Below are 109206 nucleotides of genomic sequence, written 5' to 3' on the forward strand. Positions count from 1 at the left end.
GGCTAAAGCAGTGGCCAGTTCGGTCAGGATGATCTGGCGCAAGCGGTGAGGCCCCAATTCCTGCTTCTTCTCGTCTGCCGGCGCATGGTTCTCATGCGACCAGCCATGAACCGCGACCGATATATGCGGCTCGGTGATCAGCCGATCGGCAAGGGCCTCGTCAGTGCACGCTGGGATCACCGCAAGCACAGTCGGTATTGCGAATGTTCCGGTAAGCCGAAGCAGCCGGTCAAGCTGTGCGGTCGGCTCGACCGCATCGTCGTCTCTTAGCCAGAAGGTCGCAGTACGTCCGGCGTGGTTCCACCGGTTGAGTTCTTCGGCAAGCGGCTGCCAGATTTGTTCATGGGGCATCAGGCCGTCACCTTCGGCAGAATCGCCGCAAGGCGCGCGGCGGCAGCCTCCAGTGAGCAATCATCCGCGACGAAACGATGTGCCGCATCGGCCATCCGTTGCCGCTCGGCCTCGTCGGTCAGCAGCCTTTCAATGGCTGCGGCGAAGGCGGCGACATTGCCGGCAGGCGTCAGAATCCCGGTGAGGCTATCGCGCACAACTTCCGGCACGCCGGCAGTATTCTGCGCGACCACCGGCAGCCCCGCCGCCTGGGCCTCGAGATAGGCAAGGCCATAGGCTTCGCCGCAGCCCGGCCAGACATAGATATCCGCTTCGCGCAGTGCTGCAGGTACGCTCTCCGGATCGAGCACGCCAAGCCAGTCGATGCGTTCGCGAGGCAGCCCCGCAAATGCAGTCTCTACTTCAGTTCGACACGGTCCGTCACCGACGATCGACATCGTCCATGGCAGATGCGTGATACGCCCGAGCGCCTGTGCCAGCATCACGTAGCTGTCCAGCTTGTCGCCCCGGCGCATCATGGCAACGGCGATGAGGCGCGCGCCTTTGCCGCCACCCCTAGGTCTCACGGCTGTATCGGACTCTCTGTCGATAAAGGGCGGCAGCATCTCCAGGGTCGCTTGCGGTGCGATCGCCAGCAGCCCGTCACGATCGCGCCTTGTGAAGCAGATATTGAGCGCCGCCCGCTTTACGGCCTCTGCGACCAGCCTCTGTGCCTCGGCCCAGACACCGATATTGCGGCGGAAGGAATAGGAGGCTTCCGCGGTGACGTAGGGGATCGCGAACGCGGCGGCCAGTCTCGGGCCGATCAGATCGGGAGCCTTGTAGTAGGGGTGGTAGCAGAACCAGAGGTCGGGCCTGCTGCCTTTTGCCCAGCGTTCTGACAACCGGGCGATTTCATTCTCGGCCTCGCGCATGGTGGCGGCAAGCCATTCGGCATGGGGCTGGGCGACATAGCTGCGCATTTCGGAGACTATGTCCACGCGATGTCCGGCAAGCGTGAGCGCCTTGACCAGCAGCCGTGCCATTTGCCGCTCGCCCGAGGGAATGGGATGGCCTGGCGGCTTCATCGGTGCGTAGAAGGCGATTTCCATCGACAAAATCTATTTACCGAGAGTTCTGCAAGTCAATCCGACGATGTGAGCCGGCTTTTCTCGCGGGTCGAGTTTCGCTAAGTTCACAGGTAGCGGGTGTCGCATTCTTGAAGTGCACTGCATTGGAAATGGTAACGCGTCATGGCTTCGATGCATGATGAGATTTCCGAAATCCTCCTGGATCAGGTTGCCGATTGGTTGACCAAATCCTCGCTTGCCGGCGACGACCTCGAAACGATGGTTCGTGGCTTTTGCGAGCGTCTTGCGGCCGCCGGTCTTCCGCTCGCTCGCGTTCATCTCAGTTTCTCCATGCTGCATCCGCTTTACGACGCGCTCGGCTTTACCTGGGAACGCGGGCGCGGCATCGAGGTGGAAGGTTTGCGCAAAAAGGACGGCCTTCCTTCCGAACGCTTCCTGCGCAGCCCATATTATCATCTGCTCAATCACAAGCTGGAACATTTGCGCCGGCGCATCGACCCTGCCGTGCCCTCGGAGTTTCCGATCTTCGACGATCTCAAGCTCATGGGCGTTACCGACTATATGGCCTTCGTCCATCCGTTCGGCGGTGGGACCAGCCAGGGCATGATCGGATCGTGGTCGACCGACCGCGCCACCGGTTTCAGCGAAAGCATGATCGCGGCGCTGCTGCGCATCCAGAACCATCTCGCCGTCGCCACCAAGATGGCCGTTCTCAACAAGCTCGCCGACAACATGCTGACGACCTATCTGGGTTCCGACGCCGGCAAGCGCGTGCTGAACGGCCAGATCAAGCGGGGCGAGGGCGACACTATCCGGGCAGCCCTGGTCATGGGTGACATGCGCGGCTCCACCAGGCTGGCCGAAACCGCCGGCCGCGAGGGCTATATCGATGTGCTCAACCAGTTTTTCGATGCGGTCGCAGCCCCGTTCAATCGCTTCGGCGGTCAGATATTGAGCTTTCTCGGCGACGGCTTCCTTGCCGTCTATCCGTGCGAAAGGCATCGCGCGCCTTCGGCAATAGCCTGCCAGGCGGCACTTTCAGCGGCGCTGAAGGCAAATGCCCGGGTGGCCGAACTCAACCGCAAAAGGCAGCAGCATGGCGCAGGCGAGATCAGATATGGCATCGGCCTGCACGTCGGAAATGTGATGTTCGGCAATGTCGGGCTTTCCGATCGCCTGACTTTTTCGGCCTTCGGCTCGGCGGTCAACGAAGTCCAGCGGCTCCAGCTTCTGACCAAGAAATATCCGTATCAATTGGTCGCCAGCAAGGAGTTCGCCAACTATTGCGGCGGCGATGGTTGGCTGACGCTGGGGAGGGAAAGGCTGGCGGGCGTCAGGCAGAAGCTGACCGTGCTTTCCCCGGACCTGACCGATGCCGCCGTGGTCGATGATGATGTCGGGGCAGGGGAGGCCCATGACCGGATGTCCGATGCCGAGCAGGTCATGATCCTTCACCGTGACCGCGACCGCCTCCATTTGCCGGTTGCCGGCCAACAGGAACTTCTGTGAAGGCCCCGGCGCTCCGGATAATTGCGGCAGCCATGCTGTGCTTTTGCAGCAGCGCAAAGGCACAGCCGGCGACGCGGGCGCTGGTGGACGGCTTCGAAGGGCGGGATTTCTCTGAAACAGGCGGGCTCTATTATCGCGAGAACTTCGAGCAAAGCGCCGGCCGCGTCGAATTCCAGAACAAGGTGACGCGCACAGGCGGTGGAGCGCTCAGGCTGTCGGTGCGTCCGATCTGTCCTCCGGTCGATGATGATTGCAGCGAGCGTGCTGAAATCTGGGAGAAGACCGCGCTGCGCGTCCCCTACACGGAGGGGGTGTGGTACGGGTTTGCGGTCAAATTTGCCGACCCCATACCGCGCGACGACCATCGCTATCTGATTGCCCAATGGAAGCGCGAGATCGAGCCGGGCGCCGAGGGCGATTTCAGCCCGTTCCTCGCCCTGCGGCTCGACAAGGGCAAGCTGTTTGCCACCGTCGAGACCAATCTTCTGCCCATAGTCGAAGACACGCCCGTCGATGGTGCGTGCCGGGCAGGCGAGGCACCGGTATGGCTGCGGCCGGATACGAACCAGATGCGCGCGCTCATTGCCGCCGATGCCACATGGACGCCTGCCGATAGCGGCCTCTTCGACACATGCACCGCCGCGATCACCGTCAAGACCCATGGCAATGCGCTGCCGGAACCGGGATCGGGCTGGATCGACTTTGCGGTTTTCACCAAGCCCGGCCCGGACGGCTCCGGCCATATCGAACTGTTTGCCAACGGCAAGCCGATCGTGACCGTCACCGGCCGCATCGGCCATGCCGACAAGGGGCTCGGCCAGAACCAGTATTTCAAATTCGGCCCCTACCGGGCCGCCCATCCCGGCGAATGGGCACTCTATTACGACGATTTCCGGCGGTCCTCGCGCTGTACGGATGTCCTTAATGACGAAATTTGTGACGTTCTGAAATGAAAAACGACCGTGGGTAGAGCTGCTTGCACATGCTGACTTGCGAGAAATGCTAGGCAGCCAATCGGCCCTGCGGTAGTCTGCACCCGTACCGGCAAGGTGCGCAGGGGCGTGAGGCGATGGTTGCAAGCGCTGATCTCTTACGGGTCGAGGATCTTGCCATCTCGTTTGCGATCATGGGTGGCGCGATCCATGCCGTGAAGCGGGCGAATTTGCGCATCCTGCCCGGCAAGGTGACCGCGCTGGTCGGCGAATCCGGCTCCGGAAAATCGGTTATCGGCCAGGCGATCATGGGGATATTGCCCCGCAGTGCGCGGGCACGGGGCCGGATTCTCTTTTCTGACCCGGAAAGCCCCGGCGAAACAGCCGATATTTTGCAGATGCCGCCCGACGGGCGCGAAATCAGGGGGATCCGGGGAAGGCGCATCGGCAAGATTTTCCAGGAGCCAATGACGTCGCTGTCGCCGCTGCACACGATTGGAAACCAGGTTGGCGAGGTCCTGAAAATCCACACGACGCTATCGGCTGAAGAATGCCGGGAGCGCACTGAAGGCATGCTTGCGCTTGTCGGCTTTCCCAATCCGAGGCGGGCCTATGATATGTATCCGTTCGAGCTGTCGGGCGGCCTGCGCCAGCGCGCGATGATCGCCATGGCGTTGATCTGCCACCCGGCACTGCTGATCGCCGACGAGCCGACAACGGCGCTCGACGTGACTATCCAGGCACAGATCCTGCTGCTGCTGCGCGAACTGCAGGCCAATCTCAACATGGCCATGCTGCTGATCACGCACGATCTTGGCGTCGTGGCCAATGTCGCCGATGAGGTGGTGGTCATCTATCACGGCGAGATCATGGAAGCGGGTCCGGTCGATGCGATATTTCGCCGGCCTACCCATCCTTATCTGAAGGGCCTGATGGCGGCCGTTCCGCATTTCGACATGAAGCCGGGCGAGAGGCTGAAGGCCCTGCGCGAAGTGCCGGTAAACGTCGAAAACCTGCTGGGGAAGAAGAAGCCGAAAAAAGGTACGGATGTCCTGCTTTCGGTCAGGAACCTGACCAAGTCCTTTTCGATCCGCCAATCGGATTGGTCCTTTGGCGAGGTCGCCACCGTTCGCGCGGTCGATTGCGTCAGCTTTGATATAAGGCGTGGCGAATGCCTGGGGCTGGTGGGCGAAAGCGGTTCCGGCAAGACCACCGTCAGCAAGCTTCTCATGCGCGCGGTCACGCCCGACCAGGGATCGGTCGTCTTCAATGACAGCGATAGCCCGATCGACGTCCTATCGGCGACGGGCAGCGCCCTGCGCAAGCTACGCACGAAAATCCAGATGGTGTTCCAGGACCCGGTTTCCTCGCTGTCGCCGCGCATGACGGTCCAGAACATATTGAGCGAACCGCTGGAAATCCATGGGCGGGGCGATGCCCAGACAAGACTTGCTTCGGTCAGTGCCCTGATGCGCGCCATCGGCCTCGATCAGCATTTCGTCAATCGTTACCCGCACAGCTTTTCTGGTGGTCAGCGTCAGCGCATCGGCATTGCCCGCGCATTGGCGTTAGGCCCCGATCTGCTGATTTGCGACGAACCGGTATCGGCGCTCGACGTCTCGGTCCAGGCGCAGATATTGAACCTTTTGAAGGACCTGCAGAAGGAACTCGGGCTCACCTACCTGTTCATCTCCCACAACCTCGCCGTGGTCGACTACATGGCCGACCGGATCGCCGTGATGTGCGGCGGTCGCATCGTGGAACTGGCGCCGCGCGAGGCCTTGATGGGCAATCCCATCCATCCCTACACCCGCGCGCTGCTGGCAGCCATACCGTTTCCCGACCTCGACCGGCCACTCGACCTGGGCATGTTGCGAAAAAACGGTGCCTCCGACACCGCGACATGGGGTCCTCAGTTTCGTGACGATGGCGAGGAGGGAGTTCTTGCCCACACAGATATCGGCGATGGCCATTTCCTGCTGGCCCGGCGCAGCGCCGATGCAAAGGAGTTGCTTCCGTGCTGACCCGTCGCACAGCCCTCGGTGCTATCGCTTCGGCGATCATTCCGGGTAGGCTGCGCGCTGCAGAGCCAAAGTCTGCGCTTCCTTCGCCTGAGACCGGGCTGCCCGATCTTGCCGACAGGCTGCCGAAGACGCCGCGGGTTATCGATGTCTCCGCCATGGGAAGGCTGCCGGGCCGTCCCGGTGGGACAGTGCGGACGTTGATCGGCAGCCAGAAAGACATCCGGTTCATGACGATCTACGGCTATGCACGCTTGGTCGGCTATGACGAAAGCTTGAATATGCACGCCGACATCCTGGAGAGCTTTGAAGATGTCGGCAGCCGCATCTTCACCTTCAGGATTCGTGAAGGACACAAATGGTCCGATGGAAGTTTGCTGACGGCGGAGGACTTTCGCTATTGCTGGGAAGACGTGTGGCTGAACAAGCAGTTGAAGTCGGAAGGGCTGCCGCGCGCCTTCCTCGTTGACGGAAAGATGCCGGTCTTCGAAGTTGTCGATCCGCTGACCGTTCGCTACACTTGGGATGCGCCCAATCCCGACTTCCTGCCGAGCCTGGCCGCGCCGCAGCCGCTGAGCCTGGTGCTGCCTGCGACCTATCTGAAGCAGTTCCACGAAAAATATCAGGAGCCGGACCAGCTGCAGGCATTGGTCAAAAAGTACCGGGCCCGCAAATGGACCGCGCTTCACCTGATCATGTCACGCCAGTATCGGCCGGAAAACCCGGCACTCCCGGCGCTGGAGCCATGGATCAACCGGACCGAGCCGCCGGCCGAACGGTTCGTTTTCGAGCGCAATCCGTTCTTTCACCGCGTCGACAAGAACGGCCAGCAATTGCCCTATATCGACCGCTTCATCCTCAATGTCAGTTCCTCGGCGATCATCGCTGCCAAGGCCGGGTCCGGAGAAAGCGATCTCCAGATGAACGGGATCGATTTCGCCGACTACTCTTTCCTGAAGGACAGCGAGAAGCGCTATCCGCTCAAGGTTCATCTCTGGAAGCGTACGCAGGGGTCACGGCTTGCGTTGCTTCCCAATCTCAATGCGGCCGATACGACCTGGCGGGCGGTGCTTCGGGACGCGCGTGTGCGCAGGGCGCTTTCGCTGGCGATTGATCGGCGCGAGATAAACATGGCCGTCTTTTACGGCCTGGCGAAGGAAAGCGCCGACACGGTGCTGCCCGAAAGTCCGCTCTTCCGCAGGGAGTTCGCAGAGGCCTGGGCCGCACACGACCCCGACAAAGCCAATGCCCTGCTTGACGAAGCTGGTCTGGCCGCGCGCGACGAGGATGGGTTCAGGATGCTGCCTGACGGACGCACGGCCCAGATCACCGTCGAAACGGCCGGAGAAAGCAGCCTCGATACCGATGTGCTCGAGCTTGTGACCGACCATTGGCGCGCGATCGGTATCCCGCTGTTCATCCGTACCTCGCAGCGCGATGTCTTCCAGAGCAGGGCTCTGGGCGGCCAGATCATGATGTCTCTGTGGTCAGGCATCGACAATGGCGTGCCGACGGCAGAGATGAGCCCGCACCAGCTTGCGCCGACAGTCGAGGATCAGCTTCAGTGGCCGCTTTGGGGGTCCCATTATGCTTCGGACGGCCAGGTTGGCGAGCAGCCTGATCTGCCCGAAGCAGTCGAGCTCGTTTCCCTGCTCACAAGATGGCGCAGGGCAGGCGAGCATCAAGAGCGCGTGCGTATCTGGGATGCCATGCTTTCCCTCTACACCGACCAGGTGTTTTCCATCGGCATTGTCAACGCCACGCTGCAGCCGGTATTGGCGTCCACCCGTTTGCGAAACCTGCCGTCGACCGGCCTCTATGGCTTCGATCCGACCTCCTATCTGGGCGTCTACATGCCCGATACGTTCTGGCTGGAGGAGGACTGAAGATGCTTCGCTATGTCGGCTGGCGCATCGCCGCAATGGTCCCCACTCTGCTGATCATCTCTGCGCTGGTCTTCACCATCATCGAATTGCCTCCGGGCGATTATTTCGAGAGCTACGCCGCCGAATTGCGGGCGCAGGGCGAAGGCGTGGATATGGGGCAACTCGAGGCGCTGCGGGCGGAATACGGCTTCGACCAGCCCGTGGTCATTCGCTATTTCTACTGGGTCGCCGGCATGCTGCAGGGCGATTTCGGCTATTCCTTCGAATATCAGGTGCCCGTCAGCGATGTGATCGGTAACAGGATGTGGCTGACCGTCCTGGTTTCCTTCGTCACCATCGTCTTCACCTGGGTCATCGCATTCCCCATCGGGATGTATTCGGCCACTCATCAATATAGCTGGGGAGACTACGGCCTCACCTTCCTGGGCCTGATCGGCATCGCGATCCCGAATTTCATGCTGGCACTCATCCTGATGTATTTCGCCAATATCTGGTTCGGCACCTCGATCGGCCATCTCATGGACCAGAGATATCTCGGCGAACCCATGAGTTGGGACAAGGCGAAGTCTATCGTCGAGCATCTGTGGATTCCCGTCATCATCATCGGCACGGCCGGCACCGCCGGCATGATCCGCCGCCTGCGCGCCAATCTCCTGGACGAACTCCAGAAGCAATATGTCATGACGGCCCGCGCCAAGGGGCTGCACCCGTTCCGCACGCTGGTCAAATATCCGCTGCGCATGTCCCTTAATTTCTTCGTCTCCGATATCGGCTCCATCCTTCCGGCGATCATTTCCGGCGCCGAGATCACGGCCATCGTGCTGTCGCTGGAAACAACCGGGCCGATGCTCATCAAGGCGCTACGCAGCCAGGATATGTATCTGGCTGGTGCGTTCCTGATGTTCCTTGCCTTCCTGACGGTGATCGGCGTGCTGATCTCCGATCTGGCGCTGGCGATCCTAGATCCGCGGATTCGGCTTCAGGGCGGTAGCACCAAATGACGCCGCTCCCCCCTCCAGGCGCGCCGCTGGAACATTATGTGTCCGCAGCACCGTTCGATCCGATGTCGGTGGAGGCGGCGAGCGCAGAACTGAAGCGCGTCTACCAGGCGTCACAACTTAGGCTGATGTGGTGGAAATTCAGGCAGCATCGGCTGGCCGTGGCATCGGCCGTCCTGCTTGCCGCATTCTACCTGATGATCCTGATCTGCGAGTTCCTGGCGCCTTACAATCTCCACACGCGCAACATGGATTTCATCTATTCGCCGCCACAGCGCGTCCGCCTGTTTCATGAAGGGCAATTCGTCGGGCCGTTCGTCTATGGGCGGACCATGACCCTCGATATGGAGACCCTCAAACGCGAATATGCCGACGACAGGACCGATATCCAGCGACTTCGTTTCTTCTGCAGGGGGGACGCCTATAAATTCTGGGACGTCATCGCCACCGACATTCATCTGGTGTGTCCGGCCGAAGGTGGCGAGATGTTTCTTCTGGGAACGGACCGGCTGGGGCGCGACGTGCTGTCGCGCATCATCTACGGCGCACGCATCTCGCTCACGATAGGGCTCGTCGGCATCAGCGTCAGCTTCCTGCTCGGCATCGTCATCGGCGGGCTGGCCGGATATCACGGCGGTGTATTCGACCTCATCGTCCAACGGATCATCGAGGTGATCCAGTCGCTGCCGAGCATTCCGCTGTGGATGGCGCTGGCGGCGATCATGCCGGTCACCTGGAGCCCGCTGGTGATCTATTTCGGCATCACCATCATTCTTGGACTGCTCGATTGGACCGGTCTGGCGCGGGCCGTGCGCTCCAAGCTGCTTGCGCTGAGAGAGGAAGATTATGTCCTGGCAGCGCAACTGATGGGCGCCAATTCCAGCCGTATCATCGGGCGGCACCTGATTCCCGGTTTCATGTCGCATCTCATCGCCACGGCGACAATCTCCATTCCCGGAATGATCCTCGGCGAAACGGCGCTGAGCTTCCTCGGACTGGGCCTGAGGCCGCCGATCACCAGTTGGGGCATCCTGCTCACCGAAGCGCGCAGCGTCAGCGTGATCGCATTCTATCCGTGGCTGCTGTTCCCGATGGTTCCCGTCATCCTCGTCATTCTGGCGTTCAATTTCCTTGGCGACGGATTGCGCGATGCCGCCGACCCCTACCGATAGATTTTAAGCTACCTCGCGCCCCGGCATTGCTGTCGAGGCACTGATCGGGTGGGCGGGTTCGCCGCGTCCGATTGCGTAATAGAGCAGGCCGTGCCGGCGCACCTGAGCGGGATCGTACAGATTGCGGCCGTCAACAATGACCGGGTTACGAAGATTGGCCTTGAGCCAGCCGAAATCTGCGATCCTGAACTGCTTCCACTCCGTGCAGACCGCAAGCGCATCTGCGCCCTTGGCTGCTTCCTGAGGGCTGGAGGCAAATATCAGCATGGGTCGGTTGCCATAGTGCCGGTGGGCCTCGCCCATCGCCTCCGGATCGAATGCGGCGACATTTGCGCCTGCCTCCCATAGCTCTTCCATCAGGACACGGCTCGGCGCCTCGCGCATGTCGTCGGTATTGGGCTTGAAGGCCAGCCCCCACAGGGCGATCCTGCGGCCACGCAGATCGCCGTCGAATGCCTGTTCCAGCTTGTGGAAGAGCGTGTGCTTTTGCGCATTGTTGACGCGCTCGACCGTTTCCAGAAGCTCTGCCGTGAAGCCTGCGTCTCTCGCGGCATGGGCCAGGGCCCGCATGTCCTTGGGCAGGCATGAGCCGCCATAGCCGCAGCCGGGATAGATGAACTGATAGCCGATGCGGGGGTCGGACCCGATGCCCTTGCGCACATCCTCGATATCCGCGCCCAGCCTCTCGGCAATGTTGGCCAGCTCGTTCATGAAGCTGATCTTGGTGGCCAGCATGGCGTTTGCCGCATATTTCGTCAGCTCGGCCGAACGGACATCCATGCTGATCAGCTTGTCGTGGTTGCGGTTGTATGGCGCATAGCAATCCTGCAATGTCTTGCGCACGGTTTCGGAGTCGGTTCCGACGATGATCCGGGCCGGCTTGGTGAAATCCTCAATGGCACTGCCTTCCTTCAGGAATTCGGGGTTCGAACAGACATCGAACCTGTGATCGGCGCCCCTTGCGCGCATGGCCTGCTGGATCGTCCCCTCGACGAGACTTGCGGTGCCGACCGGGACGGTCGATTTGTCGACGACGATCTTGTAGCAGTCGATATGCTCGCCGATGGTCCTGGCGACGCTGAAGATGTTGGTCAGGTCCGCCGATCCGTCCTCGCGCGGCGGCGTTCCGACCGCGATGAAAAACAGGTCGGCAAAACGCACGCCGATCGGCGTATTGGTCGAAAAGCGCAGGCGTCCGGCCTGCGCATTACTGGCCACAAGTTCCTGCAGTCCGGGCTCGAAGATCGGGACCTTGCCCCGTCTCAGGGTTTCTATTCGTTCTTCATCGACATCGATGCACACGATATCATGGCCGACATCGGCCAGGCAGGCTGCGGTGACCAGACCGACATAGCCCGTCCCAAAGACAGTGGCTTTCATCTGTATCCCCTTCGAAAAATGCTGTTCGCAGGTCTTTCAAATCCGGGAATGCTCGTCCGAAGCTAAGTTGATCATTGCCAAAAACAGTGCTCAATTCTATCCCATCTTTTGGGTGGTGCGAATAGCTTTGCAGCGCCGCTTCGGATGGTCGGTACGTGATGATGCGGTGAGACCATGAAAGTTCTGTTGACCGGCGCGGCGGGTTTCATCGGCTTTCATGTCGCGCAGCGCTTCCTCGCCCAGGGAGAACATGTCCTCGGCCTCGACGATCTGAACGACTATTATTCCGTTGCGCTCAAGCGCGAGCGCCTGCGCTTGCTCGAGGCGCAAGAGCGGTTCCAGTTCAGGCAGTTGAATATTGCCGGCCATCGTTCAGTGGAAGCGATCGAAGCCTATGCTGCCGATGTCGACATCATTCTTCATTTCGCAGCTCAGGCCGGCGTCCGCTATTCGGTCCAGAACCCCTTTGCCTATGTGGACTCCAACGTCACCGGGCAGGTTGCGGTCTTCGAAGTAGCAGCCAGGCTGGCCAGGTGTCCGCCGGTGGTCTACGCCAGTTCATCGTCGGTCTATGGGGCGGATGAAGCAGTTCCATTCACCGAGACCGCCCGCGCCGACCGGCCGGTTTCCATCTATGCCGCGACTAAGCGTGCTGGGGAATTGCTCGCCCATGCCTATGCGGACCTGCACGGCATCCGTTCCACGGGATTGCGGCTGTTCACAGTCTATGGCCGCTATGGCCGGCCGGACATGGCGCCATGGCTGTTCACCGACGCCATTTTGAACGGCCGACCGATTCCGGTTTTCAACAATGGCGAGATGCTGCGCGATTTCACGCATGTGGATGATATCGTCGATGGCGTGGTGGCGGCCGCAAAGCGGATTCTGGAAAAGCCTGCCGGGACGGAACCGATCTACAATCTCGGCCATAATTCTCCCATCATGCTGCTGGATTTCATTGCCGCGATCGAAAAAGCCGCCGGCTGCCGCGCGATCATGGACATGCGGCCCAAGCCTGCCGGTGATGTGGTCAGAACCTGTGCCGATATCGCCCTCGCCGGTCGAGACCTCGGTTTCAGACCCAGAACGCTGCTCGCCGACGGGATCGCCGACTTTGTCGGCTGGTTCAAGGCATATAAGGGCCTGCGCTGAAACCTGGTGCGGGACCATCGGTGCTGAGAACTTCTGGCCAGAGGATGAAGACGGCCGCGATGGATATCGCGACCGGCTCGCCGTCCTCCACTTATGCCGACAGGCTCTTGATCAGTGGCGGCTTGCGGATGGTCTTGCCGGTTGCAGCCCGCAGGGCATTGCCGACAGCCGGGCCGATCGGCGGCACGCCCGGCTCGCCGACACCGGTCGGCGGCTCGTCGGATGCCACGATATGCACTTCGACGGACGGCATCTGGTTGATGCGCAGCGGCGTGTAGGTGTCGTAATTCTCCTGATCCACCACGCCTTCAGTCAGCGTCAGCTCTTCCTGCAGGATCGCGCCAAGGCCGAAGCCGATGCCACCTTCCATCTGCGCCCGGATCTGGTCGGGATTGATGGCGATGCCACAATCGACCGCACAGACGACGCGGTCGACCGTGAAGTCGCTGCCGCCCTTGAAGGTGATTTCGACCACTTCGGCGACATAGGTCGAGAAGCTTTCATGCAGCGCGACGCCACGGAACCGCCCCTCCGGCAGAGGTGTGCCCCAGCCGGCCTTTTCGGCCGCCAGTTTCAAGACGGCGGCATGGCGCGGATGCTCGTCCAGCATCGACAGGCGGAATTCGACAGGATCGCGATTTGCGGCGGCGGCAAGCTCGTCAATGAAGGTTTCCATCACATAGGCGGTGTGGGTGGACCCCACCGACCGCCACCACAGCACGGGAACCTTCACATCCGTGGTCGTCAGCTCGACCTTCAGATTGGGGATGGCATAGGGCAGGTTGACCGCACCCTCCACCGAAGTCGGGTCGATCCCATCCTTGATCATTGCCGCCATCGGCGAGCCGCCCATGATGGACTGGCCGATAATATGGTCGTGAAGGGCGACGATCTTGCCATCCTTGTCGAGCCCGGCCTTCACGGCATGCACATAGGCGGGCCGGTAGCGGCCGCCGCGCATGTCGTTCTCGCGCGTCCATTGCACTCTCACCGGCTTTCCGGGGCCAAGCGCGCGCGCCGTGGCCACGGCTTCCACGATGAGGTCCGCATCAGCCACGGCACGACGGCCGAAGCTGCCGCCAGTCTTCATCACATGAAGCTTCACCTTGTCCGGCGTCGTTCCGCCGATCTGCGCGGCGATCATCTGGTAAAGGTCGGGCATCTGGTGCCCGCCCCAGACATCGATGGTGCCGTCTTCGTTGAAGCGGGCGGCCGCATTGAGCGGCTCGATCGAGGCATGGGCGAGATAGGGGAACTCATAGCGCCCTTCGACGACCTTGGCCGCACCGGTCAATGCTGAAGCTGCGTCGCCGTCATTGCGCGCGGTGGCAGCACCCGGACCATCGGCCAGCTTGTTATATTCGGTCATGATCTGGGCCGAGCCGCGCTTTTCGGCCTTGGCTTCGTCCCACTTCACCTCCACCAGGTCGCGGCCCTTGAGTGCGGTCCACATATTGGTGCCGACCACCGCGATCCCGCGCGGCGTCTGGATGACGTCGACAATGCCGTCGAGCGCCTTGGCCTTGGCGGGGTCGAAGCTGGCGACCTCAGCCCCGAATTTGGGCGGATGGATCATGACGGCGGTCGCCAGACCGTCCATCTTCAGGTCGATCGTATAGGTCTGCGTGCCGTCAACCTTGCTGCGGGAGTCGTAGCGCTTGAGGTTTTCGGCGCCGATCTGTGTCCATCTGTCCCGCGGTTTCAGTTCTACGTCGTTCGGGATTGGCATTTCGGCGGCAGCCGTGGCCAGTTCGCCGAAATTTGCGCGCTTGCCGGATGCGTGCGAGACGACGCCTGATGCGACCTCTATCTCGCCGGCCGGTACGTTCCATTCTTTCGCTGCCGCCGCCACCAGCATCGAGCGGGCGGCCGCTCCGGCCTTGCGATAGCGCTCCCATGACGAGGTCATGGAGGTGGAGCCGCCGGTCCCCTGCATCGCTCCGCCCCAGGCAAGGTTGCCGTAAAGCCCGGTATTGCCGGCGGCGCCGATCACATCGACCTGGGCCCAGTCGCCTTCCAGCTCTTCCATGACCAGTGTGGCGATGCCGAAATAGGAGCCTTGCCCCATCTCGAATTGCGAGGAGTGGATGAGGATCCGGTTTTCGGGGGTGATCTCGACATAGGCCTGGAAGGGATTTGCCTGGGCTTCAGCCGGTGCTGCCTGTGCTGCGGCCGGACTGGCCGCGATCAGTCGGTATCCGACCGCCAGTCCGGCGGTGGCAGCCGTGCCTATGAGGAACTGTCGACGCGTGGGCTGCACCGCGCCCTGTTTCAGGCGAAATTGCAACATGGCTCAGGCCTCCAGACGATGCGCAGCTTCATGAATGGCCGCGCGGATGCGTTGATAGGTGGCGCAGCGGCAAAGGTTGCCGCTCATGGCCGAATCGATGTCCTCGTCGGTGGGCTTGGGCGTTTCGGCCAACAGGGCGGCCGCCGACATGATCTGGCCGGACTGGCAATAGCCGCATTGCGGCACGTCCATCTCGGCCCAGACTGCCTGGATCGTTTCGCTGACCTTGCCGGAAATGCCCTCGATCGTGGTGATCGACGCGCCTTCGACATCGCTGATGGCAGTCTGGCATGAGCGTGTCGCCACCCCGTCGATGTGAACGGTGCAGGCGCCGCATTGCGCCATGCCGCAGCCGAATTTGGTTCCCGTCAGCCCGATGACGTCACGGATCGCCCAAAGCAGCGGCATATCCGGGTCGACGTCGAGCGTGCGCGCTTCGCCATTGAGGGTGAAAGCGACCATGGCTTGCTCTCCTTGTTTTGAGCTGGCTATCGCATTTGCGCCTGTGGCGACGGGCGCCGGGCATGTCTGTCGAGGCGCAGGTCTCACAGACTAGGGGCGTGTCGGCCAGCCAACAAGCCGTTAGGGGCCTGATCGCGAGATCGTGAAAAGGGACACCCTGGAGGATGAATAATCGTGATCGCCTTTGCAGACGACCATCCGGCCTTTCCTGCAGGCCCAGCACGATCTTCAGCCCGGCCCGCCGCGGGTCGAACGCCTGGGCGATCGATGCAGGCCTGTTGTTCAATCTGGCCGATGAAGGCGCGCAATCGGTCGGGGCAAAGCTCGGCGTCATAAAGAGGTTCTGACGCCGGCAGGGCTTGTCCAAACCGGGACACTACGCGCAAGGCAGCGCCGCTCACGGGGAGCGGCGCTGCCTTGTAATTCCAATGGACATGATTGTTGCTTGGTCGCGCCGGCAGATGATCGGCAGGCGTCGACGCCTCAACGTGCCGCGCTGCCGGAGCTACCTGTTGCTGCGCGCCCGGGCGATTGCTCTGCGGATTTCTTCTGGACTCAGTGGCTGCCGATAGAGGTTCGACCCGACGATGAAGGCGGGCGTCCCGGGAAGCGACAGGCCACGAGCCTGCTGCTGGTTGCGGACAAGGAGCGCGTCGATTTCCGTCAGATGGACATCAAGCGCGTCGCGGATCGCGCCGACATCGATGCCCTTGCCGCGCATGGCGCCGGAGATCCCGCGTATCGTCAGCCCGCCCTCGATTTCCATGACAGCGGCGTGAGCAGGTGCATAGACGCCGAGACGGTCGGCCGCTAAAACCATGCGCGAGGCGTATGCCGCCAGTTCGCCATTTATCGGCCAGTCTTTCATCACCAGCCGGATGTTCCCATCTTCCTGGACGATGTCTTTCAGATGCGGGTGGACGACCTTGCAGTAGGGACATGCATAGTCGAAGAATTCGGCGATCGTAACGTCTCCGTGGGGATTGCCGAGCACCGGGAGAGCCGGATCGAACAATATCTCGGAAACCGGGGGAAGTTCGCGTGCGCCAGCGCTGCCGGATGCGCCCGCCGCAACCGCCGCCGCCAGGAATTGCCGCCGCGAGATCACGACCCGTCCGCTCCAACCGGAAGCGACAATGTCGCCGTCAGGCCGTGCGGATCGCGGTTCTGCAACCGCAGCGAGCCGCCCATCCGTGCTGCCGCTTCCTCGGCGATAGAGAGGCCCAGGCCGCTGCCTGCCGGCGACCTGTCGCGGCCGCGAAAGAACCGCTCGGTAATTCGCGGCAGCTCGCTCGCCGCAATGCCAGGCCCGTCATCCTCGATGATGATGTTGACGCCGCCTTCGTCCTTGCTAACCCGAACCAGGACCTTGCCGCTGGCGGGAGAATGGTTGAGAGCGTTCTCGATCAGGTTTCGCAGGGCCAACATGAGGAAGGTGGGTTCGAAGCAGGCTTCGATGTCCGTGTCGCCGCTACCCTTTTCGAGCGCTACGGTGGGGTCGCCTGCTGGTGGCATCTCGGCTATGACCCGCTTGACGACTTCGATCGGGCAGCCTGTTGCGAGTGCGGGTGTGTTGTCGCTTGCCTCGATCATGGCCAGGTCGAGCAACTGCCGAACGAGCCGCGAGGTCCGGTCGACGCCCGCTGAAATCTGCCGGAGCGCGTTGGCATGGACGTCGCCGTCGCTACTGGCAAGCGCGATCTGCGCCTGTGTCTTGAGCCCGGCGAGCGGCGTCTTCAGTTCATGGGCGGCGAAGGCGGTAAAGCTCTTTTCGCGTTCGCGCGCATCGGCGACGCGCCGAAACAAGCCGTTGAGCGCGTGGACGGCCGGAGCAATCTCCCTGGGCAGCCTCTCGTCGGGGAGGGGGCGCAGGTCGGTGGCGGCGCGCGAAGAGAGCGTGCGTGCCATGTCATTCAAGGGAGACATACCCCGTCTCACACTCAGCCAGATGGTTCCGGCCAGAAATGGCAGGATGAGCCCTGCTGGAAGGACCAGCCCCTTGATGACCTCGCCGACGAGGCGGTCGCGCATGTCGATGCTGTCGCCGACCATGACGCGGACTCCGAGATCGGCATTCTCTATGGCGTAGACGCGCCAGGTTTCGCCGTCCACCTCGGTTTTTGAAAAGCCGCTTGGCAAATCGGTCAAGCGCTGCTCCGGGGCGTGCTCGGAACGGCCGACGAGGGCGCCGTCCAGCGACCATATCTGACAGGAGAGCTGACGCTCATAAGGCTGTTGTCCAAGTTCGAAAGCGGCAGCAGCCCCCCTTCCGTCCCTGCCGGCAAGCGCCAGCTCGACGCGATCGTCCGTCAGAAGCGAGTTCACCATCCGCGCCGCTTCCATGAGCCGGGCGTCCAGCACGCGCTCGAGTTCGGCCTGTGTGCCGAGATAGATCCACGCCACGGCCAGCAGCCAAACCAGCCCTGTCGAGCCGAGAAGGACGGTAAGAAGCCTTGTCCGGATGGAGTTCATGGGCACTCCTCCGCCAGCCTGTAGCCTAACCCGCGCACCGTCTTGATGAAGCCGGCCCCAAGCTTGGAGCGCAGGTGATGGACATGGACTTCCACCGCATTGCTTTCGACTTCTTCCTGCCAGCCGTAGAGCGTCTCTTCCAGGGTCGATTTGGAAACGGTCGATCCTGGATGCTCCATGAGCGCCCGAAGCACGCCGAACTCCCGCCTCGTCAGCACCAGCGGATTGCCGTCAAGACTGACGACCTGCCGGGCTGGATCGAGGACAACCCCCCGCCATTCCAGCATCGCGGTGGCCCGTCCCCCGCCACGGCGCGCTGCCGCCCGCACTCGCGCGGCCAGTTCGTCGAGGTCGAAAGGCTTGCCGACATAGTCGTCCGCGCCGGCGTCGAGCCCGGCGATGCGATCCGATACCTGGTCGCGGGCGGTGAGCAGGATCACCGGCGTCGCGTCTTTCCTCCGCCGCAGGGAAGCGAGGATATCGAGGCCGGAACCATCAGGCAGCATCAGGTCGAGCACGGCCGCGTCGTAGGATTGCGTCTCCAGCGCGGCGAACGCCTCCTCGCAGGTGGCGACCGCATCTACGGTGAAGCCCGCCAGCCCAAGACCCACCGACAGGCCGTCGAACAGCATCGGATCGTCTTCGACTATGAGAATCCGCATGCTTTAATCTCCGCCGGGATGGCTCTAATCCTGTCATTTCGGCCTGCCATTTTCGCCGGCGCCGTCATCCGACGAGCAGATGCTCCATTGCCGGGTCGGGGATGACAACGATGCGGCTTCCGTCGCGGACCTCGCCATGGAGGTGCACGACATCCTGATTGACGAGCCGGATGCAGCCGGAGGATACCGCCTTGCCGATGCTCCCGGCCTCAGGGGTTCCGTGGACGCGGTAAAGTGTATCCTTCCCGTCCTTATGGATGTAGAGGGACCGCGCGCCAAGGGGATTCTTCAGCCCGGGGTCCATGCCGCCATTGGCTATGCTGTAAGGTTCAAGCGAAGGCTGGCGCGCGACCATGGAATCCGGCGGCGTCCAGCGCGGCCATTCGCGCTTGTAGGCGACGATCGCGCGCCCCGCCCAGGAAAATCCATCGCGCCCGACACCGATGCCGTAGCGTGTTGCGCGGCCATTGGGCTTCACATGATAGAGATATTTGGCAGGTGTATCCACGATCAGGGTCCCAGGAACCTCGTTGGTCGGATAATCGACATCGGTGCGCCAGAAGCGGCGGTCGAGCTTTGCGATGTCGACGGCCGGGATCGGAAACCTCTCATTGGGCAGCGCGTAGTACATTGGGGGTACGACGTGCTTCGGAGCCGGCGCCTTGGTCATTGAGGGCTCGGTCGGCACCTGTCGTGGCGTCGCCATGCAACCCGATACCGCCATCGTGGTCAGCCCCAGCACGAAGGACCGCCGTCCGAGATTGACGCCCTGCACCGCTGTCCCCGCTCTCGCCGTCTTGATTTCGAAGTTGCCCGTCATTTTGCCGTATCTCTGCTGGTTTCGATGGCCCTGCGAAACCTCCCCTACCTTAAGGCTGCCTTAAGCAAGGTCGCGCACCCGGCTGAAGAACGAGGTCAATCTCCAGCGTGGACGGGAAAAGGCGATGAAAAAAGCTGCTCTTGGCATCCTTGGAATGCTTGTCATTCAGCTTTTTGCGCCGGCTGTCGCATCCTCCGGCGAACCTCTTCCGGTGGACCGGGCGTTCGCGATCTCGGCGTCGCAAGGTGCAGGCGGATCGCTGTCGGTGGAATGGAAAATCGCCGAGGGCTATTATCTTTATCGGGACCGCATCGCCGCGCGGGTCCCGAAAGGAGCTGCACTGACGGTCGAGACGCCGCCGGGCCTCGTCAAGGACGATCCCAACTTCGGGCCCTCGGAAATCTATTACCGGCGCGCGGAGGCGGTCCTTTCCAATGCCGGGTCCGCGCCCATCGAACTCACCTATCAAGGCTGCCAGGAAAACGGCATCTGCTATGCTCCCGAAACCCGCCTCGTCGATCCTGCCACGCTGACGGTTTCGGACCCGGTGCCGCTGCGACCGCCTCCTGTGGTGAACTGGGAAACGGAAGGTGTTTCGGCTTCGCCAGTCGAGCCAGGCATAGAACAGGCAACGGGTACCGAGGGCTTCGAACTGGCCGCGGACGCCGGCCTCATCCAGTCGCTTCGCGTTGAAGGTGGGCCGCTCCTCGTCCTTGCCATGTTCCCTCTTTTCGGGCTGTTGCTGGCCTTTACGCCATGCGTCTTTCCGATGTACCCGATCCTTGCGGGTGCGTTGGCCCGCGAGGGCGACCGGCTGACGGCGGGCCGTGGCTTCATTCTCTCCGCTATCTATGTCACGGCGCTCGCATTGGCCTTCGCTCTATTGGGTGCAGCCGCCGGCTGGTCAGGTCAGAACCTGCAAATGGTGTTGCAGTCGCCACTCACGGCCGGAATCCTCGCCATCGTCTTCGTTGTCTTGGCTTTGTCCATGTTCGGCCTGTTCGAACTGCAGCTGCCGGCGGCGTGGACCAGTTGGGTTACCACGCGAACCGGGGGCATGGGCGGTTCGAAACGTTCGGCAGCGCTGCTCGGATTTTCTTCGGTCCTGATCGTCGGTCCCTGCGTCACGGCACCGCTCGCGGGCGCGCTTCTCTACATCGCCCAGACCGGCGACGTCGTGCTCGGGGCTGCAGCTCTGTTCGGGCTGGGTATTGGAAAGGGGCTTCCCTTGATCGTTCTGGGAACGCTGGGCGGTAGCGCCTTGCCGCGTGCCGGCGCGTGGATGGAAGGCGTGAAGCGTGTTTTCGGCTTTGGCTTTCTTGCAACCGCCATCTGGATGGCGACGCCCTTGCTGCCGGCGCGGCTCGATCTGTTCTTATGGGCTGTCCTGCTGATTGCTGCGGCAAGCTTTGCATTCACGGTCAAATGGCGCAGCGGCACGGCGCTGGCGACCGGCCGCGCTGTTGGCGGCGTTGCGCTGATCTATGGCGCGATCCTCATGGTCGGAGCCGCCTCAGGCGCGACGGATCCGCTGAAGCCGCTTGCCACGCTCGCCGATCGGGGGCCGGCTGTTTCCGGCGCGAAACAACTCGACTTCGCGGAGGTCGAATCGGCGCCGGACCTGAAAGCGAAGCTGGCCTCGGCGAATGGCAAAGCGACGCTCGTCTATTTTACCGCCGACTGGTGCGTCACTTGCCATACGATCGAGCGCTCGGTCCTACGCGATGACTCGGTGCGCCGGGGGCTCGCCGGGTTCCAACTCATCAAAGCCGACCTGACCGATTTCGACCAGGACAATGCCGCGCTGATGACCCAGCTTCGTGTGGCGGGTCCGCCGACCATGCTGTTCTTCGACGCAAACGCACGCGAAGCCGCCGGAACCCGTCTCGTCGGCGACGTGACAGTCGGCTCCCTGACGCGGTCGGCGTCGCAGCTGGACGGATACTGACATGAACAGTGTCTCGCTTGCGGGCGCCAACTGCCAACCATTGAAGGAGCACATGAGATGATGAACCGAAGAGGGATACTGAAGGCCGTGGCTGCCGGATCGGCAATTGCTGCGCTGCCCGTCCCGACGCTTGCCCAATCCTTCCCGACCGTCGAGGAGGTCCTGTTCGATCCCGCCATCCCCGTTATCGGCAATCCCGATGGCGATATCACCGTGGCGGAGTATTTCGACTACCAATGCCCCTTCTGCAAGCGCGGGCACAAGGAGTTGATGGAGATCGTCCGCGCTGACGGCAATGTGCGCCTGGTGATGAAGGACTGGCCGATTTTCGGCGCTGTGTCCGTCCATGCTTCGAGCTTGGTGCTGGCGTCTGGCGAGAGTTATGAAAAGGCACTCAATGCTCTGATGGCGACGCCGGGACGACTGGGCAAGGAGGAAGTGGATAGTGTCTTGAGCGAAAGCGGGCTCGACCCATCCGGGCTTTTGGCCGCCTTCAAAAGCGATCAGGCCCGTATCGATGGAATTCTCGCCCGTAACATGGATCAGGCAAACGCCTTCGGTTTCGGTGGCACGCCTGCTTTCATCATAGGCATCCGGATATATCACGGCGCGATGGACAGGAAGGCGCTGGAAGCAGCCATAGCCACGGCGCGGGAGAGTTGAGGCGGAGGTACTTTCGGCGGCGGTAAGCGCAAACGAATCACCGGCTGGATCAGAAAGGCGGTAGGTGAGACGTGCCTGCTCGGCCGGCCACGTCGTCGTGGGGTCGCAATCGCCCCGAAAGCCGGTTTCCCGTAGAAAATCTGTTTGTCTTCAGCCGTTTTGAGGCACGGGAGCCACGCATGCTTCGCGCCTGCGCAGGCCGCTTGCGGCGTTGCCTGGATATTGCCCGGGTTCAACTCACGGATTTTTTGGCTTCTCCAGAGATTGAAGGCCAACTATTTGATAGAAAATGGTTTTTCCATGAGTTTCTAGATTTCATGGGCGCGGATTCCTGTCCGCTCACTTCGGAAATTAACTATTTGTTAACCATTTCCTCGATACATCGAAGCAACCGAAAATTAACCAAGATGAATCACGTGTTAACTCAACCCCGGCCCATCCGCCTCAAGGGACGATCCTTCCTTGCCCTCGCTCTGACCCCGGAACTCCCCTTCGAGGACTGGCTGGCGCGGCTCGACGATCTGGCGGCCCGTTCCGCCGGGTTTTTCCTGCGCCGGCCCGTAGTGCTCGATGTCGACGGATTGGACATCGACCGTTCGGAGCTTCGGGCGCTCGTCAACCAGTTGGGCGCACGCAATGTGCGCATCATGGGAATCGAAGGCGCGCGCCCCTCATTGCTCGGCTCGGATCTGCCGCCCGCGATGACCGATGGGCGCCCGGCTTCTGACTTCGAAGCGCCGGTCGCCGATGATGAGGACAACGGATCCGCTACCACCGAAAGCACCGTGCCTTCCGACCCTCTGCCGGTCAAGGCCACGCCTTCGATCATCGTCACCCAGCCTGTGCGCTCGGGACAGTCGCTCTTCTTTCCCGAAGGCGACATAACGGTGGTCGGGTCGGTCGCATCGGGCGCGGAGGTCGTCGCCGGCGGATCGATCCACATCTATGGCACGCTGCGGGGCAGGGCGATGGCCGGTACGACGGGCAACGCCATGGCGCGCATCTTCTGCCGCAAGCTCGAGGCTGAGCTGATCGCCATAGACGGCTTCTACAAGACCGCGGAGGACATGGAGCCCAACCTGCGCGGGAAAGCAGTCCAGATCTGGCTCGAAGGCGAAGCTATCAAGGCCGAAACGCTCGGCTGAGCCGAAGGCGTGGCATAAGAACAGGAGAGGCCAATGGGCAAGGTAATCGTGGTCACATCGGGCAAAGGCGGCGTCGGCAAGACGACGTCTTCCGCCGCACTGGGCGCTGCCCTCGCGCAAAATGGTGACAAGGTCGCGGTCGTGGATTTCGATGTCGGACTGCGCAATCTCGACCTTATCATGGGCGCTGAAAGACGGGTGGTCTACGACCTCGTCAACGTGATCAAGGGGGAGGCCAAGCTGACCCAGGCACTGATCCGGGACAAGCGGCTGGAAACGCTCTATCTGCTGCCGGCCTCACAGACCCGCGACAAGGACAATCTCACGCCCGAGGGTGTCGAGAAGGTCATCGCCGCGCTGAAGAATGCCTTCGATTGGGTTATCTGCGACAGCCCTGCCGGTATCGAGCGCGGCGCAACGCTTGCCATGCGCCATGCGGACGTGGCCATCGTCGTGACCAATCCGGAAGTCTCTTCGGTGCGCGATTCCGACCGCATCATCGGCCTGCTCGACTCCAAGACACTCAAGGCCGAGAATGGCGAACAGATGGAAAAACATCTGCTTCTCACCCGCTACGACCCGGCTCGTGCCGAACGTGGCGACATGCTGAAGGTCGACGACGTCCTCGAAATCCTGTCGATCCCGCTGCTCGGCATCATACCGGAAAGCATGGACGTGTTGCGCGCCTCCAATGTCGGCTCGCCCGTCACCCTGGCGGATGATCGCAGCGCGCCGGCAATCGCCTATTTCGATGCGGCGCGGCGGCTCAAGGGCGAAAGCCTGCCGGTCACCGTTCCAGGCGAAAAGCGGGGCTTCTTCGGCAAGATTTTCGGAAGGAAAGCGGCATGAATTTTCTTCGGCTCTTTTCCCGTCCCCAGTCAGCCCCCGCCGCGCGCGAGCGCTTGCAGGTGTTGCTCGCCCATGAGCGTGCTTCGGCCGGCGATTCGGACCTGGTCACCAAACTGCGTGACGAAATCCTGCGCGTCATCTCCAAGCATATGCAGATCGATGACGAGAAGGTCAGCGTCAAGATGGAGCGCGGCGCCCAGGTTTCGACGCTCGCCGTCGACATCGAGATCCCGTTCGACGCAGGCAAGAAGGCGGCCTGACGGCCGCCGCACGGCGGATCGCTGCACGACATTGAGGCTGCACAAGGAGCGATCCGACACTTTGAATGAGCATCAAACGGTCCAGCCAGGCTTCCATTTTCACCAAAACCCTCGGTTGGGTCCGATGCTTTGAATGACAGTTCCTCAATCAGCAAGGGAGGGATATCGTGACCCGACTCGCACTTCTCGAAAGGCTGAAGGAAGTCCAGCAGATGCCCAGATATGCCGGGCGTGACATCACCACCATCAGCGCGGTCTTGTCGAATGAAGCTCTGGCAAAGCATGTGGGCGTCTGCGAGGAAGCGGCGGGCGTCACGCCGATGTTTGCAAGGCGCGCCGGCAAAGAGGCCGAGCAGGCACATCCTGACAGGGTTTGAGGTGACTGCCCGGTAACGCTCGAAGCGGGTTCCGCTTGGACATAGCGTTCAAGCTGCCACTCTTAGCTTCGCGAGCCACCTGCCTGAAGCCATCTCGGATCGAACCAGCGGTCGGCAGGGCCGTCATAGGGCAGCCGCGTTATGTCCCAATGGCTGACGAAGCGTGCATAGGCGTCCCAGACCGGTGGACCACCGCCGATAAACACGACGCGGCCGGAAAAGCGCGCAAGCGTCGCTTCAGGATCCATGCTGGAGCGCAGCACGAACAATTCCCGATCTGCGCGGGCAAAATCTGGAACGCTGGCGATGGTTCGGGGTCCGGCGGCCAGCACGTGACCCCTGGTGATGTCGAAGAAACGGGCGACGTCCGCCTTATAGTCGGGTGACCGGTTCCCTTCCCAAGGCAAACGCCCGTCGAGTCCCATCTGACCGGATCGTCCGATGGCGCAGATCACCCTGACAATTGCCTTTTGCATCGAAGCTCCTCAGGACAGGTGCGGCCGACGGAGACAACCCCTCTTTGAAACAAATATGTTCAAGCCGAACAATGTCTATCCTCCAAACATGGGAGCGCCAGAGAGCTGCGGTCCCTTTGAAAGCATTTTCTCCAGCAATGACATGGAGGCCAGCAAAAGCGGAATACGCAGCTTGTGATAGTCCGCTTACGTTTGACATAGCGCGCGGGTTGTCGTCGGGAGTAAGGTCGCGACGCGGTTCGGACGCCCAACAGCGCCGGCCAATTGATTATCGGAAATCTCTCCAGGTGAGCGCAGGTTGATGGAACTGGAAATCTCCAATCAGGAATTGTCGCAGCTGGCGGATGAAGCAATTGACCTCGCCAAGGCCTACTGGGCGTCTCTAGACCACCGTCCTTCCTATCCGACAACCAGCGGTGAGCAGACGGCCGCGCTTTTCTCGCGTCCATGGGCGGAGGAGGGGCTTGGCGGAAGCGTCCTGCAGGACTTCAAGCTGATTACGGAGCACGCCCGCCCTTCCACCGGCAGATTCTTCGGCTATGTCGCCGGATCGGGGGAGCCGATAGGAGCGCTGGGCGATCTGCTTGCGTCTGTGCTCAACCAGAATGTGGGGGCATGGCGGTCGGCGCCGGCTGCTACAACGATCGAACGGGCCGTTGTCGGATGGCTGGCGGAAGCAGTCGGCTGCCGAGGCTTCACCGGCAGTCTCTGCGGGGGTGGATCAACCGCGAACCTGATGGGGCTGGCGATGGCGCGCGAAGCGAAATTGCCGGCGAATGAAACTGGGGCCAGTCGCTGTGTCGTCTATGCGTCCGAACAGGTACATATGTCTGTTCCGAAGGCCGTGGCCCTGCTGGGCATAGGCAGGCAGAACCTTCGCCTGCTGCCTGTCGACAATGCGTTCCGGCTGCGGCCGGATGCGCTACAGGCAGCCATCAGCGCCGATCGCCAGGCCGGAAACACGCCCATTGCCATCGTCGCGACGGCCGGCACCGTCGTGTCCGGTGCGATCGACCCGCTTGGCGCCATTGCCGATACCGCGAGAAACGAGGGGCTGTGGCTGCATGTCGACGGCTCCTATGGTGGCTTGGCTGCACTGGCGGAGCCGCAGAAGCTCAGCGGATTGGCACATGCCAACTCCCTGTCGGTCGACCCGCATAAATGGCTCTATCAGCCGATCGATTGCGGCTGTCTTCTGTATCGCGATCCGCAGGTTGCGCGCGCGACCTTTTCGCATACCGACGATTACGTCCGGATTTTGAGCGACGAGCCCACAGAGGCATTTGCCTTTTTCGAAGAGTCGGTCGAACTTTCGCGACGTTTTCGGGCGCTTAAGCTTTGGCTATCGCTGCAGTATCACGGGCGCATGGCCTTTCGCGAGGCAATAGTCCGGGACTTGCGCCACGCAAGGTTGCTGGCCGACATGGTCAGCGCGCATCCCGATCTGGAGCTGCTTGCGCCGGTTTCGCTCAGCGCCGTGTGCTTCCGCCACCGGGCGAGGGACAATCACGCTCTATTGAAGCGTGTGATCGCGCGCGGGCATGTGTTTCTCTCCAATGCGACGATCCACGGCCAATTCGCACTGCGCGCCTGTTTCGTCAATCACCGGACGACTGGCGATGACGTGCGGGCAATCGTGTCCGAAGTTGTTGCGGCCGCCGATGAGCTCGACGGTTGAGCCAGGCCGCGTGTCCTTCCAAGCCGGCTGGTCGGTCAGCCGCGCGGAAAGTCCACCACGCGCAGCCGCCCCCGGCGCGCCGGTGGATTCAGCGCCAAACCCAGGGAAAGCGCGGATGAACGCCTCTCAAAAGCTGCTCTGCGCTGAGCGATGGCGATTTTTCTGAACTGAGGCTCTATCTGTTCCCTGAGCAGTTGGTCCGCCTCGGATATCGCTTCTTTGAACGCCATCAGCCGCGCCGCGCCGCTTCGATTACGGCGACGTCGATTTTCTTCATATCCATCATGGCTTCAAACGCGCGCTTTGCCTCATCGCCGCCAACCGCCAAGGCGTCAGTCAGTACGCGCGGGGTGATCTGCCAGGAAATGCCCCATCTGTCCTTGCACCAGCCGCAGGCGCTCTCCTGGCCGCCATTGCCGACGATCGCATTCCAGTAGCGATCGGTCTCCTCCTGATCGTCGGTGGCGATCTGGAACGAGAAGGCTTCGTTATGCTTGAACGCCGGCCCGCCATTGAGGCCGAGACAGGGGACACCGAAAACCGTGAATTCGACCGTGAGCACATCGCCCTCCTTGCCGGACGGGTAGTCGCTTGGTGCACGATGCACGGCGTGCACCTCGCTGTCGGAAAAGGTTTTGGCGTAGAAGCGGGCGGCGGCCTCGGCATCCTTGTCGTACCAGAGGCAGATCGTGTTCTTCGACATTGCGCGTTCCTTTCGCTTTGAAGCCGGGATTTCGACCTTGTTTCCCTCTTGCTGTCCGCTTTTGGGTTTTTCTGTCGGCAGTGGCTAACCCAATCGACGGGGCCGTCTGGGTTCACCGGTGGCACACTCCAGAGATTTGACGTCCCATGCCGCGAGATCGGCGGCAGCACGGTATGTGCTCTCCAGGAACGCCATCAGCGCTGCTTCGGGATCGGGCGCTTGCCTTACCTTATCGTAGGGCAGCAAGAACTCGCCCAGCGTCTCGTCGAAATAGGCCTCCCTCGGTTCTATCTGCGCGTCCGCATAGCCTGCGGGACTTGGATACGCATAGGAATAGAATGCAGGGAAATCGACACCCCCGCCGCCGGGCCAGAATCCGGCAGACGAGACCTCGTGGCTGTAAGCCTCGCGGGTAATCTCATCGGGCAATGCCGGAATGCCTCCGGGATGAAGCGGCGCTGGCCGGCTTGAAAATCGCGTCACGGCAAGATCAAAACTTCCCCAGAAGAAATGAACCGGGCTTACCTTGCCGAGAAAAGAAGTTCGGAATTTTTGGAGCGCCAGCGACGCCGACACGAAAGCTCCGAAGAAGCGGCTGACCGCGTCGGCGTCATAGGGCCTTTCGACCATGTCCTCGCTAAATCGGATCGGTTCGGGAACTTCGTTCGGTCGGCCATGCAATTTGGGCGTTCCACCAAGATCGCATATCAGTTGGAGGAAGCTGGAGTGAAATGAGGCAACCGACATTGGCCCAAGCGGCAGATATGCAGTCCGTCCATCGGTGGACGTGCCGACAAGCTGGTGGCCGATAAGGTCAAAACCTAACTCGATCCCGCCAGCACCGTCAGGAACAAGTCCGGTCGTAAAGCCGCGGGCATTCGGATAAAAAGTAGCCTGCCATGCATGATTGATCCATGGCGTCCTGGCCAGCCGATATTTACCCACGATCTGGACATAGAGATGGAGCGCAGTGCAAGTGTCTCGCCACGACGGATAGGGGATATCGGGCCATCGTTCATCCATGATGCCGTCCGTTCACTGTAAATATGTCAGCCTATCAGGAGCACGTCGATTTCAATCGTCGGCGCTCGCGTCCCAGTTCCTCTTGTTGTTCGTAGCCTTCCGGGCTTCGGTTAGGCTGAGCGTCCCTGCAAAATGCGACAGATTTTGGCCCGTGACCTATGCGACGTAACAGTTCTTGCGAGGAACCTGTGGGAGGAGGAGCGGCATGTCGCCGGGCACGCCGATCAGGGACATCATGCGGAAACTCGCTGCGTGCGACGACCCCAAGCGCATCGATCTGGATCGCCGAGATGGTTCGCCGACGCGAGGAGTGGGGAGGCCGTCGACCGGAGAGGCGCTTATGTCGGTGCCCAGGCAGTGTACAATGATCGTCAAATTGACGGGAGGACTACCATGCGTGTTCGCATATTGACCGTCCTGATGTCTCTGCTTTTAGGCACCTGCGCATTTGCGCAGTCTCAGCAGACAAAGCCGATGTCGATCGAGGTGTTTCCTTTCGAATTGGAGGACAAGAGCGCTGGGGCGGGAATAATTCCCCCGGATGAACACGACAGGCGCTATCTGGCCGAGTCCGCACAAGTTGCGAAGGACATGCTCTCCCGGTCGGGGCGTTTTACAGTCATAAATGTGCCGGTGAGCGATGCGCAGCCGGGCGCGCCGCACGGGCTGCGCAACTGCGGCGGCTGCGAAGGCCAGATTGCCAAGGGCCACGGCGCGGCTCTTGCCTTGCTAGGCGTCGTAACCCGTATCAACAGAACGGAGCACACCATGTTCATCCGCATACTTGACGCTGAAACCGGCAAACCTGTTTCGGAGGGTTTTACCGATCTTCGCATGGGCCCGAACTATGCGTGGCCCCGCTCGGTGAAATGGCTGATGACAAACAGAATTCTGCAATAGGCTGGGCTCGTCGTTGTCAGAGGTTCCCCTGGCACTCCTCAGGGCTCGGATTGGCCACATGGCTCCAGGGACTCGCGGCGAGGTGACGTGCTGGGGCCTTCGGTAAGAAGATGGCAGGATCGGCGACGTACCCGCCGCCGGCTTCAGTCAATCGCCGTCTTTGGACCAGGCAACGGCTAAGAACGCGAAATGCATAGCCGCCGTGGCGGCAAGTGCGAGAATGAGAAGAATCTGTATGAAGCCAAAAACCACACCAGCGCTTAGAAAAGCTGCCAGCAACAATAGAACCACCGCGGTAGCCATGCCTGGAGAGATTGAGAACATCCGATTCACCCTTCAGAAAAACAAGGTTTCAACTGATATATGCTAGCGGGTGGCTCCAAATGCCTTGCGGCATAGCGCCGCCCAGCACCATGCCAATGCTGCCCCCATTAATCGGCCCGCATGTCCTCTCGCAGATGCGCGAGCCTTTTGCTTTTTGGAAGGACAGCAACGGTGGGGAGCAGCCGTCCCTATTACCGAATCCAGATTTACGGGGAGGGGTTCGGGAATAGCGCCCGGTTCATTTGTACCGCGCAGGTTTAACGGAAAACAAAAGGGGACAAATGCGGAGATCACGAAACCCGCACGGGCAATGTTATAGATTTCACAGGAATAAATAGAAAAATGGTGCCCAGAGGCGGATTCGAACCACCGACACGCGGATTTTCAGTCCGCTGCTCTACCAACTGAGCTATCTGGGCCTATCGCGAGAGCACGGCTTGATGTGAAATCCCGCCGCTGCCGTGGCTTTGCCAACCCACGAAAGCGGGTGGGTTATAGCATGAGATTCGCGGCTGTCCAGCGCATCCAGCGCATTGTCACAAAGAAAAAGACCGGACGGTTTTGGTGAGCCGCGAGATTACTGCGACGGCTCCTCGCCATCGTCTTCCTCGTCGTCGCGCACGGGGATGGCGTAGCTTCCCGAAAGCCAACGGTTGAGATCGACCTGCTTACAGCGGGTGGAGCAGAAAGGGTAGGTTTCGCGCGCAGAAGGCCGGCCGCATTCGGGGCAGGGGCGCTTGGGCCGCAGCGGCGTGACCTTGTCTGTCTCTTCCCCGCTCATGCCTGTCGTCCCGACAGCCATTTGAAGTGAACCGGAAATCCTTCCGCCGTCAGAAGCCCAACGGTTTCATGAAGCGGCAAGCCGACGACATTGGTATAGGAGCCCACCAGCTTGACGACGAATGTGCCTGCAAGCCCCTGGACGGCATAGCCGCCGGCCTTGCCCCGCCATTCACCCGAGGCCAGGTAGCTTTCCAGTTCCTCGCGCCCCAGGCGCTTGAACCGTACCCGTGTCTCCACCAGCCGCTGGCGCAGCTTGCCGTCGGCCGTGATCAGGCAGACGCCCGAATAGACGCGATGCGAGCGGCCCGAGAGCAGCCGCAGGCAGTTGGAGGCTTCGTCGATCAGTTCGGCCTTGGGCAATATGCGCCGGCCCACCGCCACCACCGTATCGGCAGCCAGGATGAAGGCGCTAGTGAAATCGGGCTCAGACTTCAGCGAGGCCAGGGCTTTTTCGGCCTTGGCTTTCGACAGCCTTTTGGCGAGCGAGCGCGGATGCTCGGCCTTGAGCGGCGTTTCATCGACATCCGTCGGCAGCACGCGGTCAGGCTCGATGCCCGCCTGCTGCAGAAGCTCGATGCGGCGCGGCGAGCCCGAGGCGAGCACCAGCTTTTGGAAAGCGCTCATCTATAAGGCGGCTATTTGAAGCGATAGGTGATGCGGCCCTTGGTCAGGTCATAGGGCGTCATTTCGACCAGCACCTTGTCACCGGTCAGCACACGAATGCGGTTCTTGCGCATGCGCCCCGCCGTATGTGCCACTATTTCATGTTCATTTTCGAGCTTGACCCGAAACATCGCATTCGGGAGCAGTTCCGTGACAGTACCCGGAAACTCGAGGACTTCTTCCTTCGGCATTCTTTACCTTTGGTCTGGATTGCATTTCGGCGCTGCGGCCGGAATTTGGGCGGAACCTATATGATTATGCGCACTTTGTGAACACGCTTAGAGCGGCGGACGTCCTGATAAATCCGGGCTGCCCATCCATCCGTTTGTTTTTGCCGCATTTGTGCGACGCCAGTTGATTCCGCGTGGCTGCAAAATGCTTAATCCGCCGACTTGTGTCCGAACCTCTGGTCGATCCGTGCCTTCAACCTTTCGCGCACGTCTCGATAGGCCGCCAGGATCTGTTCGCGCGTGCCGGTCACCGTGGTCGGGTCGGCCGTCGGCCAATATTCCACTTCCACCGCCATCGATCGCGTCAGTTCCAGGGCTGCGTGATGCGCCTCGGGCGCCAGCGTCACGATGAGGTCGAAATAGTCGTCCTCCAATTCCTCAAGGGTCTTGGGCAAACGCTCGGCAAGCGAGAGCCCTTCCTCGGCCAGCACGACATCGACGAAGGGGTCGCGCTCGCCGGTGCGAACGCCGGCGGAGGCAATGAAGGTGGCGGCCGGCAGTATCTTGCGGGCAAGCAGTTCGGCCATTGGCGAGCGCACCGAATTCATGCCGCACATGAACAGTATCGAGCGGGGAGGGGAGTTGCGGTCCGTCAGGGTCACCCCCGCCAGTGCAATACGCAGACAAGCGTGAAGATGCGCCGCGCCGTGTCGAAATCCACGTCCAGCTTGCCCGCCAGCCGGTCCATCAGCGTCTGCGAGCCTTCATTGTGCAGGCCGCGGCGGCCCATGTCGATGGCCTCGATCTGGCTCGGCGAGGAAGTGCGGATTGCCTCGTAATAGCTTTCGCAGATCATGAAATAGTCTTTCACGATGCGGCGAAACGGCGTCAGCGACAATATGTGGGTCACCACCTCGGTGCCATCCTCGCGCGAGACGGCGAAGACCAGCCTTGAGTCGACCAGTGACAGCTTCAGCTTATAGGGCCCGTTGCCGTCGTCATTGACGGGCTGGAAGCTGTTTTCCTCGATCAGGTCGAAGATCGCCACCGCCCGTTCATGCTCGATGTCGGGCGTCGAACGGCCGATCGACTCGTCGAGCTCCACATCGATCAGTTTCGAACGCTGGCGCGTGACGTCGTCCATTCCCCGGCTCTATAGATTTAATCGTATGGCAATCGATCGTGCATGCGCATCAAGGCCCTCCGCTTTGGCAAGGGCGATGGCTGCGGGTCCCAGCTTCCGCAACTGGTCGGGCCCGAGCTTGAGGATCGAACTGCGCTTCATGAAATCCAACACCGACAGGCCGGATGAAAACCGTGCAGAGCGGGCCGTCGGCAGCACGTGGTTCGGCCCGCCGACATAGTCGCCGATGACCTCCGGCGTGTGGCGACCGAGGAACACCGAGCCGGCATTGCTTATGCCTGAAAGCAGCGCCTCCGGATCAGCGACCGCCAGTTCCAGATGTTCGGCGGCAATGCGGTTGGCCAGCGGAACGGCGGCGTCGAGGTGATCCACAAGGATCATCGCACCGAAATCGCGCCAGCTTGCCGAAGCCGTTTCTCCCCGTGGCAGGGTCTGCAACTGGCGCTGCACGGCCTTTTCCACATCCGCCGCAAAGGTTGCGCTGTCGGTGATCAGGATTGATTGCGCGGAAGCGTCATGTTCGGCCTGCGCCAGAAGATCGGCGGCAATCCAGTCGGGATCGTTATCGGCGTCGGCAATGACCAGAACTTCCGAGGGACCGGCGATCATGTCGATGCCCACCGTGCCGAACACCTGCCGCTTGGCAGCCGCCACATAGGCATTGCCCGGCCCGACGATCTTGGCCACTGGCCGGATCGTTTGCGTGCCATAGGCAAGGGCGGCCACAGCCTGTGCGCCGCCGACCCGGTAGATTTCGGAGATGCCGGCCAGATCCGCCGCCACCAGCACCAGCGGATTGATGATGCCGGCCGAGGCCGGAACCACCATGACGATACGCCCGACACCGGCAACCAGCGCGGGGATCGCATTCATCAGCACGGAGCTCGGATAGCTTGCGGTGCCGCCCGGCACATAAAGGCCCACGGCTTCGATTGCCGTCCAGCGCGAGCCAAGCTCGACGCCGACGGCATCGACATAGCGATCGTCCTGCGGGCGCTGGCGCTGGTGATGGGCATGGATGCGGTCGCGGGCGAATTTGAGTGCCTCCACGGTCGCCGGATCAGCGTCGCGATAGGCCTTGGCGATGTCGTCGGCCGACACCGCAATGCCGAGCATGTCGAGATCGGCGCGGTCGAACCGGCCCGTATAGTCGATCAAGGCTGCATCGCCCCGGGCGCGCACCTCGGCAACGATATCTCGCACGGCTGCATCGACATCGGCCGACGCTTCGCGCTTGGTGGTCAGGAAGGCGGCAAAGCGTGCTTCAAAATCGGCGTCGGAATGGTTTAGCGTGATGGCCATTTATGCGTGCTACTCGAAATAATCAGGCTTTGTGAACGGGGCGGGATGTTGCCTCCCAGGCCCCGCCGAGATCGGCAAGCCGGGCCTCGATGCATTCGACCTGCAGGGCGATGGTGCCGCCGCCCGAAAACACCAGTTCTATGGCGCCGGCGGGTGCCTCGCGCTCATGAAAGCGTATCGCCAGCAGGGACAACACGTCCTCGCGCTTTTCACGATCGATCCCGCTGGTTTTGACACCCAGCACGCGGTTGAAATCGAGAACGCTTTTGCGGCGCTGGTGGTGGCGGCGCAACAGGCCCGTTTCGCTTTCCCAGGCAAAACGGTTCATCGACATGACGAAACGCTTGGAAGTCGCGGAAAAATCGAGGTCGCCGATCTTCATCACGGCGTCCTGAACATGCGCGGAGACGATTTTCAGGTCCTGTTCGTCGAGAGCGACAAGTTTTAGCTGGTCCATGTCGTTGTCAGCGCCTGCACAAGGTTTTATCCTGTGTTATGCGCTCTTGGCGCGGCACGCAACCGCAACGCTCGACAGCGCCAGGGGTTTCCGGCAGCGACCGGGTGTCAGGACGCCAGCCGCTCGATCTGTGCGCCGCAGCCGGAGAGTTTTTCCTCCAGCCGTTCGAAGCCGCGGTCGAGATGGTAGACGCGGTTGACCACGGTTTCGCCCTCGGCTGCCAGCCCGGCAATGACCAGCGATACCGAGGCGCGCAGATCGGTTGCCATCACCTGTGCGCCCTTCAGTTTCGACACGCCCTCGACGATCGCCGTCTGGCCGGCAAGCGTGATATGAGCCCCTAGACGGGCGAGTTCCTGCACATGCATGAAGCGGTTTTCGAAGATCGTCTCGGTGATCTTCGATTTGCCGCTCGCCTTGGTCATCAGCCCCATGAATTGCGCCTGAAGATCGGTCGGAAAGCCGGGGAAGGGCTCGGTCACCACATCGACGGGGGCGATGCCGGCGCCGTTGCGCCGCACGCGGATGCCGGAATTGACCGGAATGATTTCCGCGCCCGTCTGCGCGATCACGTCGAGCGCGCCTTGCAGCAGGTCGGGCCGGGCACCTTCCAGCACGACGTCGCCGCCGGTCATGGCAACCGCCATGGCATAGGTGCCGGTTTCGATCCGGTCCGGGATCACCTTGTGGCAGGCTCCCGACAGCGAATCGACTCCTTCTATGGTGATGGTCGAGGTGCCCGCGCCTTCGATGCGGGCGCCCATGGCGACAAGGCATTCGGCCAGGTTGACGACTTCAGGCTCGCGCGCGGCGTTTTCCAGCACCGTCTCGCCCCTGGCCAGTGCTGCGGCCATCATCAGCACATGGGTCGCGCCGACCGAAACCTTCGGAAATACATAGCGATTGCCGGTGAGGCGGTTCCTGGCGCTGGCCAATATATAACCGCTATCGACGTCGATCTCGGCGCCCAGCGCCTGCAGGCCTTCGATGAACAGATCTACCGGGCGCGTGCCGATAGCGCAGCCGCCAGGCAGCGACACCTTGGCCTCGCCCATGCGGGCGAGCAGCGGCCCGATCACCCAGAAGCTGGCGCGCATCTTGGACACCAGTTCATAGGGAGCCGTGGTATCGACGATATTGCGGGCGGAGAAATTAATGGTGCGCGAATAGCCCTCATGCTGGCTCGGGCGCCGTCCGTTGACGGAATAGTCGACGCCGTGATTGCCGAGGATGCGCGTCAACTGCTCCACATCGGCCAGATGCGGAACATTTTCGAGCGTCAGCGTCTCGTCGGTCAGAAGCGATGCGATCATCAGCGGCAGGGCGGCGTTTTTCGCGCCGGAGATCGGGATGCGGCCCTCGAGATGATTGCCGCCGACAATTCTGATGCGGTCCATGAAATTCTTTTCTCCGGAGATTGTCCGGCTTCGTCGCCTATCTTTGCCGCCCGTCTAGCGCATAAGTCCGGAAATCGGAATGGATTTCTGGGGACAGCCCATTTGACTGCCGCGCGCTGCGGCGCCTTTGCCACTGCTTGCCGCGCAGCGAATCAGCGGCGGTCCTCTTCCTTCGCAGCCGCGATTCCCTCCGGCCGGTCGTCGGCTTCACCTGTCCTGCGGGCTCGTGCCTGCACCTTGCGTCGTTGCAGATTGGCCCGCAATTGCTCGGCCAGACGTGCCTTGCGCGCATCCTGTTGCGCGGAAATATCGGCTTTTTTTTTCGAACTCATTGGAATGCCCGAACCGCCTCTCATTCGATCCAGTTGCCTGCAGGAAAAACACAATGATTATGGCCGTGCCATGTCCGTGTGAATACGTTCCGTATTAAGCACATACATAGCTTGCGCTTGCCGGATTGATATGGCAGAAGTCCGCCGCATCCGGAAGCTGCGGTAGCTCAGTGGTAGAGCACTCCCTTGGTAAGGGAGAGGTCGGGAGTTCAATCCTCCCTCGCAGCACCAGTTTTCAGAATGAAATCAACGGCTTAGGAATTGCGCTGCTTGGTGCGGCTTCATGCGCTTGTATGAAGTGCGCGGAACAAACAGCGAATTGCACGCCCAAACGTGCAGAATGCGTGCAGATTTGTTCATGCTGCGTTCGCCTGCGAATCGGCGTTGTCGTTCTCATGCCGATACCGCTGCGGCTTGCCGGACTCGTACCAAAACATAACCCTGGGCGGCTCGTGGTAGCAGACAAGCGAAACCGGATTTGCGTCTTTATACCTTCTGACGGCCTTCCTGATGGTGGCCCCACTCTCCATTGCGGTGTCGATTATCATCAATCGCCCCAGATGCGTCGGAGCCTTCGAGCCGTAGGGGATGAACGGCACACGCAAAATGTGACTCGCGTAAACCGCTGCCACGGCTCCGCTGCGCCCCGGACCAGTAACGCTCCCCACGGAAAGCCATGCCGTTGCAATGCCGTCGTCAATGCCAAGTAGCATATCTCGGATGCGTTCATTGAATGCCGATTCAGTTATTACCTGCACGATTCCTCTCCAAATCCGTCCGCCTCCCAGTCCCCTCAGCCAGCTTGCCGAACCAATCGCCCGGCGAACTAACCCACGGCAGCTTTGCAAAGTCTCCCACTGGCAGCTTGTCTATCGCCTCAATCAAGGGTGCTTGCGGCACGTTGGTGTAGTGACGGCTCATGTCATCTGCGGCGTGGCCAAGAATCTGGTCTTTGATGTGCGGGTGCACGCCAGCAACGACCAGCTGCGTCGATACGGTGTGGCGGGCCGTGTATGGGCTTATGTCGCGAATCCCGCTCCGCTTCCGAGCTCCCTTGATTGCCGTCTTCAGCCCACCGCCGCCATCCTGCACGATCCCATACGGCTCACCCCGCGGCGTTCGGAATAATGCGCCGCCTCGATCAACCAAGGCTGGCAGCCACCCACACAGAAAACTATGCAGCGGTACGCCGCGCGGCTGTCCGGTCTTGGACGAGCGCACAACGAACCAGCGTTTGTCTATCGACACGTCCTCGGCGCGTAGCGCGAATGCCTCGATCGGACGAAGGCCGGTGTAGAACAAGAACGTCATCAACATAGCTGGATCCGGCGACAGGGCGGCCACGAAGCGCGCCGCGTAGTCGTACTCAACCGGCGCGGTTCCGCTACGTTCGCTTTTTAGCACTATGACATTGGTGCCCTTAGCCTTGCGTGGACGCTCCCATACGCGCACGTCGCACATTTCCTTGCGCGCCGCGTGATTCCACACGGCAATGAATGGCGTATAGACCTGCCGTATAAGTGTCTCGCGGCTGGCCGAAGGGTAAAGCTCCCGCGCGGCCTTATCCAGGTCTGCTTGCTTTATGTCAGATAGCTTCCGCCCTCGAAAGTAGACGGCCAAGCCGGACGCAACGCCGTCCGTTTTGCGGACGTCCGCAATGAACCGCGTTGGTGCGCCAGTTGCGGTGTATGAATCGGCAGCCTCGTCGAATGTGGCAACTGCCTTGAGCCCGTGCGCAGCCTCATTGGCTAGGCGGCCTTCTTTCCGGATGCGGATCGCTTCGGCGAGGTCTTTGTCGCCCGTGCCAGTAGTCTCGTAAACGCGGTGTCCGGCGACGGTTCCGCGGAGGTAATACGTCTTTCCGCGCTTGAGGAGTTTGAGTCCCATGTCAGTGCCTCCTGCAATCTTGCCAATTGGCTAGCCGTGAACGTTATTCGCCTGCCTGCCACCATGCAGCAACCGTGTTTTTTCCCGACTTTGGCAACACCGCGCGTCGTCATGCGCATTGCCTCGGCGGCTTCCTCTAGCGTGTAGACGCGCTCCAGGCTTGCCAAATTGGTGTTATCATTATCCGCCTTCACTTCTGCTCTCCCTCTGTGAGAGCGGCGGGCGTATCGTTGTAGTCGGCGTTCCACCGACGCGCGATCTCTTGGGCCAGAGCAAGGGACTCTTTGCCGGCGCCAATCATTATCGACCGCGTGCCGATGGTTAGTACCGCCTCACCGCCCCACGAATAACCGTCACCGTCACGCCATGGCAGTTGCGATGCTCGCGCCCGGTTAGCCATCCTGCGCCTCCTTTGCCTTGAGAAGGGCGATGAGCAGGGCGATGGGTGCCGTTTTTGCCTGCGCCTTGCCTTTGAAATCTCCAATGCCGAATTCTACGACCGGCCATTCGCTTGGCGGTTTGCTTGTGCCGGCCCATTCGATTGAGCGCCACATTCTCGGCAGCACCCGCTCTACCAGCGCGAGAGCGGCGTCGAGGCGGGCGGTATAGGCGGGAACCAATTGGTCGAAGCCGTGACCCGGCCACGTTACGAGCCCATCCGCTTCCAAGCGACCATAGTCGATCTTGTCTGGCCAGCCCTTGTTTGGTCGGGTGACATACCGATCGACACAGGTCGCGATCTCCGCATCCACCTCCCGGCTCGGCCCGTCGAGCTTTTCGAGCTTGGCGATAAGGTCACTCGTCACCACAAATCCTCCGAGAAAAGGTCACGTTCATTGCCTGTCGTTTTCGGCTCCTGACCAGCGACAAAAGCAATTTGTCTTGCCTGCACTCGATTGACGAAGCGCCCTTCGCTGGTCAGGAAGCCTTGGCAAACTGTCGGCAGCGCTTGCTCGGGCAAAAACTGCTCTGCGCAGTGAAGCACTTGCGCATGCCGTGCGGGCAGGGGCAGGCTGATGGTTACGCCTTGGTACTGGATGGCTGCTGACACAATACGCTCACGCATTGCGGCCTCCTTTCAGCGAGCGGGTGGCGGCGGCGATGTTCCTGGCCTCGATTACGCCGTCGGTCCAATTGCAGTTCTTGGCAGCCTTATCCGCAACCTTCGCCGCAGCCTCCAGGCTCTCCCCGTCCAGTTCGCCGGGAAGGATGCGGTAGCCGGCGGCGATAAGACGGTCGGCCCGTTCGCGCCAGCCTTCTTTCACGCCTTCATATTGCTGATCCCATGGGGCGATTCCGGGATACTCCAGCGCCGTCTCAAACAGCGCCCGCGCTATCACGTCTCTGGCGGTGTCAGCCATCGGATTGGCCTCCGAGGGCTGCGCGGCGGGTCCGATAGGCTTTGTGAACGTCCGCAGCCCAGCGTCCAACACTTTTCGGAGAGAGCACGCAGAAGCAAATCATGAAGATCAGATATATAGCCAGTCCGTCCATCATCTGCCCTCCTGCGCGGCGGTGAGAAAAGAGGCGGCTCGGAGGATGCGCTTAATCCACTCGCGGGCTACCTGCTTGTCGAACTCGGACGGTGGCTCGCAACGAGGCGTTTCGCTTTCGCCTTGGCGGATTTCTGCCGTCCATGAGACCCAGGCAGCGGTCGGCTCGACCGGCACCAGCACCATGCCCGAAGGCACGGCAGGCGGGGCGGCGTAAAGGGGGATGCTATAATTGAAAGCTCGCTCACACGGGCGTCCACCGGAGACGATCATGTCCTGTTTCTGGTAGTCTAGGATGATCTTGTGCAACTCTTTGCCAGTTGCGTCCTTCCAAGCCACAGGCTCTTGAGCGGGCGGGGCTACCAGGGCGGAGCGGATGCGGTGTTCGTAATCGGCTTGGGCGGCGGCTTTGGCGGTTTCTTCATCGGCGAACTCGGTAGCTGGCTTATCGGGCCAATCCAGCCAAATAACGCCATTGAGGACGCGGCCTTGATACAGCCAGCCGCCGCCCGCCTGATGGATAATCACCTTGTCGTCGCAGTAACCCTTGCGCCACTCCAGCGGCTTCACAGCCACCGCCTCTGCCTCGCGGTGAGCGAGGGCTGCGCGGCGGTTCCAAGCTTCTATGGCTTCCGATGCGCCGCTAAAGGCTGTTGTGTGACCGGCGCATACATCGCACTCGACGCAATGGTCATCGCTCCAATGTGCCCGGTGTGTGGCCTTTCCTCCGCAGAACGGGCACGGCAGCAACGCCTCGACCATCTTGTCAGTTACCTGCATGGCGAGCCTCCCGATAGTAGGCCTTCCCGAATGCGCAGCCGGCTCGGTAGGCTAGGAATAGATTGTTGGTTTCGCTGTTCTGGTAGACGTGACCTTTAGGCCAGAGACCCTTCGGCTCTTTGTCGAGGCGATAGGTTCGATGGTCGCGCTCAAAGGCGTCTATGATGTCGTAATGTTCCTGTGAGCCGAGCATCACTGGCGAGCCTCCTGGATTGCGGTTGGAGCAGCAGGGAGAGGCATCCAGTGGGTGGGGCCGTCGCACGCGTCGTCAAACAGAGCGGGGCCTTCTTCCATCATTCCCGCATCTGCGTCCCACGCGGCGACACGATCGCACCATGTTCCGACCGACGCAAACTCCCGGTAGTCAGGAGCCCACAGCAGGACTGGTGTTCCATCCTTCGGAGCCGTATCCATCGGCTGCCACACCGCCTTATCCAGCAGCGCCTTGAGCCGTTCGTTCTCGGCTGCTTGCGCTGTGATGGTATCGGCGGCTTCCGGCCCGTCTGGATTTATGTATCCGCGAGGGCGTTGTCCAAAGTCGGCGTACTCTCGGAGCAACCGCTCCACCAGCCCATTGTCGGCTGGGGCGAGGGTGGCACGTTCACAGTATGGGCAAGGTCCTCCCGCACCGCCGTAGCAGCGGTCATGAGCGTTTACGCACTTCAATTCGCCATCATCCAGCCCGCACTGTTGCGCGGCAACAGTCGGGGCGTCTGCGGCATTCGCGTCGGCCTCCGCCATGTCTATGGCTTCTATGTGGTCCATCACGCAGCCCTCCTATTGCGCGGCTTACCGTGCGCTTTAGCCGACCGGTTATCATTAGCCCCCTTCATAGCATGCCGCCGCTTGTAGCTCGCGAACTGGCGCGCGTTAACCGCAGAGCCTGGCACCTGCAGCGACTGGCCGGTGCGGTAAGCGACTTCCCGCGCTACGCTACGCACTTCTGCGGCTAGCAACGGCTGCGGTACGTGGTCGTGTCCGCTTGCGGAAAGATGCTCCGCAATCGACATGATGGCTCCGGGCGCGGTGCCCTGCGCAATAAATTCGTCTGCGGTTAGTACAGCGTGGTTGTAGCCATCGATCGTAATGGTGGTTGGCATGACGTGTCTCCTTGTGGTGGTGGTGGTAGTTAAATAGACCAGCGTGCGCCGTGCAGAGCGCGGTTGGCGTCAACTTGCGATTGGCTGTTGGTATTGGCCGCTACGCGTGCGCGAATGACCTCGCTCGGATTTTGGCCGCTGCGGACCTGAAACGCTGCTGGGCGAAAAACCGGTTCCAGCGAAGGAACGACATTCAGAGCGAAGTCCTTCTGCGTCATATCTTCGGTATTGGCGACTCGCTCCCATAGCCAGTTGGCGGTCACGGCAATACCGCACTCGACGTTTTCGGCATACTCTCGCGCGGCCTTAGCGTCTGGCTCGTCGAGTAGCGGCAGAACGTCGTCAAGGCCGCCGCTTAGAACCAGCGCCAGGATGTTCTTCTCCTGCAAGATACTATCTTTGGCTTTGTGCTTCAGGACGTAATCTTCGCCCTTGGCCTTGACCCATAGTCCATTGTCGAAGCGCACGACAAAGCCTTCTGTTCCTTGAATCGCGCGTGCATAGGCGAGGAAGTCAGAGGCGTTGGTGTGCGTTGAGGCGAACGTGCGAACGGCCGGCAAGTCCAAAAGCCTGGCGTATGGTTCAGGCGCAACATATTTGCCGGTCGTGTTGTCGCGCACCGCCAGCAGGGTTAATGCTGACTCTTCATAGCGTATGACGATGCGGTTGTCCGGTGCCGTCCATTCGAAGATCGGCGTAACAGCATTGCGGCACATTACCTGTAATCCGTGAGACAGAAGCGGCGTCAAATGCCGCTCAGCCTTCATCGCAACGTCAGTCCTGCCCATCCGCGTCATAAACACGACTTCGCCATTCACGATAGCGGGATGGATCATGGATCCGTCCAGTTTTTCGGTAATGGTGTGCGGCTGGCTGAAGTCAATCTTGTCGGGCTGCGTGTCGGGCGTCTGGCCTATATTCATGAATTTGTGCAGCGGGCGCGCCAGAACGGCCCCGTCTGGCGCAAACTTGATTCCGCGGCATTCGACTCGCGCCGGATGCTCGAATGTGTCTTCGCCTGCGAACACATAATCGATGACGGTGTAGTCACCCTTATCGGCCACAACGAAGTCCTTGCGACCTTCCACGTAGGGCAGGACGTCGTTGATGTGGGAGATGTGGAAATGTGTCATGCGGCTTCTCCCACAGTGTACTGTTCCTCGCCGACCACGAACCCACCACTCGCGTACGAACGCAGGTCCACAACATTGACGTTCGGCAGGCCATCGCCAGCCAGGATGTCGCGCAGCGCTGACTGGAAGCGTTCGTGGTGAAACTCGACAAGCGGCTTGCCTTTGACCATAACGTCAGCGCGCCAACCCGCCGTAGCTTTCTTCATGGCAAGCGGTCGGTCGATGACGATGTAGGAGATGCGAGCGCCTATCTGTGCCAACGCCACGCACGCCAGTCTATCGCGACGGCGCAAGTTCGTGGCATCAACGCAAACCGGCAGACCGCTATCGAGCCTCGCCTTGGCTATGCGGTGCAGCGCAGTGAACACGTCATCGTTGCGCGACTGGTCTTGCTGCGAGCCGGTGTATTCGGCGCGGAGTTCGTCGCTTGAGATGTATCCAGGCAGGCCCTTTGCATAATTCGTCTTACCGGCACCGCTTGGCCCCACCATAAGGGTCAGAAGTGCAGCGCCAAGGTCAACGGGCGGGATGACGCGCCCGCCGTCTTCCCAATTTGCGGTAACCTGAAAGCACGGTATGCCTTCTGCGCGCCACATATCTACGACGCGCTGCCGGTCGTCATAAACAAGGTCGGGCCGCTCATATTCCTGATTGAGCCAATGGCGCTTAAGTTCCACGTCCGGGGTGCTGTCGCCGTTGGCGCGCATGTGCTGCAGGAAACACGGATCTATGCCGTTCTCGGCAAGCCACTGTTCCGTCTTGGCGCGGACAACGTCGCTGCGCGCCGACCAGATGCGAACCTTATGGCCTGCCGACAGATGCGCGTGAAGCGTCTCTATGACGTGCGGCACAGGCAGGTCGTTGACGCATTCACGAAAGAACGAATCCCAACCCCGCTCGCCGCCACGGACGAAGTGCGTGCGGTGATTGATATTGGCTATCGTGCCGTCCAGATCAAAGATAACGAACATCACCTTACCTCCGCCACAACCGACCCGCACAGCCACTCCGACGTGCTGGTCTCAACAATCTGCCAAGCCAAGTCCGCGATAATCTCGACGGCTATGTCTTCCGGCATGCCTTCCTTTACGGCCAAGGCCAGCAAAGCCTCGCTGCGGTCGTAATCGGGCCACTCGCAAGCGTATTCTTGCGCGGCGTAGAGCGCGGCGGTTTCTATGGTGTCGGCCTTGGCCAGCATGGCACCGCCTAGCAGGATACTGCCAGTGTAGACGGCGAGGGCGGTGTAGAAGCGGGCGTTACGCATTGGTGCGGCCCTCCGCCTTGGCGATGGCGGCGCGGATTTCTGTAAGCGACCAGCCCGGCCATTCCGCGTAACCAGCACGAGAAAGGATGCCCTCCGCGCTTTTCAGCGCCGCCAGCAACTCCTCATGGCAATTTGCCGCACGCAGCATGAATGCCGCATTGGCTGCCGCATCGGTGAACCACACAGGCTTGCTATCGCCGCCATTACGCACCGACGGCGACGACGGGTTGCTCATGGCGTAGAAGTCGCAAACGTCCGCCCCATAATTATTGACAATGTAGGGGCCGTGGTGTTCGTCGCCTTCGATCAGTTCGAACGGCAGCGACAGTTCATGCGCCACATTGCGCCCCGCGCAAGCAGGTGCGCCCTTCACGGCCCCACTCACAGCCCGCACTCCTCTTCATACGCGCCGTCTTCATACGCGCGGCCTTCATGCGCACGCACCGGCTTTTCGCGGTGGCGCAGCTCCGCATTCACGCGGCGAAGCTCTGCAAGCAGCGCGCGGCGGCGCTGCTCCAGATAGCGCGTCTGCGCCTTGTCATGCTGGCTGCGGTGACGTGGCTCGTGGTGGCGGGTGGCGGGTAGTGCGGGCTGCTGAAACGTCGACATGGCGACTCTCCTCATGTGGTGGATGTCGCAATCATTATGCGAGTCACACAATCAAGTCAACAAGTTTATGCAAATCGCACAAAATGAGTGTGCGATATATCAATTTGTAGCGCGCCGATACAAAGCGTTATTGACTAAAACATGACGCCATATAGGCTTTGATTCGGGCGTGAGAACCCGGACTCGGAATAGGTGCGGCGCGTATCACCGCAAGCCGAACGGATGCGGTAGCTTGGCGGCTTCGCATCAAACCTGGCCATACGGCCGGGGGCGATGTGTGCTGTCCAGGCGTAAGCTAAAAACCATCGGCGTCTCTTCCGGGGACGTTCTCAACCCCCGGCTCGACACCAGCGTAGTCGTCGAGTGCTAATGCTAATCTCGGCAAAGACCGAGGCATAAAGGAAACCCATTTGCGCAAGCTTTTAGCGCACAACCCAGTGGAGCAAAAACGTGGCCGCACTCGCGCCGCTTGACTCAATGCAGGAAAATGTTCCTATATTGTTCCGGTATGGCGATACGGCTTGGAGGTAAGATTGAAAAGGCAACAGATTACCCGTCGTGGGGTTTTGACGGGCACAGCATTGGCTGCGTTGGGCGTGGGGGCGCCTGTTGCTATAAGAAAAACCAGCCCTGAAGACGAGGTGGAGGCCGCCCTTGCGGCGCTCGTCGATGCGCTAAAAAGATTGCAAGGCAGTGAGTGGCTAAGCGCAATTAATTACGAGGTAGGCACAGTTACCGTTTTGCGCCGAGCTTTCTCAACCACAAGCAATAAATCAATCGCCTGACGCTGGTGGTCCTCGGACCACTGGTCAAAATCCTCAAGGATCTCGAAAATCTGTGCAACGCGGTCCTGCCCGTTGTTGGCTGGGCCGCGTCCCTTTCCGGTAAGAAGCCAATCCAGCGTCACGCCAAACTTAAACGCATAATATGCGAGCCGGCTCGGGGATGCGGGTCGCTTGGCCGTTTCCGCATTCGTGTACGTGCTCTCGCCAACGCCGAGAGCCCTGGCGGCGTGTGACGGCCTTTCAAAGCCGGCAGATACCCGCGCCTTTTCTAAGCGCTTCCCAACTTCGAATTTGTCGATTTTAAAATTCTTTCTCATGCTTGCGCATATAGCACATAAAATTTGTGCGATGTGCATTGACTTTTGTTGTGCGACTCGCATACATACGGTTAACCTTTCGAATTAAGCCTACCGAGTCGTTACTCCAAAAGGTTGATTTCGAGGGGCCGCGAGCCGGCGCTTTCGGTGGCAAGAGGAGATGCCACCCAAATAGCCCTTGCAATCAAACTTGACGCTAAACAGAGTACAAAAAACAAACGGGGCCATTGTGCCAGCACCACCTGAACACGGCCCCGTCTTGCGTAATTGTCTGTAGAGGAGACCCCGCAGACTTTCCGACTACCCGCCACCACAGCAGGCTAACGCTCCTATACCGCGTTTGGCCCGCACAAGTCAATGCCACGTATGAGGAGCTAAACAATGACGTCATCCGTTGCCCGACTGCATGTCGCGGTCAACAACAACCAGCCGCGCCGTAAGCGCTGGCAGAAAGTCGACCTCACCGAAGAAGACAAGCGCAGGATCCGCGTTCGGCGCGGCTATGGCGCACGCATCGTAGACCTGGCGCGGCAGTTCGGCGTCAACGTCTCAGCCATACGGCGCGTCTGCGACACCGCGTTCGGCGTCAACGATACGGAGCGCAGCGTTGTGCACATGCAGCCTGTTATCGGTGCTGCGGGCAGCGCGACTTGTTACCACCAGCCCGTAAGCTTGCCGCGCATTGCGCTAATCGACGGGCCTTATCACGAAGGAGCGGCGGCATGAGCGACACGGACTACGCATTCGCCAAGGGCGACGTCGTGCGCCTGCGCGCAACACCGGAAATCGCCGGACAAGTCGTAAGCGAAGAAGACTGGGGCGGACGCTACGCAGTTCGCCTGCAGGGCTCCATCGACGTTGAATGGTTCGAGGTTGAGGAGCTTGAGTTCGTGCCATTGCCTCCCGCAGTAGCGGCGGCAATGCGTGCCGCGGACAGCAACGTCGTGCAGGTGGATTTCACTAAGCGCACGAAACTGACGAAAACCAGCAAGACAGGAGGAGCAGCGTGATGGCATTGAAGGTTGGAGATAGGGCTAGACGTGTATGCGGCCACAACGAGGGCAGCCCAATCGGACATGAGGCTGTGGTTGCATCATTTGAGGATGGCGGCAGTTGGGCCGTTTTTGAAGATGGGACAAGAGGCTTTACAAATAGTTTCGTGCCCGTTGCGGAAGCAGCCGGCACGTTCAAGGTGGGCGATAGGGTGCGGCTCACAAAATACAATTCTGGATTCGGTAGCAAGGGCGACGTTGGCGCGATCGACACTATCGACGCGGCGGGCAACGCTTATGTCAAATTTGAGACGGGTTCATGGGCGGGCGAATTGTGGTGGGTGCCTACTGGTGGCTTCCAGCCCGTTGCGGTTGCCGCGCAGCAACTCACCATCCGCGCAGGCGCCTTCTACAAGACGCGCGACGGGCGCAAGGTGGGGCCGGTGGAGGAAAGTGGGACGGCATACGACACTGGCGAGCCCGTATTTGGGGCGGAGGTGGATGGGACCAGTCGTTTGTGGCGAGCGTGTGGCGGCAAGCATCTCCTTAATTGGGATTACCTCGACCTCATCGCCGAATGGCCCACTGACACCGCAGACACCACGGCCAGCAACGACAACGAGCCGCCGGTTGCGGAGCCGCGGTTCAAGGTGGGTGACCCGATCCGAGTCATTGACCCATCGGGCTTTCGGTTCGGGACAAAGGCCGGTGACCGTGGAGTGGTCACCAAGGATTATGACGGCGGTGCATCCTTCGTCGACATTAACCTGAACCACGAGACTGACGGGACTATCGGTCAGATTGCGCGGCCGAGCCAAATCGAACTAGCCACCACCATCCCCGCCATCGTCTGCCTCCTCGAAGACGGCCAGCCGCTTCCGGCCACACGCCCGTTCGTTCACGCCAACGCTGACGCGGCCAGCGGCGAAGCAGCCCGCCTCGCCAAGAAGCATCCCGGCAAAGCTTTTGCGGTTTACGAGTACAAGCGCACCGCCAAGGTCGAGCCGGTCTACGAGCATGAATGGCAGCGGCTGGCTGTAAGCGGCCAGAAGATTGCCGCCATTAAAGAGTTGCGCGGGCTAGCTGGTATCGACCTCGCTGCGGCTAAGGCCGGGGTCGATCAGTTCCTTATGCGCGCCGCCTAACCTTGCTGCGGTAGCAGCAAGCCACACCACCACAAACCACAACCAGGCTGTTGCGCATGGCGCAACAGCAATGGAGGGCTTTATGCAAACATTCAACAGGATAATGGCGATCGTATGCCTTGTCACGGCGGCGGTAGTTGGCCCGATTATGGACGACTATACCGAGGGTACATTCCTCGTAACGCTCGCGATTTTCAACCAGGTTTTAGCGCTTGGGGAAACGGCATGAGCAACTGGCCGCAGTTCTGGACTGACTTCTTTGCGGGCTGGACCGTAGCGCTGATCCTCGCGTCGGCGCTGGCCTGGTTCGTCATCCTGCCGACCGTAGGGCTGCTCTATAGCTTTGGGGTGCTGCCGTGAGCGACAAACCCAAAACCGAAATCATCATCGTGCATGAAACCGTGCTGCAGTCGTACCTTGTCGATACCAGCACATTCATTCTGTTCCTCGCGCTTATTGGGATAGGCGTCTACCTCGATAGCACCGCAATGCAGTGGATCGGGGCCTTCGTCGGTTTCTTCACCATTGCGGGCCGCGCTAACCGCAAGCGCCGCATGTCGATCGACGAAGCCCACAAGCGCCTTGACGAACTGGAGGCATCGCTATGAAGCCCGTTGTCGACGGCCTAACCGACGTGCTTGCCGGCGCACCGCTGGACTATGCGCCGGATGATAACCTGCGGCATGGCGATCTGCAGGCGCCACCCGCGCAGCGCGGCTTGCTGTTGGCGTACACGTTGCTGCTAGTCGCGGCAGCACTAGCGGCAGCCTACGGCGCCTGGTTCGCGGCGGGCGTATTGGCGGCAACGGTGACGCCATGACCTGCCCCGAAGACCCCTGGTGGTTCTGCTGGCTTGCGCTGGCCGTACTCACCGCAGCCTACGGGCTGCACATGCTGGCGACGACGCCGGTTTAACAGAAGGAGAGATAACATGCGACTTAAGATGCGACTGGTTGGTGACAAGGTGGCGGAACTCCACGACGAGTTCGGCTCGCGCGTTATGCAGGTCATTACACGCGAGGACGGCGGTGGCGAAACTAAGCTGACCGCAGTTATTAACGATGCGTTGGCGCGCGACATTATCGCGGGGCTCAAACTGCTTGATGCCGTGCGCGACGCAACTGGAGCGCGCAGCTAATGGCAATCTCACTATCATCGCTTCGCTCTTCGAAGAGCACTAACCCGCCCATTACACTGCTTTACGGCGTGGATGGCATCGGTAAAACCAGTCTGGCTGCGGAGTGGCCAGACCCGCTCTATCTGCCGACCGAAGGCGAACGACCGCCGTCCGACGTTGAGATGGCAACACCGGGAACGATCGGCTCGCTGGACGACCTGTTTAACGTGTTTGGCGAACTGCTTGAATCGAAGCACGACTTCAAGTCTATCGTCATTGATAGCCTTGACGGCTTGGAGCCGCTTGTGTGGCGCGCGACGTGCGCCAGGCTTGGCGTTAACAGCATTGAGGAACCGGGTTACGGCCGCGGGTATGTCGAGGCCGACACGGAATGGAACGACTTCCTTGGCGGCGTGGCGGCATTGTCGCAGGCCGGCATCTACGTGGTGCAACTTGCGCACCCCGAAATCGTACGTTTCGACTCGCCCATTACGGACCCGTATTCGCGCTACGGCATCAAGATGCACAAGCGTGCCGCTGCGCTTCTGCGAGAGCGGGCCGACGTGGTTGGCTTTCTCAACTATAGGATCAGCATCAAAGAGAAGGAGGTGGCGCGGCAGACAAAGATTGCGCACGCAGAGGGCGGCAAGGAGCGCCAGATCCACCTGAACGAAGGCGCCGGCTTCGTCGCGAAGAACCGGTTCGGCATGCCGGACTCCATCACCTATCGTAAAGGGCAGGGCTTTACGGAACTCGCGAAGTTCTGGCCTGCCGCCAACGATAACGGGCAGAAGGAGGCGGCTTGATGGAAAAGGTGCAACGCCTCCACGTCCCAGCCGGCAAGCTATTTTGCCTCTCGCGGGGCGAATATAGCAACTACGGCTATGAAGGGCACTTTCTGGCGCTGGTAGAAATCACGCCAGAAATGTTCCGCGAGGTGGAAGCCGAAGCAAACGGCAAGAAGGACGATTGGGGTTGCTACGAATACGGCGCCGACGACAGGTTCATTCCGGCGCTTATCCGTCGCGGATGGGTGATGGACGTTGATTGCATTGAAATACACACAGGCTCTTACGGCGACTTGTCGCTGTCATAGCGCATAACGACCCCGCCTTGGCGGGCATTATAACCACCACACCACCACTAGGAGACTACACATATGGCTCAACTAGCCACACGCTTTGACGCGACCGCTCACGACACCGAGCAGCGCGATTACGAGGAACTGCCTAACGGCATCTATGAGTTGGAAGTCGAGGCTTCCGACGTCACGCCGACCAAGGACGGGCGCGGAACCATTCTGAAGACAACCATGGTTGTCTTGCGCCCGGAGGACTACGCAAAGCGCAAGTTGTTCAACAACTATAACCTGGAGAATCCAAACGCGCAGGCGCAGGAGATCGGACAGCGCCAGTTCGCCAGTCTGTGCCGCGCCATCGGAATCGATAGCGTGGAAGATTCCGAGGACTTACACTTTAAGGCGTTCACAGCCAAGATCGGCCTGGGCAAGCCGTCGAAGGACGGCCAGTATCCGGCTCGCGCCGAAATCAAGGCTTACTACTTCCCGGACCAGGGCAACGTACCGGAGCCCGCGATCGACGCCAGCCAGCCTGCCACCAAGCCCGCCGCCGCCAACGACAACCGCCAGGCACCGGCAGCCAAGGCCGCAGCACCCGCGGCGGCTGGTAAAAGACCGTGGGGAAGCAAGGCGGCTTAAACAGAAACAACGGCGGCTGGTTGCTAGGCGCAACTGGCCGCCAAAGAAGGGGAGAATGATGGCTAAGCACAAGTGCGAAAATCGCTTTGGCGGAGACGGCGCACGGGGCGGTTCGTTCTTTGAAATCGACAGCCCGCATTACGAACACGGAAAGGCAAACGTGCGCGTCGGCCATTCCTGCGTCATCGTACACGACGCCGAAATTCCCATAACTTGGATATCAGAACTCTTCGCAATCGCGACAGAGCACAAGGGTGGTATCAAGGGTTTTCTTGCCGATCACGCTTGGAGCGGTGCAAGCTATGCGTTGATGTGCGATCCGGAGGCTGCGTGATGGGCTGGTCATCAGGCAGCAGCACGTTCAGCCGGATTATCGAAGCGGTAAAGCCGGTCGTAGCCAACAAGGAGGACCGGAAGAGGATCTACCGGCCAATCATCGAGGCGTTCGAAGATCAGGATTGGGACACGCAGGACGAATGCGTTGGTGAGGATGAAGCCTACGACGAACTCTACGCCGAGCTTTACCCCGACGACTACGCCTAACACACCACACCGCTACTGGCGCAACCCGCCAGTAGCCACCGCCACACCACACGAACCACCACATTGAGGAGACACTAATGCGCTGTGCACGCCACGACCTCGCTCGCCTTCTGGGCAGCGTCACAAAGGCGGTTTCGAGCCGCAACACCATCCCGGTACTTGCCACTGTGCGGCTTGTTGCTGACGGGCAAAAACTGACCGCAACCGCAACGAACCTGGACCTTGAGATTTCCGGCAGCATCGAGGCCGACACGCCCGAGCCACTGGAGGCCTGCGTAGACGCGAAGCTGCTTAGCGCCGCGGTTGGCAAGGCTTCAAGCGAAGACCTGACGATTGAAGCCGAGCCGGGCAACATTGTCGTCAAGTCTGGCCGGTCGCGCACGAAGCTTCCCGCGCTCCCCGTCGACGACTTTCCGACCATGGAGGCGGGTAAGTTCGCGACCGAGTTTGAAGCAGACCCGGCTGCGTTGCTTGCGCCTGTTGCGTTCGCAATGTCGGACGAGCAGACCCGATTCTATCTCTGCGGCGCATATCTAGAGCCGACTGCCGTTACGGCAACCAACGGCCACAAGCTCATCACCATTGCGCAGGTGTTGCCGGAGTTCGACCCCAGCATAGGCGCGGGCGTGATTGTACCGGCAGAAACCGTGCACCTTGCGCCAAAGGGCACCGCCAAAATCCGGCTGTCCGAGCGCATGATCCAGTTCGTGACCGACGACGTGACGCTGACCAGCAAGTTGGTCGACGGTAGTTTCCCCGATTATCGCCGCGTCGTTCCTACAACCCGCGAAAACGTTGCCGTGTTCGACAACGCAACAATGAAGGCTGCGGCCGACCGCGTTGCGATCGTTTCGCAGGACAAAACACCGTCCGTGCGCCTAGACCTGACCGCGGAGGAAATCACACTAACGGCACGCGGTAGCGGCGAAGCTAACGACGTTGTGTCGTGCGCCTACGATGGCCCGGAGCAGGCAGTTGGCTTCAACGCGCGCTACCTAGCCGAAGTGCTTGGCAGCCTGCCGGCTGGCGAAGTCCGCATGGCCGTTAACGATTGCATGGGGCCGGTCGTGTTCACTAGCGATGCCGCGCCGGGATGCGTAGTGGTGTGCATGCCGCAGAGGGTAAGCTGATGTTCATTTTCGAGGATGAATTCGGCTTCGAGGAAGAGCTGCGCGGCAAGACTGCCGCCATTGAAGCCATTAATCAAATCCGCCGTGGTGACTACACCGACGCCGTCACGACACTGGAACGCGAGTTCCTGCCGCAGTGGGAAGACGTGTCGGATTGCGAGGCGGCATACAAGGAGGTGATGGGAAGATGAAAGACAAAGTGGAGCGCATCCGCGAACTCCGGTCGGCAGGGCTTGGCCTGTATGAGGCCAAGCGTACCATTGAGTTGCAGGACTTGGATACGGAAATCCGAGACGCCAAGACGATTGACGACATTCGCTCGATCCTCTGTTCTATCACGGCTCGGCTTCGCTAATGGCACCCATCCCCCAGCCCCGCGCCTCCACTGTTCAGGCCATCTACCGCGCCTATGAGGCTGCGAATGAACACTACGACAGCCTTGGCATAAGCGTTGGCGAGATCGGCAACGAGTGCGACCGCGCGCTCTACTATAACCTGCGGTGGGTGTCGGAACCGGAAGAGATCGATGGCCGCAAGCTGTCGATCTTCCGGACGGGTGACAGGTGGGAGGAGGTGCTTGTTTCAGACCTGGAGCGCATCGGCGTTGAAGTGTTCGGCCAGCAGGACCGCATTCGACTGGCGGACGGCCATATCCGCGGCAAGTGCGACGGCAAGGCCATGGGTGTGGTCGAGGCACCGCGTACCATTCATTTATGTGAATTCAAGTCCAGCAACGACAAGGGCTTCAAGGAGATCGTCAAGCAGCGCTGCAAAGAGGCGCGTCCAACGCACTACGGCCAGTGCCAGATGGGAATGCACTACTTCGGCCTAACGCGCTGCCTGTACCTCGTTGTGAATAAGAACGACGACGCGCGCTATGCAGAACGCATCGAGTACGATGCCGAATGGTGCATTCGTCAGATTGCCCGCTGCGAACGCATAATATTCAACGACGCGCCGCCAGCGCGGCTAAGCGAAGACCCGGAGTTCTTCAAGTGCAGGTTCTGCAAACACCGTGACGTTTGCCATGGCGGCGCTATGCCGCGAGTGACGTGCCGCTCTTGCATTCACGCAAGCCCGGAGCGCGGGGGCGATGCGGCCTGGTCGTGCTCCCGCTGGGCGAAACCGCTAGCGATTGACGAGCAGAAGGCCGCTTGTCCTGCGCATCTTTACTTGCCGCATCTTATCGACGGCGAGCAGATCGATTGTTCGGAAGAAGAAGAGTGGATCGAGTACCGCATGCGCAACGGCACGGTGTGGCGCGATGGGGCGGCGGCGAATGATAACACCGACACCGCAGCATAAAGGAGACCACATTGCTAACCTTGCGACCCTATCAACGCGAAGCCATCGACTCGCTCTACGCTTACTGGCAAGACAAAGCCGGATCGCCGCTTATCGTGTTGCCCACGGGATGCCACGCAGCCGGTACGCGCATTCTTATGTACGACGGTAGCACAAAGCCCGTCGAGCGAGTCGCGGCCAACGACAATATTATGGGGCCGGACAGTAAGCCGCGCCGGGTGCTACGGACGATCGCCGGGCGCGAACCTATGTATCGCATCACGCCCAAAAAGGGCGAGCCCTTCGTCGTCAACGAGAACCACATTCTTTCGCTGAAGACGACCAACGAAGGTAAGAAGGCCGACCGCCACCCTAATTCACATCGCCGGGCGGGCGAGGTCGAAAACATTTCAGTCAGGGATTATCTTCAAAAATCCAGAAGCTGGAAGCACCTGCGTAAACTGTGGCGCGTGGGCGTTGATTTCGAATGCCCCGCGAACGACAATCTGCCGGTGCCAGCATACGTGGTTGGCGCGATGCTAGGCGATGGCAGTCTCAACTACACGCCGACGCTAACCAATATGGACAAAGAGGTTATCGACGAAGTTTGTGGCTACGCTGAATCCGTTGGCGTGGGGTTGAGAGTGACGCAGAAGCCGAACAATCGCGCGCTGCAAATCTCTTTTCCGGACACCGAGTCGGATAGATCCCATCGCAACCGCCTAGTCGCCAGGCTGGAAGATGCCGGCGTGTGGGGCATGATTTGCGACCAGAAGTCTATCCCCGCTCCATATAAAACCGGAAGCAGGCAGACGCGGCTTGAGGTCCTTGCTGGCCTGTTAGATACGGATGGTCATCTGTCAAGATCGAACCATTTTGACTTCATTTCAAAGTCTGAAACGCTGTCGCGCGATGTCGCATTCGTAGCGCGCAGTCTGGGCTTGGCGGCCTATATCAAGGCTTGCGACAAGTTTTGCCAGACTGGTGGTGGCGGCACGTATTGGCGCGTGTCCATTTCCGGCGATACGGTCATGATTCCCAATCGCGTTGAGCGCCAGAAGGCGTCGCCACGCAGGCAGATCAAAAACCCGCTGGTTACGGGTTTTTCCGTCGAACCAGTCGGCGAGGGAGAATTTTACGGCTTCGAGCTTGACGGCGATCATCTGTACCTTACCGACGATTTCACGGTTCATCACAATTCCGGGAAGAGCTTGGTGCTGGCCACGGTTTGCAAGGAGCTTATCGAAAACTACCCGGACATGCGCATCTTGATTTGCACTCATGTCCGCGAGCTTATCCTGTCGAATTTTCGCGAACTGCTTAACATCTGGCCGTTTGCCCCAGCAGGCATTTTTAGCGCTGGGGTAGGGCGAAGGGACGCCGACTCGCAGATTATCTTTGGCGGCGTGCAAACCATCGCCAGCAAGACGGCACGCATTGGCCACATAGACCTTGTTATGGTCGACGAGGCGCACCTGATGCCTCGCAAGTCGGAGACGCAATACGGCAAGTTGCTTGCCGGCCTGCGCGCAATCAATCCCGACCTTAAGCTGGTTGGGCTAACCGCAACCCCATTTCGCCTCGGTGAAGGCTGCCTGCACGAAGGTGAAGGCGCGCTGTTCGACGACATTTGCTTTGAGCAGCCAATAACCGCCATGATCGACGGCGGTTATCTGGTGCGGCCAATATCGAAGGGCATGGCCACTACCTATGACGTATCGGGTGTCGGCAAGCTTGGCGGCGACTACAAGCAGAATGCGCTACAGGCCGCAGTGGACAAGGACGACCTAACGCGCGCCGTGGTCGACGAGATCGTATTGTATGGGCAGGACCGCAAAGCGTGGCTCGCCTTCTGTTCCGGCGTTGAGCACGCTTACCATATGCGCGACGAAATTCGCAGCCGGTCTATCAATGGCGTGCCTATTACGTGCGAAACCATCACAGGCGAAACGCCGACCGGCGAGCGTGACAAGATATTGGAGGATTTCAATGCCGGCCGTCTTCGCGCGCTGACAAACAACTCGGTTCTGACCACAGGAACGAATCTGCCAATCATCGATCTGGTGGCATTTTGTAGGCCAACAGCATCAGCAGGATTGTTTGTGCAAATGGCGGGCAGGGGCCTGCGTCTCCATCCGGCTAAGGAAAATTGCCTGTTCCTTGATTTCGCTGGGTGTGTGAGGCGGCACGGGCCTATAGATGCAGTTATCCCGCCGAATGCCCGCACCGGCACGGGCGAGGCTCCTGTGAAGTGTTGTCCAGCCGAGGAGGGGGGCTGCGGATCGCTGGTCCACGCTTCAGCCAGAGAATGCCCGGACTGCGGCTTTGAGTTTCCGATCGACGATACGCCCAAGATCCACGCGCACGCCGCAGATGTCCCCATCCTGTCAAAAGGCGAGGCCACATGGCGCCCAGTCACGTCCCGCCGCCTGTACGTGCACCAGAAGCCCGGCAAGCCAGACAGCGTGAAGGTCGCCTATATATGCGGCATGACTGCCGTTAATGATTGGCTGGGGCCGGCACACACTGGTTACTTCAAGAGCAAGACGGATCGCTGGTGGGTTAAGCACGGTGGTTTGCGCCCGATGCCCAAGACGGCGCTGGAGTTCGTCGAGCGCCAAGGCGAACTAGCCGACACTGCGGAAATCGCGACCAAGCCGGATGGGCGCTACTGGAGTGTGACTGACTATAGACCGGCTGCGGCGAACGACAACGGGGAGGAGCACGCGCCGCCAGCCAAGATCGAGGTGGCCAAGGCAGAGGCAGCCAAGACGGAGGCAGACAACGACAACCGCATTGGATTCGCTTCTTGGGAAGAGATGGCAGATGAAATTCCATTTTGAGGAAAGGAGTAGGAAGTGACCGACGTTGACATAAGGATTGGCGACTGTCGCACATTGCTAGCCGCAATGAACGACAAGTCTGTGCATTGTGCCGTCACTAGCCCGCCGTACTTCGGGCTGCGTGACTACGGCATGGAAGGGCAGATGGGACTTGAGCAGACGCCTGACGAATACGTAGCGGGCATGGTTGCTGTGTTCCGCGAGGTGCGGCGCGTGCTGCGTGATGATGGTACGCTGTGGCTGAACTTGGGGGATAGTTATGCGGCGAATCGCACATATCAAGTTGCGTCAACCAAGGGTGGGCCGAAGCACTCTGGCGCTCAAGGAAAATTAGGTGGCTCGCATGTGCCGGATGGCCTTAAGCCCAAAGACCTGATCGGCATTCCGTGGCGCGTAGTCTTCGCACTTCAGGCTGACGGATGGTATCTGCGGCAGGACATCATTTGGCACAAACCAAACCCGATGCCGGAGTCTGTGCGCGACCGCTGTACGAAGGCGCATGAGTATATCTTCATGCTATCGAAGTCGGCGCGGTATTACTTTGATGCGGTGTCGATCAAAGAGACCGCTGCCGAAAGCAGTAAGGCTAGATGGCCGTGCGGTACTACGCGCGTAAATTCAAGTAAGCAGGGTTTTGATGTTAGTTCAGGGCGCGGGGCGAACTCATGCGGAGTTGGAGAGAAGCGCAATCGCCGCTCCGTGTGGACCGTCTCAACCAAGCCGTTCAAAGGCGCTCACTTCGCTACATTCCCGCCCGACCTAATCGAGCCGTGCATTCTCGCTGGTTGCCCACCCGAAGGCACAGTCCTCGACCCGTTCGGCGGCGCTGGTACGACTGGCCTTGTTGCCAAGCAACACGGACGCAACGCCATCCTACTAGAACTTAATCCAGATTACGCAGCCATGGCTCGCGAACGCATAGACAACCCGCCTGCCGCGACGCGCAAGCGGGAACACAAGCCAGACAACGACAACTCACCGGACTTATTCCAGGACACAGCATCATGACCCCACACACAGCACTTGCGGCCGAGTACGGGCCGCTACAGGCAACCGGCATTATAGAGACGCTACGGCGCGCGGGCTACATCGTCGTCGTTAAGGACGCCATACGGCTGGCGCAGATCGCGGCGGTGAATGATAACGATAATGGGGCGCCGCGCAAAGTTGCGTAGCGGCTTGGCGCTATATACCACGACAGACACACCACCACCACGGCGGCTAGTTGTGCGGGGCACAACCGGCCGCGATTAGAGGAGACAGTTATGGCGTATGAAAAGGATGAGAACGGCGTGCTTTGTCCGCCGCCGCTGCATGAATGGTTCGGACTGTCCTATAGCGCGTACTTTGTTATGCCGCGGCTCGCGATGGAGGCGATGCCGCACGACTGGCAACGCCGTTTCATTGCACTGATGGATGAGGTGGAGGCGGCGCGATTGATGACGCCAAACTACCACGTCTTGCGTGACGGCGTAGAGTACACGCTAGTCAAGCGATACGACGAAGACGACGAAACAAGCCGCGATTACGAGTTCACAGCGTACCGCACTGACCCGTGGGCCGAGTACCGCCACGGAGACGTCAAGGAACTTTGCCCGTCCTTTAAGGAGCCAGCATAATGACCGCCAATTACCTCCAAGCCGACGTTGCAAACGTCCTTGCCGACATCGACGCACTGCTTACCGCATACCCCGAACTGGCAGACGACGAAGACCTGCGCCGCGACATGCTGGAAGGCAGCACAGCAGCTTACGATGTATTGCAGCGGCTAGTCAACCAAGCCCTTGACGCCGAGACGCTGACCAAAGCTACGGCTGGCCGCATTACCGAACTGCAGGCTCGCAAAGCACGGTATGAGCGCAAGTCGGACGCCATGCGCGCGCTTATGTTCAAGGTGCTTAAAGCCATCGGGGAGCGCAGGGCAACACTGCCCGAAGCCACGCTGTCGTTGCGTGCTACGCCGGCCAGAGTTGAGATCGTCGATGAAGCGTTGCTGCCTGCCGACTGCGTACGCGTTTCAACCAGCCCCGACAAGACGAAAATCAAGGAACTGCTTGCCGCCAACCAGAACGTGCCTGGCGCGCGTATGGGCGAGGCGGGCGAGACGATAAGCGTGAAGGTGGCGTGATGGATTACCTTGTCTGGTCGAATGAGCACAAGGCGTGGTGGGGGGCCAAACCGCGCTGGCTACAACACCGATATTGAATGGGCGGGGCGCTACACACGAGACGACGCGCTAGGCATCTGCATTGGCGCAAGGGGCGGACGTCGCTTCAACGACAACCCGTCAGAAGTTCCTGTCCTCTACGAAGATGCCGTGTTGTTCTGGCCGAATGACAAACCGGAGTGGCGCGAGGAGCGCTGGCGTTTCCGTGAGCAGCAAGAGCGGGAGTACTACGAATGACCTGCGCCTGGCTAATGGCCCCACACGAATACGAGCCGGATTACGACTTGTACTGGCGCGACTTGGAATCGCTGGAAAATGCAATGGCCGACGTCGCCGCTTATGAAGATTGGTTTGTGGAGTATGAGGATGCGAATTGAACGCATAGGCGATGCAACGCTGTATAACGGCGACTGCCTTGAGGTTATGGCGGGGCTGGAGCCGGTCGATTGTATTGTAACCGACGCTCCATACCGCGTATCAAGCGGCGGATTCGCGGCCAACCTTCAACTTGAGGGTGGGTTCGGCGGATGGATGAAAGACTATGGGAACGGCGGTGATATTGTTGAGTGCAGTATCGAATGGTCAGACTGGCTGCCGCTCGCCTTCGCCGCGTTGAAAGACGACAAGCAGGCTTACTTCATGTCGAACGGAAAGAATCTGAAGGCTGCATGGACAGCGGCGGAAGATGCTGGGTTCGACCTTCACACCATTCTAGTCTGGGATAAGCGTGCCGCCCTTCCGAATAAATACTACCAGAACGTCACAGAATTCACGCTGTTTATGCGGAAGGGCAAGGCCTTCACGATCAGGAACCCCGGTTCAAAGAACCTTGTCAGTTTGTTTCAGAAAGACGAGTCTCCACACCCGACAGAAAAGCCCACAGAACTTATGGGCACGTACATCGGCAATTCTACGTGGCCAGGCGAAACGATCCTTGACCCCTTCATGGGTAGCGGCACAACTGGCGTTGCATGTGCGCGCATGGGGCGGAAGTTCAGCGGTATCGAACTGGATGAGCGCTATTTCGATATCGCGTGCGAGCGCATCGCGAAGGCTTACGCGCAGGGCGATATGTTCGTGGAGCGGCCCAAGAAGGTGAAGGCGGCGGGGCTGTTTGATAACGACAACGCTCCCGCGCAAGCAGGTGCGGCTGGGAGTGTGGCATGAGAACCGAAACCTTCGACAACATCACGCTCTACAACGCCGATTGCCGGGACGTGGAGGCGGCCTACAGCGCAATCATCACTGACCCGCCGTATGGTATGGCATTTAGGTCAAACTACCGCACAGTGCGCCATGACGCCATTGCAAACGACGGTGATGTTGGGATGCTCCAATGGACCTGCAGGCTTCCGGCCACCCATAGCAAATACATCTTCTGCCGGTGGGACAACATAGCCGGCGTTCCCAAGCCCAAGAGCCTGATTACTTGGGTGAAGAACAACTGGTCGATGGGCGATCTGAAGCACGAGCACGGGCGACAGACCGAGGTGGCGCTATTCTACCCTGGCCCGGAGCACTTCTTTCCCAATGGACGTCCGAGTGACGTCGTGCGCGCGCCTCGGACGGGCAACGACGATCACCCGACACAGAAGCCGGTGGAACTGATGGAGCAGGTCGTGCTGTGGACTGACGGCGTGGTTTTCGATCCGTTCATGGGGGGCGGAAGCACCGGCATTGCGTGCGCGCGCCTCGGACGGGCATTTGTCGGCGTTGAACTAGATCCCGGCTATTTTGACACCGCTTGCCGCGCCATCGAGCGCGCAATGGGGTCGCCGTCGATGTTCAAACCGAAACCTGCCAACGACAACATGCCCACCGCCTCGCTCTTCGACGAGGTGGCAGCATGACCGACGATCACGTCTGCCACGTTTGCGGCGTGGCCCGCGATTGCGGCTTGGGCTTCGACAAGCCGTTAAGGTGGCTGTGCGTCGACTGCTCCATGCTCATCGATGACATCCGCAAGATAAAACGCATGGACGCTTACGAGCATCGTGCGCTCGACAAAGTCGACGACATTGCCGGCGACTTCGCCGCGGAGCACGGCACGGACATGGCGGCTATGGACGATCTCACGCGCCGGATGCTCTGGAAGACAGTCGTGCAGGGCTACGGCAATGCGTTGCGGGGAGCCATAAGGAGCAATGATGCACCATTCTAGGAGTCGGGCGTGACTGACACAAAAAGAATGCGCGAGATTGCCGACCTTGATAGTCGCGCCGGCGCACCGGTTGGCGATGCACTCCGTGCAGCCGCTGACCGGATTGATGAGTTGGAGGGTGCGGTGCGGGAAATTCTTTCAATGAACCACAAAGAGCAGGGCGCCAATGGCATCGTTGTAGCGCAGCGCATTGCGAAGATTGCTATGGGTTTGCGCGGGGATACTGGTGAGGTTTGTAATGACCACCTACGCCATACAGGAGCGAGCCGTTAGCGTAAATCCAGACGCTGGGCCGCAAGGCAAAGGCTGGCAGGCCGACATTGCTTTTACATTGGAGGCACGTAATAAGGTGCAAGCCATAGCTTATTCAGACAAGGCGGTGGAAGCCCGCGCCGAAGAGCCTACGGCAAGCAATGCCGCTGGCGGCCAGGTCAACTTAGCAGCAGCCAACGATAATCGCCCGCGCACCTTCATTTCCATGTTCAGCGGCATAGAGGCAGCCAGTCAGGCATTCCCGCAATGGAATGCCATCGCCTTTGCTGAAATCGAAAAGTTTCCATCGGCTGTTTTGGCCCATCACTACCCTGATGTTCCGAATGTCGGGGATATGACTGCACACGATTGGTCGCAATACCACGGCAAGGCTGACATCGTTTGTGGCGGGCCGCCCTGCCAAGCGTTTTCAGTCGCAGGACTGCGCAACTCCTTGCAGGATGCGCGCGGCAATCTCTCTCTTTCATACATGAGGGCACTCCATGCAATTAAGCCTCGAAATGCCATTGTTGAAAATGTCCCCGGGTGGCTCAACACGCCAGACAACGCCTTCGGGTGTTTCCTCGCGGGACTTGTGGGAGCGGACGCCCCACTCATTAGCCCACTTAAACGCGGACGGTGGCCGGACGCGGGTATGGTTGCTGGACCCGAAGGAAGGGCGGCGTGGCGCATTCTCGACGCTCAATATTTCGGCCTGGCCCAACGACGCCGCCGTGTCATCGTTGTCGCAGACTTTGGAAACGGGGCCGATCCCGCAGCGGTTCTTTTTGAGCCAGAAGGCGTGTGCCGGTATTCTCCGCCGAGCCGAGAAGCGGGGAAAGGAACTTCCACATACTCTGCGAGCAGCATTGGATGCTACCGCGATGCAGAAGTAAGCGGCGCGGTCCGCGCCGCTGGTGGTGACAATGGTGGCGGGTCGGAAAAATTGGTGGCCGCCACACTTACCGCCACTTACGGCGAGCAATCGGGCCAGGACATGATGGCTGAGAACATGCTGGTATTTGCCCCCGAAATAGCGCGTTGCGACGCAACGCGCGAAGGCTCGTCGCGGGACTATGAATCCACGACAATGGTTGCGGTCGGTGTTACCGGAGACATCGCCCACACACTGAAGGCCGAAGGCGCGGACGCTAGCGAGGACGGCACGGGGCGCGGGACGCCGATTGTTTGTGTGCATGGAACGCAAGACCCATGCACCAGCGAGAGCACGGCATTTGCGCTGGGTCGGAACAGCGGCGGCGAAAACGTCATCGCCTTCACCGCCAAAGACTACGGCGGCGATGCGCAGGTTAACCTGTCGCCAACATTGCGCGCGGGAGGGCATAGCGGCAGCCACGCGAATGCTGGTGTGATGCCCGCTGTAACAGTCGCCATACGTGGCCGTGAGGGCGGCGCAACTGCCGAGCTTGGCGGCCCTATAGCTACCGCCTTGCGCGCGAGCCAAGGCGGCGGGGATAAGCCGCATGTGTTGTACGCACCCGAAACTTACCCAACACTGTCCGCTAGCGAGGGTGGCACGCTAACGCAGGTTCCGCCAGTAGTTACATCAGCCGTCCGCCGCCTAACACCCGTCGAGTGCGAGCGCCTCATGGGATTTCCTGACAATTATACCGCGATCCCATGGCGCGGGAAGCATACCAGCCCCGATGGCCCACGCTACAAGGCGCTCGGCAACTCATGGGCCGTGCCGCTCTTTGCGTGGCTCGGCAAGCGCATAGACGCACATATGCCTCCACTTGCAGCCAACGACAACAAGGACACCGCCCGTGCAGCAGCTTAGTCTGCGTCAACCTTCTCCAGAATGGCCATCATCACAGACAGCCATTCTGGAATCGCGCGATCACCAGCCTTCCATCGGCGAACGGTGCGGGATTCGACGCGGATGCGCCGCGAAAGCGCAGTCTGCCATTCGCGCCCGTATAGCGCGGATGCGCGGCGTTCCAAATCAGCGGGCGTCACGCGCCAACCTGCCGAAGGTACTCGCGATAAACCGCCTTTCCTTCGTCCGTGATGTTGCCGACGCGAATGGCGGACTGCGCCAGCGAAACGCGCGCTGCCTTCTGCTTCGTGTGCAACTCCATCTCGTCGATGACGCTGCGGACTTGCGCCGCGTTCATCGGGATGCGTGCGCGGGCTTGTGCATTGGTGCGCTCTTCACGCGGACCTTCAAGAACAATCATCGGAACCTCCTTGCTTCTTGATTTTACGCTAGGGCCAATGGTCCTAACTGTCAATAAGGAATTTGCACAAAATGGCAGCCACACATGCTCAGACCATCCCCACCACCGACGCCATGCTTTCGCTCGCGCTGTCTTATGCAGCGGCGGGAAAGGAATAAGAATGCAATACAACATCAAAGCAATTCCAACGACATACGCTGGAGTTAACTTCCGCTCACGCCTTGAAGCGCGTTGGGCGGCTTTCTTCGATCTGTGCGGGTGGAAGTGGGACTATGAGCCGTTCGACCTGGAAGGATGGGCGCCGGATTTCCGACTGCGCACCAAGGTTGGGCCGGTTCTATGCGAGGTAAAGCCTGCGGATTTATCTACCTTCATCTTGCGGCAATTGGAACTTGAGGTTCTTGAACCGTGGCCATTCCACGAATACCGCAAAGCGCTGCCATACCGGCGCAGCAACCTGGTGTGCTTGCTTGGCGACACGCCATTGACGGTGTCCGAACGGTTTTTTCCGATCGGGTTTATAGACGGCAGAATGCCAATAGGTTGCGGAATAACATTCGAAGAATATGACGAGGCGCTTTCCCCGTCCGTCGACGCCGCTCTTGCATGGCGCGAGGCGGGCAACGTCGTCCAGTGGACGCCAGATAACAATAACCTCTGCAGGAGGGCCGCATAATGGAGCAATCAGACATCCGCAAAAAGCTCCTTGGCAACGGCTACTTCCCTATTCCAGTCAACGGCAAGCGTCCGCGCATCGCGGGGTGGTCGTCTATTCGCGCGACTGAGGCAACCATCGATTCATGGGACCGCGGCCACGCTGACCACAAGAACACTGGTATCCTGGCCGGCGACGTTGTGGCGATCGACGTTGATGTTCTGGACCATGAGTTAGCGGCGGAGCTTGGCGGTCTGGTACGTGCACTGCCAGACGGCCAAAAGGCACTATGCCGTGTGGGCCGCGCGCCAAAATGTCTATACGTCTTCCGTGCCATAGAGCCGCGCAGCAAAGCGACGACGCCTGTCTACCTGGTTGGCGGTCATAAGTGCCAAATAGAGGTTCTTGGCCGCGGCCAGCAATTCGTTGCATTTGGGCTGCACCCAGAGACGGGCCGCGATTATGAGTGGATTGGCGACTCGCCGCTGGACGTGCGTTTCGCTGACCTGCCCGTAATTGTACCCGACGATCTGGACAGATTTCTTGCCGAAGCGGAATCGCGGATGGCCGCGGTTGGCCAGCCCGAGAAAAAGCACGACAAGTCGTCAACACAGGCGTCACAGGGCGGCGAAACCTTTTGGCAGCGCGTCAATACCGCCGCGCTGTCAAATGCCGACCAGTGGGTGCCATCACTGTTTTCTGGTGCCCACAAGGAGGCCGGCACGGGAGCATGGCGCGTTAGCAGCAAGGAACTCGGCCGCAACCTGGAGGAGGACATTTCCATCCACCCAGATGGTGTGCGCGACTTTGGCGAGGAAAAGCCGTCGACGCCGATTCAACTCGTTATTGAGTATGGTGGTGCCGCGACGCCGAAGGATGCTGCATTTTGGCTATGCGAGCGTGTTAGCGCCGATCCTGAATCCATGGGGTGGAACCAACCTCAGCTTGGCGTGAGCCTTAATCTTAATTCCGACAAGCAGCCCCCCGAAGCAGCAAACGACGATAAACCGCAAAAGCGCCTGAATATCTTTGACTGGAAGGCGTCGCGTTTCGTGGGCGAGCCTCCATCGGTCGATTATCTTATTGATGGTATCGTGCCGCTCGGTGTGCCTGCTATGATCGCGGCAATGGGCGACACTGGTAAATCGTTCGTCATGATGGAGACTGCCAGGCGCGTGGCATTTGGCGAGGGCGCATTCGCCAATCCTATTCTTGGTGGCCACGTAAGGCGGAACGGCACGGCAGTCATGATTACGTCCGAAGATGATGAGGGCGAAGTGCACCGTCGACTTGCTGCACTTGATATGCGCGAGGATAGATACAAGACGGTATCCGAAAAATTGATGGTTATCCCGCTCCCAAGTGCCGGCGGAGCGATGCCATTCTGGCGGCAGTCAAAGGATCGAGCACTGGAGGAAACGCCGGAGTTTCGGCAGTTTGTCGACCAATTGCTGACGATTAAAGACTTACTGTTTGTGGCAATCGACCCGCTGGCTAGTTTTGCGCACTTACAGATTAACGAGGATCCGGCCGCTGGTCAGTTCGTGTGTACGTCATTAAGCCGGGTAGCCACGGAGACGGGTGCAACCGTTATGGTAGCGCACCACATGAAGAAAACCGCGAAGCCCGTAGAAAAGCTGTCAGAGGCGCGTGACGCTATCCGAGGCTCCACTGCATTGGTGGATGGCCTGCGCCTTGCCTATGCACTGTGGCCGGCCGAGGAGGATAAGGCGAAGAAAATATGCAAAACGATAGGCAAGCCCTACCTCCACAATTCCGTCGCGTATGGTGGTGTGGTGAAGGCGAATGGCGCGGCCAGGCGCATCTTGTCGACGTACCATCGAAATGAGTTCGGGCTGCTGGAGGACATCACAGCGTCCAACAATGACGGTGGTTTTACGTCGCAGGACGATTTGTCGACCATCCTCGTTATCGCCATTGAAAGCGCCGCTAACGCAGGAGCGCCATACACGAAGACGGGCGCGGGCGGAATGTTCGAGTTGCGTGAACAGCTTCCGGATGAACTGCGATCGCTTTCTAAGGGGCGTTTGCACGCCATGATTGATGACGCACTGGAGCGCGGACATATCGTAAAAACGAAGGCGCGCGGTGAAAAAACACCTAAGTGGCTCGACGTTCCGACTGGCCCGTTCGCAGCCGGACTTGGTGAATTCAGAGCCGGAATGAAGCGCTCCGCATAGCCGTACATGCGTTCCCACTAATATTGGAAATGGAAACGTTTCCGGGAACGTGGGAACGTGTTATTGAATGAAATCAACAACTTAGCATTTCCATTCCCGGCGTTCCCGGAATTTTCAGAAATGGATAAGTTGTTGAAAACAAAGGGATTTCCGTTCCCGGAAATGCACCCCTACTACGTAGGGGGAAACGTCGGGAACGATTTCCCCTGATAGTAGGAGGTTTTTTATGCCGCGCACCACTAACCGCACCACCACCCAGACCATCCGCATCAACGGCGCCCGCGTTCGGCTCGTCACCAAAAACGGTAAGGTGACTGCCACACCGGCGCTGCCGTTGGAGTCCGACTGCCAGGCTGCACAGGTTCGCGCGCTCAAGGCCATGCCGGAGTATGGGCGCCAGTTCTTGCTTGCCGGCGATCAGAATGCCGCTAAGCGCGGCCCGCGTGCGCAGGCCATAGCGCTGGCTACCGGCATGGCGGCAGGCGACCCGGACCTGCGCATCTACATGGCCGGCGGTTGGCTTAGGCTTATCGAGAACAAAGTCGGCCGTGGCCGGCTGTCTCATGCACAGGTAGAGCGGCACGCTGCGCTGGCGCGGCTGGGCCATACCGTTACGGTGGTGCGCGCAACGTCACCGGATGACGCAGCCGCACAAGCCGTTGCGCTGGTGCGCGGGTGGTTGGCGGCTAACGATGGCGAAAATAAATTGCAGAAATCCGCATAACGCTATTGCGCTATAACGAATATGCGCTATATTGGTTGTCAGAAACAAGGAGCAACCGACATGACCGCCCTTCGCATCGACACCGCCAAGTTCAAGGGAGCCTGCCAGGCGGCCCGCGAGGAGTTCGCACGCACAATAGAGGGCGGCACGTGGACGGCAGAGGATTTTGCCGCGCAGACCTTCGGCGAAAAGCGCGAATGGTATCGCGACGATTATGAATTCTCACACACGAATTTCCGCACCGCACCTTTGTGGGCGCAGGTCGAAAAGCCCGAGGCAAAAACCGCAGAAAGCCTCCGCGCAGAGTTGAACGTCGCCGCACGTACCGCACAGCAGTTCGGCGCAACCCAGCAGCAGATTGACTACATCGTTTCCATGGCCGTTGCTCAAAACGACTTCAACATTCTTTCCGGCGGGCGTCTCACAAAGGCCGAAGCAAGCCGCATCATCGAAGAAATGGAGGCTTGAAACATGACCGCTTTCACCGTCACCACCTACCAGCCCATGAGCAAGAAAGAATACCGCGCCCGCATCCACGGCGATGTTGTTCCACTCGTCGAGACGCAGCACACGGTTGATGCCGCAGATGCTTTGGAAGCCATACGCAAGTTCCCCGATTTCTGCGGGATCGAGGCAACAACCAAAAGCCAGTTTAGCGCAGACGCGCACTCACAGTTGGACAGCCGCACGGGTAGGACCGGCGTATACGCTGTTCTTGCATGACCAATCATGAATTCCGAAACGTCCGGCTCCGCCTTGGGTTTACCCAAGCGGAGCTTGCCGCTTTCTTAGGCTACGGTTCGCCGATGCGGGTGTCGGAATTCGAGCGCGAAACCAACCCGCGTCCAGTGCCCGATCATCTTGCGCGGCTTATGACTGCTTACGACGAGGGTTACAGGCCGAAAGATTGGCCGCTGTAGCCCCACACAGCCACACACAAGCCCACCAGCGCGCGTTTAGCTACCGGCGCGCACAACTAGCCACGCCAACACGAGACATCGCCCGACACAACATGTTGACGTTGGTTTTGGCGCTACATACTGTATCTTGTGATTCCACAGGCGGCATGGCCGCATAGCATAACAGCTTTTACGGGAGGCCGGTTTGGCCATACAGGCAGCAAACGATAATAAGCCCCAGCAGATTAACGTGACGGGGCATCTCAGGCACGAAGGGGTTTGGTTCCCCGCATATGATTTGGCGGAGTTCATTGAGTATGACCTGAAGTTCGGTCGAGCGCAGCCGGAATATCCAATCAGCGAGGATACACGACTGCAGGCAGGAGGAACTGCAATCAAGTTCTTTGATCATTCGGGGCGACAAGCATGGGCGGCAGTAATTCCAGAGAGTGGCGATAATTGTTACGCGGAAGAATGGCGCGTCGAGTTGTATCGCTACAAGAGTGAGGCCTACAGCGCTTTAGAGCGTGCGCAATCTGCATATGTCGTTTGCGATTATGATGACGTCTACGACGATGATTACGAGGATGCGGCGTGATGCACAAGCCAAGGCTGCGCGGAGATCATCCATACCGAACCACAACCAAGTTTCAGCGCAATGCTGATGGTAGGCTTGTTAGGGGCGACGACGGCATGTTTGTCCCAACCGTTGCGGAGCGACGTACAAACATCGTGGTGGTAGCGCGCTCTGCCGCAGAGGACCGGGCAGACATCAGAGCGGCGGAGGAGAAAAAGGCCATGGCAAGGGAGCGTCGCCGCATCAATAAGCGCCAACGCATCGGTGACCCATCCTGCGAGCAGTCGCGCGACGAGGACTTCCCGCTCCTTGCTGTCTTGCGGCGGGACCGTAACGAGGATGCCATTCGCGTTGTTCTTGAATACCGTCGTCTGGTGGCGCTGTGCGCGGCTGAGCCGCTTAAGGGCATGTCTTATTCGAATCGCGAAGCAACAGGTATGTCCGTTGAATTTGAGAGTATATTGCGCGACGGCGTGGCCGAGGTTGACGCGGCAAAGAAGGGCGGATGGAGAGACGCCGCAGTCCCCGGCGGGGAGATTGAGTATGTCAAGCCACGGCGCTCCAAGGGCGCTTACAACATACCAGCAAGGCGAAAGGCCGCCATTGAGTATGACGACAATTGCGAGGCACGCACTGGCCGAACCGCAAGCCTGCATATCAAAGTTACGGAAGACGTATTGCTTGACCGCATAGACCGGTTTCCCATCCTCATGCGCATTCGTTCAGCACTAGGTCCACTCGTGGATCCGTTTGAGGATGCTGCGTTGGGCGGGCAGACGCTGGGGAGTATCGGAGTGAGGGCGGGCTATGCGGGGAGAACGGCAGAAATATCTGGGAAGGCGCTAGTAATGCAGGCGATTGACGCTGTCTCGCCATTTCTACACACTAAAAAATACGTTGCGGCAAACGATAACTATTTGATAGATCACAAGAAATATGCTTGAGCGTCGCTAACGCGCATTCAAGTCACCAATAGGTGAGGGGCTACAACGCCCCAAACCTCTTGCGGTTACAAACGCCGCCCCGGCTTTCGGGCCGGGTAACTACACAAAGACGCCTGCCAGCCGGTGACGTGTCTGGCGATGTGCCGTAAGCGAGTAGTCGGCACGCGAAGCAACCTGACTGCTCGATTGGGGTTGCCGTCTTTGTACTATTGCCGCCCATGCCAAGTGTATGCGGCGCATTCGTTGTTGCCTAAGCAACAACAGCATCCGCCCTTGGCGCAGCCTCCTCCTGCTGCCTTGGGCGTATCTGCGGCGGGTTGAGGTGCCCAACGATAAAGGGTGTGCCTCCCCGCCGCTACAGATTCACGTTGGTGTAGCTCAATGGTAGAGCGGCGGTCTCCAAAACCGCGCCTGAGTTGGTTCGATTCCAGCCACCTTCGCCATCACGCCCGCGCTCCACACCATACCCACCACCCGCTTAGCCGGTGGTCCAGCCCGTCCGTTGTGGCGGGCTGCGTTTATTCTGGAGGATACATGTTCGACTTCATATCGCGCACGCTGTCGACCGCGTTCGATGTGGCCACGTTACCTGTTGCCGCGGTTGCGGATGCCCTACCTATCGATGTGGACCGCACAGAGACTTATACGGGCGCCAAGGTAAGGCGCATCGCTCGTAATGTCAGCGACGCAACCAAGGCGCTAGTCGAATGACCCGCGAAGGTTGGGGCGGACTTGGGTAAGCCCGACTACCGCAGCGCCGAGGCTACCGCATACCGTAGATTGTACAAGACCGCACGTTGGCAGCGCGTCCGCGAAGCCGTGCTTACCGAGCATCCGCTATGCGCCATGTGCCTGGCGATGGAGATAGTGGAGCCGGCTACGGTCGTGCACCATAAGGACGGCGGGCACAAGGGTGACGAGGATAAGTTCTGGAGCGGGCCATTCGAGGCGCTTTGCAAAGCCTGTCATGACCTGTTCGGAGATGCAGAAGACCGCGGCAAGACTGTGGTTGCATTCGGTGACGATGGGTGGCCGTTGTGACGGGGGGTAGCCTCAAAGTCTAAAAAGATCGATTTGCGCGGACCGTCGCTGGCCAAGAACGCGCGACGCCGCAGGTTTTGAGTTTTATTTTTACGAGGGCCGAAATAAATGGGCGCAAGAGGACCGCGCCCTGAGACGCCGGAAATGCAGGCGCTTAAGGGCAACCCCGGCAAGCGCAAGAAGCGCCCGCCGTCTGTAAAGCCGGATGGCGACGTCTACATTCCAAACTATCTGGATGAGGACGCGCGCCAGTGCTTTGAAATGATTGTCGCGTCTATGCCGCCCGGCACATATGCCGCAACGGACACTGGTGGCATCGCGGTTTATGCGGCGGCATGGTCAGACCACAAGCGCGCGACGGAGGCGCTAAAGACGGAGCCCGCATTGGTTCCGGGCTCGACGGGCAACCTTACTGTCAACCCCTGGTTCAAAATCAAGAACGATGCGGCGCGCATCATGATGTCCATGGGCGACCGCCTTGGCATGGATCCGAAAGCGCGGGCTGCGCTGGCATTGCCAGAGGAGAAACCGAAATCCAAGTTCAGCGGCCTGATTGGGCAAAGCGCGAAGAAGGCGTAGACCAAAACGGGCTGGACCGCGCACAACGGGTTATCGATTTTATCGAGTTGCTTCGCGTGCCGAGCGGCGAGGGGCAGGGCGGGTTCATCCGCCTACGTGAATGGCAACGGCAGTTTGTTCGTGACCTGTACGCGCCTCATATGGATGGAAGCCGCCGCGTGCGGCGGGCCATTTTGTCGGTTGCCCGCAAAAACGGCAAGACAATGCTCATTGCTGCGTTGGTGCTAGCGCACCTTGTTGGTCCAGAGGCTATTCCGAACGGTGAGATCTACTCGGCAGCGACCGACCGTGAACAGGCGGGCCAGGTCTTCAAATTTGCGCGGCAGTTGGTTGAAGCGGAGCCGGAATTTGGTCCGTCTGGCGAATTGCCTATCACGGTGGTGCCGTCGACAAAGACGCTGGTGCACAAGCCGAACGGCAGTTTCTATAGGGCGCTTTCCGCAGAGGCTGGCACCAAACACGGGCTGAATCCATCGGTTTGGATTTATGACGAGCTGGCGCAGGCGCGAGATCAGGAACTCTATGAGGTTCTGAATACTTCGCAGGGCGCGCGTAAAGAGCCGCTTGGTATTGTGATTTCGACGCAATCGCCGGACCCGGAACACCCACTTTCGAAGTTGATTGACGATGGCCTTGTTGCGAACGACCGCACTGTGTTGGTGCATCTGTACTGCGCCGATGACGAGGCGGACATTGATGATGAGGACGCTTGGGCTGCCGCAAATCCAGCACTCGGTGACTTTCGCTCCGTAGACGACTTACGCGCGCTGGCCGTGCAGGCTGGGCGCATGCGGACTATGGAGGCGTCATTCCGCAATCTTTATCTCAACCAGCGCGTTGACCAAACCTCGCCGCTTATCCCGCGCTCGGAATGGAAGGCGTGTCAGACGGGTGACACGCTGATTGATGGCGAGGAAATTTATCTCGCACTCGATCTCTCTGGCGTGAATGACCTTACCGCGCTTGTTGGCGTAAATGCCGACCCGAAGGAAGATCGCATAAAGGCGTGGCACTGGAAGCCGCAGGAGTGGCTACACGATCATGCGCACCGCGACCGTGCGCCGTATGACGTTTGGTTTAAAGACAAATGGCTGGAGGCGCCGCCTGGGCGTGCGATCGACTATTCGTATGTCGTGCATCGTATTGCTGAAATACGTGACACATACAAGGTGCGCGGCCTAGCGTACGACCGCTGGCGCATAGAGCTTCTGCTGGTTGAATTTCAGCGCGCAGGCATAGACGCTTACGTAGAGGGCAAGGATAAGCCCTACGATGGTGCGCTGCGGCTTATCCCGTGGGGGCAGGGCTACCGAGACATGTCGCCGGCTGTTGAGGCGCTGGAAGCATCGGTTATCCACCGTCGCCTTAAGCACGACGGCAATCCGGTGCTTGGTTTCTGCTTCGCCAATGCGATCGTAACGACTGACGCAAGTGGGAATCGCAAACTGGACAAAAGCAAGACGCGATTCCGCATCGATGGAGCGGTCTCAACGGCAATGGCTCTTGGTTTGAAGGCGCGCGAAAGCGAGCCGATAGCCAGCGCCACCTCCCCTTGGGACGACCCGAACTTTTCCTTGTCCCAATTAGGAGCCTTCTGATGTGGCCATTTACCCGCCAGAAGGCGGAGACGCGCGATATTGCGCCGGATACGTCTACAATTCCCGTATCAAGCCCTGATTTTCTGGCATTTTTCGGCCTAAACGGCGTAAATCTGCCGAACGTCACGATCGATGAGGCGCTAACCGTTCCGGCTGTTGCCGCGGCGGTTGCATTTCTTTCGCGCACAATGGCGGCCTTGCCGCTGCATGCATATCGTGACGGAAAGAGTGGGGCAGAGCGGCTCGGCGGTAAGTTGGGCACGGTTGTCCACGACGCGCCTAACGACGGGATGGATTCGTTCAAATTCCGCCAGTGGTTTTGGCAACAGGTCTTTACTGGTGGCCGCGGACTGGCGTGGATTGAGCGAGCGCCGCAGGGCGTCGAGGCGCTATGGCCGATGGATCCGACCGCAACGTCGGTGATGCGGCGCGGCGGCAAGGTGACTTACACCTTCGAAAAGAAGGAATACCCGGCCGCAGACGTGATTGACGTCCCGTTCATGCTGAAGGCGGACGGGCTGCAGCATCACGGGCCGATCGTATTGGCATCAAAGGCGATTCAACTCGCCTTGGCGATGAATGAGTACGGCTCGAAATTCTTCGCGGGTGGCGGTGTTCCTCCGCTGGCGCTTGTTGGCCCACTTCCGGCTGGCCCGGAGGCGATTAAACGAGCTAACGACGACATTCACCGTGCGGTAGACGCCGCGCGCAAATCGGATAAGCCGATTGTGTCAATCCCCGCTGGCTTCGAGTTAAAGCCGGTTGGCCTTGATCCCGCCAAAAGCCAAATGGTCGAGGCAAGACGGTATCAGGTCGAGGAAATCGCGCGGGCGTTTCAGTTGCCGCCTGTGTTCCTGCAGGACTTGAGCCACGGTACGTTTAGCAACACAGAACAGCAGAATTTGTTGCTTGTTCAGCACAACATCGGCCAGTGGGCCAAGGCGCTTGAAGGTGAACTTAACCTGAAGCTGTTCGGTCGCGGTCGCGGCAATCGGTACGTAGAGCATAATCTGGATGGGTTACTTCGCGGCGATTTTGCCACGAGGATGGATGGACTCACCAAGGCGATCCAAAACGCACTGCTAACTCCAAATGAGGCGCGCGCACTAGAGAATAGGCCCGCCATGGAGCACGGCGACGTTCTGTACCTTCAGGGTGCTACCGCCCCACTTGGGACGCAGACGTATGGGCCGGACGGGGGCGCCGCCAAGCCCGCAGCAGACGATAAGGATGGTACGGCGGATGAAGAGTGAACTCATCTGTGCGGGAGATGGTGGCGTCTTCAAGGAGTGCACCAAATGTCTATGCGTCAAGCCGATATCTGACTTCTCACCACTCAAGACTGTGGTGAGCGGTCTGCGGCCGTGGTGCAAGCAGTGCGCTCGCAATGCTTCGCTGTCACATCACTATGAAAATCGTGATAGCCTTTTAGAAAAAGCACGAGCAAGGTACGCGAAAAACCCGCAGCCCCATAGGGATCGCGCACTGAAGTGGCACTACGAAAATCACGAAGCATCCATTGCGCGCGGCAAGCAGTGGAAGTTGGAAAATCCAGATCGCGTATCAGAATACAATAAGGCTTACTACAAAGAAAATAAAGAAGCGCTCTTGGAGAGTTACGCTGAGTGGGCTGCAGAGAATGCGACCCATAAGCTAGAGTATAACCGCGGGTGGTACCAGCAGAACCCCACAAAGCATGCGGAGTATGGCCGCCGTCGCCGCGAGTGTGTGCGCTTTCGCATTGAAAGCTCAATTCGTTGTCGGATATGGACCGGCATCACAAAGGGCAGTAAGGCACAACGTAGTACGTTCAGCTTACTCGGATACACAATCGATGAGCTTAAGGACCATCTGGGGCGGCAATTCCTCCCCGGTATGACGTGGGAGAATTACGGCGAATGGCATATTGACCATATCAGGCCACTGTCATCATTCAGTTATGACACTCCAGATGACGCGGACTTTAAGGACGCTTGGTCACTAACTAACCTGCAGCCGCTGTGGAAGACGGATAACCTCAAGAAGGGCGCCAAGTGGGTGCCTGACAACGACAACGAAGACAACGAGGCGGGCGAAGCCTGACGTTTGGTATCGCCTCTTGCCGTGGCTAGACCGGCCAGTCGAAAAGCGCCCATCCAGCGCCTGCCGCGGCACCACTTGGATGCGCAAGAGGGATACTTGCATGGCGAGAATTGCCGATAACGACAATAATCCGTACCGCTTTTACGTATATGCGTGGTGTTACCCTGGCGGACGTCCTTTCTATGTAGGTAAGGGTGCAGGCGAAAGGGACACAAGCGAACGAGGTCGCAATCCTATTTTTAAGCGGATTGTCGCTAAAATCCGCCGCAATGGCAGCGAGCCATTCGTTGCTAGATGGCAGGATGGCCTGTGTGAAGAAGACGCCTTTCGGCTTGAGGTGGCATATATAGGGCTCCTCGGTCGACGAGACAAGGGAACTGGCATCCTTGCCAATCTTACCGATGGCGGAGATGGCCCAAGCGGGGCAGTTATTTCGGATGAAACTCGCGCCAAGCTTAGTGAGGCCCGCCGCGGCAAGAACAATCCAATGAATGTCCCAGAGTATCGAGAGAAGGTGGCTGCATCAAAACGAGGCAAGCCGCGCCCGCCCGAAGTTCACGAGAGGTTGCTAGCCGCAAATCTGGGACGGCCGCTATCCGTCGAACACCGCGCCAAGCTTAGTGAAGCCAGCCGAAACATGAGCGTAGAGGCTCGCGCAAAGATTGGCGCAGCGCACAGAGGCGTGAAGAAGAGCCAAAAGACGCGCGAAAGAATGACGGCAGCGCTTAGGCTAAGGCCGCCAAGGTCTGGCTTTAAGGGCGTGCACCTTCACAAGTCCGGCAGGTGGGAATCTGGAATCAGTATAGACGGAACACAGCGGTACCTGGGTCTTTACGATACCGCAGAGAAGGCCGCAATAGCCTACGATTCTGAAGCATACGCCGCATATGGCGGCAACTGCTACTTAAACTTTCCAGAAAAATTCGGCCAGTCGTGCGCTGCCGACAACGATAACCATCAGGATGAGGCAGTAGCCGCATGACAGATATTGAGCGCCGCGGCGGCATTCCTGCCGAAATCCGCGCAGACGAAGATGGCATCAAGGTCTCGGGCTACGCCGCGGTGTTTGGTGAAATCACGGACATTGGCGGGTACTTCCGCGAAGTTATTGAACGGGGTGCCTTTGTTGAGGCTATCGGCAGGGACGATGTCGTATTTGTAATCAACCACGACGGTCTTCCGCTTGCGCGCACACGCTCTGGCACGTTGCGTCTGTCGGAAGATGAGCACGGCCTTCACATGGAGACTGTGCTTGACCCGGAAGACCCTGACGTCAAGTCAATTGTAGGTAAAATGAAGCGCGGCGACCTGGATAAGATGTCCTTTGCGTTTCGCGCTGATGTGCAGGAGTGGGATGACGCACAAGACCCGCCGTTACGCACCATAAAGAAGGCGTCTCTATACGACGTATCAATTGTGACTACGCCCGCGTATGACGGGACTAGCATTGGTCTTCGTTCGCTAGAGTCTGCGCGCGCAGAGGCCGAGAAAGCCCGCGAGGCGGCGCAGCGCAAGAAGGAAAACGACCTGGCCGCCAAGCGCCGCATTGCGGAGCGCAGAGCGACCACAGAGCAAAGGATTCGGGGTATCCGGCAGGACGCCACCCCGTAGCAACCCGGCGCAGCCGGAGGGCGGTCCTGCCGCCATTCATTCCCAAATGCCGCTATGTGCGGCCACTTCCATATGGAGACTACACACATGAGCTTGAAAGAGCTTAACGACAAGCGCAACAAGCTTGTCGCGGACGCCCGCGAGGCGCTCGACGAAATCACCAAGAACACCGACGAAGCCCGATCGGCTGAACTCGAAAAGCGCCACGACGACATTATGGCCGAGTTCGATAAGGTCGAAAAGCTTATTGAGCGCGAGCAGCGCGTTGCTGATGCCGAGGCTCGGCTTGCCAAAGCGGCCGAGGAAGAGCGCAAGGCTAAGCGCCCGGTTGGATCCGACACCACGCAGCGCGGCCAGGACGAGGGCGACGTTTCGCCAGAATACCGCGAGGTGTTCTATAAGTACCTGTCGCGCGGTGCGAGCCTCGATGAGCTGACCGCTGTTGAGCGTGACGTTCTTCGTGCCGGCGTTCAGCAGGACGCTGAAAAGCGCGTGCAGGTTTCGACGCAGGGTACTTCGACCACGGCTGGCGGCTATACGGTCCCGGTGGAGCTTTCCAATCAGATCATCAAGTCCATGAAGGCTTGGGGTCCGATGTACGACGAGGACGTCTGCACTGTTATCTCCACGTCGACCGGCGTGACGATCAAGATCCCGACCGTTGACGACACCGCCGTTACCGCAGGCGCTCACGCCGAAGGTACGGCGATGACCGATGATGGCGGCAAGGACGTCACTTTCGGCCAGAAGTCGTTGGAAGCCTACGGCTACGACACCGAATGGGTCAAGTTCTCGCTCGAACTGGCGCGCGATTCCATCTTCAACATGGAGAGCCTGCTGGGCGGCCTGCTGGGCGAGCGTCTTGGGCGCATTGCCAACCTGCAGCTTACGACTGGCGATGGCGTTGGCGACCCGAACGGCATTGTGACGGCATCTTCGCTCGGTAAGACTGCTGCCGTTGCGACGGGCGTGACCTACGACGAACTCATTGACCTGGTGCACTCGGTCGACCCGGCTTACCGCCAGTCGCCGAAGGTCCGCTTCATGTTCAATGACCTGTCGCTTGCTGCGTTGCGCAAGCTGAAGGACGGCGCGGGTAACTACATCTGGACGCACGGCGACGTGCAGAACGGTGTCCCCGGCTCGATCCTGGGCTACCGCTATAGTGTCAACCAGGCTATGGACGGCATTGCCACCGGCAAGAAGTCCATTTTGTTTGGCGATTTCGGCAAATACTTCGTTCGCAAGGTCGGTTCTCCGGTCATTGGCGTGAAGCGTGAGTCGTATTGGCCCGACCTCGGAATTGCCGGCTACATCTTCCTCGACGGCGAGCTTGGCGATACCGCGGCGGTCAAGCACTTGCTGCAGCCGTAATCCATAACGGGCGGGCCAAGCGCCCGCCCACTTTCTGGAGGTGGCCAATGAGCTACAGTACAAAAGTTTACCACAAGGTCGGCGGCGATGAACTCGTTGTCGCTCCTGGCGGTAAGATTACGAACAACGGCACGCAGGCTGCAACTATTGCTGATCCGACTGGCGGCGCCACAACCGACGCCGAGGCGCGTGCTGCCATCGTGGCGATTATTGCCGCGCTCAAGGGCGTTGGCATCGTAGCGAGCGCGTAATGCTTGTTCGCATGTTGGTCGGGCTGTCCGGCCCGGCCTACAGTCTTGGGCCGGGCGATGAGCGCGACTTCCCGCAGGCCGAGGCTGTTCGCCTTGTCGATGCGGGTTTTGCTGTCCCCGTTGCGGGGCAAAAGATTGAGCGGGCCGTAGCGGCGCCGGTTTTTGAGAAGCGCAAGCGAGGCGGCAAGCATGTGGTACACGCCGAAGGTGGTGACTCCGCCGACCGAGCCGATTGACGTTGCTGCGGCGAAAAAGCAGCTTAACGTCTTCCACGACGATCACGACGGTTATATCGGTGAATTGATTTCAGCCGCTCGCGATCACGTTGAGAAGTATTGCGGCGCGGCCTTTGCTTCGCGCGATATTGAGATTGAGGCCGACGCATGGTCGGACCTGGCTCGGCTGCCCGTGCTTCCGGTGAGCGGTATTACAGCTATCGCCTATGTTGACAGCGATGGCGCAACCGTAACGCTGCCGGACACCGTCTACGAGTTGCGCGGCGACGGCATAATTCTGAAGTTCAGCCAGACTTGGCCAGCAAGGCAGCGCGGCAGCCTGATAACGGTAACTGCTACTGTGGGCTTCGAAACATGCCCGCCTGCCGTGCGTCACGCCATGCTGCTTTGGATTGATAGCGCGTATGAGAATCGCGAGACTGGCGAGCAGTTGCCGTGGACAACGTTCGATGCGCTGCTGTCGAACTACAGATTTTACAGTTAGGAGACGATATTGGTAGACATTACCATTACGGCGACTTCGGTAGTTGCCGCCAGCAACGTTACGCGCGATAGCGGCACGGCGGGTGAGGCTATCACGGCCGGTCAGGCTGTTTACCGCAGTTCGACCACCAACAAGTGGATGCTTGCGGATTCGAACAGTGCGACCGCAGAGGCGCGCAAGGCGACGGGCATTGCGCTGAATGGTGCGGCTTTGAATCAGCCGGTTACGGTCGCCAAGAATGGTGACATAACGCTTGGCGCCGTGCTTACGGCTGGAACGGCATATTACCTATCGGACACGCCGGGCGGGATTTGCCCTGTGGCCGACATTGGCGCGGGTGAATACGTCTGTCTGCTGGGTTTGGCGAAGTCCACGAGCGTTCTGGCGCTTGGGATTCAGTTCCCGGGCGTGAGCTTGTAACAAAGAAGGAGTGCGACCATGGCATGGGTTCGATTTGAGAGCGACATGGACTGGTCGCCCCGCCACGGCGTCACCGTGGCTTACAAAGCCGGCATGACGCAGAACGTTACGGCACGTTGCGCCACGCTTGCTGTGGCTGCCGGCAAGGCGGTGCGGATGCGCAAAACAAGCCGCGACAGCCCGCCAGAGGAGCTGACCGATGCCGCAGAATAATAGGCGTGCCGGGGCTTTGCGCGAGCGAGTGAACATACAAGGCTGGACGGAAGAGCCAGACGGCTACGGCGGAACGAAGCAGGTGTTCGGCACGATCGCCACCGTCGCCGCTCACTTCCATCCGAATAGGGGCGGTGAGGCCGTCATGGCTTCGCGGTTGGCGGGCGCGCAACCGTTCGTGGTCACGCTGCGCTCGTCAACCCAAACAAGAGCCATCACGCCAGCCCATAAGTTGCAGGACGCGCGCAACACGGCGCGGATGTTCGACATCAAGGCTATTGCGGACCCGGATGGGCGGGGAGCATGGCTAGAGTTGCTGGTTACGGAAACGGTGACGTAGTGGCCACGAAGATAATCGGGCTGAAGCGCCTTAACGCGAAGCTTAAGAAGCTACCAAAGGCGGCCGAGATGGCTGTTAAGGAGGCGATGGAGCAAGGCGCTAACGAAATCGTCGCCATGATGAAGTCGCTGGTTGCTGTTGATAGTGGCGACCTACGCGATAGCATCGGGTGGACGTGGGGCGAGGCACCGAAATATAGCCAGCGCATAGCGTCCATCAAAGCGCGCGATGGCAAGCTGGCACTTACGATCTTCGCCGGCAACAATAAGGTGCGCTACGCCCACCTTGTAGAATTTTCGACTCGCGCACACGTCAATGGCGGCAAGTTCGCGGGCAGTATGCACCCCGGCACAAAGGCGCAGCCATTCTTCTTCGTGTCCTGGCGCGCCTTACGACGCCGCACCAAGTCGCGCATAACGCGCGCCATTACAAAATCAGCAAAACAGGTGGCGGCGGGTGGCGGGGGCGGCGGTTAAATGGATCCAGTTCTTGAACTACAGGCCGCCATACTGTCGCGGCTGAAGTCGCAGGCGGGCGTTACGGCGCTGGTTGGCCAGAAGATATACGACACACCACCTGTTGGCGCGACGATGCCGTACATCAGCATCGGCCCCGGAAATTATGTCACCGAAGACGTGGACTGCGTTTACGGCGGCGAGGCGATGATACAGGTAGATTGCTGGTCTGACGCCAGCGTTCTGTCAGAAGTCAGGCTTGTCGCTGGCGCAGTGCGTTCCGCGCTACGCGGCTGGGAACCATCGCTTGCAACTAATGCAGTTGTGACGTTCGACCATTGGCGCACCGACTACATCGAAGATGAGCAGATACGGCAGGCGTCAATCCGCTACACGGCCATAATCGAAGAGCCGTAACCGCGCACCACACATCACCAAATAGCCGCCAGTGAGCGGCCTTTTTTCATATGGAGAATTGAATGGCCCAAGCCACGACGATCAAGGGCGGGAAAATCCGCGTTATGCTTTCTGATGGCGGTTCGCCCGCCGTCTACGCCGCACCGTGCGGCCTGACGCAGCGCAGCCTCACGCTTAGCAAGAATTTGAACGAAGTCACTATTCCGGACTGCCTTGATCCGGACAAGGTCGATTGGGTCGGCCGCGATGCTGCATCCTTGTCTATGTCCATCAGCGGTGAGGGCGTTCTTGCTTCCGAGTCCATTGAGGCTTGGTTGGATGCAGGCGAAAGCATCGACTCGGTCGACGTGAAAATTGAGATAGAGTTCCCGGCGACAACCTACACGTACACAGGCAAGATGCAGGTGGAATCGCTGGAGGTCGGTGCCAACAACGGAGAGCGGGCTACGATTTCGGTTTCTATGCAGTCTGACGGCGAAATGGTCCGCACTAGCGCGCCGACGGTGTAATGAATGTCGAGGGACGGCTCTATTGAACTGGCTTGGGCGGATGGTGACTACACCTTCCGCCTTGGCTGGAAAGAGATAATCAAGCTTCAAGAGGCGGTAGACGCTGGCCCATACTACATCTATGGCCAGTTCCTTGCGTCTGCACGTATGTTGCTCGACCCGTCTGCCGCCAAAGGCATGCGGATCGAATATATCCGCGAGGTCATCCGGTGGGGCCTTATCGGTGGCGGAAAACCGGCTGATGAGGCTAAAAAACTTGTCAGCCTTTACGTGGAGGCGATGCCACCAGACGCGAACCTAGAGGTTGCCGCCAAGGTGCTTGGCGCAGGGCTGATGGGCGCGAAGGACGAAACGGTGGGGGAAGCCGATGCGGCAAGTCAAACGGTGACAAACTAGACGACTTGCCGCGCGGGAAAATAAGGTTCTCGTCGCTCTACGGCAACGGCGCCGTGATGGGCTTCACGCCACAGCAAGTTGACGCCATGTCAATGTGGCAGTTTATGGCTGCGGCGGAGGGGCACTTCAAGGCGAACAGTGGCGAGGAAGGACTAAGCGCCTCCGAAGTGGACGAGCTTTGGGACTGGATAAACTCTTAGCGAGTCGGCCTAATCCAGACCGACGGCAACCTTGAAACGGGCGCGAGCGAGTTCAAGCCTCTTTGTGGCGTCTGTCGTTACAACCTGGCAGGCGTCGCGATCTGTTATCCTTTGCGCGCCTTGGAGATTCCTATCGATGTCGTCGACTAGAAGTATTGCTTCGCTCCGGGACTTACCAGCCATTGTCAGATCGTTGATAGCGACGTGCCTGTACGTTTCGTAGAGTGCGGGTAGCCCGATTGTTTCCGCGCACATGCGGAATGACGCCAGGGTTTCAACGTTGGCGTCAAACATCTCTTTCGCTGCTGTGTACGGGTCCTGGGCAAGCGCCGCACTTGGCGCAAGCAGGGGCGCTACAAGAACAATTCGGGAAGTATAGATGGCCACTGACATAGAGCGTCTTGTAGTCCAGCTTAGCGCGGATGTCAAAAAGTATGAGAACGCCCTGAATAGGGCGCTCGGCATCACTAACCGTAAATCCAGAGATATGGAGAAGCGGTTTGACAGAATGTCGAAGAACGTTTCCGCGTCACTAGCGAACACGCTTCGGAACACCACGGCTCTGGTCGGTGGCGGTCTCGGCGTGCGCGAAATCGCGCAGTACGCTGACGCATGGACGGAAGCGAGGAACAAGATCCGCGCGTCCGCGACTGCTGCGGGCGTTCAGTCTCGCTCGCTTCAAGATCTGACAAAGGACGCAAACGACGCCCGCGCATCGCTGGCGATGTATTCCGACCTGTATGCGCGCATTATCCGATCGTCTGCCGGCGTAGCAAAGTCTGAGCAAGAGGTTGCTAACGTAACGAACGCTATTGCCAAGGCGTTCAAGGCAGGCGGGGCATCCGCGCAGGAGATGGAGGCTGGCCTTATCCAGATTGGTCAGGCGCTTGGGTCTGGCTTCCTGCAGGGTGACGAGCTTCGATCAATCCGAGAGAACGCCCCCGTTATCGCGGCGGCTATTGCCAAAGAGTTCGATACGACTATTGCGGGGCTAAAGAAACTCGGTGCGGACGGGGAGCTTACCTCTGATCGCGTATTTAAGGCTATCTTGGCCGCGCTGCCCGACATCCAGAAGCAGTTCGATGCAACGAACAAGACCATCGGTGATGGGTTTCTCAAGGTCAAAAACAACCTTACCGAATACATCGGGACGATGGCTGAGGCGTCTGGCCTAACGGAGACGCTGAACACAATCCTCGGCGCGCTTGCCGGCAATATCGACTCTGTCGCAAACGCTGCCGCTGCGGCAGGCGTAGTACTCGCGGCAACGTTTGGCCGGGGCGCAGCGCTAGCCGCAGTGGGCGCGCTAGCCAACCCTTTTGTCGCGCTTGCTGCTGCAGTTGGTGCCGCTGCTTATGCGATTAGTCAGTTGTGGGACGAAATAGTTCCGCTTCAGGGCAGCCTAGCTACGCTCGGCGACTACGCATCGGCGTTGTGGCAGGTCTTGGGCGACGGGGCTTCCGCAGTTCAGCAGACGGTTGTGGAGGCGTTCAACACGATCGTCGACGGCATCAATAGTGCTTTGTCTGGCGTTGGGACGTCCCTGTCCGGCCTGTGGGAGATGGTTAAGTCAGGCGTCAATTCGATCATCGACGCCTTTGCCCGTATGGCGGACTTGATACAGGCTGCCTTCGCGGCGGTCCCTAATGCGGTCGGAAGCGCAGTCGTCACAGCTATGAATACGATGATTGCGGGCGTTGAGGCCGGCATCAACAAGGTAATTCAAGCTGTAAACGCAGCTATTCGTTCCATTAATAGCCTTAGTGGTTTTGCGGGCATTGCGCCCATAGGCGAACTGTCCACACAACAGTTGGGCCGTATTGAAAACTCCTATGCCGGGGCGGCAAAGGCCGCTGCGGGTGCTTGGAACGACGCAATAAACCGCGAGACCGTCGACTATCTTGGCATGGCCGGAAAGGGCATCACGGATGCCACTAATGGCGCTGTAGACGCCATCGTTGCTAAGGCCAACGAGGTTGCTAACGCCCGCAGAGAACTGGAGCGTGAAACAAGCCGCGGCAACGCGCTAGCCGGCCTAGGTGAAAACACTGCCGGCTTTGGCAAAGGTATCGCTGGCGCGGGTGACGGTGGGGGCAAGAAGAAAAAAGGCGGTGGCCGCTCCAAACAAGACGAGTTCGCCCGCGAGATCGAGCAAATCAAAGAACGCACCGCTGCCCTGCAAGCAGAAACCGCCGCGATGGCGGGAATTAACCCGCTTATCGATGATTATGGCTTTGCGCTGGAAAAGGCGCGCGCCAAACAGGACTTACTTACTGCGGCCAAGAAGGCGGGCATCGCGGTTACGCCGGAACTTGCTGCGAAGATCGACGAGCTTGCAACTGGTTATGCCAATGCGAGTGTTGAAGCAGAAAAACTTGCTGAAAGCCAAGACCGTGCCCGGCAGGCAGCAGATGACATGCGCGAACTCGGTAAGGATGTTCTGGGCGGTTTTATCAGCGACCTGAAAGCAGGCAAGTCCGCATCAGAAGCCCTTGCCAACGCCTTGGGCAAGGTAGCCGACAAGCTGCTGGATATGGCACTGAATAGCATGTTTAGCGGTGGCGGCCTGTTTGGTGGTGGTGGCGGCCTGTTTGGTGGGGCGATCATTCCCGGCATTTTGCATAGCGGTGGCGTAGCAGGCCGGGACGGATATGGTCATGGCCGCGCGGTGTCACCTTCGGCATTCGCCGGCGCGCGACGTTACCACAAGGGCGGTATTGCAGGCCTTATGCCGGGAGAAGTGCCCGCAATCCTCCAGCGCGGTGAAGTGGTGATCCCGAAGGGCGCGAAGGCGGGCGCTCCATCGGTGCCGCAGAAAGTCAACATCAACGTCAACGTTGAGGGCGCCAATGGCGATGATCATGTCATCAGCCTTGTGCGTCAAGGCGTGAGCGCCGGTCTTAGCCAATACGACCGGCAATTGAACTCGACGCTCGGCGGCAAGATCGCCAATACACAGGCGAGGCAGATGTAACATGACCATTCGTTGGCCCATTCACGTCTTGCCTGCCCGCGACGTGTCGTTCGACATCGCGCCGCGAAACCTTGCGGCACCGTCATCTGTGTCCGGCGCGACGCAAGTTGTCTCGTCGGACGCAGGCATTTGGAAGGCGAAGCTTGGCGGCATTGTAATCAATCGCCGCGACCGCGTTCTTGCCTTTCGTGCCATTGCGAACCTGCTTGAGGGGAGATTGAACTCTATTCTGGTTCCACTGTGCCGCGGCTATCAGCCGGTGCCGGCAGGCTCCGAGCCGCTCTATGATCAAGTTCCGCATTCCGACGACGCCTTCTTCGATGATGACACCGGCTATGCCGGTCGTGTCATCGATGTGGTGACGGTTGGGTCGATGGCGCTGCGCGCGGTGTCTGGCACAGTGTCGGTGAACTACGCCGGGACGATCGAGCCCGGTCAGCATTTTAGCGTTGGTGAGCGGCTCTACCGAGTACGGTCCTTCAATGCCGATACCGGTGCAATCACCTTCCGGCCGCCGCTGCGCGAGGCTGTTCCGGCTGGCACCAATCTGGAGTTCGACGACCCGGTGGTGCGCATGAAGCTGGCGACCGACGACGCCATGAACCTTGATCTGGCGCTGCGCCGGTTCGGCAGCCCGACCGTCAATTTTATCGAGGATCTGTGAATGGCCTTCTTCACGTCCGATCAGATTGCCGCGCTGTCAGCATCGACGGTGCGCGTCGATTTCCTGACGAAAATGGAGTTCAAGTCCGGCACCTCATACCTGTGGAATGGCAACACCGATCTGATGACCGGCGGCCAGACATGGAAGCCGATGCATGGCGCGGGCGTGATCGACGGGCTATCGGCACCTACGGGCACGGCGGCAGAGGCGGTGACGTTCCAGCTTAACGGCCTTCCGGATCAGGCAACCGATCTTCTCAGGATGGCGCTGGAAGATAACCAGGACTCCGCGCAACGGCTCGTCACGGTCTATTTGCAACTGTTCGATGCCGACTGGCAGGCGGCGGGCGCACCTATCGGTATCTGGTGGGGCTTCATGCAGCCGCCGCGGATAACGCGCACGCCGATGCAAGGCACCGAAGGTGCAATCCAGTCAATCTCGATGCAGGCCGAGAACGCTTTCTTCAACCGCTCCCGGCCTCCCTATGGCCGCTATACCGACCGCGACCAGCAGAAGCGCTCGCCGGGTGACAAGTTCTTCCAGTTCACGCCGTCGCTGCTGTTCAAAAGCTTCACCTACCCGGACTACTAAGAGCCGGCCGGAGCCCAACATTTGACAGTCGATGAGTTTGTCGCCGCAGAGGCGCGGAAGCCTTTCGCGTGGGGCGAAACCGATTGCGCTTCGACAGCTGACCGGTGGGTCCAGCATGTGCGCGGTTTCTCGCCCATGGGCCGATATGGCCGCCACCATCAAAGCCGCGAGGAGGCACAGGCGTGGCTTGGTGAAACAGGCGGCATTGCCGTTCCCTTCAATCGGGTCATGCGCGCCGCTGGCTTCAGTAGGACCAAGGAGCCGAGGACCGGCGACCTTGGGTTGGTGATCTTCGGCAAGCGCCTGTGCATCGCCATTCACACCGGCTCGATCTGGTTCTCGCGTCACGAGGACGGACTAATCGGCGCGCCGCTCGAAAATGTCTGGAAGGCGTGGGCCATATGAACAATTCGTTGCAGTTGAGGCGGCAGCATCTGCGAGGATTCAACAATTTCCTCGAAGACACGACTGCCCTTCGCAATCCGCAGCTCTATAAGACCTTCGGCTTCATCGAAGGCATTGTGTTTTCAACGCTGGTTGCCACCGGCTCAACTCTTGCCGGCTCGGCATTCGCCATTGCGGCCATAACGGGCGCTGTGTCCATCGGTTTGTCGATCGGCCTTTCCTATCTCGCCAGTTCGATATTCGCTCCGAAAGCGCCAAAGCCGGAGGATGTGCAGCAGTCGGTCAAGAACCCGATTTCGCCAAGGATGCGCCATTATGGGCGGGTCAAGGTGTCCGGTCCATGGACATTTGCCGAGGCGAAGGGCGGGGACTTCTACAAGGTCCTGGCAATCGGCCAGGGACCGATCGATGCGGTCGAAGAATACTGGCTCGACGACACAAAGGTGACGCTGAATGTCGATGGTGGTGTCGTCGAGGAGCCGTGGGCATCGACAGGGACGCCCATCGGGTCTGTCGTCCAGATCAAATCGCGGCTCGGGGCAGCTACGGAAACGCACTACAGCGAACTGGCATCCGTGTTCCCGGAATGGACATCGGACCATCGGGGCGATGGTGTCGCCAGCCTCTACGCCAAGCAGTTCGCCTCCGGGCAGGAGTTTTATCTGTCGCGCTTTCCAAGCGGCGTAAATACGAACTACCGGCTCGTGATCCGTAGCGCCCAGGTCAAGAACCCGGTCACCTCCGCAACCGAATGGAACGACAACGCCGCTGCCGTGATCCGCGATTATGTCGTTCACAAGGACGGCATGCGCCTTCCGGAAAGCATTGTTTCTACGCCGCTGGCGCAGGCCGGGTGGGTGACCGCCTATAACCGTGCCGCCACGAATATTGCCACCAAAGCGGGCAGTGAGCCGCGTTATCGGCTGTGGGGCTCGTATAGCCTTGAGGAGCGGCCAGCCGACGTGCTGGGCCGCATGATGGCATCGTGCGACGGCAGGCTGGTTCCGACACCGGACGGCGGCCTGACGCTGGACATCGGCGAATGGCAGGAGCCGACCGTCACGATCGATGAAAGCACCATCGTTGGTTTCTCCGAGGTCGGTCGCGGGCGCGACGTGCTCACCTCCGCCAACACGATCCGGGCCAAATATCTGGATCCTGCGCAGGACTATCAGGGCGCGGATGCGGATCCATGGGTAGATGCCGCAGATGTGGGCGACCGCGGCGAGATTGCCACCGACATGGAATTCATCATGGCGCCGTCTCACAGCCAGGCGCGGCGTCTGATGAAACTTGCCGCATTCCGGGCAAATCCGAGTTGGGTCGGCCAGTTCCAGTGCAATCTCGGTGGACTTGCTGCCTTCGGTGAGCGCTTCGTGCGGATTTCGTTTCCGAAGTTCGGGATCAATTCGGTGTTCGAGGTGCAAGACTTCCGCTTCAACATTGGCGAGGGCGGTATCCTGCAGGGCGTCACGCTGCAGGTGCAATCGATGCCATCGGCCGCCTATGACTGGAATGCGGCGCAGGAGGAAGGCGATGCGCCGGTCTATGACGAAACCGAGGTAGACAATACGGTCCCGGTTCCAGACGCACCGACCGTCGATATCCTCGCTGGGCCGATAGCGCATCTGTCCTTCAGCCCATCGCCCAGCGCAATCCTGTCGATCGAGGCGCGCTACAAGATCACGTCCAGCGGCACATGGAACAGCATTCCGATCGAGGAAGGCACCACTACCGCCGACAGCTCAACGCTCGTCGAAGACGAAGAATACGAGTTCCAGCTCCGCTACGTGACGGAAAAAGGCCGGGCTGGTGACTGGTCCGCAAGCACCGTCGTCATAGCCGACTCCGTCCCCTGACCTAGCCAACCAGCACAGCATTTCCGCCCTGCCGTTTCGGTGGGGTCTCTAGACTTGGAGAATCCATATGGCGCAGACCGCCGAAAACGTGTTCCGCGATTTTGTCACCGATGGTGTTGCGTCCAGCGGCGCGAATAAGCCGAAAAAGGCGGAAGTGCGCGAACTTCTGACCGGCTACGAGACGATCATCAACGCTTTTGTCTCGGGCGGCGGTACGATCGTTCAAGGCGCCGCCAATCTGCCGACGCTGCTCAACTATCCGTCGCTCACGATGGCCTGGGTCATCGATCCGGACCCGAATTTGAGCGGCATCTATCAGAAGCAGGGTGCCTCAGGAGCCGGCTCGTGGGTGCGCCTGCTCGACCTGCCGTATAGCTTCATCAAGGCCACCAATGCAGGCGCCGGCACGGCCAATGCCATTGTTGCCACGACGAGCATCCCGGTTCCAACTGCAGACGGCGGCGCGCTGGTCACGGTCAATGTGTCGGCCGACAACACCGGGCCGGCGACGGTATCGTTCAACGGCGGGCCTGCGCTCAACATCATCAGTTCGTCCGGCAATGCGATGCAGGCCGGCTATCTGACGGCTGGAATGCAGATTGCAGGCTTTAAGGTCGGCTCGGATTTCCGGCTGCTGAGTGAAGCGGCTACGGCAGCGATGCTGGCGCTGGTCGAGCAAGCGGTGCTTGATGCGCAGGCGGCGGTTGCGGCCGCGCAGGCGGCCATGTCGTCGGTCGTTCCGAACATCTTCGCCACCAAGGCAGCGGCAGAAGCCTATGCGCCGGCCGTGGCGCCGGATTTCATTAATCTGGCCGGATACACGTTTGCGGGTGATGGTGGCGGCGCTCTCTATAAGAAGGTCGCAGTTGAACCGACACATGCGGGCAAGTTCTCGATCACGCTGTCTGATGCTGTGACTGTGGTCTGGTATGAGATTGCTGAGGAAGTGGTCAATCCGCTGATGTTCGGCGTCAATCGTAACAGCGCCTTCGACCAGACCGCCGCATTCCAGGCTATGCTCGACCACGGCGCGACAGAAATCTATCTCCCGCGCGGCATCTATAAGCTCGACGGCGATCTGACGTGCAATCACGACCTGAAGGTCAGGGGGGTGGGCACGCTCGATTTCTCGGCCGGCACTGGGCAACTGGCCACCTCTGGAATTGCAACAAGGGTTGGAGATCTTTCTGCCAACGTAGCCAAAGGTAGCCGTACGCTGTCCTTTACCTCCGTTGATGGTATCGAGGAGTTCGATCTCCTCTGTCTCTACAATCCTACCGATTATTCATGGTCAGGACATCGCGCATCGTATCGCGAGGGTGAGTTTTGCCGGGTCCATTCGATCAGCGGGAACACGGTCACGATCTATGGTCAGACGTATGATCCGTACACCGCCGCCAACATGCAAGTGTATCGGGTCGATGGTGTCTCTGTCGATATCGATGAAATCACGGTCATCCCAAGCGCGACCGCAAGTAAGGCGCCGATCCAGATCGACTACGGTGACGGCGTTCGCATCGGAAGGATAAAGGGCTCCAAAGGTGCTTATGCCTTAATCCAAATCAAGCGCTGCTATGATGTGGTGATCGATGATCCTTCCGTTCTCAATAATTCTCCGGTCGTCAGCGATGAATACGGCATTTCGATTGCGAACTCGCAGAATCTCCGCATCAGCGGTCCCGCCATCAACGCCACGCGCCACGCGGTAGCTCTCGGCGGCTTCGATGAAGTCAATTGTGTTCCAACGCGTGAGGCCAGGATACACAATGCGATCTTGTCCAATGCGGTCGATATCGGGGCCGGAGATGCGCATGGAAACTGCGATTGCGTCACCTACCAAGGATGCACGTTCCGAAATCAGGGCGCGCTTGGCGGGCGCAATACGTCATGGCTCGGCTGTACGATTCGGGGCGACAAGACAGCCAGCGGCATAGGTATGTTCGGCACTGAGATCGTCGGCGGTACATACACCTTTAGCGACAACACGATTATCTCTGACGGCGACGGCGCCGCAAACGCGTACTTCCATATGGTCGCGTACGGACCTGGAAACACACCAACAGGCCTGCAGGGCCTTCGCGATGATCTGCTACTGGTTGCAAACAACAACACCTTTGATGTAGCGGGCGGCGTCAACTCGAAATTGTTTCATTATGACCATCGCGGCAATGCCAAGAAGGCGACGATTATAATCGATGGTGTGGTTGTCCATCGCGCAACAGCGCTTCAAACGGTTGCATGGATCAGGGATACCGTAACGACGCCGATGGCATCCAACGGAATCGTGGTAGACCATGTATTCGCACCGTCTGGAACAGCGTTGCTTCTGAGCCAGTCATCGTTGGCGGGCGTCCCGACACGCGAGATGACGCAGCGCGGCAAGGTGGACTTCACTACCCAGGCCAACCAGGTGAACGCAGCCCCGGCGCAGAACTTCCGTTATAAATATTCAAAGATGCCGTCCGCTACTGCAGGCGTCTCCTTGGCGGCGGGTACATCAAGCGGCTTGACGGCCGGTCAGCCAGCATCGCCAAAAATCTATGAATTGAGCAGCACATACATTCGTCCTGCCATTGTCGCGCCAGCCGCGTTTACTGCGGGTGACGTTGTATCGATGCACTGGACGGCAGGAATACAGGATGTCTAAGCGCGGGCTGAGGGTAATGACAAGCTTCAATTGCTGGTAGGCATCTCCCGCAACACTGGGCGGGATGAGCGAAAATATCGTCTCATGTTCGATATTGGTCGCTCGAACAGGTGGAAGGATAGCGGCGCCACAATGAAGGTTAGTGCCGCCCCTATCAGCGGTTCAGGTGGCCATCCTGCTGTAACGCGATAGGGGCCGTTCCCGGTCAGGATGCCCTGCCACATGTACAGGCCATAGCTGATTACGCCTATGTAGCCAATCGGGCCCCAATCCATCAGGTGAACCGCACGGCGGTGCTGGTTGAGAAAGACCCAACCGATCACGCCAGCAATTCCGGCCGTCCCGGCGAACTCAATTGCTGCTGTGAGGGGTAGAAACAGGGGCAAGGAAATCGCCGCTAGCGAGATCGCCAGCGCGACCGGGCTGCGCCATATGAAAAATAGAGGCGCGTTGACGATTGCCATCAGCGAGCCGAACAGGATCGGGTAGATAGCCGGTATCGTCCACCTATTGGTGTAATGTGTATCGGAGAACTGTGGCCAAGGCGCGGTCCATGAAAAGTAGCAGATTGTTATGAACGCAACGCAGCCCGCCACCAGAAAACCCCTTCGGGGCGAAAGCAAGGCGAACACGAAAGGCCAGATCAGGTAATACTGTTCTTCAACTGCCAGGCTCCACAGGTGGCTCAGATAGTTTACCGTGTCTGCCTTGGGGATGAAATTGAAGACGTAAAGCGCACTGTACCACATTGCAGCCCATGCTGGTTGCGCAATCCCAGCCCAGATAAAAACGGACAGCAGTGCCAATACAAGGAAGTAAAGCGGCAGGATGCGAAGAGCGCGTCGGGCCATGAAATGCAAGACATTAATCCCGCCGGTTTTCTCGTACTCCTTGATCAGTAGGATGGTGATGAGAAAACCCGACAAGACGAAGAATGTTTTCACGCCGTAATTGGCGTTGAATACGGTGAAGAACTGTTTCCAGAATGGGCTTTGCACCTGTTGCACAATTCCAACGTGCGACAGGATGACAAGCAGAACAGAAAACGCGCGAAGAGCGTTGAAGCCGTAGATGTGCTGCATTCTGCCGATCCCCCGATAACCGGGCAGCCTTCGCACCAATCCGGTGGATTTTCAACCCACCCCCCCCGGCGCTGACAAGGCCGCCCCCTCCGATAAAAGGACAATCACCATGGACAGAACCGTGCCCACCGGCGCGGCGATGCTGCGCATCCTTGGCCGCCTGTCCCGTGTCTTGAATCGCGCCTTGGGAGGCAAGCCCGGCCAAACCCTGTGCGCCCGCATAGCGGTGGAGCGCGGCACGCAATGCCGATTCTGCCGCTTGGTTGGCTGGTTCACAAGTCCGAACCACTGCGCCGACGAGCTTGCGCGATGGAACAGGCGCGGGACGGCGGCAAGCCAAAGGGTGCGCAAATTAAGGAACCACCCATGAATCTAGACCTTGGTGACACTCGGCTGATCATTGCCGAGTGTGCGCAGCGCGGCTTGCTGCGCAATCAGGCCGCCTATGTGCTGGCGACGGCATATTGGGAGACGGCCCGCACCATGAAGCCGGTGCGCGAATATGGCGGGGAAAAGTATCTCAAGGGCAAGAAATATTGGCCATACGTGGGTATGGGCTACGTTCAACTGACCTGGCGCGAGAATTACGAGAAGGTCGGCAAGAAGCTTGGCGTGGATTTCGTCGCCAATCCGCGCCTACTGTTAAAGCCCGAATATGCCGCACCGATTCTGGTTGCCGGCATGAAGGACGGCTGGTTTGCCGGAGACAAGGCTGGCCGCCATTCACTGGGCAGGTACATCACGCTCCAGAAATCCGACTTCACCAGTGCCCGCCGCATCATCAACGGCACGGACAAGGCGGCGTCGATCGCCGCTATCGCGCGCGATTACGACGCGAGCCTGAAGGCGCTGGGATATGGCGTTGTAGGCGCGCCAGCCACTTTGCCTACAACGCCACACACCAAGCCCAACCTTTGGGCGCTGCTAGCCGCATGGTTTCAGCGCTGGTTCGGCCGCACACAGAAAGACGTAAAATGATTCCAGCCATTCTACTGGATCTGGCCGGCAGTGTTGCCGTGCCAGTCATTAAGAGCATTTTCGCCGACAAGTTCGGCGATGGCGGCAAGCTTGCCGGTGAAGTGGTCGACGTCGTGGCCGGCAAGCTTGGCGTGCCCGCGGCCAAAATCCAAGACCAGCCGCCCGAGAAAGTGCAAGAAGCACTGGTTGCCGCGGACCCAATCGCCGCGGACCTGCTGGCGCAGTATGTCGAGTCGCAGCGGCTCATGAATGAAACCATTGCCGGAGAGCGCGACAAAGGTGGCCCGACGTGGACTTGGGCCTGGCGCCCGTTCGGCATGTGGCTGTTTCTCGCTCTGACCGCGCACTACGGCGTTGTGGTGCCGCTGTTGAACGCCCTTTTGACAAGCCCGTTGGTGCTGGTGCTGGACATTCCGACGTTCGTAACGCTGTTTATCACCTACACCGGCCTCTACATGGGCGGGCATACCGCCAAGGCTGCTGTTGACGGCTGGCGGGCTAGCCGCAAATGACCGTAGAACTGATGGGTGCCATTGGCTTTCTGGTCATGCTGGCCGGCGCGCTGTTCGGACAGTACAAGTGGTGGAGTGGTTCGATAGGCAAGGTGCGCGACGATCTGGCCGCGCATAAGCTGCATGTTGCCGAGTCCTATGTGACCAAGGCCGGTATGTCCGAGCAGACGGCGCAGATTATGAAGGCTATCGAGGGTATCGGCAACCGGATCGACGGTATCAGCGAGCGGCTGGACAGGGCGTTTGAGCGCACACCACGCTCGCGCTCCTGACTCTACGCGCTGTTCCTAAAAACATCCTTGACGCCGAATAATTTTTGTTGCAGCCGCGTTTGACGCTACATACAAATAGATCGTGGCCTAGCGAGTCGGCCATGTGCGGCCTCACCAACCGCACCACCAGTCGCCAAGCGGCTGCACCACCACACGGCGCTACACCAGTAGCGCAGGCGCTAGCGGCAATAGTCGTAGGGCGCAAGAGGAGACATCCTCATGAAATGGCTACGCAATACAGCGGCGCTTGTTGCCGTTGCTGCGGCTATCGGTTTTCCGCTTGCCGCCTACAATGCACCGGCGGCTCCAGCACAAGCATCGCCAACGGTCAAGGTTCTTATGGCGAGCGGCCATGGTTCCGGCGTTCATATTGGCAACGGCTTCGTCATTACGGCCGGCCACGTTACCGAAGGCTACAGGACCGTTACTGTTCGCACGCAGGACGGCAAGGAGCGCGACGGCGAGGTTCTTTGGTACAACCATGCCAGCGATGTGTCGCTCGTGCATGTGACGAGCCTAGAAGCCAAGGCGGCAGCTCTTTCTTGCGCACCGACGAGCATTGGCGACGCCATCCGCATCGAGGGCAACCCAAGCGCGGTAGAGTTCGCCGTTACGTGGGGCAAGGTTAGCGCTTTCGGCAAGACCTGTTTTGAAAACCTCGATGGTAACGGTCAGTGGCGTGTGCTTGTAACTCTGGACGCTACGGCTGCACCCGGCGTCAGCGGCGGACCAGTTTATGACGGCAATGGTTACACTGTGCGCGGCATTCTTGTGTCCGGCATGGTCACCACGCGCGGTACGTTCGCTTACACGTACATGGTGCCTTCGACTGAAATCTGCCGCGTGCTTGGGCGCGCATAATCAAGCGGGTGTCCTTCGGGGCACCCGCATTTTTCGTTTGGGGAGATCACTATGGAACGGTTCTTTGTGGCGTTCTTCGGGACGCTAATCCTTGTCGCTGTAGGCATTGGCATAATTGCCGCTATAGTCCTCGGATTTCACTATTTTGGCCTGATAGGCGGCGGGTTGTTGGGCGCGCTGTCGCTTGCGTCGTTTGCGGGGCTTATGAACTATCTCGACGACCCGGCGAAGAAGGGGGCGCAATCATGAACTGGCTGCGCGACTTATTGGGCATCAACCGCTACGAGGTTGCCTGGAGTTGGGATAGCGGACGCGACACGCCGTACACCGGAAGCACGCGACAGTTCAAGGGCTGTCGCCCAATGACCAAGCGCCGAGCTTCTCGCTTGGCGCGCCAGATGAACAATGATTACGGCGCTGGAACGCATTGGGTGGAGCCAGCATGACCGACTGGCCCAAGCGCGCTGACGGCACAAACAAGACCATTGGCGAAATGACCGAGGAGGAGCGCCGCCCGATTCTTCGTGCCGCATTCTTGCGCAGCAAGATGGCGGCAGTTCCGGCGCTCGCCTACCGCATTGTTAAGGAGCCCACCACTTGAAGCCACAAATTTCAAACGACCTCGCGCTTGAGGCGGCAATCATGCGCGCGGCTTGCGACAGCGACAGCGAAGCCGCAACCCGGCTAGGCATTGCTCGCTCGACGTTTCAAAATCGAATGAAGCGCGCCGCGGAGCGCGGGCTTGTCGCGCCTGGCAGAGAGACGATGCCCGGGTATCGCATCGAGTCTCTGACCGAGACGCCGAACGGCACGTTTATAAAGCAGCGCAAGGAACACGGTGAGGAATACACGCCGACGCTGCCGGTGAAGGGCAAAACGACGCTAGTTGATGCGGAAGGCCGCATCATCACGCAGCACATCATGGAGAGGGCGAGTGCGGAGGCGCAGGCTGACGCCCTGCGGGCCATGGTGGATGCGTTCAAGGAAGAGATACCGCGCGTCAACATCATGCGGGCGCCTCGGGGTAGCATAGCCGAGATCGCCAATCAGTTCACTGTTACAGACAACCACTTCGGGATGCTGTCATGGCGCGAAGAGACCGGCGCAGACTATGATTTGCGGATTGCCGAGCATCTTCTGCTTGATTGGTTTTCCGCAGCCGTTTCACAGGCCCCGCACGGCGACACGGCGATCCTAGCGCAACTCGGAGACCTGATGCACCATGACGCACTGGAATCGGTGACTCCTGCACACAAGCATGTGCTGGACGCTGATAGTCGGTTGCAGAAGGTAATTCGCGTCGTCATCAAAACCATCCGGCGCATTATCGACATGCTTCTGCAGTCTCACCAGCGCGTGCATGTCGTCATGGCTTCGGGCAATCACGACCCGGCATCGTCTGCATGGCTGCGCGAGATGCTGGCCGCGATGTACGAGCTTGAGCCGCGGATTACCGTCGATAATTCGCCAAGCCTCTATTACGCTTTCCAGTGGGGGCAAACCGGACTTTATTATCACCACATGCACAAGCGTGACGTGAAGGACATCGACCGCGTATTCGCCGGCATCTTCCGCGAGATGTTTGGGCGCTGCCGCTACAACTACGGCCACGGCGGGCATCGCCATAGCGACCAAGTGATTGAGACACCACTAATGATCGTGGAGCGCCACCAGACGCTTGCCGCACCAGACGCGCATTCTGCTGGCGGCGGGTGGCTGTCCGGTAGGTCGGCCAAGCGCATCACCTACAGCAAGGATTTCGGCGAAGTCGGGCGGTCGACGTTGCGGCCTGAAATGGTGCTTGGCGCAAGCAAGATGCAGGCGGCGAATGATAACGGGCCGCGGACGGTCGCCGCATGAACCTCTGGATCTTCTCCGACACGCACATGGACCACGGGCGGTTCAATCTTGAGCCGCCCGCCAGCGCCGACGTGGCAATTGCGGCGGGCGACATCCAGAACGACGACTTTCTGGTTGCGCTCGCCCGGCAACTGCCTGTGGTCTTCGTGCCCGGCAACCACGAGTTCTATGGCTACGCCTATGCGGAGCGGCTTGCCGTCCTGCGGGCATTGCCCGGCGTCACGGTGCTGGACAACGACACAGCCACCATCGGCGGCATCCGGTTCCACGGCGCAACGCTATGGACCGATTACGGCTACAACCCGCTGGCGGCAGAAACTGCGCGCCGCAGCATGAACGACCATCGCTATATCAAGTGGACGAAGGAACCATATCAGCGATTCCTGCCGTCGCATGCGACCAAGATGCATCAGGCTTCGGTTCGGTATCTGGACGTCAACGTGAGGCCCGGCGACGTGGTGGTGACGCATCACGCGCCGTCCGAGCGATCGGTCGCGCCGAAGTATGCCGGGCAGCTTTTGAACCATGCTTACTTTTCCGCCCTGGACGCGGAGATTGAAGCATGGAGGCCGGCGCTATGGGTGCATGGCCACGTTCATACCTGTTTCGATTATCAGGTCGGAGAAACCAGAGTGCTGTGCAATCCGCACGGCTATCCCGGCGAGAACCCGGATTTTGATCCTGCGCTTGTCGTTGCCGTCTAACCGGGCGGCGAACACCACGAAGAGGAGATGAATATGAGAACCTATCCCGGAGGCGGCTATACCGGCACGCCGCCCGTCAACGGCGGCACGCTCTACGACCATCCGCGCAATGTGCCCAAACTCCACTGGGACTCGGTTGCCCGCAGCTACGTTGAGCACGACACGGAGCACATGGAGATGTTTGGGGAAATTGTGGCTACAGCAGACGTGGAGGTTGATGCTGACGGGACGCGGCACATCGTTGCGGTCAACGACAACCTGCCGGTTGCCCGGCAACAGGCACGGGACGACGAGAAGTGGCGCAGCACGGTAGGCTTCCGGCTTAAGTGCTTACCCCTCGGCATAACCTACCTCGGCTCACCATACAGCCTCTACAAACACGGTCTGCATCGTGCTGCTCGCGAAGCCGCAATGGCTGCGGCCCGCCTGATGGAGATTGGGCTGGTTGTTTATGCGCCAATCCCGCACGGACATAGCATCGCGTGTTGGGGTGACCTGCCGGCCGAGTGGGAGTTCTGGAAGAGGCAGTGCCAGCCGTACATCGACGCAGCTTCGTCGCTGGTGGTGCTCAAGCTTGATGGCTGGCAAGACAGCGTGGGGCTGACTTACGAAATCGAATGCTTCGAAGAGGCCGGCAAGCCGATCGTCATGGTGACGATGGACGAAGTGCTGGGGCTTCGTGGCGAAGGGAAGAGGAGTGCGGCGTGATGGTGAATCTAGACACTGCGCGTAAACTGTTCCGCTACGACCGGGAAGCGGGGAAATTGTACTGGAAAGAGCGTGGACCAGAGTTCCAATCCGATGATGCGAAGCGCCGAACGTGGAACACAAGGTGGGCAGGCAAGGAAGCTGGCAGCATCAGGCAAGGATATCGTGTCTGCGAGGTATTTGGGCGCCCCATGAAGATTCACCGCATTATCTGGTTTCTTGAGAAAGGCTGCTGGCCAGATGTAATCGATCATATTGACGGTGATGGCCTCAACAATCGCATTGATAACCTAAGAGACGTGTCGCAGGCGGAGAACATGAGAAATGCCGCCCGTCCCAACGACAACACATCGGGGAGAGTCGGTGTGTCGAGGTTGCATCGAACAGACCACTGGGGAGACTGCTGGCAAGCGTACATAAATGTGCGTGGAAAGAGGATAGCCTTGGGACTTTTCAAGTCATTCGAGCATGCGTGTCTCGCCAGAGAGGATGCGGAAAGGCAATACGGGTATCACGCAAATCATGGGAGGGCTGCGGCATGACATACAACTTCCATGCTGGGATGGACGTAGTTTGCATCGATGACAATGTGCCTCTGGCTGGAGGCGGTGTGGTTAAGGATGCGAACATCACAGAGGGGGAGACGTACCGACTCCGTTGGGTAGGCATGGCGTCGCACTACGTCTTTGGCGACTACCTTGGCGTCAAGCTTGAAGGCGTCGACAGCAAGTTTGGCGAGGCGTGGGGCGTTCCCGATGCTCCTTATGCCGCCCGCCGCTTTCGTCCGCTGGTGAAGGATCCTATCGCGTTGTTCCGACGCATTGCCACGGACCCCGACTATAAGATTGATGCCCCAGAAGGGCCGGTTCGGGACGAGCCGTTGCCGCCAGAGAAGGCGCCGAAACGTGAGAAGGAGGTGGTGTGATGGATAGAGACGACGCAATAGCCAACTTGAAGCACAGTTTCCACAAGACACGCTTGACAGAGAAGGTGTCCGTGGACGCCGATGCTCTTGGCGCCATTCTCTACGACAACGACAACAAGCCCAATCTAGAAGTGCCGGCGAAAGTGCGCGCAATAGCCATCAACGACCTGGTGCGCTACTTCCACGGCAAGTCAGCCGCGAATGGCTGGTGGTCCGAGTCCGATCGCGCCAATCCGTTTGTCGTGCCGTGCAAATTGATGCTGGCGGTTAGCGAGCTTTCAGAGGCGATGGAGGGTCACCGCAAGAACCTGATGGACGACAAACTGCCCCACCGCAAGATGATCGAGGTGGAACTTGGCGATGCGCTCATTCGCATTTTCGATATGGCCGGTTTCCTTGGCCTGGACCTTGGCGGCGCAACCATGGAAAAGGATGCCTACAACGATGTGCGCGCCGACCATAAGGCGGAAGCCCGCGCTGCTACGGGCGGAAAGGCGTATTGATGGCCACCCAAACACGAGAAGCCTTGATGGCTGCCGTCGTGGCAGCAATCAAGGAAGTTGGCATTGATGCGTTCAAGCGCACGTCGCTGTTTCTGTCGAATGAGAGGAGGGCGTGATGGCTGAAAGCATGATTGAGAAGGTGGCGAGGGCTATTTGCGCCAGCGACTTCCTTGGCGACAACGATGTTTGGGCAAAGCTGTCGCCAGCCATGCAGGGCAACTACTGCGACAACGCCCGCGCCGCCATCGAGGCAATGCGGGAGCCGACGATGTTCATGTTGAGGTCGGCAGATAACGCCATCATTTCCGATGAGAGGTTCGAATCCGGTCCTTTCGAGAGCGACAAGTTCACATGGGAAACCATGATAGACGCAGCCCTTGCGGAGCAACAGTCATGACCCCCACCAACACCGCTGCCTGGTCACCATGGGGTCGCCAGCCGCTTGCTGCGAATGATAATCTCCCGCGTGTGGTTGCCTTTACCGGCGTCGCTGGTAGCGGCAAGTCCACCGCTGCGGACTACCTCACCAGCAAGGGTTACACACGCATCAAGTTCGCCGGCCCGCTTAAGGCCATGTGCCGCGCCGTTGGCCTTTCAGACGAACACATCGAGGGTGACCTGAAAGAGCGCCCGCTGGACTGGTTACAAGGCAAGTCGCCGCGCCAGTTCATGCAGCGCCTTGGAACAGAGTTCGGCAGGGACTGCATCGGCCCACACTTCTGGGTCGGCCTGTGGGAGCGGGCCGCACTTGAGGTGCTGGACGAAGGCGGGCGCGTCGTCTGCGACGACTGCCGCTTCGCCAACGAGGCCGATGCGGTGCGCAAGCTGGGCGGTGTTGTTGTCCGGCTGGCGGGGCGAGGGGGCTTGGCCGGTGGCCATGCTTCGGAGAGCGTGGATTGGGAGGCGGATGCGATGATCGGCAACCACCACGGCATAGACAGACTGCGTGAAAACCTCGACTGGGTGATGCGTGAGGTGGCGGCATGATCTATAAAGAGACCGCGGCCAGCGGAGAGGTGCTGATCTATATGAACGGCGCGCTGCTGTACAAGAAATACCCGACGGGCGATTCTGTGCTGTTCGAAAAGTATGGACCTCCGACACGGAAGGCTGATCGCGATGCCGGGCACTATTGACCTCGCCGCCGCCTACGAGCTTGCCGCCCAATGGCACGATAAGAACTACAGAGGCTGCATGGCTATTGCTAAGGACGAACCGCGCATAGCGGCGGACATTCGCGAGCGGGCCAAACAGGCAGCGGTCCATCATAGCGCCAGCGCTGCCGGGTTGCGGCACGCCGCAATCGAGCATAGACGAAAGGCTTTACATTAGGGCGCTTCGGCGCCCTTTATTTTTGTGACGCCTTGCTCGGCACCAAATTCCCACTAGCATCCCGCACACGCCGCCTCTTCTTCTCGCCGGTAGGTCTAGCGGCACGCGGCACAAGTTGCTCCGCGCTGACTGTGCGCAGGAACGTCGCCGGGTTGAACTGTCCGTCGTTACGCGACAGCGCGTCGACCAGCCGGGGCGGCAGGATACCGTTGTCGTGCAGGAACTTCGCGCTAGCGAGCATCGCCTCGATGTGGCGGTTAGCCTCGTCGGCCAGCGCGGCCTTGGCCTTAACTTCGGCTTCGCGTTCCAGTTCGGCTAGCGCCATGTCAATCTCGTCCCGCTGCCGCCTTAGCTCCGCAGGACTCTTCTCCAGCAGTTCCGGGCGCAGTTTCGTTATGTCGTCGACTGCCATGTTTATGTCTCCGCTTATAGCGCGGATATACGGTAACGGCAGGCAAAAGAAAAGCCCGCACACGGCGGGCTACGGGCTTCGCTTGCGTGGTGGCTGTCGCTATTCCTTTGCGCGTTACGGATTGTGGGTCGTGCGGTAGCAAGCGGGTGGATGTGCAAAATAAAACACACTTTTTCGACTCCACTTTTGAAACCGTTGCAGTATAAGGCGTAGCAACCTCCAAGTTCTCCCTTGGTAAGGGAGAGGTCGAGAGTTCAATCCTCTCTCGCAGCACCAGGTCGCCCCCCACGATCCTGCAGAAAACACGCCTGTCCGGCTTCGCCGCTTGGCTTGCCGCATCGCCTTGCCTGGTCCGGGGAAATCCCGGCCTGCACGTCTTGGCGCAGGCCGGCTGCAGGAACAGTTCTCAATCGCCGTAGATGTCGAAGTCGAAATATTTGGCGACGATCTTGCCATAGGTGCCGTCGGCAACGATCGCGTCGATGGCCGCGTTCAGATTTTCCCGCAGCTTGTCGTCGCCCTTGCGCACCGCTATGCCGGTTTCGGAGTCGGTGCCCTTGATGTCGCCGATCATCTTGCAGCAATCCTGACCGTTGGTCTTCATCCAGTCGACCAGAACGAACTTGTCGGCGACCACGGCGTCGATGCGGCCATTGGTCAGGTCGGCCATGGCTTCTTCCTGCGTCGGGTATTGCTTCACGTCCGCGCCGGCCTTTGCATAGAAATCGTCTGCATAGATGCTCTGCGTGGTCGAGGCCTGGGCACCGACCGTCTTGCCGGCAAGGGCGGCCGGTTCGGTCGAGGTCAGGTCGGAATCCTTGGCTGCGACAAGCGCCAGCGGCGTCACGTAATATTTGTTGGTGAAGTCGACCTGCTTCTTGCGTTCATCGGTGATCGTCATCGAAGCGACGATGGCGTCGAACTTGCCGGCTTGCAGCGCAGGAATGATCCCGTCCCAATCCTGTGTCACAAGTTCGCATTCAACTTTCATCTGCTTGCACAGCGCCTCGGCTATGTCGACGTCGAAGCCGACCAGCTTGCCGTCGGCGGTCAGGCTGTTGAAGGGCGGATAGGCGCCTTCCGTGCCGATTTTGAGCTTGGTGGCGTCTTGCGCAAATGCCGTTCCGAGCGCAAGCGCCAGAATGGCTGCAGCCAGTGGGCCGGCATAGTGGGATAGTTTCATCGAATCCTCCATTGATGGCCCATCCTTGGGATGAACCGGGCGACATCTGCGGGCGCGCGCCATGGCATAAGAGCTGTCGCGTGGTCCCAGAACCTTGCGCGTCCAGTTGGGCGCGGTGTCGTAATCTGCACCAGCCGAACCGGTTTCGCCAGATTTCTTGCAAAACCGGTGCATTATTGTGATGGGAGCGCTGCCGCTAGCGCAGATTGAACTGGACGGGCAGCGAAAGCTTCATCCGGCTGGAGGCGATCTCCGGTGGCGGGGGAGGCACCGGCGAGGCCCGGTTCACCATTTCAAGCGCGGCCTTGTCCAGTTCCGCATTGCCCGACGAGCTAGCGATCCGGGCCGAGACGACCGAGCCCGACGCGTTGATGGCAAAGCTCACCTGCACCATCCCTTCTTCGCCGCGCGATTTTGCTCCGCGCGGATAGCGCTTGTGGCGGTTGATCCACGCCAGCACGCGCGACTGCCAGCGCGCCGGGCTGACTGAAGGCGCCTTGGAGGCCTTGCTGCTGCGCGAGTTCTGCTCGGAAGGCGTGGGTTTGGCCTCCGCCGTTCTTGGTGTCGGTTCCTTGCGTTCCGGCTTTTTCTCCACCTGCCTGGGCTTCCTGGGCGCAGGCTTTTCCTTCGGCTTGTCTTCGATGACCGGCCGCTTCTGCGGCAGCGTCGCCACCACTTCGGGTGTCACCACATCCGGAACTTCTATCTCGTCGACCAGAGGTTCAACGGTTTGCGGGTCGACTTCCTCTGGCTGCACGTCCTCGACCGGCTCGATCGTATCGGGTTGCAGTGCAGCCGTCTCCAGCGGCTCTTCCTGCGGTTCTACCATCTCTGCTTCAGCGCTTTCTGTCGGCTCGACCACCTCCTCGGCTGCCTCCGCAACTTCCTCGACCGGCTCGATTGTATCCTCGACAGTCTCCTGTGGCGTCGCATCGGATGCCACCGCATCCGGCAGCGTCATGGGAAGCGGGGTGAGGTCGATTTCAAGCGCCTGCTCGGCCGCATCGATGGGCAGCTCGGCTTGCGAGGTATGAAGCGCATAGGCTGCCAGCCCATGTGCTCCCAGCATGAAAAGTGCTGCGCTGCCCCACAGTGCCGCCTCGCGCAGCGACAGGATGCCCGGTGCCCTTCTCATTGGCTTGCCGCCGAGGCCTCGGCGCCCGGCACCATTTCGAGGCCGACCAGCGCCACCTTGAGATAGCCGCTGGCACGCAGAAGGTTCATCACCTCCATCAGGTCGCCATAGGCCACTGCCTTGTCCGCGCGCAGCAGGATGCGTGTTTCCTTGTCGCCGCCGGTGCGGCTGTCGAGGGTTGTGCCGAATGTATCGCGCGCGATCTCCTCATTGCCGATGGCGAGTGCGAGGTCCTGCTTCAGCGTCAGGAAGATCGGCTTTTCCGGTCGTGGTGCTGCCTGGGCCGTCGAGCCGGGCAGATCGACATTAACGTCCACCGTGGCCAGCGGTGCCGCCACCATGAAGATGATCAAGAGAACAAGAATGACGTCGATGAACGGCGTCACATTGATCTCGTGGGTTTCCTCCAGATCATCGCCCGCACGTTCCCTGATTCTGCCTGCCATGGCCCGTGTCCTTATTCAGCCGCCATGGCTCTGCGCGGCAAGGCGCGGAAATCGAGGTCACGGCTCACCAGCCGTTCCACGCCGGCGCTGGCGTCGGCCAGCACCTGCCGGTAGCCGGCGATCGAACGGGCAAAGACGTTGTAGATCACCACTGCCGGTATCGCCGCGACAAGCCCGAGCGCCGTAGCCAGCAATGCCTCGGCGATGCCCGGCGCCACCACGGCCAGATTGGTGGTCTGCGCTTCCGAAATGCCGATGAAGGCGTTCATGATCCCCCACACCGTGCCGAACAGGCCCACGAAAGGGGCCGTCGAGCCGATCGTTGCCAATACACCGGTGCTGCGCGCCATGCGTCGTCCCGCCTGCGCCTCGATGCGCGACAGATGCGACGTCACCCGCTCCTTCAGCCCGTCGCCCTTTGCATGGTCTAGCGCTTCGGTTGAAAGTTCGACCTCATGGCGGGCGGCCTGCACCATAAGTGCGGCCGGATCGCTCTGGCTCGACATGCCAGGCACGAGTTCCACCAGGCTGCGGGCCTCCACGATGCGGCGAAGCGCGCGCTGCGCCCTCAATTTGGCCGCGGCGAGTTCCAGCGATTTGGCAAGCCATACTGTCCAGGTCACCAGTGAGGCGAAGGCGAGGCCGATCATGACCGCCTTGACGACGATATCGGCGCCCATAAACATGCCCCAGGGCGACAGGTCGTGCGGCAGGACCATGTCGGCCGCAGGCTGTGTGGCGTCCTCTGCCGGTGCCTGGATGGCCGGTTCGACGGCTTCCGGCTGCGCGCCCGCAGGCTCCGGCTGGGCATTGCCGCTGTCCGGGGCTTGCACGGCCGGCACTGATGTGGAGTCGGCCTGGGTGGGCGCTTGCGGCTGGATATCCTGTGCTGTCCCGATCGCGGGGCTCATCAGCAATGATGCCGCAAACAGCAAGGCGGCGACAATTTTGATCACGGTACGCTTCCTGAGGTTATTTCTTGACTTTTATACTCAACTAACAAGCCTGATCAATGGGCCGGTCACATTTTGTGTGGGAGAAAGCGGGAACCCGCTGGAAGGTATCAGCCATCATATATGTTTGCCCCCGCTGGCGCAGCCTGTGGTTTCCCGGGATGATGGGATGGGGGAAAACTCCTGAATATCCATCTGTTTAGCGGCAATGACATTGATAAGGCGCGAAAGGCATCTGATGATGCCCGTCCTAGAGCAGCGGGCGTTCTGACGAACGCGTGCCCTGCTGCTCCAGTTGGTTTCTTTAGCCGCATTTGTGCAACGTCAGACGATTCTGTCTGACTGCAAAATGCTCTAGTGCAAGGTCGAAACTGAAACATGACGCCCGATGCAGCGCTGACAAATATCCTTTCCGGCGTCTCGGCCATCGGCTCGATCGAACGGGTTCCGCTCGGCGAAGCGCTGGGCAGGATCGCTTCGGAGGATATTACATCGTCGGTCAGGCTTCCGGCCTTCGACAATTCCGCAATGGACGGCTTTTGCGTCCATGCCGACGATCTTGGCGGTGCGTTGCCGTTTCGGCTCCGTCTCCAGGCTGAGTTGCGAGCCGGTGAGCGGCCGGACACCACTCTTCGGCCCGGCCATGCGATTCGTATCATGACCGGCGCCATGGTGCCGGACGGCGCTGCGGCGGTGGTGCTCGACGAGGGGGCCGAGGTGGCCGATGGCGCGGTCACCATCCATCGCACCGTCACTGCCGGCAAGAATATCCGCCGCACCGGCGAGGATGTTCAACTCGGCACCACAATCGTTCCGGCAGGCTCGCTTCTGACTGCCCGGCATCTGGCGCTGCTTGCGGTGGCCGGGGTTGGCCGGGTCGTTGTGCGCCGCGCGCCGCGTGTGGGAGTGATGTCGACTGGAAACGAACTGTTGGAGCCGGGAAACGAAGCCGGAAACGGGCGGATCGTCGAGATCAACCGGTTCTTCCTCCTGTCGATGCTGAGATTGACCGGCGCGGTCGTGACCGATCTCGGCATCGTCCCGGATGATCTCGATTCGCTTGCCGGCGCCTTTGCCAATAATCGGGGTCTCGACTTGATCGTGACGTCGGGAGGTGTTGCAGGCAGCGACGCCGATCTCGTCACAGCCGCAGTGTCTGCCGCTGGCGGCAACACTTCGGTCTGCGCATTGGCGCTACGGCCGGGCAAGCCTATAGCGTTCGGTTCGCTGGGGGCTTGCCGCACACTGCATTTGCCGGGAAATCCGATGGCGGCATTGGTGACGGGTTTTCTGTTCATGCTGCCGCTTGTGCGCATGCAGGCCGGTCTCGACCCGCACAATCGACCGGCAATCGCAAAGACCGCAGGCGAGTTCCACCACGTTCCACGCAAGACAGAGTTCGTTCCCGTCCGCATCGTCGGTCCCGACGCGGACGGAATCCCGCTTGTGGAGATGCTTGGAAAGGGCGGCTCGGCGCGGCTCCTGCCGCTGGTCATGGCTGACGGGCTGGCGGAACTGCCTGCATCGCGTGGTTCTCTCGATACAGGCGAGTTCGTGCCCTTCTACAGCTTCCGGCAGATGGGCCTGGCTTGACCTTTATGCCGCCTTGTTGCGCCGCTCCTGTCCCGCGATCATCTCGGCGATGGGGCCGAAGACGAGGTCGCGGATGTCGGCGCGTGCCAGCGCGAAGGCGACATTGGCCTGGATGAAGCCCTCCTTGGAGCCGCAGTCGAAGGTGCGGCCGGCATAGGGATGGGCGTGGAAGGCCTGGCTGTCGGCAAGGCGCTTCATCGCATCGGTGAGCTGGATCTCGTTGCCGGCGCCGCGCTCCTGCGTGCCGAGCAGCTCGAACACCTCCGGCTGCAATATGTAGCGGCCGTTGATGTAGTAGTTGGAGGGCGCCTGCGCCGGGTCCGGCTTTTCCACCATTTCGGTCACGACAAAGCCCGAGCCGACCTCGCCGCCCTTGCCGACAATGCCGTATTTGTTGGTCTCGGTCGGGCCGCATTGCTCGACCGCGATCACATTGCCGCCGGTGCGCTCGTAAAGCTCCATCGCCCCGGCCAGGCAGCCGCGGGCCCCGAACGACACCATGTCGGGCAACAGCAGCGCAAACGGCTCGTCGCCGATGATGTCGCGCGCGCACCACACCGCATGGCCAAGCCCGTGCGGCACCTGCTGGCGGGTGAACGAGACCGCGCCGGCCGGCAGCTGCAGCGCCTGCAGGGCGGTGATCTGGCCGACCTTGTTCGTGCGCGTCAGCGTGTCGAGCAGCTCGGGCTGGATGTCGAAATAGTCCTCGATGACATGCTTGTTGCGGCCGGTGACGAAGACGATGTGCTCGATGCCGGCCTCCAGCGCCTCATCGACCGCATATTGCACCACCGGCCGATCGACCACCGTCAGCATCTCCTTCGGCATCGCCTTGGTCGCCGGCAGGAAACGCGTTCCCAACCCCGCCACCGGGATCACCGCCTTCTTCACTTGTTTCATCACACCATCCCTGTTCTGCAATTTTGGCGACCCGCCCAATTCCAGAATTACCCGCCCAGCGATCGACTGGCCGGCAAGCTTTTACTTTTAAAGAGGCTCGACGCGTGAAATCGCGTCCTGCCGACGATTTCAAGAACACCCGACCCGTGGTTTTGTTCCACCAGACTGGCTTGCACGATCCGGTATCCCTGTCTCGTGGGAGCAGACGTGGCGCAACGGAATGACCACAATATGGCGTTTGCAGCCCCGTGAGCGTAAATCTCCCAACCCTGTTAAGACGATTCGTCGCCGATTTTCGCCGGGGAGAAAAGCTCAGCCTGGCCCAGCATTTGGTTCATGAAGCTGATCTGCTGCTCGAGCAAGCCTATACGTTTGGTGTAGCCGATCATCGATTCGGTCATCTCGTCTATCTTCGCTGACGTTGCTGTGGCAGCGCGATTGTCTTCGAGCGCCTGCTGCGAGAAGGCTGCGTCGGCGGTGATCTTCTCGTAGCGCTCCTTCAGCCCATCGCGCTCGCGCAGGATTTCCGAACGCAATTCGTCCAGAAACTGGTGCAGCCGCCGCTGCCGGCTTTCATCGGCCTCACGGTCGCGCTCCGGATTTCTGGTGCGGAAGCGGAACAGTGCCATTGCTGCGTGCCCTCGGTCGATTTGCGGTTGCCGAACCCTATCAGCAAAGCCGTTAGGGCTCAGCACAAATCGACGCTTCAGCTTGCAGGCGCCGGCCAGGTGGTAGAGTGTGACTGGACGGGCGGCGGTTTCCTTGGCAAGAGGGCCGTGCTTCCACATATCTCCCTGATCTTGTCACGTATCGGACCTGTCATGACCAATATCGCCCTTACCGGGCTTGCCCGTGATCTTGCCAAGCGAGAAGAGGAGGGCCGTCCGATCCGCATCGGGGTCATCGGGTCCGGCGAGATGGGCACTGACCTGGTGACACAGGCGATGCTGATGCCCGGCGTCGAGGTCTGCGCAGTTTCAACGCGCCGCCCGCATACGGCTCGTGCTGCAATCGGTATCGCCTATGGCGACGACGCCAAGGCCGCCGAGGCTGATACCCAGTCGAAGGTCACATCGGGCATTGAAGCCGGAAAGATCGTGATCACCTCCAATGAGATGCTGGTCACCAATCCGCTAATCGACGTCGTCATCGACGCCACCGGCAAGCCCGGTGTCGCCGCCGATTTCGACCTGATGGCCATGGAGCACGGCAAGCATCTGGTCATGATGAATGTCGAGGCCGACGTCACCATCGGCGCCTATCTGAAGAAACAGGCCGACAAGCTCGGCGTCGTCTATTCGGTTGGCGCCGGCGACGAGCCTTCGAGCTGCATGGAACTGATCGAGTTTGCGACCGCGCTTGGCTACACCATCGTCTCGGCCGGCAAGGGCAAGAACAACCCGCTCAATCATGATGCCGTTCCCGACGACTATCGTGAGGAAGCTGAGCGCCGTAACATGAACCCGCGCATGCTGGTCGAGTTCGTGGATGGTTCCAAGACCATGGTCGAGATGTGCGCCATCGCCAACGCCACCGGCCTGGTGCCGGACAGGCCGGGCATGCACGGGCCGGCGGCCAATCGCGACGAATTGGCCAAGGTGCTGATCCCGCGCGAAGATGGCGGGCTGCTGTCGAAAAAGGGCGTTGTCGATTACACCATCGGCAAGGGCGTTGCGCCCGGCGTGTTCGTCATCGTGGAAGCGACCCATCCGCGCATCATCGAGCGCATGGACGACCTCAATATCGGCAAGGGGCCCTATTACAGCTTCTTCCGGCCCTATCACCTGACCAGCCTCGAAGTGCCGCTGACGGCCGCCCGCATCATGCTCTACGGCCGGCCCGACATGGTGCCGCTGCCGCGCCCGGTGGCCGAGGTCTGCGCCGTCGCCAAGCGTGATCTTGCCGCCGGCGAAACCCTGGATGCCATCGGCGAGACCTGCTACCGCTCCTGGACGATGACGGTGGAGGAGGCGCGCGCCGGCCATGCGGTGCCGGTCGGCCTGCTGGAAGGCGGCAAGGTGCTGAAGCCGGTGAAGAAGGGCGAATTGCTTACCGCCGACAACGCCGCGCCCGATCCCACCACGCGCCTTTACGAGTTGCGCCGCAGGCAGGACGAGATGCTCTACGGCAGGGCGTGACGCCCTGCAGGCAACTTACTACGAAACTACTTCCCCAGTTCGATCGAGCGCCGCCGCGCGGCTTCAACTGCCTCGCCCACCAGCGTCTTCAGCCGGTCATTGCCCATCAGTACTGCAAGGGCCGCCGCCGTCGTGCCCTTGGGGCTGGTCACTTGCTGGCGCAGTGTGCCTGGTTCTTCGTCGCTTTCGGCGGCGAGGCTTGCCGCGCCATAGACCGTCTGCATGGCAAGCAGCTTGGCCGTCTCCTTGGGCAGTCCCGCCTGTTCCGCGGCTGCCGTCAGGCACTCGATGAAGTGGAAAATATAGGCTGGCCCGGAACCCGAAACGGCAGTCACCGCATCCATCTGCCTTTCGTCGTCCACCGTCGCCACCGCACCGCTTGCCGCCAGCAGCTTTTCAACGAAGGCGCTGGTTTCGGTGCTGACATTGCCGTTGGCGCATGACACCATCATGCCCTTGCCGATCGCCGCCGGTGTGTTCGGCATCACGCGGATGATCGGGGTCTTGCTCCCCAATATCTCCTCGAATGTCGCGATCGGCGTGCCGGCCGCGACGCTGACAAAGGTGGTTTCGCCGTCGCCGAGATTTTTGTAGGCGGCCGTTACGTCACGGATCACCTGCGGCTTCACCGCCAGCACCACCAGCTTCGGCGTGGTGCCGGCCGGAATGTCG

General features: G+C 60.0%; 139 protein-coding genes and 2 tRNA genes (2 of these 141 running past the window's edge). 93 read left to right on the forward strand and 48 right to left on the reverse strand.

The window, feature by feature from the left end; all coding sequences use genetic code 11:
* On the reverse strand, positions 1-351 hold the beginning of the coding sequence (locus EET67_RS01610; RefSeq protein WP_128624446.1) for a polysaccharide deacetylase family protein. It extends 408 nt beyond the left edge of the window; 351 of the gene's 759 nt are visible here — the first part of the coding sequence; it begins with the start codon at positions 349-351; the stop codon falls past the left edge of the window.
* Positions 351-1442 (reverse strand): glycosyltransferase family 4 protein, encoded by a 1092-nt coding sequence (locus EET67_RS01615; RefSeq protein WP_128624447.1) that lies wholly within the window; start codon positions 1440-1442, stop codon positions 351-353. Before EET67_RS01615 ends, EET67_RS01610 begins: the two co-directional genes overlap by 1 nt.
* Positions 1443-1583: 141 nt before the next feature.
* On the opposite strand from EET67_RS01615, the gene EET67_RS01620 reads away from it, so the two are divergent.
* The 6 genes from EET67_RS01620 (at position 1584) to EET67_RS01645 (ending at position 9939) form a co-directional block, all read left to right on the forward strand.
* Positions 1584-2930 (forward strand): adenylate/guanylate cyclase domain-containing protein, encoded by a 1347-nt coding sequence (locus EET67_RS01620; RefSeq protein ID WP_128624448.1) that lies wholly within the window; start codon positions 1584-1586, stop codon positions 2928-2930.
* Positions 2931-2962: 32 nt separating this feature from the next.
* On the forward strand, positions 2963-3883 hold the full coding sequence (locus EET67_RS01625) for a polysaccharide lyase family 20 protein (protein ID WP_128624449.1): 921 nt from the start codon (positions 2963-2965) through the stop codon (positions 3881-3883).
* A gap of 116 nt (positions 3884-3999) precedes the next feature.
* Positions 4000-5886, forward strand: a complete 1887-nt coding sequence (locus EET67_RS01630; RefSeq protein WP_128624450.1) for a dipeptide ABC transporter ATP-binding protein — start codon at positions 4000-4002, stop codon at positions 5884-5886.
* Complete coding sequence (locus tag EET67_RS01635; RefSeq protein WP_128624451.1) at positions 5880-7769, forward strand: ABC transporter substrate-binding protein; 1890 nt, start codon at positions 5880-5882, stop codon at positions 7767-7769. The genes EET67_RS01630 and EET67_RS01635 overlap by 7 nt, the downstream gene beginning before the upstream one ends.
* Before the next feature lie 2 nt (positions 7770-7771).
* Positions 7772-8770 (forward strand): ABC transporter permease, encoded by a 999-nt coding sequence (locus EET67_RS01640; protein ID WP_128624452.1) that lies wholly within the window; start codon positions 7772-7774, stop codon positions 8768-8770.
* Positions 8767-9939, forward strand: a complete 1173-nt coding sequence (locus tag EET67_RS01645) for an ABC transporter permease (protein ID WP_128624453.1) — start codon at positions 8767-8769, stop codon at positions 9937-9939. The genes EET67_RS01640 and EET67_RS01645 overlap by 4 nt, the downstream gene beginning before the upstream one ends.
* Before the next feature lie 3 nt (positions 9940-9942).
* On the opposite strand, the gene EET67_RS01650 is transcribed toward EET67_RS01645, so the two are convergent.
* Positions 9943-11319, reverse strand: a complete 1377-nt coding sequence (locus EET67_RS01650) for a UDP-glucose dehydrogenase family protein (RefSeq protein WP_128624454.1) — start codon at positions 11317-11319, stop codon at positions 9943-9945.
* A gap of 174 nt (positions 11320-11493) precedes the next feature.
* On the opposite strand from EET67_RS01650, the gene EET67_RS01655 reads away from it, so the two are divergent.
* Complete coding sequence (locus EET67_RS01655) at positions 11494-12471, forward strand: NAD-dependent epimerase/dehydratase family protein (protein WP_128624455.1); 978 nt, start codon at positions 11494-11496, stop codon at positions 12469-12471.
* A 91-nt stretch (positions 12472-12562) separates the two neighbouring features.
* On the opposite strand, the gene EET67_RS01660 is transcribed toward EET67_RS01655, so the two are convergent.
* From EET67_RS01660 to EET67_RS01685, 6 genes are all read right to left on the reverse strand, one after another.
* Positions 12563-14761, reverse strand: a complete 2199-nt coding sequence (locus EET67_RS01660; RefSeq protein ID WP_128624456.1) for a xanthine dehydrogenase family protein molybdopterin-binding subunit — start codon at positions 14759-14761, stop codon at positions 12563-12565.
* A gap of 3 nt (positions 14762-14764) precedes the next feature.
* Complete coding sequence (locus EET67_RS01665) at positions 14765-15223, reverse strand: (2Fe-2S)-binding protein (RefSeq protein ID WP_128624457.1); 459 nt, start codon at positions 15221-15223, stop codon at positions 14765-14767.
* A 505-nt stretch (positions 15224-15728) separates the two neighbouring features.
* Entirely contained in the window at positions 15729-16331 is a 603-nt protein-coding gene (locus EET67_RS01670) for a DsbA family protein (protein WP_165899750.1), read from the reverse strand.
* Positions 16328-17695, reverse strand: coding sequence for an ATP-binding protein (locus EET67_RS01675; protein ID WP_128624459.1), 1368 nt, complete (start codon positions 17693-17695; stop codon positions 16328-16330). The genes EET67_RS01670 and EET67_RS01675 overlap by 4 nt, the downstream gene beginning before the upstream one ends.
* Positions 17692-18357: a response regulator gene (locus EET67_RS01680; protein WP_128624460.1), complete on the reverse strand. Its 666-nt coding sequence runs from the start codon at positions 18355-18357 to the stop codon at positions 17692-17694. The genes EET67_RS01675 and EET67_RS01680 overlap by 4 nt, the downstream gene beginning before the upstream one ends.
* 64 nt (positions 18358-18421) lie before the next feature.
* Positions 18422-19177 (reverse strand): L,D-transpeptidase, encoded by a 756-nt coding sequence (locus EET67_RS01685; protein WP_342634643.1) that lies wholly within the window; start codon positions 19175-19177, stop codon positions 18422-18424.
* A 124-nt stretch (positions 19178-19301) separates the two neighbouring features.
* Here EET67_RS01685 and dsbD point away from each other — a divergent pair, with 124 nt between their 5' ends.
* The 6 genes from dsbD (at position 19302) to EET67_RS01715 (ending at position 24419) form a co-directional block, all read left to right on the forward strand.
* Positions 19302-21125, forward strand: a complete 1824-nt coding sequence (dsbD, locus tag EET67_RS01690; protein WP_128624461.1) for a protein-disulfide reductase DsbD — start codon at positions 19302-19304, stop codon at positions 21123-21125.
* Positions 21126-21182: 57 nt separating this feature from the next.
* The gene (locus tag EET67_RS01695) at positions 21183-21788 is read left to right on the forward strand and encodes a DsbA family protein (RefSeq protein ID WP_128624462.1); all 606 of its coding nucleotides are present in this window, start codon (positions 21183-21185) and stop codon (positions 21786-21788) included.
* Between the two features lie 407 nt (positions 21789-22195).
* Positions 22196-22933, forward strand: a complete 738-nt coding sequence (gene minC / locus EET67_RS01700) for a septum site-determining protein MinC (RefSeq protein WP_128624673.1) — start codon at positions 22196-22198, stop codon at positions 22931-22933.
* Between the two features lie 33 nt (positions 22934-22966).
* A complete protein-coding gene (gene minD / locus EET67_RS01705) occupies positions 22967-23782 on the forward strand; it encodes a septum site-determining protein MinD (RefSeq protein WP_128624463.1) in 816 nt (271 codons plus the stop codon).
* Entirely contained in the window at positions 23779-24042 is a 264-nt protein-coding gene (gene minE / locus EET67_RS01710) for a cell division topological specificity factor MinE (protein WP_128624464.1), read from the forward strand. The genes minD and minE overlap by 4 nt, the downstream gene beginning before the upstream one ends.
* A gap of 167 nt (positions 24043-24209) precedes the next feature.
* Positions 24210-24419, forward strand: coding sequence for a hypothetical protein (locus EET67_RS01715; protein WP_128624465.1), 210 nt, complete (start codon positions 24210-24212; stop codon positions 24417-24419).
* A gap of 62 nt (positions 24420-24481) precedes the next feature.
* Here the strand turns inward: EET67_RS01715 and EET67_RS01720 are convergent, their stop codons facing one another.
* Entirely contained in the window at positions 24482-24895 is a 414-nt protein-coding gene (locus EET67_RS01720) for a dihydrofolate reductase (protein ID WP_128624466.1), read from the reverse strand.
* 301 nt (positions 24896-25196) lie between these two features.
* Between EET67_RS01720 and EET67_RS01725 the strand changes: the two genes are divergently transcribed.
* Positions 25197-26573, forward strand: coding sequence for a pyridoxal phosphate-dependent decarboxylase family protein (locus EET67_RS01725; protein ID WP_245450656.1), 1377 nt, complete (start codon positions 25197-25199; stop codon positions 26571-26573).
* 35 nt (positions 26574-26608) lie between these two features.
* Here EET67_RS01725 and EET67_RS01730 read toward each other — a convergent pair whose 3' ends face one another.
* From EET67_RS01730 to EET67_RS01740, 3 genes are all read right to left on the reverse strand, one after another.
* On the reverse strand, positions 26609-26803 hold the full coding sequence (locus EET67_RS01730; protein WP_128624468.1) for a hypothetical protein: 195 nt from the start codon (positions 26801-26803) through the stop codon (positions 26609-26611).
* Positions 26803-27276 (reverse strand): VOC family protein, encoded by a 474-nt coding sequence (locus tag EET67_RS01735; protein WP_128624469.1) that lies wholly within the window; start codon positions 27274-27276, stop codon positions 26803-26805. Before EET67_RS01735 ends, EET67_RS01730 begins: the two co-directional genes overlap by 1 nt.
* Positions 27277-27360: 84 nt before the next feature.
* The gene (locus EET67_RS01740) at positions 27361-28299 is read right to left on the reverse strand and encodes a DUF5996 family protein (protein ID WP_128624470.1); all 939 of its coding nucleotides are present in this window, start codon (positions 28297-28299) and stop codon (positions 27361-27363) included.
* A gap of 474 nt (positions 28300-28773) precedes the next feature.
* Here EET67_RS01740 and EET67_RS01745 point away from each other — a divergent pair, with 474 nt between their 5' ends.
* Positions 28774-29199 (forward strand): DUF2380 domain-containing protein, encoded by a 426-nt coding sequence (locus EET67_RS01745; RefSeq protein WP_165899751.1) that lies wholly within the window; start codon positions 28774-28776, stop codon positions 29197-29199.
* Between the two features lie 147 nt (positions 29200-29346).
* On the opposite strand, the gene EET67_RS25495 is transcribed toward EET67_RS01745, so the two are convergent.
* The 11 genes from EET67_RS25495 to EET67_RS01795 all read right to left on the reverse strand — a co-directional run bounded on the left by EET67_RS25495 (position 29347) and on the right by EET67_RS01795 (position 35771).
* Positions 29347-29523 (reverse strand): hypothetical protein, encoded by a 177-nt coding sequence (locus tag EET67_RS25495; protein WP_165899752.1) that lies wholly within the window; start codon positions 29521-29523, stop codon positions 29347-29349.
* Between the two features lie 343 nt (positions 29524-29866).
* A tRNA-Phe gene (locus EET67_RS01750) sits at positions 29867-29942 on the reverse strand.
* 158 nt (positions 29943-30100) lie between these two features.
* A complete protein-coding gene (gene yacG, locus EET67_RS01755; RefSeq protein ID WP_128624471.1) occupies positions 30101-30304 on the reverse strand; it encodes a DNA gyrase inhibitor YacG in 204 nt (67 codons plus the stop codon).
* On the reverse strand, positions 30301-30930 hold the full coding sequence (locus EET67_RS01760) for a Maf-like protein (protein ID WP_128624472.1): 630 nt from the start codon (positions 30928-30930) through the stop codon (positions 30301-30303). The genes yacG and EET67_RS01760 overlap by 4 nt, the downstream gene beginning before the upstream one ends.
* An 11-nt stretch (positions 30931-30941) precedes the next feature.
* Positions 30942-31160 carry a translation initiation factor IF-1 gene (gene infA, locus EET67_RS01765; RefSeq protein WP_128624473.1) on the reverse strand — a complete coding sequence of 73 codons (219 nt, stop codon included), beginning with the start codon at positions 31158-31160 and terminating at the stop codon, positions 30942-30944.
* A 188-nt stretch (positions 31161-31348) separates the two neighbouring features.
* On the reverse strand, positions 31349-31756 hold the full coding sequence (locus EET67_RS01770) for an arsenate-mycothiol transferase ArsC (protein ID WP_165899771.1): 408 nt from the start codon (positions 31754-31756) through the stop codon (positions 31349-31351).
* 41 nt (positions 31757-31797) lie between these two features.
* Positions 31798-32283, reverse strand: coding sequence for a UPF0262 family protein (locus EET67_RS01775; protein WP_128624475.1), 486 nt, complete (start codon positions 32281-32283; stop codon positions 31798-31800).
* 9 nt (positions 32284-32292) lie between these two features.
* The gene (gene hisD, locus EET67_RS01780) at positions 32293-33585 is read right to left on the reverse strand and encodes a histidinol dehydrogenase (protein ID WP_128624476.1); all 1293 of its coding nucleotides are present in this window, start codon (positions 33583-33585) and stop codon (positions 32293-32295) included.
* A gap of 22 nt (positions 33586-33607) precedes the next feature.
* Positions 33608-34042 carry a DUF2948 family protein gene (locus EET67_RS01785; protein WP_128624477.1) on the reverse strand — a complete coding sequence of 145 codons (435 nt, stop codon included), beginning with the start codon at positions 34040-34042 and terminating at the stop codon, positions 33608-33610.
* A gap of 107 nt (positions 34043-34149) precedes the next feature.
* Positions 34150-35439 (reverse strand): UDP-N-acetylglucosamine 1-carboxyvinyltransferase, encoded by a 1290-nt coding sequence (murA, locus tag EET67_RS01790; RefSeq protein WP_128624478.1) that lies wholly within the window; start codon positions 35437-35439, stop codon positions 34150-34152.
* A 152-nt stretch (positions 35440-35591) separates the two neighbouring features.
* Positions 35592-35771 carry a hypothetical protein gene (locus EET67_RS01795; RefSeq protein WP_128624479.1) on the reverse strand — a complete coding sequence of 60 codons (180 nt, stop codon included), beginning with the start codon at positions 35769-35771 and terminating at the stop codon, positions 35592-35594.
* A gap of 156 nt (positions 35772-35927) precedes the next feature.
* On the opposite strand from EET67_RS01795, the gene EET67_RS01800 reads away from it, so the two are divergent.
* A tRNA-Thr gene (locus EET67_RS01800) sits at positions 35928-36002 on the forward strand.
* Between the two features lie 125 nt (positions 36003-36127).
* Here the strand turns inward: EET67_RS01800 and EET67_RS01805 are convergent.
* The 14 genes from EET67_RS01805 to EET67_RS01870 all read right to left on the reverse strand — a co-directional run bounded on the left by EET67_RS01805 (position 36128) and on the right by EET67_RS01870 (position 45139).
* Positions 36128-36529, reverse strand: a complete 402-nt coding sequence (locus tag EET67_RS01805; protein WP_128624480.1) for a hypothetical protein — start codon at positions 36527-36529, stop codon at positions 36128-36130.
* Positions 36513-37658 carry a tyrosine-type recombinase/integrase gene (locus tag EET67_RS01810; protein WP_128624481.1) on the reverse strand — a complete coding sequence of 382 codons (1146 nt, stop codon included), beginning with the start codon at positions 37656-37658 and terminating at the stop codon, positions 36513-36515. The genes EET67_RS01805 and EET67_RS01810 overlap by 17 nt, the downstream gene beginning before the upstream one ends.
* A gap of 392 nt (positions 37659-38050) precedes the next feature.
* On the reverse strand, positions 38051-38464 hold the full coding sequence (locus EET67_RS01815; protein ID WP_128624482.1) for a hypothetical protein: 414 nt from the start codon (positions 38462-38464) through the stop codon (positions 38051-38053).
* Complete coding sequence (locus EET67_RS01820) at positions 38461-38724, reverse strand: Y16D family protein (RefSeq protein ID WP_128624483.1); 264 nt, start codon at positions 38722-38724, stop codon at positions 38461-38463. The genes EET67_RS01815 and EET67_RS01820 overlap by 4 nt, the downstream gene beginning before the upstream one ends.
* Positions 38717-39019 (reverse strand): hypothetical protein, encoded by a 303-nt coding sequence (locus tag EET67_RS01825; protein ID WP_128624484.1) that lies wholly within the window; start codon positions 39017-39019, stop codon positions 38717-38719. The genes EET67_RS01820 and EET67_RS01825 overlap by 8 nt, the downstream gene beginning before the upstream one ends.
* A 132-nt stretch (positions 39020-39151) precedes the next feature.
* Complete coding sequence (locus EET67_RS01830) at positions 39152-39931, reverse strand: Lar family restriction alleviation protein (protein WP_128624485.1); 780 nt, start codon at positions 39929-39931, stop codon at positions 39152-39154.
* Positions 39932-40123: 192 nt separating this feature from the next.
* Positions 40124-40696: a DUF551 domain-containing protein gene (locus EET67_RS01835; protein ID WP_165899753.1), complete on the reverse strand. Its 573-nt coding sequence runs from the start codon at positions 40694-40696 to the stop codon at positions 40124-40126.
* Positions 40696-41031 carry a hypothetical protein gene (locus tag EET67_RS01840; protein ID WP_128624487.1) on the reverse strand — a complete coding sequence of 112 codons (336 nt, stop codon included), beginning with the start codon at positions 41029-41031 and terminating at the stop codon, positions 40696-40698. Before EET67_RS01840 ends, EET67_RS01835 begins: the two co-directional genes overlap by 1 nt.
* Before the next feature lie 29 nt (positions 41032-41060).
* Entirely contained in the window at positions 41061-42164 is a 1104-nt protein-coding gene (locus tag EET67_RS01845) for an RNA ligase (protein WP_128624488.1), read from the reverse strand.
* Positions 42161-43135 (reverse strand): phosphatase domain-containing protein, encoded by a 975-nt coding sequence (locus tag EET67_RS01850; protein ID WP_128624489.1) that lies wholly within the window; start codon positions 43133-43135, stop codon positions 42161-42163. Before EET67_RS01850 ends, EET67_RS01845 begins: the two co-directional genes overlap by 4 nt.
* Positions 43135-43428: a hypothetical protein gene (locus EET67_RS01855; protein WP_128624490.1), complete on the reverse strand. Its 294-nt coding sequence runs from the start codon at positions 43426-43428 to the stop codon at positions 43135-43137. The genes EET67_RS01850 and EET67_RS01855 overlap by 1 nt, the downstream gene beginning before the upstream one ends.
* Positions 43421-43813 (reverse strand): hypothetical protein, encoded by a 393-nt coding sequence (locus EET67_RS01860; protein WP_128624491.1) that lies wholly within the window; start codon positions 43811-43813, stop codon positions 43421-43423. Before EET67_RS01860 ends, EET67_RS01855 begins: the two co-directional genes overlap by 8 nt.
* Complete coding sequence (locus tag EET67_RS01865) at positions 43810-44037, reverse strand: hypothetical protein (protein ID WP_128624492.1); 228 nt, start codon at positions 44035-44037, stop codon at positions 43810-43812. Before EET67_RS01865 ends, EET67_RS01860 begins: the two co-directional genes overlap by 4 nt.
* A 715-nt stretch (positions 44038-44752) precedes the next feature.
* Positions 44753-45139: a helix-turn-helix domain-containing protein gene (locus EET67_RS01870; RefSeq protein ID WP_128624493.1), complete on the reverse strand. Its 387-nt coding sequence runs from the start codon at positions 45137-45139 to the stop codon at positions 44753-44755.
* 381 nt (positions 45140-45520) lie between these two features.
* Between EET67_RS01870 and EET67_RS01875 the strand changes: the two genes are divergently transcribed.
* From EET67_RS01875 to EET67_RS01985, 27 genes are all read left to right on the forward strand, one after another.
* The gene (locus EET67_RS01875; protein ID WP_128624494.1) at positions 45521-45865 is read left to right on the forward strand and encodes a helix-turn-helix domain-containing protein; all 345 of its coding nucleotides are present in this window, start codon (positions 45521-45523) and stop codon (positions 45863-45865) included.
* The gene (locus tag EET67_RS01880; protein WP_128624495.1) at positions 45862-46149 is read left to right on the forward strand and encodes a hypothetical protein; all 288 of its coding nucleotides are present in this window, start codon (positions 45862-45864) and stop codon (positions 46147-46149) included. The genes EET67_RS01875 and EET67_RS01880 overlap by 4 nt, the downstream gene beginning before the upstream one ends.
* Positions 46149-47276, forward strand: coding sequence for a hypothetical protein (locus EET67_RS01885; protein WP_128624496.1), 1128 nt, complete (start codon positions 46149-46151; stop codon positions 47274-47276). The genes EET67_RS01880 and EET67_RS01885 overlap by 1 nt, the downstream gene beginning before the upstream one ends.
* A 225-nt stretch (positions 47277-47501) precedes the next feature.
* Positions 47502-47636: a hypothetical protein gene (locus EET67_RS26385; protein WP_281010975.1), complete on the forward strand. Its 135-nt coding sequence runs from the start codon at positions 47502-47504 to the stop codon at positions 47634-47636.
* Positions 47633-47884: a hypothetical protein gene (locus tag EET67_RS01890; protein WP_210211081.1), complete on the forward strand. Its 252-nt coding sequence runs from the start codon at positions 47633-47635 to the stop codon at positions 47882-47884. The genes EET67_RS26385 and EET67_RS01890 overlap by 4 nt, the downstream gene beginning before the upstream one ends.
* A complete protein-coding gene (locus EET67_RS01895) occupies positions 47881-48096 on the forward strand; it encodes a hypothetical protein (protein ID WP_128624497.1) in 216 nt (71 codons plus the stop codon). The genes EET67_RS01890 and EET67_RS01895 overlap by 4 nt, the downstream gene beginning before the upstream one ends.
* Positions 48097-48207: 111 nt before the next feature.
* A complete protein-coding gene (locus EET67_RS01900; RefSeq protein ID WP_128624498.1) occupies positions 48208-48414 on the forward strand; it encodes a hypothetical protein in 207 nt (68 codons plus the stop codon).
* Entirely contained in the window at positions 48414-49199 is a 786-nt protein-coding gene (locus EET67_RS01905) for an ATP-binding protein (protein WP_128624499.1), read from the forward strand. The genes EET67_RS01900 and EET67_RS01905 overlap by 1 nt, the downstream gene beginning before the upstream one ends.
* Positions 49199-49489 carry a hypothetical protein gene (locus tag EET67_RS01910; protein ID WP_128624500.1) on the forward strand — a complete coding sequence of 97 codons (291 nt, stop codon included), beginning with the start codon at positions 49199-49201 and terminating at the stop codon, positions 49487-49489. The genes EET67_RS01905 and EET67_RS01910 overlap by 1 nt, the downstream gene beginning before the upstream one ends.
* Positions 49490-49552: 63 nt before the next feature.
* A complete protein-coding gene (locus EET67_RS01915) occupies positions 49553-50110 on the forward strand; it encodes a DUF669 domain-containing protein (RefSeq protein ID WP_128624501.1) in 558 nt (185 codons plus the stop codon).
* A 58-nt stretch (positions 50111-50168) separates the two neighbouring features.
* Entirely contained in the window at positions 50169-50444 is a 276-nt protein-coding gene (locus tag EET67_RS01920; protein ID WP_128624502.1) for a hypothetical protein, read from the forward strand.
* Positions 50444-50653, forward strand: a complete 210-nt coding sequence (locus tag EET67_RS01925; protein ID WP_128624503.1) for a hypothetical protein — start codon at positions 50444-50446, stop codon at positions 50651-50653. The genes EET67_RS01920 and EET67_RS01925 overlap by 1 nt, the downstream gene beginning before the upstream one ends.
* A 77-nt stretch (positions 50654-50730) precedes the next feature.
* Positions 50731-51783, forward strand: a complete 1053-nt coding sequence (dnaN, locus tag EET67_RS01930; protein WP_128624504.1) for a DNA polymerase III subunit beta — start codon at positions 50731-50733, stop codon at positions 51781-51783.
* Positions 51783-51974 carry a hypothetical protein gene (locus tag EET67_RS01935; RefSeq protein WP_128624505.1) on the forward strand — a complete coding sequence of 64 codons (192 nt, stop codon included), beginning with the start codon at positions 51783-51785 and terminating at the stop codon, positions 51972-51974. The genes dnaN and EET67_RS01935 overlap by 1 nt, the downstream gene beginning before the upstream one ends.
* Positions 51971-52138: a hypothetical protein gene (locus tag EET67_RS25500; RefSeq protein WP_165899754.1), complete on the forward strand. Its 168-nt coding sequence runs from the start codon at positions 51971-51973 to the stop codon at positions 52136-52138. Before EET67_RS01935 ends, EET67_RS25500 begins: the two co-directional genes overlap by 4 nt.
* Positions 52138-53088 carry a PDDEXK family nuclease gene (locus EET67_RS01940; RefSeq protein ID WP_128624506.1) on the forward strand — a complete coding sequence of 317 codons (951 nt, stop codon included), beginning with the start codon at positions 52138-52140 and terminating at the stop codon, positions 53086-53088. The genes EET67_RS25500 and EET67_RS01940 overlap by 1 nt, the downstream gene beginning before the upstream one ends.
* 11 nt (positions 53089-53099) lie before the next feature.
* Positions 53100-55910: a Hint domain-containing homing endonuclease gene (locus EET67_RS01945; RefSeq protein ID WP_128624507.1), complete on the forward strand. Its 2811-nt coding sequence runs from the start codon at positions 53100-53102 to the stop codon at positions 55908-55910.
* Positions 55911-55925: 15 nt separating this feature from the next.
* Complete coding sequence (locus tag EET67_RS01950) at positions 55926-56918, forward strand: DNA-methyltransferase (RefSeq protein ID WP_210211082.1); 993 nt, start codon at positions 55926-55928, stop codon at positions 56916-56918.
* Positions 56915-57085, forward strand: coding sequence for a hypothetical protein (locus EET67_RS25505; RefSeq protein WP_165899755.1), 171 nt, complete (start codon positions 56915-56917; stop codon positions 57083-57085). The genes EET67_RS01950 and EET67_RS25505 overlap by 4 nt, the downstream gene beginning before the upstream one ends.
* 90 nt (positions 57086-57175) lie before the next feature.
* Positions 57176-57529 (forward strand): hypothetical protein, encoded by a 354-nt coding sequence (locus tag EET67_RS01955; RefSeq protein ID WP_128624508.1) that lies wholly within the window; start codon positions 57176-57178, stop codon positions 57527-57529.
* Positions 57529-58038 (forward strand): siphovirus Gp157 family protein, encoded by a 510-nt coding sequence (locus EET67_RS01960; RefSeq protein ID WP_128624509.1) that lies wholly within the window; start codon positions 57529-57531, stop codon positions 58036-58038. The genes EET67_RS01955 and EET67_RS01960 overlap by 1 nt, the downstream gene beginning before the upstream one ends.
* A 272-nt stretch (positions 58039-58310) precedes the next feature.
* Positions 58311-58454 carry a hypothetical protein gene (locus EET67_RS25510; RefSeq protein WP_165899756.1) on the forward strand — a complete coding sequence of 48 codons (144 nt, stop codon included), beginning with the start codon at positions 58311-58313 and terminating at the stop codon, positions 58452-58454.
* Positions 58444-59244 carry a DNA-methyltransferase gene (locus EET67_RS01965; protein WP_165899757.1) on the forward strand — a complete coding sequence of 267 codons (801 nt, stop codon included), beginning with the start codon at positions 58444-58446 and terminating at the stop codon, positions 59242-59244. The genes EET67_RS25510 and EET67_RS01965 overlap by 11 nt, the downstream gene beginning before the upstream one ends.
* Positions 59241-59927, forward strand: a complete 687-nt coding sequence (locus EET67_RS01970; protein ID WP_128624511.1) for a DNA-methyltransferase — start codon at positions 59241-59243, stop codon at positions 59925-59927. Before EET67_RS01965 ends, EET67_RS01970 begins: the two co-directional genes overlap by 4 nt.
* On the forward strand, positions 59924-60238 hold the full coding sequence (locus EET67_RS01975; RefSeq protein WP_128624512.1) for a hypothetical protein: 315 nt from the start codon (positions 59924-59926) through the stop codon (positions 60236-60238). Before EET67_RS01970 ends, EET67_RS01975 begins: the two co-directional genes overlap by 4 nt.
* A gap of 9 nt (positions 60239-60247) precedes the next feature.
* The gene (locus EET67_RS01980; RefSeq protein ID WP_128624513.1) at positions 60248-60511 is read left to right on the forward strand and encodes a hypothetical protein; all 264 of its coding nucleotides are present in this window, start codon (positions 60248-60250) and stop codon (positions 60509-60511) included.
* Positions 60477-62291: a DNA cytosine methyltransferase gene (locus EET67_RS01985; RefSeq protein WP_245450658.1), complete on the forward strand. Its 1815-nt coding sequence runs from the start codon at positions 60477-60479 to the stop codon at positions 62289-62291. Before EET67_RS01980 ends, EET67_RS01985 begins: the two co-directional genes overlap by 35 nt.
* 175 nt (positions 62292-62466) lie before the next feature.
* On the opposite strand, the gene EET67_RS01990 is transcribed toward EET67_RS01985, so the two are convergent.
* Positions 62467-62691 (reverse strand): hypothetical protein, encoded by a 225-nt coding sequence (locus EET67_RS01990; RefSeq protein WP_128624514.1) that lies wholly within the window; start codon positions 62689-62691, stop codon positions 62467-62469.
* 160 nt (positions 62692-62851) lie between these two features.
* Between EET67_RS01990 and EET67_RS01995 the strand changes: the two genes are divergently transcribed.
* From EET67_RS01995 to EET67_RS02155, 32 genes are all read left to right on the forward strand, one after another.
* Entirely contained in the window at positions 62852-63367 is a 516-nt protein-coding gene (locus EET67_RS01995; RefSeq protein ID WP_128624515.1) for a hypothetical protein, read from the forward strand.
* Complete coding sequence (locus EET67_RS02000; RefSeq protein WP_128624516.1) at positions 63367-65547, forward strand: AAA family ATPase; 2181 nt, start codon at positions 63367-63369, stop codon at positions 65545-65547. The genes EET67_RS01995 and EET67_RS02000 overlap by 1 nt, the downstream gene beginning before the upstream one ends.
* A gap of 226 nt (positions 65548-65773) precedes the next feature.
* Entirely contained in the window at positions 65774-66271 is a 498-nt protein-coding gene (locus tag EET67_RS02005) for a VRR-NUC domain-containing protein (RefSeq protein WP_128624517.1), read from the forward strand.
* A gap of 60 nt (positions 66272-66331) precedes the next feature.
* The gene (locus tag EET67_RS02010; RefSeq protein WP_128624518.1) at positions 66332-66739 is read left to right on the forward strand and encodes a hypothetical protein; all 408 of its coding nucleotides are present in this window, start codon (positions 66332-66334) and stop codon (positions 66737-66739) included.
* Positions 66740-66742: 3 nt separating this feature from the next.
* The gene (locus EET67_RS02015; protein ID WP_128624519.1) at positions 66743-66994 is read left to right on the forward strand and encodes a hypothetical protein; all 252 of its coding nucleotides are present in this window, start codon (positions 66743-66745) and stop codon (positions 66992-66994) included.
* Positions 66995-67375: 381 nt separating this feature from the next.
* Complete coding sequence (locus EET67_RS02025) at positions 67376-67768, forward strand: hypothetical protein (RefSeq protein WP_128624521.1); 393 nt, start codon at positions 67376-67378, stop codon at positions 67766-67768.
* A 200-nt stretch (positions 67769-67968) separates the two neighbouring features.
* Positions 67969-68691, forward strand: a complete 723-nt coding sequence (locus tag EET67_RS02030; RefSeq protein ID WP_128624522.1) for a hypothetical protein — start codon at positions 67969-67971, stop codon at positions 68689-68691.
* A gap of 534 nt (positions 68692-69225) precedes the next feature.
* Positions 69226-69402 carry a hypothetical protein gene (locus EET67_RS25515; RefSeq protein ID WP_165899758.1) on the forward strand — a complete coding sequence of 59 codons (177 nt, stop codon included), beginning with the start codon at positions 69226-69228 and terminating at the stop codon, positions 69400-69402.
* A gap of 21 nt (positions 69403-69423) precedes the next feature.
* Positions 69424-69732 carry an HNH endonuclease signature motif containing protein gene (locus EET67_RS02040; protein ID WP_128624523.1) on the forward strand — a complete coding sequence of 103 codons (309 nt, stop codon included), beginning with the start codon at positions 69424-69426 and terminating at the stop codon, positions 69730-69732.
* Positions 69733-69876: 144 nt separating this feature from the next.
* Positions 69877-70311: a phage terminase small subunit P27 family gene (locus EET67_RS02045; protein ID WP_245450660.1), complete on the forward strand. Its 435-nt coding sequence runs from the start codon at positions 69877-69879 to the stop codon at positions 70309-70311.
* 56 nt (positions 70312-70367) lie between these two features.
* On the forward strand, positions 70368-71909 hold the full coding sequence (locus EET67_RS02050) for a terminase large subunit (RefSeq protein ID WP_281010978.1): 1542 nt from the start codon (positions 70368-70370) through the stop codon (positions 71907-71909).
* Entirely contained in the window at positions 71909-73162 is a 1254-nt protein-coding gene (locus EET67_RS02055) for a phage portal protein (protein ID WP_128624525.1), read from the forward strand. Before EET67_RS02050 ends, EET67_RS02055 begins: the two co-directional genes overlap by 1 nt.
* Complete coding sequence (locus EET67_RS02060; RefSeq protein WP_128624526.1) at positions 73152-73991, forward strand: hypothetical protein; 840 nt, start codon at positions 73152-73154, stop codon at positions 73989-73991. Before EET67_RS02055 ends, EET67_RS02060 begins: the two co-directional genes overlap by 11 nt.
* A 100-nt stretch (positions 73992-74091) precedes the next feature.
* Positions 74092-74973 (forward strand): NUMOD3 domain-containing DNA-binding protein, encoded by an 882-nt coding sequence (locus tag EET67_RS02065; protein WP_165899759.1) that lies wholly within the window; start codon positions 74092-74094, stop codon positions 74971-74973.
* Positions 74970-75602, forward strand: a complete 633-nt coding sequence (locus tag EET67_RS02070) for an HK97 family phage prohead protease (RefSeq protein ID WP_128624528.1) — start codon at positions 74970-74972, stop codon at positions 75600-75602. Before EET67_RS02065 ends, EET67_RS02070 begins: the two co-directional genes overlap by 4 nt.
* A gap of 87 nt (positions 75603-75689) precedes the next feature.
* Positions 75690-76976 (forward strand): phage major capsid protein, encoded by a 1287-nt coding sequence (locus tag EET67_RS02075; RefSeq protein ID WP_128624529.1) that lies wholly within the window; start codon positions 75690-75692, stop codon positions 76974-76976.
* Between the two features lie 47 nt (positions 76977-77023).
* Positions 77024-77227 carry a hypothetical protein gene (locus EET67_RS02080; protein WP_128624530.1) on the forward strand — a complete coding sequence of 68 codons (204 nt, stop codon included), beginning with the start codon at positions 77024-77026 and terminating at the stop codon, positions 77225-77227.
* Complete coding sequence (locus tag EET67_RS02085; RefSeq protein ID WP_128624531.1) at positions 77227-77463, forward strand: hypothetical protein; 237 nt, start codon at positions 77227-77229, stop codon at positions 77461-77463. Before EET67_RS02080 ends, EET67_RS02085 begins: the two co-directional genes overlap by 1 nt.
* Positions 77417-77947, forward strand: a complete 531-nt coding sequence (locus EET67_RS02090) for a head-tail connector protein (protein ID WP_128624532.1) — start codon at positions 77417-77419, stop codon at positions 77945-77947. The genes EET67_RS02085 and EET67_RS02090 overlap by 47 nt, the downstream gene beginning before the upstream one ends.
* Before the next feature lie 9 nt (positions 77948-77956).
* Entirely contained in the window at positions 77957-78367 is a 411-nt protein-coding gene (locus tag EET67_RS02095; protein WP_128624533.1) for a hypothetical protein, read from the forward strand.
* Between the two features lie 18 nt (positions 78368-78385).
* Positions 78386-78580 carry a hypothetical protein gene (locus EET67_RS02100; RefSeq protein ID WP_128624534.1) on the forward strand — a complete coding sequence of 65 codons (195 nt, stop codon included), beginning with the start codon at positions 78386-78388 and terminating at the stop codon, positions 78578-78580.
* Positions 78567-78920, forward strand: coding sequence for a head-tail adaptor protein (locus EET67_RS02105; protein WP_128624535.1), 354 nt, complete (start codon positions 78567-78569; stop codon positions 78918-78920). The genes EET67_RS02100 and EET67_RS02105 overlap by 14 nt, the downstream gene beginning before the upstream one ends.
* Positions 78920-79396 carry an HK97 gp10 family phage protein gene (locus EET67_RS02110; RefSeq protein WP_128624536.1) on the forward strand — a complete coding sequence of 159 codons (477 nt, stop codon included), beginning with the start codon at positions 78920-78922 and terminating at the stop codon, positions 79394-79396. The genes EET67_RS02105 and EET67_RS02110 overlap by 1 nt, the downstream gene beginning before the upstream one ends.
* Positions 79397-79792, forward strand: coding sequence for a DUF3168 domain-containing protein (locus tag EET67_RS02115; RefSeq protein WP_128624537.1), 396 nt, complete (start codon positions 79397-79399; stop codon positions 79790-79792).
* 62 nt (positions 79793-79854) lie between these two features.
* The gene (locus tag EET67_RS02120) at positions 79855-80301 is read left to right on the forward strand and encodes a phage tail protein (protein WP_128624538.1); all 447 of its coding nucleotides are present in this window, start codon (positions 79855-79857) and stop codon (positions 80299-80301) included.
* 3 nt (positions 80302-80304) lie between these two features.
* Complete coding sequence (locus EET67_RS02125; protein WP_128624539.1) at positions 80305-80697, forward strand: gene transfer agent family protein; 393 nt, start codon at positions 80305-80307, stop codon at positions 80695-80697.
* 579 nt (positions 80698-81276) lie between these two features.
* Complete coding sequence (locus EET67_RS02130; RefSeq protein ID WP_128624540.1) at positions 81277-83871, forward strand: tape measure protein; 2595 nt, start codon at positions 81277-81279, stop codon at positions 83869-83871.
* 1 nt (position 83872) lies between these two features.
* Positions 83873-84535 carry a hypothetical protein gene (locus tag EET67_RS02135; protein WP_128624541.1) on the forward strand — a complete coding sequence of 221 codons (663 nt, stop codon included), beginning with the start codon at positions 83873-83875 and terminating at the stop codon, positions 84533-84535.
* Positions 84536-85126 (forward strand): hypothetical protein, encoded by a 591-nt coding sequence (locus EET67_RS02140; RefSeq protein WP_128624542.1) that lies wholly within the window; start codon positions 84536-84538, stop codon positions 85124-85126.
* Between the two features lie 21 nt (positions 85127-85147).
* Entirely contained in the window at positions 85148-85531 is a 384-nt protein-coding gene (locus EET67_RS02145) for a DUF6950 family protein (protein ID WP_128624543.1), read from the forward strand.
* Positions 85532-85635: 104 nt separating this feature from the next.
* On the forward strand, positions 85636-87390 hold the full coding sequence (locus EET67_RS02150) for a phage tail protein (protein WP_425359495.1): 1755 nt from the start codon (positions 85636-85638) through the stop codon (positions 87388-87390).
* A gap of 67 nt (positions 87391-87457) precedes the next feature.
* The gene (locus EET67_RS02155) at positions 87458-90037 is read left to right on the forward strand and encodes a phage tailspike polysaccharide lyase family protein (protein WP_128624545.1); all 2580 of its coding nucleotides are present in this window, start codon (positions 87458-87460) and stop codon (positions 90035-90037) included.
* A gap of 26 nt (positions 90038-90063) precedes the next feature.
* On the opposite strand, the gene EET67_RS02160 is transcribed toward EET67_RS02155, so the two are convergent.
* Positions 90064-91119 carry an acyltransferase family protein gene (locus EET67_RS02160; protein WP_128624546.1) on the reverse strand — a complete coding sequence of 352 codons (1056 nt, stop codon included), beginning with the start codon at positions 91117-91119 and terminating at the stop codon, positions 90064-90066.
* 243 nt (positions 91120-91362) lie between these two features.
* Here EET67_RS02160 and EET67_RS02165 point away from each other — a divergent pair, with 243 nt between their 5' ends.
* From EET67_RS02165 to EET67_RS25525, 16 genes are all read left to right on the forward strand, one after another.
* Positions 91363-92097 carry a hypothetical protein gene (locus EET67_RS02165; protein WP_245450664.1) on the forward strand — a complete coding sequence of 245 codons (735 nt, stop codon included), beginning with the start codon at positions 91363-91365 and terminating at the stop codon, positions 92095-92097.
* Positions 92094-92609: a hypothetical protein gene (locus EET67_RS02170; protein WP_128624547.1), complete on the forward strand. Its 516-nt coding sequence runs from the start codon at positions 92094-92096 to the stop codon at positions 92607-92609. The genes EET67_RS02165 and EET67_RS02170 overlap by 4 nt, the downstream gene beginning before the upstream one ends.
* Positions 92606-92881: a hypothetical protein gene (locus EET67_RS02175; protein ID WP_128624548.1), complete on the forward strand. Its 276-nt coding sequence runs from the start codon at positions 92606-92608 to the stop codon at positions 92879-92881. The genes EET67_RS02170 and EET67_RS02175 overlap by 4 nt, the downstream gene beginning before the upstream one ends.
* 219 nt (positions 92882-93100) lie before the next feature.
* On the forward strand, positions 93101-93742 hold the full coding sequence (locus EET67_RS02180; protein ID WP_128624549.1) for a S1 family peptidase: 642 nt from the start codon (positions 93101-93103) through the stop codon (positions 93740-93742).
* Positions 93743-93793: 51 nt separating this feature from the next.
* Positions 93794-93991, forward strand: coding sequence for a hypothetical protein (locus tag EET67_RS02185; RefSeq protein WP_128624550.1), 198 nt, complete (start codon positions 93794-93796; stop codon positions 93989-93991).
* Entirely contained in the window at positions 93988-94188 is a 201-nt protein-coding gene (locus EET67_RS02190) for a hypothetical protein (RefSeq protein ID WP_128624551.1), read from the forward strand. The genes EET67_RS02185 and EET67_RS02190 overlap by 4 nt, the downstream gene beginning before the upstream one ends.
* On the forward strand, positions 94185-94343 hold the full coding sequence (locus EET67_RS25520; protein WP_165899761.1) for a hypothetical protein: 159 nt from the start codon (positions 94185-94187) through the stop codon (positions 94341-94343). The genes EET67_RS02190 and EET67_RS25520 overlap by 4 nt, the downstream gene beginning before the upstream one ends.
* A gap of 41 nt (positions 94344-94384) precedes the next feature.
* Entirely contained in the window at positions 94385-95602 is a 1218-nt protein-coding gene (locus tag EET67_RS02195; RefSeq protein WP_210211083.1) for an oxidoreductase, read from the forward strand.
* Entirely contained in the window at positions 95599-96306 is a 708-nt protein-coding gene (locus EET67_RS02200) for a metallophosphoesterase (protein WP_128624552.1), read from the forward strand. The genes EET67_RS02195 and EET67_RS02200 overlap by 4 nt, the downstream gene beginning before the upstream one ends.
* A 33-nt stretch (positions 96307-96339) precedes the next feature.
* Positions 96340-97014, forward strand: coding sequence for a DUF1937 family protein (locus EET67_RS02205; RefSeq protein ID WP_165899762.1), 675 nt, complete (start codon positions 96340-96342; stop codon positions 97012-97014).
* Positions 97015-97205: 191 nt separating this feature from the next.
* Positions 97206-97556 (forward strand): HNH endonuclease signature motif containing protein, encoded by a 351-nt coding sequence (locus EET67_RS26565; RefSeq protein ID WP_425359496.1) that lies wholly within the window; start codon positions 97206-97208, stop codon positions 97554-97556.
* Positions 97553-97939 carry a CAP-Gly domain protein gene (locus tag EET67_RS02215; protein ID WP_210211084.1) on the forward strand — a complete coding sequence of 129 codons (387 nt, stop codon included), beginning with the start codon at positions 97553-97555 and terminating at the stop codon, positions 97937-97939. Before EET67_RS26565 ends, EET67_RS02215 begins: the two co-directional genes overlap by 4 nt.
* Entirely contained in the window at positions 97939-98442 is a 504-nt protein-coding gene (locus EET67_RS02220) for a nucleoside triphosphate pyrophosphohydrolase family protein (RefSeq protein WP_210211085.1), read from the forward strand. Before EET67_RS02215 ends, EET67_RS02220 begins: the two co-directional genes overlap by 1 nt.
* Before the next feature lie 115 nt (positions 98443-98557).
* The gene (locus EET67_RS02225; RefSeq protein ID WP_128624555.1) at positions 98558-98839 is read left to right on the forward strand and encodes a hypothetical protein; all 282 of its coding nucleotides are present in this window, start codon (positions 98558-98560) and stop codon (positions 98837-98839) included.
* Entirely contained in the window at positions 98836-99429 is a 594-nt protein-coding gene (locus tag EET67_RS02230) for a deoxynucleotide monophosphate kinase family protein (protein ID WP_128624556.1), read from the forward strand. The genes EET67_RS02225 and EET67_RS02230 overlap by 4 nt, the downstream gene beginning before the upstream one ends.
* Positions 99426-99578 carry a hypothetical protein gene (locus EET67_RS25525; RefSeq protein ID WP_165899764.1) on the forward strand — a complete coding sequence of 51 codons (153 nt, stop codon included), beginning with the start codon at positions 99426-99428 and terminating at the stop codon, positions 99576-99578. Before EET67_RS02230 ends, EET67_RS25525 begins: the two co-directional genes overlap by 4 nt.
* Before the next feature lie 212 nt (positions 99579-99790).
* Here the strand turns inward: EET67_RS25525 and EET67_RS02235 are convergent, their stop codons facing one another.
* The 5 genes from EET67_RS02235 to exbB all read right to left on the reverse strand — a co-directional run bounded on the left by EET67_RS02235 (position 99791) and on the right by exbB (position 103861).
* On the reverse strand, positions 99791-100186 hold the full coding sequence (locus EET67_RS02235; RefSeq protein ID WP_128624557.1) for a hypothetical protein: 396 nt from the start codon (positions 100184-100186) through the stop codon (positions 99791-99793).
* Positions 100187-100592: 406 nt separating this feature from the next.
* Positions 100593-101369, reverse strand: coding sequence for an ABC transporter substrate-binding protein (locus tag EET67_RS02240; RefSeq protein ID WP_128624558.1), 777 nt, complete (start codon positions 101367-101369; stop codon positions 100593-100595).
* 196 nt (positions 101370-101565) lie between these two features.
* Positions 101566-102504, reverse strand: a complete 939-nt coding sequence (locus tag EET67_RS02245) for an energy transducer TonB (RefSeq protein WP_128624559.1) — start codon at positions 102502-102504, stop codon at positions 101566-101568.
* Entirely contained in the window at positions 102501-102950 is a 450-nt protein-coding gene (gene exbD / locus EET67_RS02250) for a TonB system transport protein ExbD (RefSeq protein WP_128624560.1), read from the reverse strand. Before exbD ends, EET67_RS02245 begins: the two co-directional genes overlap by 4 nt.
* 11 nt (positions 102951-102961) lie before the next feature.
* Positions 102962-103861: a tonB-system energizer ExbB gene (exbB, locus tag EET67_RS02255; RefSeq protein ID WP_128624681.1), complete on the reverse strand. Its 900-nt coding sequence runs from the start codon at positions 103859-103861 to the stop codon at positions 102962-102964.
* Between the two features lie 420 nt (positions 103862-104281).
* On the opposite strand from exbB, the gene EET67_RS02260 reads away from it, so the two are divergent.
* Positions 104282-105496, forward strand: coding sequence for a molybdopterin molybdotransferase MoeA (locus tag EET67_RS02260; RefSeq protein WP_128624561.1), 1215 nt, complete (start codon positions 104282-104284; stop codon positions 105494-105496).
* Positions 105497-105499: 3 nt separating this feature from the next.
* Here EET67_RS02260 and EET67_RS02265 read toward each other — a convergent pair whose 3' ends face one another.
* Entirely contained in the window at positions 105500-106396 is an 897-nt protein-coding gene (locus EET67_RS02265; RefSeq protein WP_128624562.1) for a UTP--glucose-1-phosphate uridylyltransferase, read from the reverse strand.
* A gap of 272 nt (positions 106397-106668) precedes the next feature.
* Positions 106669-107184 carry a hypothetical protein gene (locus EET67_RS02270; protein WP_128624563.1) on the reverse strand — a complete coding sequence of 172 codons (516 nt, stop codon included), beginning with the start codon at positions 107182-107184 and terminating at the stop codon, positions 106669-106671.
* A 33-nt stretch (positions 107185-107217) separates the two neighbouring features.
* On the opposite strand from EET67_RS02270, the gene EET67_RS02275 reads away from it, so the two are divergent.
* On the forward strand, positions 107218-108534 hold the full coding sequence (locus EET67_RS02275; RefSeq protein WP_128624564.1) for an NAD(P)H-dependent oxidoreductase: 1317 nt from the start codon (positions 107218-107220) through the stop codon (positions 108532-108534).
* 26 nt (positions 108535-108560) lie between these two features.
* Here the strand turns inward: EET67_RS02275 and proC are convergent, their stop codons facing one another.
* Positions 108561-109206: the 3' portion of a pyrroline-5-carboxylate reductase gene (proC, locus tag EET67_RS02280; RefSeq protein WP_128624565.1), read on the reverse strand. The gene runs 170 nt beyond the window's last position; 646 of the gene's 816 nt are visible here — the last part of the coding sequence; its start codon lies beyond the right edge, outside the window; it ends in the stop codon at positions 108561-108563.

It is taken from the genome of Borborobacter arsenicus (genome assembly GCF_003934165.1).
GTDB classification, from domain to species: domain Bacteria; phylum Pseudomonadota; class Alphaproteobacteria; order Rhizobiales; family Rhizobiaceae; genus Pseudaminobacter; species Pseudaminobacter arsenicus.

Coding starts and splice junctions, on each gene's coding strand:
- EET67_RS01615 (WP_128624447.1), bottom strand. CDS start 1,442: ATGGAAATCGCCTTCTACGCACCGATGAAGCCGCCAGGCCATCCCATT.
- EET67_RS01620 (WP_128624448.1), top strand. CDS start 1,584: ATGGCTTCGATGCATGATGAGATTTCCGAAATCCTCCTGGATCAGGTT.
- EET67_RS01625 (WP_128624449.1), top strand. CDS start 2,963: ATGCTGTGCTTTTGCAGCAGCGCAAAGGCACAGCCGGCGACGCGGGCG.
- EET67_RS01630 (WP_128624450.1), top strand. CDS start 4,000: ATGGTTGCAAGCGCTGATCTCTTACGGGTCGAGGATCTTGCCATCTCG.
- EET67_RS01640 (WP_128624452.1), top strand. CDS start 7,772: ATGCTTCGCTATGTCGGCTGGCGCATCGCCGCAATGGTCCCCACTCTG.
- EET67_RS01645 (WP_128624453.1), top strand. CDS start 8,767: ATGACGCCGCTCCCCCCTCCAGGCGCGCCGCTGGAACATTATGTGTCC.
- EET67_RS01650 (WP_128624454.1), bottom strand. CDS start 11,319: ATGAAAGCCACTGTCTTTGGGACGGGCTATGTCGGTCTGGTCACCGCA.
- EET67_RS01655 (WP_128624455.1), top strand. CDS start 11,494: ATGAAAGTTCTGTTGACCGGCGCGGCGGGTTTCATCGGCTTTCATGTC.
- EET67_RS01660 (WP_128624456.1), bottom strand. CDS start 14,761: ATGTTGCAATTTCGCCTGAAACAGGGCGCGGTGCAGCCCACGCGTCGA.
- EET67_RS01665 (WP_128624457.1), bottom strand. CDS start 15,223: ATGGTCGCTTTCACCCTCAATGGCGAAGCGCGCACGCTCGACGTCGAC.
- EET67_RS01675 (WP_128624459.1), bottom strand. CDS start 17,695: ATGAACTCCATCCGGACAAGGCTTCTTACCGTCCTTCTCGGCTCGACA.
- EET67_RS01680 (WP_128624460.1), bottom strand. CDS start 18,357: ATGCGGATTCTCATAGTCGAAGACGATCCGATGCTGTTCGACGGCCTG.
- EET67_RS01685 (WP_342634643.1), bottom strand. CDS start 19,177: ATGACGGGCAACTTCGAAATCAAGACGGCGAGAGCGGGGACAGCGGTG.
- dsbD (WP_128624461.1), top strand. CDS start 19,302: ATGAAAAAAGCTGCTCTTGGCATCCTTGGAATGCTTGTCATTCAGCTT.
- EET67_RS01695 (WP_128624462.1), top strand. CDS start 21,183: ATGATGAACCGAAGAGGGATACTGAAGGCCGTGGCTGCCGGATCGGCA.
- minC (WP_128624673.1), top strand. CDS start 22,196: ATGAATCACGTGTTAACTCAACCCCGGCCCATCCGCCTCAAGGGACGA.
- minD (WP_128624463.1), top strand. CDS start 22,967: ATGGGCAAGGTAATCGTGGTCACATCGGGCAAAGGCGGCGTCGGCAAG.
- minE (WP_128624464.1), top strand. CDS start 23,779: ATGAATTTTCTTCGGCTCTTTTCCCGTCCCCAGTCAGCCCCCGCCGCG.
- EET67_RS01720 (WP_128624466.1), bottom strand. CDS start 24,895: ATGCAAAAGGCAATTGTCAGGGTGATCTGCGCCATCGGACGATCCGGT.
- EET67_RS01725 (WP_245450656.1), top strand. CDS start 25,197: ATGGAACTGGAAATCTCCAATCAGGAATTGTCGCAGCTGGCGGATGAA.
- EET67_RS01730 (WP_128624468.1), bottom strand. CDS start 26,803: ATGGCGTTCAAAGAAGCGATATCCGAGGCGGACCAACTGCTCAGGGAA.
- EET67_RS01735 (WP_128624469.1), bottom strand. CDS start 27,276: ATGTCGAAGAACACGATCTGCCTCTGGTACGACAAGGATGCCGAGGCC.
- EET67_RS01740 (WP_128624470.1), bottom strand. CDS start 28,299: ATGGATGAACGATGGCCCGATATCCCCTATCCGTCGTGGCGAGACACT.
- EET67_RS01745 (WP_165899751.1), top strand. CDS start 28,774: ATGTCGATCGAGGTGTTTCCTTTCGAATTGGAGGACAAGAGCGCTGGG.
- EET67_RS25495 (WP_165899752.1), bottom strand. CDS start 29,523: ATGTTCTCAATCTCTCCAGGCATGGCTACCGCGGTGGTTCTATTGTTG.
- yacG (WP_128624471.1), bottom strand. CDS start 30,304: ATGAGCGGGGAAGAGACAGACAAGGTCACGCCGCTGCGGCCCAAGCGC.
- EET67_RS01760 (WP_128624472.1), bottom strand. CDS start 30,930: ATGAGCGCTTTCCAAAAGCTGGTGCTCGCCTCGGGCTCGCCGCGCCGC.
- infA (WP_128624473.1), bottom strand. CDS start 31,160: ATGCCGAAGGAAGAAGTCCTCGAGTTTCCGGGTACTGTCACGGAACTG.
- EET67_RS01770 (WP_165899771.1), bottom strand. CDS start 31,756: ATGTGCGGCATGAATTCGGTGCGCTCGCCAATGGCCGAACTGCTTGCC.
- EET67_RS01775 (WP_128624475.1), bottom strand. CDS start 32,283: ATGGACGACGTCACGCGCCAGCGTTCGAAACTGATCGATGTGGAGCTC.
- hisD (WP_128624476.1), bottom strand. CDS start 33,585: ATGGCCATCACGCTAAACCATTCCGACGCCGATTTTGAAGCACGCTTT.
- EET67_RS01785 (WP_128624477.1), bottom strand. CDS start 34,042: ATGGACCAGCTAAAACTTGTCGCTCTCGACGAACAGGACCTGAAAATC.
- murA (WP_128624478.1), bottom strand. CDS start 35,439: ATGGACCGCATCAGAATTGTCGGCGGCAATCATCTCGAGGGCCGCATC.
- EET67_RS01795 (WP_128624479.1), bottom strand. CDS start 35,771: ATGAGTTCGAAAAAAAAAGCCGATATTTCCGCGCAACAGGATGCGCGC.
- EET67_RS01810 (WP_128624481.1), bottom strand. CDS start 37,658: ATGGGACTCAAACTCCTCAAGCGCGGAAAGACGTATTACCTCCGCGGA.
- EET67_RS01820 (WP_128624483.1), bottom strand. CDS start 38,724: ATGCGTGAGCGTATTGTGTCAGCAGCCATCCAGTACCAAGGCGTAACC.
- EET67_RS01825 (WP_128624484.1), bottom strand. CDS start 39,019: ATGGCTGACACCGCCAGAGACGTGATAGCGCGGGCGCTGTTTGAGACG.
- EET67_RS01830 (WP_128624485.1), bottom strand. CDS start 39,931: ATGCAGGTAACTGACAAGATGGTCGAGGCGTTGCTGCCGTGCCCGTTC.
- EET67_RS01835 (WP_165899753.1), bottom strand. CDS start 40,696: ATGGACCACATAGAAGCCATAGACATGGCGGAGGCCGACGCGAATGCC.
- EET67_RS01840 (WP_128624487.1), bottom strand. CDS start 41,031: ATGCCAACCACCATTACGATCGATGGCTACAACCACGCTGTACTAACC.
- EET67_RS01845 (WP_128624488.1), bottom strand. CDS start 42,164: ATGACACATTTCCACATCTCCCACATCAACGACGTCCTGCCCTACGTG.
- EET67_RS01850 (WP_128624489.1), bottom strand. CDS start 43,135: ATGTTCGTTATCTTTGATCTGGACGGCACGATAGCCAATATCAATCAC.
- EET67_RS01855 (WP_128624490.1), bottom strand. CDS start 43,428: ATGCGTAACGCCCGCTTCTACACCGCCCTCGCCGTCTACACTGGCAGT.
- EET67_RS01865 (WP_128624492.1), bottom strand. CDS start 44,037: ATGTCGACGTTTCAGCAGCCCGCACTACCCGCCACCCGCCACCACGAG.
- EET67_RS01870 (WP_128624493.1), bottom strand. CDS start 45,139: ATGAGAAAGAATTTTAAAATCGACAAATTCGAAGTTGGGAAGCGCTTA.
- EET67_RS01875 (WP_128624494.1), top strand. CDS start 45,521: ATGACGTCATCCGTTGCCCGACTGCATGTCGCGGTCAACAACAACCAG.
- EET67_RS01880 (WP_128624495.1), top strand. CDS start 45,862: ATGAGCGACACGGACTACGCATTCGCCAAGGGCGACGTCGTGCGCCTG.
- EET67_RS01885 (WP_128624496.1), top strand. CDS start 46,149: ATGGCATTGAAGGTTGGAGATAGGGCTAGACGTGTATGCGGCCACAAC.
- EET67_RS26385 (WP_281010975.1), top strand. CDS start 47,502: ATGAGCAACTGGCCGCAGTTCTGGACTGACTTCTTTGCGGGCTGGACC.
- EET67_RS01895 (WP_128624497.1), top strand. CDS start 47,881: ATGAAGCCCGTTGTCGACGGCCTAACCGACGTGCTTGCCGGCGCACCG.
- EET67_RS01900 (WP_128624498.1), top strand. CDS start 48,208: ATGCGACTTAAGATGCGACTGGTTGGTGACAAGGTGGCGGAACTCCAC.
- EET67_RS01905 (WP_128624499.1), top strand. CDS start 48,414: ATGGCAATCTCACTATCATCGCTTCGCTCTTCGAAGAGCACTAACCCG.
- EET67_RS01910 (WP_128624500.1), top strand. CDS start 49,199: ATGGAAAAGGTGCAACGCCTCCACGTCCCAGCCGGCAAGCTATTTTGC.
- EET67_RS01915 (WP_128624501.1), top strand. CDS start 49,553: ATGGCTCAACTAGCCACACGCTTTGACGCGACCGCTCACGACACCGAG.
- EET67_RS01920 (WP_128624502.1), top strand. CDS start 50,169: ATGGCTAAGCACAAGTGCGAAAATCGCTTTGGCGGAGACGGCGCACGG.
- EET67_RS01925 (WP_128624503.1), top strand. CDS start 50,444: ATGGGCTGGTCATCAGGCAGCAGCACGTTCAGCCGGATTATCGAAGCG.
- dnaN (WP_128624504.1), top strand. CDS start 50,731: ATGCGCTGTGCACGCCACGACCTCGCTCGCCTTCTGGGCAGCGTCACA.
- EET67_RS01935 (WP_128624505.1), top strand. CDS start 51,783: ATGTTCATTTTCGAGGATGAATTCGGCTTCGAGGAAGAGCTGCGCGGC.
- EET67_RS25500 (WP_165899754.1), top strand. CDS start 51,971: ATGAAAGACAAAGTGGAGCGCATCCGCGAACTCCGGTCGGCAGGGCTT.
- EET67_RS01940 (WP_128624506.1), top strand. CDS start 52,138: ATGGCACCCATCCCCCAGCCCCGCGCCTCCACTGTTCAGGCCATCTAC.
- EET67_RS25505 (WP_165899755.1), top strand. CDS start 56,915: ATGACCCCACACACAGCACTTGCGGCCGAGTACGGGCCGCTACAGGCA.
- EET67_RS01955 (WP_128624508.1), top strand. CDS start 57,176: ATGGCGTATGAAAAGGATGAGAACGGCGTGCTTTGTCCGCCGCCGCTG.
- EET67_RS01960 (WP_128624509.1), top strand. CDS start 57,529: ATGACCGCCAATTACCTCCAAGCCGACGTTGCAAACGTCCTTGCCGAC.
- EET67_RS25510 (WP_165899756.1), top strand. CDS start 58,311: ATGACCTGCGCCTGGCTAATGGCCCCACACGAATACGAGCCGGATTAC.
- EET67_RS01965 (WP_165899757.1), top strand. CDS start 58,444: ATGCGAATTGAACGCATAGGCGATGCAACGCTGTATAACGGCGACTGC.
- EET67_RS01970 (WP_128624511.1), top strand. CDS start 59,241: ATGAGAACCGAAACCTTCGACAACATCACGCTCTACAACGCCGATTGC.
- EET67_RS01975 (WP_128624512.1), top strand. CDS start 59,924: ATGACCGACGATCACGTCTGCCACGTTTGCGGCGTGGCCCGCGATTGC.
- EET67_RS01985 (WP_245450658.1), top strand. CDS start 60,477: ATGACCACCTACGCCATACAGGAGCGAGCCGTTAGCGTAAATCCAGAC.
- EET67_RS01990 (WP_128624514.1), bottom strand. CDS start 62,691: ATGATTGTTCTTGAAGGTCCGCGTGAAGAGCGCACCAATGCACAAGCC.
- EET67_RS01995 (WP_128624515.1), top strand. CDS start 62,852: ATGCAATACAACATCAAAGCAATTCCAACGACATACGCTGGAGTTAAC.
- EET67_RS02000 (WP_128624516.1), top strand. CDS start 63,367: ATGGAGCAATCAGACATCCGCAAAAAGCTCCTTGGCAACGGCTACTTC.
- EET67_RS02005 (WP_128624517.1), top strand. CDS start 65,774: ATGCCGCGCACCACTAACCGCACCACCACCCAGACCATCCGCATCAAC.
- EET67_RS02010 (WP_128624518.1), top strand. CDS start 66,332: ATGACCGCCCTTCGCATCGACACCGCCAAGTTCAAGGGAGCCTGCCAG.
- EET67_RS02015 (WP_128624519.1), top strand. CDS start 66,743: ATGACCGCTTTCACCGTCACCACCTACCAGCCCATGAGCAAGAAAGAA.
- EET67_RS02030 (WP_128624522.1), top strand. CDS start 67,969: ATGGCAAGGGAGCGTCGCCGCATCAATAAGCGCCAACGCATCGGTGAC.
- EET67_RS25515 (WP_165899758.1), top strand. CDS start 69,226: ATGTTCGACTTCATATCGCGCACGCTGTCGACCGCGTTCGATGTGGCC.
- EET67_RS02045 (WP_245450660.1), top strand. CDS start 69,877: ATGCAGGCGCTTAAGGGCAACCCCGGCAAGCGCAAGAAGCGCCCGCCG.
- EET67_RS02055 (WP_128624525.1), top strand. CDS start 71,909: ATGTGGCCATTTACCCGCCAGAAGGCGGAGACGCGCGATATTGCGCCG.
- EET67_RS02060 (WP_128624526.1), top strand. CDS start 73,152: ATGAAGAGTGAACTCATCTGTGCGGGAGATGGTGGCGTCTTCAAGGAG.
- EET67_RS02065 (WP_165899759.1), top strand. CDS start 74,092: ATGGCGAGAATTGCCGATAACGACAATAATCCGTACCGCTTTTACGTA.
- EET67_RS02070 (WP_128624528.1), top strand. CDS start 74,970: ATGACAGATATTGAGCGCCGCGGCGGCATTCCTGCCGAAATCCGCGCA.
- EET67_RS02075 (WP_128624529.1), top strand. CDS start 75,690: ATGAGCTTGAAAGAGCTTAACGACAAGCGCAACAAGCTTGTCGCGGAC.
- EET67_RS02080 (WP_128624530.1), top strand. CDS start 77,024: ATGAGCTACAGTACAAAAGTTTACCACAAGGTCGGCGGCGATGAACTC.
- EET67_RS02085 (WP_128624531.1), top strand. CDS start 77,227: ATGCTTGTTCGCATGTTGGTCGGGCTGTCCGGCCCGGCCTACAGTCTT.
- EET67_RS02090 (WP_128624532.1), top strand. CDS start 77,417: ATGTGGTACACGCCGAAGGTGGTGACTCCGCCGACCGAGCCGATTGAC.
- EET67_RS02100 (WP_128624534.1), top strand. CDS start 78,386: ATGGCATGGGTTCGATTTGAGAGCGACATGGACTGGTCGCCCCGCCAC.
- EET67_RS02105 (WP_128624535.1), top strand. CDS start 78,567: ATGCCGCAGAATAATAGGCGTGCCGGGGCTTTGCGCGAGCGAGTGAAC.
- EET67_RS02115 (WP_128624537.1), top strand. CDS start 79,397: ATGGATCCAGTTCTTGAACTACAGGCCGCCATACTGTCGCGGCTGAAG.
- EET67_RS02120 (WP_128624538.1), top strand. CDS start 79,855: ATGGCCCAAGCCACGACGATCAAGGGCGGGAAAATCCGCGTTATGCTT.
- EET67_RS02125 (WP_128624539.1), top strand. CDS start 80,305: ATGTCGAGGGACGGCTCTATTGAACTGGCTTGGGCGGATGGTGACTAC.
- EET67_RS02130 (WP_128624540.1), top strand. CDS start 81,277: ATGGCCACTGACATAGAGCGTCTTGTAGTCCAGCTTAGCGCGGATGTC.
- EET67_RS02135 (WP_128624541.1), top strand. CDS start 83,873: ATGACCATTCGTTGGCCCATTCACGTCTTGCCTGCCCGCGACGTGTCG.
- EET67_RS02140 (WP_128624542.1), top strand. CDS start 84,536: ATGGCCTTCTTCACGTCCGATCAGATTGCCGCGCTGTCAGCATCGACG.
- EET67_RS02155 (WP_128624545.1), top strand. CDS start 87,458: ATGGCGCAGACCGCCGAAAACGTGTTCCGCGATTTTGTCACCGATGGT.
- EET67_RS02160 (WP_128624546.1), bottom strand. CDS start 91,119: ATGCAGCACATCTACGGCTTCAACGCTCTTCGCGCGTTTTCTGTTCTG.
- EET67_RS02165 (WP_245450664.1), top strand. CDS start 91,363: ATGCCGATTCTGCCGCTTGGTTGGCTGGTTCACAAGTCCGAACCACTG.
- EET67_RS02170 (WP_128624547.1), top strand. CDS start 92,094: ATGATTCCAGCCATTCTACTGGATCTGGCCGGCAGTGTTGCCGTGCCA.
- EET67_RS02175 (WP_128624548.1), top strand. CDS start 92,606: ATGACCGTAGAACTGATGGGTGCCATTGGCTTTCTGGTCATGCTGGCC.
- EET67_RS02180 (WP_128624549.1), top strand. CDS start 93,101: ATGAAATGGCTACGCAATACAGCGGCGCTTGTTGCCGTTGCTGCGGCT.
- EET67_RS02185 (WP_128624550.1), top strand. CDS start 93,794: ATGGAACGGTTCTTTGTGGCGTTCTTCGGGACGCTAATCCTTGTCGCT.
- EET67_RS02190 (WP_128624551.1), top strand. CDS start 93,988: ATGAACTGGCTGCGCGACTTATTGGGCATCAACCGCTACGAGGTTGCC.
- EET67_RS25520 (WP_165899761.1), top strand. CDS start 94,185: ATGACCGACTGGCCCAAGCGCGCTGACGGCACAAACAAGACCATTGGC.
- EET67_RS02195 (WP_210211083.1), top strand. CDS start 94,385: ATGCGCGCGGCTTGCGACAGCGACAGCGAAGCCGCAACCCGGCTAGGC.
- EET67_RS02200 (WP_128624552.1), top strand. CDS start 95,599: ATGAACCTCTGGATCTTCTCCGACACGCACATGGACCACGGGCGGTTC.
- EET67_RS02205 (WP_165899762.1), top strand. CDS start 96,340: ATGAGAACCTATCCCGGAGGCGGCTATACCGGCACGCCGCCCGTCAAC.
- EET67_RS26565 (WP_425359496.1), top strand. CDS start 97,206: ATGAAGATTCACCGCATTATCTGGTTTCTTGAGAAAGGCTGCTGGCCA.
- EET67_RS02215 (WP_210211084.1), top strand. CDS start 97,553: ATGACATACAACTTCCATGCTGGGATGGACGTAGTTTGCATCGATGAC.
- EET67_RS02220 (WP_210211085.1), top strand. CDS start 97,939: ATGGATAGAGACGACGCAATAGCCAACTTGAAGCACAGTTTCCACAAG.
- EET67_RS02225 (WP_128624555.1), top strand. CDS start 98,558: ATGGCTGAAAGCATGATTGAGAAGGTGGCGAGGGCTATTTGCGCCAGC.
- EET67_RS02230 (WP_128624556.1), top strand. CDS start 98,836: ATGACCCCCACCAACACCGCTGCCTGGTCACCATGGGGTCGCCAGCCG.
- EET67_RS25525 (WP_165899764.1), top strand. CDS start 99,426: ATGATCTATAAAGAGACCGCGGCCAGCGGAGAGGTGCTGATCTATATG.
- EET67_RS02235 (WP_128624557.1), bottom strand. CDS start 100,186: ATGGCAGTCGACGACATAACGAAACTGCGCCCGGAACTGCTGGAGAAG.
- EET67_RS02240 (WP_128624558.1), bottom strand. CDS start 101,369: ATGAAACTATCCCACTATGCCGGCCCACTGGCTGCAGCCATTCTGGCG.
- EET67_RS02245 (WP_128624559.1), bottom strand. CDS start 102,504: ATGAGAAGGGCACCGGGCATCCTGTCGCTGCGCGAGGCGGCACTGTGG.
- exbD (WP_128624560.1), bottom strand. CDS start 102,950: ATGGCAGGCAGAATCAGGGAACGTGCGGGCGATGATCTGGAGGAAACC.
- exbB (WP_128624681.1), bottom strand. CDS start 103,861: ATGAGCCCCGCGATCGGGACAGCACAGGATATCCAGCCGCAAGCGCCC.
- EET67_RS02260 (WP_128624561.1), top strand. CDS start 104,282: ATGACGCCCGATGCAGCGCTGACAAATATCCTTTCCGGCGTCTCGGCC.
- EET67_RS02265 (WP_128624562.1), bottom strand. CDS start 106,396: ATGAAACAAGTGAAGAAGGCGGTGATCCCGGTGGCGGGGTTGGGAACG.
- EET67_RS02270 (WP_128624563.1), bottom strand. CDS start 107,184: ATGTGGAAGCACGGCCCTCTTGCCAAGGAAACCGCCGCCCGTCCAGTC.
- EET67_RS02275 (WP_128624564.1), top strand. CDS start 107,218: ATGACCAATATCGCCCTTACCGGGCTTGCCCGTGATCTTGCCAAGCGA.